General features: G+C 71.1%; 112 protein-coding genes, 1 pseudogene and 2 riboswitches (2 of these 115 only partly in view). Of the genes and pseudogenes, 67 read left to right on the forward strand and 46 right to left on the reverse strand.

Features of this window, described 5'->3' with window-relative positions; genetic code table 11:
* Window positions 1–68 carry the end of a hypothetical protein gene (locus FHR33_RS44495; RefSeq protein ID WP_183661354.1) on the forward strand. It extends 262 nt beyond the left edge of the window, so only the last 68 of its 330 coding nucleotides appear in the window; the start codon falls outside the window, past its left edge; its stop codon occupies window positions 66–68.
* A gap of 171 nt (window positions 69–239) precedes the next feature.
* A complete protein-coding gene (locus tag FHR33_RS51260) occupies window positions 240–1646 on the forward strand; it encodes an RNA polymerase sigma factor (protein WP_246453707.1) in 1407 nt (468 codons plus the stop codon).
* 1108 nt (window positions 1647–2754) lie between these two features.
* On the opposite strand, the gene FHR33_RS44505 is transcribed toward FHR33_RS51260, so the two are convergent.
* Window positions 2755–3669 carry an IS982 family transposase gene (locus FHR33_RS44505; protein WP_183643426.1) on the reverse strand — a complete coding sequence of 305 codons (915 nt, stop codon included), beginning with the start codon at window positions 3667–3669 and terminating at the stop codon, window positions 2755–2757.
* Between the two features lie 119 nt (window positions 3670–3788).
* Here FHR33_RS44505 and FHR33_RS44510 point away from each other — a divergent pair, with 119 nt between their 5' ends.
* Both FHR33_RS44510 and FHR33_RS44515 read left to right on the forward strand, forming a co-directional pair.
* Window positions 3789–4481, forward strand: coding sequence for a carbonic anhydrase (locus tag FHR33_RS44510; protein WP_183661356.1), 693 nt, complete (start codon window positions 3789–3791; stop codon window positions 4479–4481).
* A 1850-nt stretch (window positions 4482–6331) separates the two neighbouring features.
* Window positions 6332–6898: a DUF1062 domain-containing protein gene (locus FHR33_RS44515; RefSeq protein ID WP_312896059.1), complete on the forward strand. Its 567-nt coding sequence runs from the start codon at window positions 6332–6334 to the stop codon at window positions 6896–6898.
* A 551-nt stretch (window positions 6899–7449) separates the two neighbouring features.
* On the opposite strand, the gene FHR33_RS44520 is transcribed toward FHR33_RS44515, so the two are convergent.
* The gene (locus FHR33_RS44520) at window positions 7450–8247 is read right to left on the reverse strand and encodes a class I SAM-dependent methyltransferase (protein ID WP_183661360.1); all 798 of its coding nucleotides are present in this window, start codon (window positions 8245–8247) and stop codon (window positions 7450–7452) included.
* A 439-nt stretch (window positions 8248–8686) separates the two neighbouring features.
* Between FHR33_RS44520 and FHR33_RS44525 the strand changes: the two genes are divergently transcribed.
* Window positions 8687–9778, forward strand: a complete 1092-nt coding sequence (locus FHR33_RS44525) for a DmpA family aminopeptidase (protein ID WP_183661362.1) — start codon at window positions 8687–8689, stop codon at window positions 9776–9778.
* On the opposite strand, the gene FHR33_RS44530 is transcribed toward FHR33_RS44525, so the two are convergent.
* Window positions 9732–10130, reverse strand: a complete 399-nt coding sequence (locus tag FHR33_RS44530; RefSeq protein ID WP_183661364.1) for a hypothetical protein — start codon at window positions 10128–10130, stop codon at window positions 9732–9734. The genes FHR33_RS44525 and FHR33_RS44530 overlap by 47 nt on opposite strands.
* Before the next feature lie 148 nt (window positions 10131–10278).
* Between FHR33_RS44530 and FHR33_RS44535 the strand changes: the two genes are divergently transcribed.
* Window positions 10279–10848: a TetR/AcrR family transcriptional regulator C-terminal domain-containing protein gene (locus tag FHR33_RS44535; RefSeq protein WP_246453708.1), complete on the forward strand. Its 570-nt coding sequence runs from the start codon at window positions 10279–10281 to the stop codon at window positions 10846–10848.
* Window positions 10849–11088: 240 nt separating this feature from the next.
* Window positions 11089–11286: a DUF5999 family protein gene (locus FHR33_RS44540; protein WP_183661366.1), complete on the forward strand. Its 198-nt coding sequence runs from the start codon at window positions 11089–11091 to the stop codon at window positions 11284–11286.
* A gap of 4 nt (window positions 11287–11290) precedes the next feature.
* On the opposite strand, the gene FHR33_RS44545 is transcribed toward FHR33_RS44540, so the two are convergent.
* Window positions 11291–11881, reverse strand: a complete 591-nt coding sequence (locus FHR33_RS44545) for an alpha/beta hydrolase family protein (RefSeq protein ID WP_183661368.1) — start codon at window positions 11879–11881, stop codon at window positions 11291–11293.
* A gap of 174 nt (window positions 11882–12055) precedes the next feature.
* On the opposite strand from FHR33_RS44545, the gene FHR33_RS44550 reads away from it, so the two are divergent.
* Window positions 12056–12409 carry a hypothetical protein gene (locus FHR33_RS44550; protein ID WP_183661370.1) on the forward strand — a complete coding sequence of 118 codons (354 nt, stop codon included), beginning with the start codon at window positions 12056–12058 and terminating at the stop codon, window positions 12407–12409.
* Here FHR33_RS44550 and FHR33_RS44555 read toward each other — a convergent pair.
* The 8 genes from FHR33_RS44555 to clsA form a co-directional block, all read right to left on the reverse strand.
* Complete coding sequence (locus FHR33_RS44555; RefSeq protein WP_183661372.1) at window positions 12393–13223, reverse strand: hypothetical protein; 831 nt, start codon at window positions 13221–13223, stop codon at window positions 12393–12395. The genes FHR33_RS44550 and FHR33_RS44555 overlap by 17 nt on opposite strands.
* A gap of 158 nt (window positions 13224–13381) precedes the next feature.
* Window positions 13382–16222: an aminomethyl-transferring glycine dehydrogenase gene (gene gcvP / locus FHR33_RS44560; RefSeq protein ID WP_183661374.1), complete on the reverse strand. Its 2841-nt coding sequence runs from the start codon at window positions 16220–16222 to the stop codon at window positions 13382–13384.
* 145 nt (window positions 16223–16367) lie between these two features.
* Window positions 16368–16460, reverse strand: a riboswitch (glycine riboswitch).
* Window positions 16461–16491: 31 nt separating this feature from the next.
* Complete coding sequence (locus tag FHR33_RS44565) at window positions 16492–17112, reverse strand: MerR family transcriptional regulator (RefSeq protein ID WP_183661376.1); 621 nt, start codon at window positions 17110–17112, stop codon at window positions 16492–16494.
* Between the two features lie 193 nt (window positions 17113–17305).
* Window positions 17306–17776: a bifunctional nuclease family protein gene (locus FHR33_RS44570; RefSeq protein ID WP_183661379.1), complete on the reverse strand. Its 471-nt coding sequence runs from the start codon at window positions 17774–17776 to the stop codon at window positions 17306–17308.
* Between the two features lie 272 nt (window positions 17777–18048).
* A complete protein-coding gene (gene ftsR / locus FHR33_RS44575) occupies window positions 18049–18675 on the reverse strand; it encodes a transcriptional regulator FtsR (RefSeq protein ID WP_246453709.1) in 627 nt (208 codons plus the stop codon).
* Window positions 18676–18698: 23 nt separating this feature from the next.
* Complete coding sequence (locus FHR33_RS44580; RefSeq protein ID WP_183661383.1) at window positions 18699–19202, reverse strand: double zinc ribbon and FHA domain-containing protein; 504 nt, start codon at window positions 19200–19202, stop codon at window positions 18699–18701.
* A 206-nt stretch (window positions 19203–19408) separates the two neighbouring features.
* Window positions 19409–21904, reverse strand: coding sequence for a mannose-1-phosphate guanyltransferase (locus FHR33_RS44585; RefSeq protein ID WP_183661385.1), 2496 nt, complete (start codon window positions 21902–21904; stop codon window positions 19409–19411).
* A 4-nt stretch (window positions 21905–21908) separates the two neighbouring features.
* Entirely contained in the window at window positions 21909–22493 is a 585-nt protein-coding gene (gene clsA / locus FHR33_RS44590; RefSeq protein WP_183661387.1) for a cardiolipin synthase ClsA, read from the reverse strand.
* 126 nt (window positions 22494–22619) lie between these two features.
* A riboswitch (TPP riboswitch) is annotated at window positions 22620–22733 on the forward strand.
* Here clsA and thiC point away from each other — a divergent pair.
* Window positions 22726–24444 (forward strand): phosphomethylpyrimidine synthase ThiC, encoded by a 1719-nt coding sequence (gene thiC / locus FHR33_RS44595; protein WP_281388553.1) that lies wholly within the window; start codon window positions 22726–22728, stop codon window positions 24442–24444. It overlaps the preceding riboswitch by 8 nt.
* Here thiC and FHR33_RS44600 read toward each other — a convergent pair.
* The 4 genes from FHR33_RS44600 to FHR33_RS44615 form a co-directional block, all read right to left on the reverse strand.
* Window positions 24441–25028: a phosphoribosylanthranilate isomerase gene (locus FHR33_RS44600; RefSeq protein ID WP_183661391.1), complete on the reverse strand. Its 588-nt coding sequence runs from the start codon at window positions 25026–25028 to the stop codon at window positions 24441–24443. The genes thiC and FHR33_RS44600 overlap by 4 nt on opposite strands.
* Window positions 25029–25038: 10 nt before the next feature.
* On the reverse strand, window positions 25039–25470 hold the full coding sequence (locus FHR33_RS44605) for a hypothetical protein (RefSeq protein WP_183661393.1): 432 nt from the start codon (window positions 25468–25470) through the stop codon (window positions 25039–25041).
* A gap of 85 nt (window positions 25471–25555) precedes the next feature.
* The gene (locus FHR33_RS44610; protein ID WP_183661395.1) at window positions 25556–26230 is read right to left on the reverse strand and encodes a response regulator; all 675 of its coding nucleotides are present in this window, start codon (window positions 26228–26230) and stop codon (window positions 25556–25558) included.
* Window positions 26227–27822 carry a sensor histidine kinase gene (locus tag FHR33_RS44615; RefSeq protein WP_246453710.1) on the reverse strand — a complete coding sequence of 532 codons (1596 nt, stop codon included), beginning with the start codon at window positions 27820–27822 and terminating at the stop codon, window positions 26227–26229. Before FHR33_RS44615 ends, FHR33_RS44610 begins: the two co-directional genes overlap by 4 nt.
* Before the next feature lie 130 nt (window positions 27823–27952).
* On the opposite strand from FHR33_RS44615, the gene FHR33_RS44620 reads away from it, so the two are divergent.
* Together FHR33_RS44620 and FHR33_RS44625 are read left to right on the forward strand one after the other, a co-directional pair.
* Entirely contained in the window at window positions 27953–28540 is a 588-nt protein-coding gene (locus tag FHR33_RS44620; protein WP_183661397.1) for a class I SAM-dependent methyltransferase, read from the forward strand.
* 55 nt (window positions 28541–28595) lie between these two features.
* The gene (locus tag FHR33_RS44625; protein ID WP_312896060.1) at window positions 28596–29786 is read left to right on the forward strand and encodes an acyl-CoA dehydrogenase family protein; all 1191 of its coding nucleotides are present in this window, start codon (window positions 28596–28598) and stop codon (window positions 29784–29786) included.
* On the opposite strand, the gene FHR33_RS44630 is transcribed toward FHR33_RS44625, so the two are convergent.
* Genes FHR33_RS44630 through FHR33_RS44640 form a run of 3 tightly spaced genes read right to left on the reverse strand, consistent with a single transcriptional unit; the run spans window position 29783 to window position 32201 of the window.
* Entirely contained in the window at window positions 29783–30559 is a 777-nt protein-coding gene (locus FHR33_RS44630) for an enoyl-CoA hydratase/isomerase family protein (RefSeq protein ID WP_183661399.1), read from the reverse strand. The genes FHR33_RS44625 and FHR33_RS44630 overlap by 4 nt on opposite strands.
* Window positions 30556–31476 carry an alpha/beta hydrolase gene (locus FHR33_RS44635; protein ID WP_183661400.1) on the reverse strand — a complete coding sequence of 307 codons (921 nt, stop codon included), beginning with the start codon at window positions 31474–31476 and terminating at the stop codon, window positions 30556–30558. The genes FHR33_RS44630 and FHR33_RS44635 overlap by 4 nt, the downstream gene beginning before the upstream one ends.
* Window positions 31477–31511: 35 nt before the next feature.
* Window positions 31512–32201, reverse strand: coding sequence for a gamma-glutamyl-gamma-aminobutyrate hydrolase family protein (locus FHR33_RS44640; RefSeq protein WP_183661401.1), 690 nt, complete (start codon window positions 32199–32201; stop codon window positions 31512–31514).
* Window positions 32202–32673: 472 nt separating this feature from the next.
* Here FHR33_RS44640 and FHR33_RS44645 point away from each other — a divergent pair, with 472 nt between their 5' ends.
* On the forward strand, window positions 32674–33792 hold the full coding sequence (locus FHR33_RS44645) for a globin domain-containing protein (protein WP_183661402.1): 1119 nt from the start codon (window positions 32674–32676) through the stop codon (window positions 33790–33792).
* A gap of 51 nt (window positions 33793–33843) precedes the next feature.
* Here FHR33_RS44645 and FHR33_RS44650 read toward each other — a convergent pair whose 3' ends face one another.
* A complete protein-coding gene (locus tag FHR33_RS44650; RefSeq protein WP_246453711.1) occupies window positions 33844–34593 on the reverse strand; it encodes a helix-turn-helix domain-containing protein in 750 nt (249 codons plus the stop codon).
* A gap of 185 nt (window positions 34594–34778) precedes the next feature.
* On the opposite strand from FHR33_RS44650, the gene FHR33_RS44655 reads away from it, so the two are divergent.
* From FHR33_RS44655 to FHR33_RS44675, 5 genes are all read left to right on the forward strand, one after another.
* Window positions 34779–35858 carry a WD40/YVTN/BNR-like repeat-containing protein gene (locus tag FHR33_RS44655; RefSeq protein WP_183661404.1) on the forward strand — a complete coding sequence of 360 codons (1080 nt, stop codon included), beginning with the start codon at window positions 34779–34781 and terminating at the stop codon, window positions 35856–35858.
* Window positions 35859–35861: 3 nt separating this feature from the next.
* The gene (locus tag FHR33_RS44660; protein WP_183661405.1) at window positions 35862–36167 is read left to right on the forward strand and encodes a ubiquitin family protein; all 306 of its coding nucleotides are present in this window, start codon (window positions 35862–35864) and stop codon (window positions 36165–36167) included.
* A 1138-nt stretch (window positions 36168–37305) separates the two neighbouring features.
* Window positions 37306–37761 carry a hypothetical protein gene (locus FHR33_RS44665; protein ID WP_183661407.1) on the forward strand — a complete coding sequence of 152 codons (456 nt, stop codon included), beginning with the start codon at window positions 37306–37308 and terminating at the stop codon, window positions 37759–37761.
* 543 nt (window positions 37762–38304) lie between these two features.
* Complete coding sequence (locus tag FHR33_RS44670) at window positions 38305–38619, forward strand: hypothetical protein (protein WP_183661409.1); 315 nt, start codon at window positions 38305–38307, stop codon at window positions 38617–38619.
* A gap of 9 nt (window positions 38620–38628) precedes the next feature.
* On the forward strand, window positions 38629–39009 hold the full coding sequence (locus FHR33_RS44675; protein ID WP_183661411.1) for a hypothetical protein: 381 nt from the start codon (window positions 38629–38631) through the stop codon (window positions 39007–39009).
* 83 nt (window positions 39010–39092) lie between these two features.
* On the opposite strand, the gene FHR33_RS44680 is transcribed toward FHR33_RS44675, so the two are convergent.
* The 3 genes from FHR33_RS44680 to FHR33_RS49490 form a co-directional block, all read right to left on the reverse strand.
* Window positions 39093–39560 carry an RICIN domain-containing protein gene (locus tag FHR33_RS44680; RefSeq protein ID WP_183661413.1) on the reverse strand — a complete coding sequence of 156 codons (468 nt, stop codon included), beginning with the start codon at window positions 39558–39560 and terminating at the stop codon, window positions 39093–39095.
* A 242-nt stretch (window positions 39561–39802) separates the two neighbouring features.
* Window positions 39803–40072, reverse strand: coding sequence for a hypothetical protein (locus tag FHR33_RS44685; protein ID WP_183661414.1), 270 nt, complete (start codon window positions 40070–40072; stop codon window positions 39803–39805).
* A gap of 82 nt (window positions 40073–40154) precedes the next feature.
* Window positions 40155–40745 carry a transposase gene (locus FHR33_RS49490; RefSeq protein WP_221242553.1) on the reverse strand — a complete coding sequence of 197 codons (591 nt, stop codon included), beginning with the start codon at window positions 40743–40745 and terminating at the stop codon, window positions 40155–40157.
* 782 nt (window positions 40746–41527) lie between these two features.
* On the opposite strand from FHR33_RS49490, the gene FHR33_RS44695 reads away from it, so the two are divergent.
* A complete protein-coding gene (locus FHR33_RS44695; RefSeq protein ID WP_183661415.1) occupies window positions 41528–42769 on the forward strand; it encodes an IS256 family transposase in 1242 nt (413 codons plus the stop codon).
* A gap of 101 nt (window positions 42770–42870) precedes the next feature.
* On the opposite strand, the gene FHR33_RS44700 is transcribed toward FHR33_RS44695, so the two are convergent.
* Window positions 42871–43326 (reverse strand): hypothetical protein, encoded by a 456-nt coding sequence (locus FHR33_RS44700; protein ID WP_183661416.1) that lies wholly within the window; start codon window positions 43324–43326, stop codon window positions 42871–42873.
* Between the two features lie 143 nt (window positions 43327–43469).
* Window positions 43470–44672, reverse strand: coding sequence for a helix-turn-helix domain-containing protein (locus FHR33_RS44705; protein WP_183661417.1), 1203 nt, complete (start codon window positions 44670–44672; stop codon window positions 43470–43472).
* A gap of 263 nt (window positions 44673–44935) precedes the next feature.
* Between FHR33_RS44705 and FHR33_RS44710 the strand changes: the two genes are divergently transcribed.
* The gene (locus FHR33_RS44710; RefSeq protein ID WP_183661418.1) at window positions 44936–46432 is read left to right on the forward strand and encodes an alpha/beta hydrolase; all 1497 of its coding nucleotides are present in this window, start codon (window positions 44936–44938) and stop codon (window positions 46430–46432) included.
* A 6-nt stretch (window positions 46433–46438) separates the two neighbouring features.
* Here FHR33_RS44710 and FHR33_RS44715 read toward each other — a convergent pair whose 3' ends face one another.
* Window positions 46439–46999: a TetR family transcriptional regulator gene (locus FHR33_RS44715; protein ID WP_183661419.1), complete on the reverse strand. Its 561-nt coding sequence runs from the start codon at window positions 46997–46999 to the stop codon at window positions 46439–46441.
* Window positions 47000–47139: 140 nt separating this feature from the next.
* On the opposite strand from FHR33_RS44715, the gene FHR33_RS44720 reads away from it, so the two are divergent.
* From FHR33_RS44720 to FHR33_RS44740, 5 genes are all read left to right on the forward strand, one after another.
* On the forward strand, window positions 47140–47904 hold the full coding sequence (locus tag FHR33_RS44720; protein ID WP_183661421.1) for an SDR family NAD(P)-dependent oxidoreductase: 765 nt from the start codon (window positions 47140–47142) through the stop codon (window positions 47902–47904).
* A 41-nt stretch (window positions 47905–47945) separates the two neighbouring features.
* Window positions 47946–49154 carry a cytochrome P450 gene (locus FHR33_RS44725; RefSeq protein ID WP_183661423.1) on the forward strand — a complete coding sequence of 403 codons (1209 nt, stop codon included), beginning with the start codon at window positions 47946–47948 and terminating at the stop codon, window positions 49152–49154.
* A gap of 31 nt (window positions 49155–49185) precedes the next feature.
* Complete coding sequence (locus FHR33_RS44730; RefSeq protein ID WP_183661425.1) at window positions 49186–49386, forward strand: ferredoxin; 201 nt, start codon at window positions 49186–49188, stop codon at window positions 49384–49386.
* 2 nt (window positions 49387–49388) lie between these two features.
* On the forward strand, window positions 49389–50570 hold the full coding sequence (locus FHR33_RS44735) for an NAD(P)/FAD-dependent oxidoreductase (RefSeq protein WP_312896105.1): 1182 nt from the start codon (window positions 49389–49391) through the stop codon (window positions 50568–50570).
* Window positions 50571–50656: 86 nt separating this feature from the next.
* Complete coding sequence (locus FHR33_RS44740) at window positions 50657–52711, forward strand: sensor histidine kinase (RefSeq protein ID WP_183661427.1); 2055 nt, start codon at window positions 50657–50659, stop codon at window positions 52709–52711.
* Window positions 52712–52748: 37 nt separating this feature from the next.
* On the opposite strand, the gene FHR33_RS44745 is transcribed toward FHR33_RS44740, so the two are convergent.
* The 4 genes from FHR33_RS44745 to thyX all read right to left on the reverse strand — a co-directional run bounded on the left by FHR33_RS44745 (window position 52749) and on the right by thyX (window position 55655).
* A complete protein-coding gene (locus FHR33_RS44745) occupies window positions 52749–53243 on the reverse strand; it encodes a GNAT family N-acetyltransferase (RefSeq protein WP_183661429.1) in 495 nt (164 codons plus the stop codon).
* Between the two features lie 112 nt (window positions 53244–53355).
* Complete coding sequence (locus FHR33_RS44750; RefSeq protein ID WP_183661431.1) at window positions 53356–53790, reverse strand: DUF6196 family protein; 435 nt, start codon at window positions 53788–53790, stop codon at window positions 53356–53358.
* 168 nt (window positions 53791–53958) lie between these two features.
* Window positions 53959–54936, reverse strand: coding sequence for a UDP-glucose 4-epimerase GalE (gene galE, locus FHR33_RS44755; protein WP_183661432.1), 978 nt, complete (start codon window positions 54934–54936; stop codon window positions 53959–53961).
* Window positions 54933–55655 (reverse strand): FAD-dependent thymidylate synthase, encoded by a 723-nt coding sequence (gene thyX / locus FHR33_RS44760; RefSeq protein WP_183661433.1) that lies wholly within the window; start codon window positions 55653–55655, stop codon window positions 54933–54935. The genes galE and thyX overlap by 4 nt, the downstream gene beginning before the upstream one ends.
* Before the next feature lie 117 nt (window positions 55656–55772).
* Between thyX and FHR33_RS44765 the strand changes: the two genes are divergently transcribed.
* Complete coding sequence (locus tag FHR33_RS44765) at window positions 55773–56585, forward strand: AAA family ATPase (RefSeq protein ID WP_183661434.1); 813 nt, start codon at window positions 55773–55775, stop codon at window positions 56583–56585.
* Here FHR33_RS44765 and FHR33_RS44770 read toward each other — a convergent pair.
* The 3 genes from FHR33_RS44770 to FHR33_RS44780 all read right to left on the reverse strand — a co-directional run bounded on the left by FHR33_RS44770 (window position 56573) and on the right by FHR33_RS44780 (window position 60906).
* Complete coding sequence (locus FHR33_RS44770) at window positions 56573–57718, reverse strand: amidohydrolase family protein (RefSeq protein ID WP_183661435.1); 1146 nt, start codon at window positions 57716–57718, stop codon at window positions 56573–56575. The two genes, FHR33_RS44765 and FHR33_RS44770, sit on opposite strands and share 13 nt — an antisense overlap.
* Window positions 57719–57816: 98 nt before the next feature.
* On the reverse strand, window positions 57817–59946 hold the full coding sequence (locus FHR33_RS44775; RefSeq protein WP_183661436.1) for an anthranilate synthase component I: 2130 nt from the start codon (window positions 59944–59946) through the stop codon (window positions 57817–57819).
* 195 nt (window positions 59947–60141) lie between these two features.
* Entirely contained in the window at window positions 60142–60906 is a 765-nt protein-coding gene (locus FHR33_RS44780) for an SGNH/GDSL hydrolase family protein (RefSeq protein ID WP_183661437.1), read from the reverse strand.
* Between the two features lie 101 nt (window positions 60907–61007).
* Here FHR33_RS44780 and FHR33_RS44785 point away from each other — a divergent pair, with 101 nt between their 5' ends.
* The 3 genes from FHR33_RS44785 to FHR33_RS44795 all read left to right on the forward strand — a co-directional run bounded on the left by FHR33_RS44785 (window position 61008) and on the right by FHR33_RS44795 (window position 64433).
* The gene (locus FHR33_RS44785; RefSeq protein ID WP_183661438.1) at window positions 61008–62579 is read left to right on the forward strand and encodes a CocE/NonD family hydrolase; all 1572 of its coding nucleotides are present in this window, start codon (window positions 61008–61010) and stop codon (window positions 62577–62579) included.
* A 124-nt stretch (window positions 62580–62703) separates the two neighbouring features.
* Complete coding sequence (locus FHR33_RS44790) at window positions 62704–63426, forward strand: hypothetical protein (protein WP_183661439.1); 723 nt, start codon at window positions 62704–62706, stop codon at window positions 63424–63426.
* Window positions 63427–63461: 35 nt separating this feature from the next.
* Entirely contained in the window at window positions 63462–64433 is a 972-nt protein-coding gene (locus tag FHR33_RS44795; RefSeq protein ID WP_183661441.1) for a helix-turn-helix transcriptional regulator, read from the forward strand.
* On the opposite strand, the gene FHR33_RS44800 is transcribed toward FHR33_RS44795, so the two are convergent.
* Window positions 64430–65332, reverse strand: a complete 903-nt coding sequence (locus tag FHR33_RS44800) for an SDR family oxidoreductase (RefSeq protein ID WP_183661443.1) — start codon at window positions 65330–65332, stop codon at window positions 64430–64432. The two genes, FHR33_RS44795 and FHR33_RS44800, sit on opposite strands and share 4 nt — an antisense overlap.
* Before the next feature lie 77 nt (window positions 65333–65409).
* On the opposite strand from FHR33_RS44800, the gene FHR33_RS44805 reads away from it, so the two are divergent.
* The 8 genes from FHR33_RS44805 (at window position 65410) to FHR33_RS44840 (ending at window position 72192) form a co-directional block, all read left to right on the forward strand.
* The gene (locus FHR33_RS44805) at window positions 65410–65958 is read left to right on the forward strand and encodes a VOC family protein (RefSeq protein ID WP_183661446.1); all 549 of its coding nucleotides are present in this window, start codon (window positions 65410–65412) and stop codon (window positions 65956–65958) included.
* Window positions 65958–66608 (forward strand): carboxymuconolactone decarboxylase family protein, encoded by a 651-nt coding sequence (locus tag FHR33_RS44810; RefSeq protein WP_183661448.1) that lies wholly within the window; start codon window positions 65958–65960, stop codon window positions 66606–66608. Before FHR33_RS44805 ends, FHR33_RS44810 begins: the two co-directional genes overlap by 1 nt.
* Before the next feature lie 51 nt (window positions 66609–66659).
* Window positions 66660–66854, forward strand: a complete 195-nt coding sequence (locus FHR33_RS44815; protein ID WP_183661450.1) for a DUF3311 domain-containing protein — start codon at window positions 66660–66662, stop codon at window positions 66852–66854.
* Window positions 66851–68467: a monocarboxylate uptake permease MctP gene (gene mctP / locus FHR33_RS44820; protein ID WP_183661452.1), complete on the forward strand. Its 1617-nt coding sequence runs from the start codon at window positions 66851–66853 to the stop codon at window positions 68465–68467. The genes FHR33_RS44815 and mctP (FHR33_RS44820) overlap by 4 nt, the downstream gene beginning before the upstream one ends.
* A 97-nt stretch (window positions 68468–68564) precedes the next feature.
* Window positions 68565–68774: a DUF3311 domain-containing protein gene (locus FHR33_RS44825; protein ID WP_183661454.1), complete on the forward strand. Its 210-nt coding sequence runs from the start codon at window positions 68565–68567 to the stop codon at window positions 68772–68774.
* Window positions 68771–70387, forward strand: coding sequence for a monocarboxylate uptake permease MctP (mctP, locus tag FHR33_RS44830; RefSeq protein WP_183661456.1), 1617 nt, complete (start codon window positions 68771–68773; stop codon window positions 70385–70387). The genes FHR33_RS44825 and mctP (FHR33_RS44830) overlap by 4 nt, the downstream gene beginning before the upstream one ends.
* Before the next feature lie 76 nt (window positions 70388–70463).
* Entirely contained in the window at window positions 70464–70754 is a 291-nt protein-coding gene (locus FHR33_RS44835) for a CATRA system-associated protein (RefSeq protein WP_183661458.1), read from the forward strand.
* The gene (locus FHR33_RS44840; RefSeq protein WP_183661460.1) at window positions 70747–72192 is read left to right on the forward strand and encodes a CATRA conflict system CASPASE/TPR repeat-associated protein; all 1446 of its coding nucleotides are present in this window, start codon (window positions 70747–70749) and stop codon (window positions 72190–72192) included. The genes FHR33_RS44835 and FHR33_RS44840 overlap by 8 nt, the downstream gene beginning before the upstream one ends.
* Window positions 72193–72216: 24 nt before the next feature.
* Here the strand turns inward: FHR33_RS44840 and FHR33_RS44845 are convergent, their stop codons facing one another.
* Together FHR33_RS44845 and FHR33_RS44850 are read right to left on the reverse strand one after the other, a co-directional pair.
* Complete coding sequence (locus FHR33_RS44845; RefSeq protein ID WP_183661462.1) at window positions 72217–75966, reverse strand: CHAT domain-containing protein; 3750 nt, start codon at window positions 75964–75966, stop codon at window positions 72217–72219.
* 49 nt (window positions 75967–76015) lie between these two features.
* On the reverse strand, window positions 76016–76351 hold the full coding sequence (locus FHR33_RS44850; RefSeq protein ID WP_183661464.1) for a DUF6285 domain-containing protein: 336 nt from the start codon (window positions 76349–76351) through the stop codon (window positions 76016–76018).
* Between the two features lie 49 nt (window positions 76352–76400).
* Here FHR33_RS44850 and FHR33_RS44855 point away from each other — a divergent pair, with 49 nt between their 5' ends.
* Together FHR33_RS44855 and FHR33_RS44860 are read left to right on the forward strand one after the other, a co-directional pair.
* The gene (locus FHR33_RS44855) at window positions 76401–77585 is read left to right on the forward strand and encodes an acyl-CoA dehydrogenase family protein (RefSeq protein WP_183661466.1); all 1185 of its coding nucleotides are present in this window, start codon (window positions 76401–76403) and stop codon (window positions 77583–77585) included.
* A complete protein-coding gene (locus tag FHR33_RS44860) occupies window positions 77582–78535 on the forward strand; it encodes a phosphotransferase family protein (protein ID WP_183661468.1) in 954 nt (317 codons plus the stop codon). The genes FHR33_RS44855 and FHR33_RS44860 overlap by 4 nt, the downstream gene beginning before the upstream one ends.
* On the opposite strand, the gene FHR33_RS44865 is transcribed toward FHR33_RS44860, so the two are convergent.
* A complete protein-coding gene (locus tag FHR33_RS44865) occupies window positions 78518–79102 on the reverse strand; it encodes a TetR/AcrR family transcriptional regulator (protein ID WP_183661470.1) in 585 nt (194 codons plus the stop codon). The genes FHR33_RS44860 and FHR33_RS44865 overlap by 18 nt on opposite strands.
* Before the next feature lie 27 nt (window positions 79103–79129).
* Complete coding sequence (locus FHR33_RS44870) at window positions 79130–79597, reverse strand: hypothetical protein (RefSeq protein WP_183661472.1); 468 nt, start codon at window positions 79595–79597, stop codon at window positions 79130–79132.
* 22 nt (window positions 79598–79619) lie between these two features.
* Between FHR33_RS44870 and FHR33_RS44875 the strand changes: the two genes are divergently transcribed.
* From FHR33_RS44875 to FHR33_RS44905, 7 genes are all read left to right on the forward strand, one after another.
* Window positions 79620–80291 (forward strand): class I SAM-dependent methyltransferase, encoded by a 672-nt coding sequence (locus tag FHR33_RS44875; protein WP_183661474.1) that lies wholly within the window; start codon window positions 79620–79622, stop codon window positions 80289–80291.
* The gene (locus FHR33_RS44880) at window positions 80267–80719 is read left to right on the forward strand and encodes a PaaI family thioesterase (RefSeq protein WP_312896061.1); all 453 of its coding nucleotides are present in this window, start codon (window positions 80267–80269) and stop codon (window positions 80717–80719) included. Before FHR33_RS44875 ends, FHR33_RS44880 begins: the two co-directional genes overlap by 25 nt.
* Before the next feature lie 118 nt (window positions 80720–80837).
* Window positions 80838–82127, forward strand: a complete 1290-nt coding sequence (locus tag FHR33_RS52290) for a serine/threonine-protein kinase (protein ID WP_183661476.1) — start codon at window positions 80838–80840, stop codon at window positions 82125–82127.
* Window positions 82128–82134: 7 nt separating this feature from the next.
* A complete protein-coding gene (locus FHR33_RS44890) occupies window positions 82135–82929 on the forward strand; it encodes a hypothetical protein (RefSeq protein ID WP_183661478.1) in 795 nt (264 codons plus the stop codon).
* 33 nt (window positions 82930–82962) lie between these two features.
* Window positions 82963–84078, forward strand: a complete 1116-nt coding sequence (locus tag FHR33_RS44895; protein WP_183661479.1) for a hypothetical protein — start codon at window positions 82963–82965, stop codon at window positions 84076–84078.
* A complete protein-coding gene (locus FHR33_RS44900; RefSeq protein WP_183661481.1) occupies window positions 84075–85523 on the forward strand; it encodes a hypothetical protein in 1449 nt (482 codons plus the stop codon). The genes FHR33_RS44895 and FHR33_RS44900 overlap by 4 nt, the downstream gene beginning before the upstream one ends.
* Window positions 85520–86815: an AAA family ATPase gene (locus tag FHR33_RS44905; RefSeq protein ID WP_183661483.1), complete on the forward strand. Its 1296-nt coding sequence runs from the start codon at window positions 85520–85522 to the stop codon at window positions 86813–86815. Before FHR33_RS44900 ends, FHR33_RS44905 begins: the two co-directional genes overlap by 4 nt.
* Window positions 86816–86839: 24 nt before the next feature.
* On the opposite strand, the gene FHR33_RS44910 is transcribed toward FHR33_RS44905, so the two are convergent.
* Complete coding sequence (locus FHR33_RS44910) at window positions 86840–87772, reverse strand: GNAT family N-acetyltransferase (protein WP_183661484.1); 933 nt, start codon at window positions 87770–87772, stop codon at window positions 86840–86842.
* Between the two features lie 204 nt (window positions 87773–87976).
* On the opposite strand from FHR33_RS44910, the gene FHR33_RS44915 reads away from it, so the two are divergent.
* The 16 genes from FHR33_RS44915 (at window position 87977) to FHR33_RS44985 (ending at window position 99647) form a co-directional block, all read left to right on the forward strand.
* Window positions 87977–88591 carry a D-sedoheptulose-7-phosphate isomerase gene (locus tag FHR33_RS44915; RefSeq protein ID WP_183661486.1) on the forward strand — a complete coding sequence of 205 codons (615 nt, stop codon included), beginning with the start codon at window positions 87977–87979 and terminating at the stop codon, window positions 88589–88591.
* The gene (locus tag FHR33_RS44920; protein ID WP_183661488.1) at window positions 88588–88872 is read left to right on the forward strand and encodes a HypC/HybG/HupF family hydrogenase formation chaperone; all 285 of its coding nucleotides are present in this window, start codon (window positions 88588–88590) and stop codon (window positions 88870–88872) included. Before FHR33_RS44915 ends, FHR33_RS44920 begins: the two co-directional genes overlap by 4 nt.
* Entirely contained in the window at window positions 88869–89555 is a 687-nt protein-coding gene (locus FHR33_RS44925; RefSeq protein ID WP_221242557.1) for a D-sedoheptulose-7-phosphate isomerase, read from the forward strand. Before FHR33_RS44920 ends, FHR33_RS44925 begins: the two co-directional genes overlap by 4 nt.
* 31 nt (window positions 89556–89586) lie before the next feature.
* Complete coding sequence (locus FHR33_RS44930; protein WP_183661490.1) at window positions 89587–90660, forward strand: NADH-quinone oxidoreductase subunit B family protein; 1074 nt, start codon at window positions 89587–89589, stop codon at window positions 90658–90660.
* A gap of 14 nt (window positions 90661–90674) precedes the next feature.
* Window positions 90675–92462: a nickel-dependent hydrogenase large subunit gene (locus tag FHR33_RS44935; RefSeq protein WP_183661492.1), complete on the forward strand. Its 1788-nt coding sequence runs from the start codon at window positions 90675–90677 to the stop codon at window positions 92460–92462.
* Window positions 92463–92475: 13 nt separating this feature from the next.
* Window positions 92476–93039, forward strand: a complete 564-nt coding sequence (locus FHR33_RS44940; protein ID WP_183661494.1) for a NifU family protein — start codon at window positions 92476–92478, stop codon at window positions 93037–93039.
* A complete protein-coding gene (locus FHR33_RS44945; RefSeq protein ID WP_183661496.1) occupies window positions 93036–93665 on the forward strand; it encodes a DUF5947 family protein in 630 nt (209 codons plus the stop codon). Before FHR33_RS44940 ends, FHR33_RS44945 begins: the two co-directional genes overlap by 4 nt.
* Window positions 93658–94305 (forward strand): DUF6084 family protein, encoded by a 648-nt coding sequence (locus tag FHR33_RS44950; protein WP_183661498.1) that lies wholly within the window; start codon window positions 93658–93660, stop codon window positions 94303–94305. Before FHR33_RS44945 ends, FHR33_RS44950 begins: the two co-directional genes overlap by 8 nt.
* Window positions 94302–95660 carry a hypothetical protein gene (locus tag FHR33_RS44955; RefSeq protein ID WP_183661499.1) on the forward strand — a complete coding sequence of 453 codons (1359 nt, stop codon included), beginning with the start codon at window positions 94302–94304 and terminating at the stop codon, window positions 95658–95660. The genes FHR33_RS44950 and FHR33_RS44955 overlap by 4 nt, the downstream gene beginning before the upstream one ends.
* Window positions 95657–95977 carry a hydrogenase maturation protease gene (locus FHR33_RS49495; protein ID WP_221242558.1) on the forward strand — a complete coding sequence of 107 codons (321 nt, stop codon included), beginning with the start codon at window positions 95657–95659 and terminating at the stop codon, window positions 95975–95977. The genes FHR33_RS44955 and FHR33_RS49495 overlap by 4 nt, the downstream gene beginning before the upstream one ends.
* Window positions 95978–96171: 194 nt before the next feature.
* The gene (locus tag FHR33_RS53540; RefSeq protein ID WP_376773314.1) at window positions 96172–96264 is read left to right on the forward strand and encodes a DUF6893 family small protein; all 93 of its coding nucleotides are present in this window, start codon (window positions 96172–96174) and stop codon (window positions 96262–96264) included.
* 3 nt (window positions 96265–96267) lie between these two features.
* On the forward strand, window positions 96268–96660 hold the full coding sequence (locus FHR33_RS44965) for a hydrogenase maturation nickel metallochaperone HypA/HybF (RefSeq protein ID WP_183661501.1): 393 nt from the start codon (window positions 96268–96270) through the stop codon (window positions 96658–96660).
* Entirely contained in the window at window positions 96635–96886 is a 252-nt protein-coding gene (locus FHR33_RS44970; RefSeq protein ID WP_312896062.1) for a HypC/HybG/HupF family hydrogenase formation chaperone, read from the forward strand. The genes FHR33_RS44965 and FHR33_RS44970 overlap by 26 nt, the downstream gene beginning before the upstream one ends.
* A gap of 6 nt (window positions 96887–96892) precedes the next feature.
* Window positions 96893–98017 carry a hydrogenase formation protein HypD gene (gene hypD, locus FHR33_RS44975; RefSeq protein WP_183661505.1) on the forward strand — a complete coding sequence of 375 codons (1125 nt, stop codon included), beginning with the start codon at window positions 96893–96895 and terminating at the stop codon, window positions 98015–98017.
* A complete protein-coding gene (gene hypE / locus FHR33_RS44980) occupies window positions 98014–99228 on the forward strand; it encodes a hydrogenase expression/formation protein HypE (RefSeq protein ID WP_312896063.1) in 1215 nt (404 codons plus the stop codon). Before hypD ends, hypE begins: the two co-directional genes overlap by 4 nt.
* Before the next feature lie 23 nt (window positions 99229–99251).
* Window positions 99252–99647 (forward strand): hypothetical protein, encoded by a 396-nt coding sequence (locus tag FHR33_RS44985; RefSeq protein ID WP_183661507.1) that lies wholly within the window; start codon window positions 99252–99254, stop codon window positions 99645–99647.
* Between the two features lie 109 nt (window positions 99648–99756).
* Here the strand turns inward: FHR33_RS44985 and hypF are convergent, their stop codons facing one another.
* The gene (gene hypF / locus FHR33_RS44990; protein WP_183661510.1) at window positions 99757–102030 is read right to left on the reverse strand and encodes a carbamoyltransferase HypF; all 2274 of its coding nucleotides are present in this window, start codon (window positions 102028–102030) and stop codon (window positions 99757–99759) included.
* A 114-nt stretch (window positions 102031–102144) separates the two neighbouring features.
* Between hypF and FHR33_RS44995 the strand changes: the two genes are divergently transcribed.
* On the forward strand, window positions 102145–102642 hold the full coding sequence (locus tag FHR33_RS44995; protein WP_183661512.1) for a GNAT family N-acetyltransferase: 498 nt from the start codon (window positions 102145–102147) through the stop codon (window positions 102640–102642).
* 9 nt (window positions 102643–102651) lie between these two features.
* Here FHR33_RS44995 and FHR33_RS53545 read toward each other — a convergent pair.
* Window positions 102652–103967 (reverse strand): annotated as a pseudogene (locus tag FHR33_RS53545) (MDR family MFS transporter).
* A 120-nt stretch (window positions 103968–104087) separates the two neighbouring features.
* Here FHR33_RS53545 and FHR33_RS52295 point away from each other — a divergent pair.
* The 4 genes from FHR33_RS52295 to FHR33_RS45020 are packed head-to-tail and all read left to right on the forward strand — an operon-like array spanning window position 104088 to window position 105552.
* The gene (locus FHR33_RS52295) at window positions 104088–104645 is read left to right on the forward strand and encodes a TetR family transcriptional regulator (protein ID WP_183661513.1); all 558 of its coding nucleotides are present in this window, start codon (window positions 104088–104090) and stop codon (window positions 104643–104645) included.
* Between the two features lie 28 nt (window positions 104646–104673).
* On the forward strand, window positions 104674–104922 hold the full coding sequence (locus tag FHR33_RS45010) for a hypothetical protein (protein WP_183661514.1): 249 nt from the start codon (window positions 104674–104676) through the stop codon (window positions 104920–104922).
* A 16-nt stretch (window positions 104923–104938) separates the two neighbouring features.
* Window positions 104939–105364 (forward strand): ATP-binding protein, encoded by a 426-nt coding sequence (locus FHR33_RS45015; protein WP_183661515.1) that lies wholly within the window; start codon window positions 104939–104941, stop codon window positions 105362–105364.
* Complete coding sequence (locus tag FHR33_RS45020) at window positions 105361–105552, forward strand: hypothetical protein (RefSeq protein WP_183661516.1); 192 nt, start codon at window positions 105361–105363, stop codon at window positions 105550–105552. The genes FHR33_RS45015 and FHR33_RS45020 overlap by 4 nt, the downstream gene beginning before the upstream one ends.
* Here FHR33_RS45020 and FHR33_RS45025 read toward each other — a convergent pair.
* Both FHR33_RS45025 and FHR33_RS45030 read right to left on the reverse strand, forming a co-directional pair.
* Window positions 105543–106481: a Ppx/GppA family phosphatase gene (locus tag FHR33_RS45025; RefSeq protein ID WP_183661517.1), complete on the reverse strand. Its 939-nt coding sequence runs from the start codon at window positions 106479–106481 to the stop codon at window positions 105543–105545. The genes FHR33_RS45020 and FHR33_RS45025 overlap by 10 nt on opposite strands.
* Before the next feature lie 9 nt (window positions 106482–106490).
* Window positions 106491–108023 carry a cytochrome P450 family protein gene (locus tag FHR33_RS45030; protein WP_183661518.1) on the reverse strand — a complete coding sequence of 511 codons (1533 nt, stop codon included), beginning with the start codon at window positions 108021–108023 and terminating at the stop codon, window positions 106491–106493.
* Between the two features lie 133 nt (window positions 108024–108156).
* Between FHR33_RS45030 and murG the strand changes: the two genes are divergently transcribed.
* Window positions 108157–109290, forward strand: a complete 1134-nt coding sequence (gene murG, locus FHR33_RS45035; RefSeq protein WP_312896066.1) for an undecaprenyldiphospho-muramoylpentapeptide beta-N-acetylglucosaminyltransferase — start codon at window positions 108157–108159, stop codon at window positions 109288–109290.
* A 10-nt stretch (window positions 109291–109300) separates the two neighbouring features.
* Here the strand turns inward: murG and FHR33_RS45040 are convergent, their stop codons facing one another.
* The 3 genes in view from FHR33_RS45040 to FHR33_RS45050 are tightly spaced (at most 8 nt apart) and all read right to left on the reverse strand, a layout consistent with a single transcriptional unit that may run on beyond the window.
* A complete protein-coding gene (locus tag FHR33_RS45040) occupies window positions 109301–110188 on the reverse strand; it encodes a hypothetical protein (RefSeq protein WP_183661520.1) in 888 nt (295 codons plus the stop codon).
* Between the two features lie 8 nt (window positions 110189–110196).
* Window positions 110197–110853 carry a response regulator gene (locus tag FHR33_RS45045; RefSeq protein WP_183661521.1) on the reverse strand — a complete coding sequence of 219 codons (657 nt, stop codon included), beginning with the start codon at window positions 110851–110853 and terminating at the stop codon, window positions 110197–110199.
* A protein-coding gene (locus tag FHR33_RS45050; protein ID WP_183661523.1) for a sensor histidine kinase crosses the window boundary here: on the reverse strand, window positions 110850–111121 show its 3' end. Its footprint extends 820 nt past the window's final position; the window shows 272 of its 1092 coding nt (coding positions 821–1092); its start codon lies off the right edge, out of view — the gene reads right to left on this strand; it ends in the stop codon at window positions 110850–110852. Before FHR33_RS45050 ends, FHR33_RS45045 begins: the two co-directional genes overlap by 4 nt.

Below are 111121 nucleotides of genomic sequence, written 5' to 3' on the forward strand. Positions count from 1 at the left end.
GCATGGAGGAGGCCGAACCGATGCCCATGCCGGAGGTGAACGGCCAGCTCAACGACGTGGACAACTAGGGCGTCCACTCCCAGGGGGCGGCCGCCGGGTCCGGCGGACCGCCCCTTTTTCATCCGGCGCGGGAACAAAATGCGGCAGATGACGTTATTGATACTGGTGCGCCGAGCGGCCGGATCCGCCCCACCACAAACTTTTGACTGACTGCGACTCCGTTTGGAGGAGGTGTCCTCATGCCCCGAACCGCCGTGGCGACCTCGCCTGCCACCCTCGACCAGCTCCTTGACCGAGGACGAGCTCAGGGTCACCTTTCCCTCGCGGAGCTCCGGGAGGCTTTCGCCCTAGCGGGGATCAGCCCCACCGAGGGACGTTCGATACTGCGCGAGCTCACCGAGGCCGGGGTGAGCCTGGCCGCCGAGAACGAGCCCTCGCTCGGCAAGAAGGTTCCCGCACCGAAGAAGGCGACCACCACGCGCAAGAAGACCGCCACCACCAAGAGCGCCACGGACAAGACCGGCGCCACCAAGACCGCCACCGCCAAGACGGGTGCCACCAAGAGCGCCGCCAAGGCGACGGCCGAGTCTTCCGTCAAGCAGGCCGAGCTCGTGGAGCAGGCCGCCGACCCGCTGGCCGTCGACGAGGTCGAGGCCCCCGACGATCTCCAGCTGAGCGCCGAGGACGTCGAGCTCGAGCCCGAGCAGGAGCAGCTCGACCTCGACGACAACCAGTCGGTCATGGGCGACTCCGTCCACACCTACCTGAAGTCGATCGGCCGCCGCACGCTGCTGACGGCCGCTCAGGAGGTCGACCTGGCCAGGCGGATCGAGGCCGGCCTGTACGCGGAGTACAAGCTCGACAGCGAGCAGGATCTCACCCCCGCCAGGCGCGCCGACCTGGAGATGGTGGTCGAGGACGGCAGGCGGGCCAAGGACCACATGCTCGAGGCCAACCTGCGCCTGGTCGTCTCGGTGGCCAAGAAGTACACCGACCGCGGCATGGCCCTGCTCGACGTCGTGCAGGAGGGCAACCTCGGTCTCATCCGCGCGGTGGAGAAGTTCGACTACACCAAGGGCTTCAAGTTCTCGACGTACGCCATGTGGTGGATCAGGCAGGCCATCCAGCGCGGCTTCGCCGACTCCGCCCGCACGATCAGGCTGCCCGTCCACGTGCTGGAGATGCTGTCGAAGCTGTCGCGCATCGAGCGTGACATGCACCAGCGCCTCGGCCGTGAGCCCACGCCCGAGGAGCTGGCCGTCGAGCTCGACAAGACGCCCGACCAGATCGAGGAGCTGCTGCGCACCAGCAGGCAGCCCATCTCGCTCAACGCCACCATCGGCGAGGACGGCGAGACCACGATCGGCGACCTGATCGAGGATGTCGACTCCCCGGAGGCGTCGGAGATCGTCGACAGGCAACTGCTGGGCGACCAGCTGCGAGGCGTGCTCGACAACCTGTCGCCGCGCGAGGCGCGGATCATGGCGCTGCGCTTCGGCCTGGTAGATGGCAAGCCGCACACCCTCGACGAGATCGGCAAGCACCTCGGTCTCACCCGCGAGCGGATCCGCCAGTTGGAGAAGGAGTCACTCTCCAAGCTCCGCCACCCGAGCAACACCCGCCCGCTGCTCGACTGGGCGAGCTGAGAAGAGCCCTGGCCACCGGCCGGGGCTCTTCGCATTCCGCTCCCACCCCCGAAGCCGGCCGGACCCCCACGGTCGCACCCCACGGTCCCCGCCGTTCGCACCCCACGGTGGCACCCCGCGCCCGCATCCTGACGCCCCGACCCAGCGCCCCCACTCCAGGACGCCCGGGCCCCATCAGTCGCAAGCCACGCCCAGACACCGACGCTCGCGTCCAACGGCGGCACCTTGACGTCGGCCACCCGGACGCCAGCCGTCACACCCACAGACACCGCCGCTCACACCACCGACGGCACCCGAGCGGCCACAGCCTCAACCCCAACGCCAGCGGCCCCACCCTGACAAGTCGTGGGGAGGCCCGAACCCCACCGGCCGCAAACCCACACCCAGACACCAACGCCTGCATCCAGCAGCTACACCTTGACGTCGGCACCCGCACGTCAGCGTCACAGCAATAGACACCGCCACTCATGCCCTGCCGATGGCACCCCAGCGGCCGCACCCTGAAACCCCGACGCCAGCGGCCCGACCCCGACAGGTCGCGAGACGCCCGGATGCCCACCGGCCGCAACCCACGCCCAGACACCAACGCAACATCCAGCGGCTACACCTTGACGTCGGCCACCCGGACGCCAGCAGTCACACCCCACAGACATCGCCGCGCACCCCACCGACGGCACCCCCAGCGGCCCCACCCTGACACCCCGACGCCAGCGGCCCCACCCTGACAGGCCCAGGACGCCCGGACCCTACCGGCCGCAAACCCACGCCCAGACACCGGCGTCCGCATCCAACGGCTGCACCTTGACGTCGGCCACTCGCGCGCCGGCGGTCACGGCCAGCGCTCCATCCCGACAGTCAGACCTCAGCGGTCGGACTCCGGCGATCGGCACAGCAGGTGAGTGTCTGCCCTTCGATGACCTTGTTGTTGTGCCGGGCAGACGGCGTCCAAGGCCTCGCGGCCGACCGGCCGGAGGCCGGGCGGTGGGAGACCCACAGCTACCACCGCGCCCTCGCGTAGGACGTCATTCTGATGCTGACGGGCACCAGGTACCCCCCGGGGGGGCGCCATGGCGGTCTAGATGAATGAGTCCAAGGCGTATGGTCACGTTCAGTGGTCGTAGGCGATCAGGGATCGTTTGATCGGCTGGCTGGTCTTGTCGTTGTGCCAGATCACGGTGGTCAGCGCGAGGATCCTGGACAGCACGCGGATGAGGACTCCGGCTGGGGTCCGGCCCCCGTGGCGTTCCAGGTCGAGCTGGCCCTTGAAGGTTTGGTTGATCGATTCGATGGTCTGGCGTAGCGGTTTGAACAGCCGCGCTCCGGCCCGCTCGCTTTCGCCCTGGCGGGCCGGTCGCAGCAGGCGCAGATCACGCTCGGTCAGCGCGTGCTCGAAGTCCCGCCCGTAGTACTGCCGGTCGGCGATGATCGACTGGCCCGGATGGCCGGCCACCACCTCGGGAGCGGCATCGAGCATCCCGAGCAGGGTGTGGCGCTCATCGGCCTTGGCGCCGGTGAGGGCGAACATCACCGGCAGCCCGCCCAGGGTGCACAGCAGATGTAACCGCAGCCCCCAGAAATAGCGGGAGTGACTGGCGCAGTAGCCGTACTCGGCCCACCCGGCCAGGTCACTGCGCCGAGCGGTATCGCGGGAGCGGCCGCACTCCACCGGGGTGGAGTCGACGACCCACACATCGTCGCTCCACAGCGTGGTGTCGGCGGCCAACATCCTGATGATGTGCAGGACCAGCCCCGATGCCTTCCGTAGCCGTTTGCCGTACCCCGACTGTCCGGGCAGGTAAGGGAACATCCCGCCCAGTTCGGCGTGGGCATAGCGCAGCCAGCGTCGTTCGGAGACGAAGCCCAGCAACGCTGACATGACCGCCAAGGTCACCAGTTCGGCGTCGCTGAGCGTGGGCCCGATACCTGTCTTCGGCCGCCACGGGGCCAGGCCTGGTGAGGCCTTCAGTAGATCATCGACCTTCACATACAGTGCGGTTGCGAGGGTGTCCAACTTGGTCGTCACAAACTGAGGGTGGGCGCCCTCGCCCTATCTCCGCAGCTACGCCTTGGACTCATTCATCTAGGCCGGGCCCATCCGCACCGGAAAGCCACTTCGGGATACTGCATACTGGATACATGACCATGGATACCGTAGACCGCCGTACTCTTCTCTGCGCAACCGGTCTGGTGGCCGGCGGCCTGCTGTTAGACGCGGGCGTGGCCCATGGGCTGACCCCTTCCACCGCACCCGCCTCGAGCCCGCCCACCCCGAGTGAGGCCTGGGCGAAGCTCAGGGAGGGCAACCGGCGCTGGGCGTCCGGCACCTCGATCCGCCCGCACCAGGATCTCGCCAGGCGCGCCGGGACCGCCCAGAAACAGGAGCCCTATGGGGTCGTCGTGTCGTGCATCGACTCCCGGGTCCCTCCAGAGATCGTCTTCGACACGGGAATCGGTGATCTGCTCAGCGTGCGCAGCGCCGCCCAGACGATAGACCCGCTCGTGTCCGGGGCGATCGAGTACGGCCCTGCCGAACTCGACACCCCCTTGATCGTGGTGCTCGGTCACCAGCGCTGCGGGGCGGTGGCGGCCGCCGCACACGCGTTACATGAGGGCACGAGGCTTCCCGGCGACCTCCATCACATCGTCGAGGCGCTCCGTCCCGCGTACCGGCGCGCCTCAGGAAACGTGGACAAGATGATCAGAATCAACACCGCCGACGTCGTGGCCAAACTGAAGGCCGACAAGCTGTTCGTCCCGCGCATCGCCCGTAAGCAGCTCAAGATCGTGGGCGGCTACTACTCTCTCGACACCGGCGAGGTCACCCGCGTCGTTTAGGTCCGCGTCCATCGGACGAGACAGCACGCTGTTGCGCGGGTGAAGGGCAGGACAAGCCTCATCGCCGCCCTCACCGTTCCTGAACGAATCGACGAACCGTCCCTCCATTCACAAGCGGACCGGCAGACGTCCCCGTTCATGGCCGACCATCGGACCGCTACCCAGATCGTGGACGAACCGGGCGGACCTTCGCCCAGCTCGCGCGACCGCCTCCGAACGGCCGTTCCGCGGGCCGTCTCCCTTTGTGGAAGGGCCGGGCGGACCTTCGCCCAGCTCGCGCGACCGCCTCCGGACGGCCGTTCCTTGGGCCGTCCCTTTTCGTGGACGGCCGGGCGGACCTTCGCCCGGTTCGCGACGACGGACCAGCGGGCTGTCCACCTTCGTGAACGGACCAGCGAACCACTCTCCCGCCCGTGCGCAGACCGGGCGACCCCTCCCCCAGCCCACCACTGAACTCACCGGCCAGCCCACTTCGCGAACAGACCAGCGAACCACTCCCCCACCCGTGCACAAACCCAGCGACCCCTCCCCCAGCCCACCACCGAACCCACCGGCCAGCCCACTTCGCGGACAGACCAGCGAACCACTCCCCCACCCGTGCACAAACCCAGCGACCCCTCCCCCAGTCCACGACCGAACCCACCAACCGTCCCACTTCGTTGGCGCGCGAGCCATCGGATCTCGGACCTGGGTCGTCTCCCCGGTTCGTGGGCGGATCGACCGACCGCTCCGGTGATGGCCGGACCAGCGAGCCGTCCCATTGCAAGCACACCGATCATCCCGTTCAGGCCGGATCAGCAAGCCGTCCGGTTCGCGGGCGGACCCCCAGCCGTCCTTTCCCTCGACCGGTGGGCGGACCGACGGCCGTCCCCGTTCGTGGGCAGGCCGGCGCGGTCTCTTCCGCCCATGGCAGGTCGTCCTCGCCTGCCGCAGGCGTCGGCGCGTCCAGGCGAGGCATGGCTCGGCTGGCTGAACGCGGTGGCCGCAGGACAGCTTTCGATTGAGAGCACCCCGGCGCTCCCTGTCTGGCCGCTCCCCGCGAATCCCTCCGCCCCGGCCGTGCCACCACCTGACCGTTCCACCACCCGACCGCTCTGCACCCCGGCCGCTCCCCGACCGTTCCACCATCCAGGCGCTCTACCCCCCCTGCCGCCACCGGCCCTTCCACCACCCCGGACGCTCCCCGCCCGCGCCACCACCCGGCCCCCCTCGGCCGTTCCACCACCCGGGCAGCATCCCCCGCCGTTCCACCATCCAGGCGCCCTACCCCACGACCGCCACCGGCCCTTCCACCACCCCGGACGCTCCCCGCCCGCGCCACCACCCGGCCCCCCTCGGCCGTTCCACCACCCGGGCAGCATCCCCCCCGCGGTTCCACCACCCTGACCGCTCCCCCGCCGTTCCCCCCGCCTGGCCGCTCCGCCCCTGCTGCCCTGCTGCCCTGCTGCCCTGCTGCCCTGCTGCCCTGCTGCCCTGCTGCCCTGCTGCCCTGCTGCCCTGCTGCCCTGCTGCCCTGCTGCCCTGCTGCCCTGCTGCCGAGGATCGTGGGCCTGCCTTCGGGTGGGATAAATCGATTGCGGGCTCGGCAAGTGATCCCATAACTTGCCGTCGGCATTGTCGAATCCGTCGTGAGGACACCGCGTGACCCCGCCCGCTCTCTCCGCCTGACACCTTTCCCCAGCGCTTCGTCGCCGACCCCGTCGGCACTACCGGGCTGTCCTGTTCCCATGTGCCGCAGCTGTCGGCTCCGCCGGGACGGTCCGGCTCTTCAGCGTTTTCAGGCCGTGTGACGACGGCCTTTGTCAGGCCCGAGAGAGAGCATGTCTTCACAACCCCATAGAGATCATTCCGTGCTGTCCTGGACCGTACGGCGGACCCGCCTGCCCCTGCTGCGCTTCCACTGCCTGGAATGCCGGTCAGCGGTGGCCACCGCCGCGGAGGGCAAGTTCCGGGTGAACGCCAACGGCAAGCTGCTCGACGTGTGGCTGCTCGTCCACTGCGTCTCCTGCGACCAGACCTCGAAGATCACCGTACGTGAGCGAGTCCCGGTTCGCTCCATGGATCCCGTCCAGCTTCACGCGTTCGAGACCAACGACCCTGCGCTGGTCATCCAGACGCTCCTGGACCCGTTGATCGCCCGGCGCAACCGGTTCAGCCTCGACTGGACGGACGCATGGCGCCTGGACACGCCGCCACCGCATCAGCCGGCCGACCCGAGCTGGCCGATCCGGGTGGAGGTCGAGTTCCTCGACCCCGTGCCCATCCGCCCTGAGCGGCTGATCGCCCACGGCCTCGGCATCAGCCGGAGCGAGATCGAACGCCGGATCAAGTCCGAGGTCCGCCTCAACCGCACCACGACCACGAACTTCACCTTCGTCGTCCTTCCCGTCGTCCAGGGCGGGAGCGGGACGGTGTAGCCGCCCGGATCTCGCCCTGCATCCCTTACCGGCCGGTCCGTCACCGCCCGCGATCTGCTCCCCGCACGTCGGCGGAGCAGATCGCGGGCGGCCCACGCGCGTCGAAGCCGGCACCGGAGACGGCGAAGAGACGAGCAGGTCACCGGGGCCCGGACGATCGCGGCGACCATGCGGCTGCCGGCGATGTTGAGCGTCAGCGCGGTGCGGGCGTCCTCCAGCTGGCTACAAGCAGGTCACAGGCGCACGCCGATGCCCCGACGGGATGGCCCGGACGGGGAGGGGCCCCGCCACGACTCGCCGGGCGGGGTGAGTCCGAGGTGGTGAAGCACTCGTGCATCCCGATCAGGTCCAGGTCGCCGACGCCCACACCCGCGCGGGTGTAGACGTCGCCGGCCGCCTCGCGCACGGAGGCGAAGGCGGGGCCTGCTGCGCGCGCCGGGGCGAACAGGCCACGCCACGACGTCCGCCCGACGAGGCCGGCCGCTGAACCGGATCAACGGCTGAGCCTCTGTGTCACCGGGCGGTCCGGGCGGGGGCCCGTCCTACCCCCGTCAGCCGCGTCTGGTCCCGATGACGACGAGGAACGGCCGGGGCTGGCGGACGCCCTGCTCGTCCCTGTAGCCCTCGAAGAACTCGGCGAAAGCGCGGTGCAGTTCCTCGCGCCGGTCGGGCTCGAGCGACTCGGCGAGCGTCCTCGTCGGCCCGTACACCGTGGAGAAGAGCTCCCAGACATCCTCGCCCGACTCGCCGACTTGGGGCGCGTCACCCTCCTCGAACCGGAGCTCGAAGTCCTCGCCCAGGCGCTGCTCGACGTACTCGCGATTCCCCCACTGGAAGGGCGAGCCGGCCCCCTGCGGCGGTGGAGGCATGAAAGGCCTCATCACGTTGAACATGTCCACGACACCGCGCTCGTCGCTCCAGTGCCCCAGCGCCAGCCGGCCTCCTGGCCGGCAGACCCGCGCCAGCTCCCGGGCGACGGCCTCGTGGTCGGGCGCGAACATCGAACCGACAGTGGACCCGACGGCGTCGAAGCTCGCCTCCGGGTACGGCAGGCTCTCCGCGTCGCCGACCTCGTAGGCGATGTCGAGGCCGTCGTCGGCGGCCAGCCGCTTCGCGGTCGTGATCAGCGCGGGCGCGAGGTCGACCCCGGTGACCTGGCCACCGGCGCGCGCCAGCAACGTCGCCAGCGCCCCGGTCCCCGTCGCGACGTCGAGCACTCGCTCTCCGGGGCGAACGTCGAGCGCTCGCGCCACGTGGTCGAGCAGCGGCTGGTAGTGCTCCGGCAGTCGTTCGTAAGGGCCGGTGCCCCAGATGACGCTCTGCCGCTTCTTGAGCTCTTCGAACCCCATGCTCGCTCCTCCCGGCGCGCCTGTGACGGCGCGGTGCCGCACGCCCCAACCCCCGAAGGCCGTACGCAGGCACCTCCCCATCGCGCGCCACCTGAAAACCCGCTCCAGCCAGGCCGGCTGACGATCAGCCGGGCCCGCCGCGCCGCTCGCACGTGCCGGCCCGCGGAGGCCGACCCCGCTGACGTCCACCAGGCCTGGGCAGCTCAGCGGCCAGAGCCACAGGAGGCGAGCGAGGCGGTGCGGGTGACGCACGCCGGGCACCTTGCCGTCGCCGGCCTGAGTACCGAACAATGAGGTGGTCCTGCCGAGACACCGGACGGCGCGACACGCGCGGCGTCCAGCGGCAGGCGGGCGAACCCTTCGTCGGCCGCACCACCTCGGTTGCGGCAGCGCCCTCGAGCCGCCTCGCCACCCGGTGCGACGACCTGAGGAGATCAGCATGAGAGCCCGCGACCTGCCGCTCACCCTTGATGGTCGCCACGGCCGCCACAACGCCATCACCGACGTGCCCGGCGTCGAGGTCGGCTACGTGACGCTGACCGAAGCGGACGCGCGCACCGGCGTGACCGCGATCCTGCCGAGGGGAAGGCAGAAGGTCGGACTGCCGTGCGCCGCGGGCACCCACTCGCTGAACGGCAACGGCGAGATGACCGGCGTCACCTGGATCGAGGAGAGCGGCGCGCTGAGCCTGCCTGTCATGATCACCAACACGCACGCCGTCGGCACCGTCCACCGGGGCGTCATCGACTGGGTGGCCGCCCGCCACCCGGGGCTGGCCGCGCAGTGGCTGCTGCCCGTGGTGGCCGAGACCTGGGACGGCTACCTCAACGACATCAACGGCCCCCACGTACGGCCCGAGCACGCCGCCCAGGCCATCGAGGCGGCGGCGACGGGTCCCGTCGCCGAGGGCAACGTCGGCGGCGGCACCGGCATGAACTGCTACTCCTACAAGGGCGGCTCGGGCACGGCCTCACGGCTGGTCGGCCACGGCCCCGACACCTACACCGTGGGAGTGTTCGCGCAGGCCAACTTCGGCAGCCGCCACGAGCTGACCGTCGCCGGGCACAGGGTCGGGCCCTCGCTGCTCGACGACGACCCGATGTCCACCACCGACTGGTTCGCCCCCTCGGGCGCGGGCTCGGTGATCGTGGTCGTGGCCACGGACGCGCCGCTGCTGCCTGGCCAGTGCAAGGCGCTGGCGCGCAGGGTGCCGATGGGCCTGGCCAGGACGGGCACCACGGGCAGCCACTTCTCGGGTGACATCTTCCTGGCCTTCTCCACGGCCAACGAGGGCGCCCTGACCAGCGGGTTCACCGTCGACGACGACTACCAGAGCCTGCGTTTCGTGCCGTGGGGCCGGATGGACCCCTTCTACACCGCCGTGGTGCAGGCGGTGGAGGAGGCCGTGCTCAACGCCCTCACGGGCGCGGAGGAGATGATCGGCAGGAACGGGCACCGCTCGCCCGCCCTGCCGATCGGCAGGCTCATCGAGCTGCTGGCACAGGACGGGGCAGGCGCGGGATCCCGGTGAGGCGGTTGGCCTCGCGCAGCGTGCGCAGCCTGTCGACCTCGGCGGTCCACATGGCGCCCTTGGGCGTGGCCTTGGCCTTGCGGCGGGCGAGCCTGTCGTCGTAGGACTTCACGCCGAACGTCGCCCGCTGCCCCGCCTCGGCGGCGCGCAGCGCGTCGGTGAGCGCCTTGTCGAAGTGGAGGCCGGCGGCGCGCAGCTCCAGCTCGGGAGCGCCGGCGGCGCGCAGCTCGCGCAGCACCGCCTCGGCCTGCCTGGCCTTGGCGAGCAGCTCGGGGAAGCTCTTGGAGATCTCCTGGTCTGCGTGGAAGCGCACCTCGGCCTCACGGCTCACACGCGGACGGAAAAACGCCATCGGACAGCTCCCTTTCACTCGTTGCCAGCGGTAGCGTACGCCGTCCCCGGCCCGAACACCCACTCGGGGCCCGCTCCCCCGCGCGCCAGGAGGCCGGCCGCGTACACGGCGAGCGAAACGAGTGACCGCCTTTACAAAGTATGGCAGGATGATCTCCATGCCCGCCAAGCGACCACCCGTCCCGCTGTCTCGTGAGCGCATCATCGACGCCGCACTCCACATCGCCGACGGTCAGGGCCTGCGCAGGCTCACCATGCGCAGGCTCGGTGACGCGCTGCAGGTGGAGGCCATGGCGATCTACCACCACCTGCCGAGGGGCAAGGAGGCGCTCATGGACGCCCTGGCCGAGCACGTCACCGCGATCCAGGTCAACCCTGCCCCCACCTGGCAGGAGACCGCCAGGCAGTGGTGCAGGGCGCAGCGCGAGGCGCTCAGGGAGCATCCCGGGGTGCTCGCGCTCGCGCTGACCAAACCCCCGAAGGGCGCCACGGCCATCGCCATCATGGAGCAGACCGAGCAACTGACCGACGCCGGGCTCAGCGACGCCGCCGAGGCGGTGCGCACGCTGAGGGCCTTCGTCTTCGGCAGTGTCGCGGTGGAGGTGCAGCAGTCGGGATGGGCCGATCCCGAGCGCGACACCTGGACGCGTCGCGACGCCAGGGCCGACGCCGACTTCGAGCGCGGCATGGACGCGATGCTGCGCGGGCTGGGCGGGTAGTCGAGGGTTTACCACAACGTCAGCGTGTCGACGTTGGACCGTTATCCTGCGTAAGGCACCCTGTGTCGTGGGTCACACGATCTGGACCACCCGGGGATCCTCCTTGAATCGTCCGAACGGGCTATGTCGGAAACTGTGACGCACGCCGCACACTTGGCGCAGAATACGAAACAGCCCGAGCCGCTCCCCCGCCGCTTGCCCAGTGCGGGGAGCCACCCAAGAGATATCGGAGGCACGCCGATGTGCCCGCACGACCCGGCCTGTCCGGCTGCTGAGGCTCCCGACCGCGAGGCGGCACGTACCCTCGCCTCCCACCCCGAGCAGGGGTGGAGCCTTCTGTGCAACGGTGTGGTCCTGTTCGAGGACACCGGGGAGCTGCTGCCCAGCGGTGACGCGATCGCCCCCCACCGGCCCCACCCGCTGGTCGGCGCAGCCTGAGCCCTCAGTAACGCCCCGCGAGCCAGTCGGCGACCACCTCGCCGACCTTCGCGGGGTCCTTCTTGAGATCGTGTCCCTCGCCCCGCAGCACAACCAGGCGTGCGGCGTCAGCGGCGTCGGGCACGCCGAAGGGATCCCTGTCCCCGTTCACCACCAGCACGTCCACCCCCGCCGCCCGCAGCTCGTCGGCCCGTGACTTGTCGGGCCTGCCCGGCGGATGCAGCGGGAAGGCCAGCGCCACCACCGCGTCGGCGCCCACCGCCCCAGCGGTACGGCAGGCCACCCTGGCCCCGTTGCTCCGCCCTCCCTGGACGATCGGGAGCCCCGGATGGCGCGCGACCAGCTCCCGCAGCACCGCGATCCACGCCTCGTCCTGCCGCGCCGGCGAGCCTGGAGCCCTGGCCCCCGCCCTCCTGAACGGCTGCGTCACCCTGGCCACCGTGGCGCCCATCGCGAGCGCCGCCTCGCGCACGGCCAGCAGATCGGGCGCGTCCACCCCGCCGGCCGAGCCATGGGTGAGCACCAGCAGCAGCCTCGGCCGCTCGGCCTCGTCGACCTCGGCCAGCGCCGCCCCCCGCGGCGTCATGATCTCCATCCGTCCACGGTAGCGGGGTCGCTACCCGCCGCATCCGCCGCCTCGCGGCCGACGCCTCGGGAGCGACCCTCGGATCTCCCTTCCCCTACCCCGGGAAAACCCCGATACGGGGAAAGGCCGGTCTCGTCCCGAGGAAGGATGGCGGCAGGCCCCAGCGCGTGGGACATTGGCGGCATGTCTGACATCCACGACGATCTGCAGGCGACCCTCGAGACCCGCAAACACCTGGGACCCGACTATGAGGCCGCGCTCGTCGAGTCGTTCGTGGCCAGGCTGGACGCCACCATCGCCGAACGCGTCAAAGCGGAGGTGGATGCCCAGCGGCCGGCCAAGGCCAAGAAGAAGGGCAAGAGCGACGACATCGGCAGCGGGGCGATGGTGCCGATCACCGTCGGCTCACTGGTCCTGGCGATCCCCCTGTCGGCTATCGCAGGAAGCCAGGCGGGCCTCATCGGCCTGGCCATGGTGTGGGTCAGCATCGTCATCATCAACATCGCCGCGGCCGGCGCGGTCATGCGCCGGAGCTGAGCTCGTCCCTGTCGAGGCGCAGCCTGACCTGCTCGGCCAGCTCCTGGTCGGCGTGCGAGAGGCCGTAGGCCCAGACCCGCTCGGCGTCGTCGGCCCTGCCCCTCAGCGGCAGCGTACGGGCCAGCAGCTCGATGGCAAGCGAGGTGGACTCGGCCTCGGCGCGCTCGCCCCTGGCGGCGTCCTCGACCACCCCCGCGAACTCCGCGCACGCCAGCTCCAGATGCGCGATGCCCAGCAGCACCCGCAGCCGCCCCGCATGGGCGCCCTGGGCCAGCGGCAGCGTCTCGACGAGCACCGCGGCCGCCTCCCCCGGCTCGCCGCGATCCAGCAGCAGCTCGGCCAGCTCCTGCGCCGCCGTGCAGCTCAGCTCCGGGTCGCCGACCGAGATCGCCGCCCGCAGCTCCCGCTCGGCCTCCTCCTCGCCGTCGGCGAGGCGGGCCAGCGCCAGGTGCGCCAGCGGCAGGTAGGCGGCCGTGCCCACGCCCAGGACGGCCTGCCAGGCTCCTCGGGCCTGCTCGTCCTGGCCGTCGCGCTCGAAGCCTCTGGCCAGGTGGCAGGCGGCCTGCGCGGCGTACTCGGGATGGCCGGTGGCCAGGGCCGTACGCGCCGCCGACCTGGCGCCCTCGAGATCGCCTCGCTCCTCCAGGACCACGGCCAGACCCACGGCCGCCTGCGCCCTGTCGTGCCTGTCGGGGTCGGCGGCCAGTTGGGCGAAGATCTCGGCGGCGGCCTCGAGATCGCCGCTCTCGGCGAGACGACGGGCCTGTTCGAGCGGGCCGGTGTGCAGCTCGGTGTCGAGTTCGGGGGACGTCAAGAAGGCTCCTTCGACGGCGATCAACGCCGAGCCTAACGATTTCGCGCCGCCGCGTCGCCTGACATGACCATCCTGAGTGCGGCTGTTGGCCACTGCCCGACCCTGCGAAGCAGGACGTGCGGCCTCCCGTAGGGGAAACCGCACGTCCGAAGGGGTGGTCAGTCCTCGTAGGCCGACAGGGGCGGGCAGGAGCACACGAGGTTGCGGTCCCCGTAGGCCTGGTCGATCCGCCGCACCGGCGAGAAGTACTTGCCATCCCTCAGGTCCTGGACGGGGTAGGCCGCCTCGGTCCTGGTGTAGGGGTGCGCCCACTCGTCGGCCACCAGCGACTCCGCGGTGTGCGGGGCGTTGCGCAGCGGGTTGTCGCTCTTGTCGTACGAGCCGTCGGCCACCTTGGCGATCTCGCCGCGGATGGCGACCATCGCCTCGACGAACCGGTCGAGCTCGGCCAGGTCCTCGCTCTCGGTCGGTTCGATCATGAGCGTCCCCGCCACGGGGAAGGACATGGTCGGCGCGTGGAAGCCGTAGTCGATGAGCCGCTTGGCGACGTCGTCGACGCTGACCCCCGTCTCCTTGGTGATCTGGCGCAGGTCGATGATGCACTCGTGGGCGACCAGGCCGCCGCGGCCGGTGTAGAGGACCGGGTAGTGCGGGGCCAGGCGGCGCGCGAGGTAGTTGGCCGACAGGATGGCCTGCTCGGTGGCGGCCTTGAGGCCCTCGCCCCCCATCATCCTGACGTAGGCCCAGGAGATCGGCAGGATGCCCGCCGAGCCGTACGGCGCCGCCGAGACGGGGCCCACGGGCGAGCCCTGCGCCAGCGGGTGACCGGGCAGGAAGGCGGCCAGGTGGCCGCGGACCGCCACGGGGCCCACGCCGGGGCCGCCGCCGCCGTGCGGGATGCAGAAGGTCTTGTGCAGGTTGAGGTGCGAGACGTCGGCGCCGAACTCGCCCGGCTTGGCGAGGCCGACCAGCGCGTTGAGGTTGGCGCCGTCGACGTAGACCTGGCCGCCCGCCGCGTGGACCTTGGCGCAGACCTCGGTGATCGTCTCCTCGTACACGCCGTGCGTGGACGGGTAGGTCACCATGATCGCGGCGAGCTGCTCGGCGTGCTTGGCGATCTTGGCGTCGAGGTCGTCCATGTCGACGTTGCCGTTGTCGTCACAGGCCACGACCACGACCCGCATGCCCGCCATGACGGCGCTGGCGGCGTTGGTGCCGTGCGCGGAGGAGGGGATGAGGCAGACGTCGCGGTGGGTGTCGCCGTTGGCCCTGTGGTAGGCGCGGATGGCCAGCAGCCCGGCGAACTCGCCCTGCGAGCCCGCGTTGGGCTGGATGGAGACGGCGTCGTAACCGGTCACCTCGGCCAGCCAGCCCTCGAGGGTCTCGACCAGCTCGACGTAGCCGCCCGCCTGCTCGAGCGGGGCGTAGGGGTGGATGCCCGCGAACTCGGGCCAGGTGATGGGCTCCATCTCGGTGGTGGCGTTGAGCTTCATCGTGCAGGAGCCGAGCGGGATCATCGACCTGTCGAGCGCGATGTCCTTGTCCTGGAGCCTGCGCAGGTAGCGCAGCATCGAGGTCTCGGAGTGGTGGGTGTGGAAGACCGGGTGGGTGAGGTAGTCGCTCTCGCGCGTCAGCGCCTCGGGCAGGCCGTCCTCGGCGGCCAGGTCGGTCAGCGACACGCTCACGCCGAAGGCGGCGGCGACCTGCTCCAGGTGGGCCAGCGTGGTCTTCTCGTCGCAGGCGATCGAGACGTGGTCGGCGTCGGCCTGCCAGAGGTTGACGCCGCGCTCGGCGGCGGCGGCCACGACCTGGGCGGCCCTGCCGGGCACGCGGGCGAGCACGGTGTCGAAGAAGTCGTCGTGGACGACCTCGACCCGGCCGGCGCGCAGCGTCTGCGCGAGCGTGACGGCCATGCGGTGGGTGCGCCTGGCGATGCGGCGCAGCCCCTCGGGGCCGTGGTAGACGGCGTACATGCCCGCGATGACGGCGAGCAGCACCTGGGCGGTGCAGATGTTGCTGGTGGCCTTCTCGCGGCGGATGTGCTGCTCGCGGGTCTGCAGGGCCAGCCGGTAGGCGGGGTCGCCGTCGGCGTCGACAGAGACGCCCACCAGGCGGCCGGGCATCTGCCGCTGCAGGCCCTCGCGGACCGACATGTAGGCGGCGTGCGGCCCGCCGAAGCCGAACGGCACGCCGAAGCGCTGCGAGGAGCCGATCGCGATGTCGGCGCCCAGCTCTCCAGGGGCGGTGACGAGGGTCAGCGACAGCAGGTCGGCGGCGGCGACCACCAGGGCTCCACCGGCGTGTGCCCGCTCGGCCACGGCGCGGAAGTCGCGCAGGCGGCCAGACGCGCCGGGGTACTGCACCAGCACGCCGAAGCACTCGGGCAACTCGCCCTCCAGGTCGCTCTCGACGAGCGAGATGCCCAGTGGCTCGGCGCGGGTGGCCAGCACCGCCTTGGTCTGCGGCAGCGCGTCGGCGTCGACGACGAAGACGTCGCTCTTGGACCTGCCGGCCCTGCGCGCCAGCGTCATCGCCTCGGCGGCGGCGGTGGCCTCGTCCAGCAGGGAGGCGCCGGCCACGTCGAGGCCCGTCAGGTCGGAGACGACGGTCTGGAAGTTGAGCAGCGCCTCGAGGCGGCCCTGCGAGATCTCGGGCTGGTAGGGCGTGTAGGCGGTGTACCAGCCCGGGTTCTCCAGCAGGTTGCGGCGGATCACGGCGGGCGTGATCGTGTCGTAGTAGCCAAGGCCGATCATCGAGGTCAGCACCCGGTTGCGGTCGGCGAGCGCGCGCAGCTCGGTGATCACCTCGGTCTCGCTCGCCGCGGCGGGCAACCTGAGCTGGTCCTTGGCCCTGATGGCCTCGGGCACCGCCACCGCCACCAGGTCGGCGACCGATTCGAAGCCGACCGCCTCCAGCATCCTGGCCTGCTCGGCGTCGGAGGGCCCGATGTGACGGGTCGCGAAAGGCGGCGCAGCGAGGTCGCTGAGGGGCTCGGTCATGGAACTGCCTCCCAAGGCTGGTGGAGAGCACGGGCGTATGCCGGATCTCCCCCTCTGTCATCAACCTGAGAGGTTCGCCCGCGCGGACGCGGGTTTGCACCGTCGGTGAGACACGCCTGGCTGGCGCGCTGCTTTCCAGAGTTGCCTCACCCGAGCGGTACAGGGTGCCTGAGAGATTCCGGGGAGGTTTGCTCCTTCGGCGCCCCGGCTCTCCCGGGGACTCTCCCGCACGGGGTCGTCAGCATCTCCAGGCTACCAGCGATGGCGCATCAGCCCAGTCTCCGGGCCCTCCTGCGCTGGGCCAGCTCGTCAGCGGGGTGGTCGGCCGGGACGTTGTCCTCGACCGCCGCCCGTTCCCCCGGCAGCTCCGCGAGCGATCCCTCGACCTCGCGCCAGACCCTGCCGAGCGCGATCCCGAACACTCCCTGACCGCCCTGCAGCAGGTCGATGACCTCGTCGGGCGACGTGCACTCGTAGACGCTCACTCCATCGCTCATCAGCGTGATCCTGCTCAGGTCGCCGACGCCCCTGTCGCGCAGGTGCTGGACGGCGGTGCGGATCTGCTGCAGCGACACACCGGTGTCGAGGAGGCGTTTGACCACCTTGAGCACCAGGATGTCGCGGAAACTGTAGAGGCGTTGGGAGCCCGAGCCCTGCGCGGCTCTTATCGTGGGCTCCACCAGTCCAGTGCGGGCCCAATAGTCCAACTGCCTGTAGGTGATGCCGGCCGCCGCGCAGGCCGTGGGGCCGCGATAGCCGATGTCGCCAGGCAGAGTCGCGGGCTGCTCGTCGAAGAGCAGTCCCTGCTCCCCGGCACGCTGGCGCGCACTCTCGCGCCGCACCGGGTCTTCCTGGCCGGCCGTCTTTCCCTCGCCGCTGCTGACCGCCACGCGGACCTCCGGCTTTCTCTCATCCCGTGGTCTGATCTGGGGGTTCGTCAATAACAACCACAGGTTTCACTTGCACCGTAGGACCGTGACCATCCGCAGTCAACGATCCGGCTCGGCGCGTCGTGAAGCGTAAATGCAGTGAAATGCCGACCCCAGGTGTTGGCCAAGGGTTCGGGCGCTCACAAAGGGAGTCCTACCCAGCCCGCCCGAAGTCCTCGGGCGTGATGGTGTCAAGGAACTCCCTGAACTTCTCCACCTCATCCTCCTGGTCATCAGGGATGATCACCCCGGCCTCCTGGACGACCTCCTCGCTGGCGAAGATCCGCGCACCCGTGCGCAGCGCCAGGGCGATGGAGTCGGAAGGACGCGCCGAGACCTCCACACCGTTGGAGAAGACCAGGTCGGCGAAGAAGATGCCGTCACGCAGAGCGACGATGTTGACCGCGCGCAGGCCGACCCCGAGCGCGCTCAGCACGTCGCGGAACAGGTCGTGCGTCAACGGCCTCGGCGGCGGCTCCTCCGCCTGCGCGAGCGCGATGGCCGTGGCTTCGGTCATACCAATCCAGATCGGGAGAAACCTCTCCCCTTGCGCCTCCTTGAGCAGAACGATCGGCTGATTTGTGGGCATTTCTACACGAACGCCCACTACCTCCATCTGCAACACGGGCTGCTCCGAATTCACTGACCGGTGACCCCAGGGGGCTCCGCAATAGTTTGGCCGCTCTTCCGCAATTCAACGTAACACCCGGAGGGCGTGGAATGTCCCCTGCCCCATGGCGTCGCCGACAACCTACCTCGCCTTCCTCGCCAGGTCAGCCCGCTCCACGGGATCGGGGGCTCCGTCCGGCACCCGGCCGGGAGGGGGCGAGGGCGAGCGGGCGAGCGCCGAGGTCCGGCCCCAGGCGCCGCCCAGGCCGACCGGGGGAAGCGCGGAGGTCAGCCGCCCAGGACGGAGCGGACCGAGCCGCGCAGCAGGGCCGCGTGCAGCTCGAGCAGCCGGCCGGAGAGCTCGCGCGCCACCTCGTCGGCCTCGCCGATGGCTCCGGGGGCGCGGCGCTTGAGAATGGGGGCCACGCTCTGCTCGACCAGGCCGGCCTCGCGCTCGGCCGCGGCCTTGACCGCGCGCAGGTGCCTGGCGTGCAGGCCGTACTTGGCCAGGGCGCCGACGCTGCGCGCGATCTTCAGCGCGTCCTCGTCGTAGCGGCGCGCGACGGGCGCGAGCAGGCCGTAGTCCTCGAGCTCGGTGAGCGCCTCCTCGTCGAGGCCGCTGGCCTCGAGCAGCTCGGCGCGGCTGAGCCGCACCTCCTTGACCTCCGGCACCGCGCGCGGACGGCCGAGCTCCTCGGCCATCTTGTCCTTGATGACGCGCAGCGGCAGGTAGTGGTCGCGCTGCTCGGTGAGGATGAAGCGCAGCTGCTCGACGTGCATGTAGGTGAACTTGCGAAACCCCGAGGGGCTGCGTTCGGGCTCGATCAGCCCCTCGCTCTCCAAGAAGCGGATCTTGGAGACGGTGACGTCGGGGAACTCGCCCTGCAGCAGGGCGAGCACCTCCCCGATGCTCATGTGCGAGCGCGCCGCCTGGGGACTCATGCGCCCCGCGTGAGGAAGACGAGGCGGAACTTGCCGATCTGCACCTCGTCGCCGCTGTGGAGGGGGACCTCCTCGATGCGCTCCCTGTTGACGTAGGTGCCGTTGAGGCTGCCGACGTCGCGGACGGTGAAGGCGCCGCCGGGATGGCGGTAGAACTCCACGTGCCGCCTGGAGACGGTGATGTCGTCGAGGAAGATGTCGCTCTCGGGGTGGCGGCCCGTGGTGGTCAGGTCACGGTCGAGGCGGAAGCGGCTGCCCGCGTTGGGCCCCCTCGTGACGACGAGCAGCGCCGCGCCAGGGGGCAACTGCTCGACCGCGGCCCGCTCGGCGAGGAGAGCGTCCGCCGTCTCCGCCTCATACGCCTCGATTCCCGCGACGGAGATCGTCGAGGTGGTGTCTCCGGCGACCTCATGTCTGGTCAGCGGCGACCCACACCGGGAGCAGAAACGGGCATCCTCGGGGTTGGCATGACCGCACTGCGTACAGTAGACGCTCGGCATCGATCGGCTCGGCCTCCTACCGCGAAGACGCGGCGACGGTTGATCAGGGCGCCCCTCGCCTCTTCGCTCGTTCACGTTTGCGAATGCCGCAACTTACGCTGATCAGTGGCAAAGGTCAAGGCGAGAGGCTGCACGACAGGTTCGGACGGTGACAAAGTTACCGCCGAGCCGCCCTCAAGGTCCATGCCGCCGCGCCATCTGAGTTGTCACGTTCCCGCCGCCCTCTCCACGATCCGCGCCCACCTGTCCAAAAAGGCCTGCGCGGTGTCGAAGTCGTGGGCCTCGGCCCACAGGTCGGTGGCGGGCTCGGAGGCAGCCGGCAGGATCAGCGCCCAGCGCCCGTCCTCGCCGACCACGCGCACGCCGTCGGTGGTGTCGAGGCGGAAGCCCTCCGCGGCCTCGATCACCGAGCGCATCACCGCCCCCTTGGTCGCCCACGGCGTCGGGACGGTCCGCTTGAGCAGCTTGGCCTCGGGGATCCTCGCGTCGATCTGGCTGAGCGTCAGCCGCGTGCGGGCCACGAGGCCGAGCAGGCGCAGGAAGACGGCCAGGCCGTCGACCGTGGGCCCGAACTCCGGCACGATGAAGCCGCCCCTGCCGTCACCGGCGAAGATCATGTACGGCCTGGCGGCGGCGGTGGTGAGCGCGTCGAGGGAGGTGGAGGTCCACTCCACCTGGACCCCGTGGAAGCGGCAGACCTGTTCGGCCACCCTGGTGGTCGTGACGGGCAGCGCCACCCTGCCCCTGCGTCGCTCGGCGGCGACCAGGTCGAGCACCACCAGCAGCGCCCGCTCCTCGCTGATGAGCTGGCCCATCTCGTCGACCAGGGCGATGCGCTCGCCCACCGGGTCGAAGCGTACGCCGAAGGAGGCGCGCGAGGAGCCGACGAGCTCGGACAGGCGCTGCAGGTCGCGGCGGCGCTCGGCCAGCGTCTCGGTGGGCGAGGCGGAGTCGAGGCGGGCGTTGACGGTCAGCACCTCCACGCCGAGGCGGCCCAGCAGGGTGGGCAGGACCAGCGAGGAGGTGCCGCCCGCGCAGTCGACGACCACCTTCATGTCGTTGACGCCGGTCATGTCCACGTATCGCAGGAGTTCCTGGGCGTAGTCCTCGACCGCCCTCGCGGGGAAGCTCAGCTCACCGATCTCGCCGGGGAAGGCCCTGCGGAACTCCTGACGGGAGAAGACGCGCTCCAGCTTGCGCTGGCTGGCCGGGGACAGGTCGGCGCCTCTGGAGTCCATGAAGACGATGTCGACGCTCTGCGGGTCCCCCGAGGTGGTGCGCAGGGCGATGCCGCCGCTGGCGGGCCTTCGGGAGGTGTGGAAGCGGGCCACGGGCAGCGGCATGGCCTCCAGGTCGAGCACGTCGATGGCGCCCGCCGTCAGCGCGCTGATGACGGCGCGCTTGAGCGCTCTGGCCGCGCGGGAGGAGTCGCGCGAGGTGATGACCGTGTCGCCCTTCTTCAGGGTGGTGGCGTAGGCGCTGGCCAGCCGTACGCACAGCTCCGGGGTGATCTCGACGTTGACCAGGCCGCTGACGCCGCGCGGGCCGAACAGGCTGCGCTGGCCGCGCGACTCCCAGATGACGCTGGTGTTGACGACCGCGCCCGCCTCGACGGTCTTGAAGGGATAGACCTTGACGCCGCTGGAGACGTAGGCCTCGGCCTCGATGACGCACTCGTCGCCGACGACGGCGTTCTCCTCGATCCTGGCGCCGGTCATCAGGTCGGTGTTCTTACCGATGACGCAGCCGCGCAGGTTCACCCCCGGGCCGATGTAGACGTTGTCGTGGACGACGGCGCGGTGCAGGAAGGCGCCCTCACGCACCACGGCGTTGCTGCCGAGCACGGTGTACTCACGAAGCTCGGCGCCCGCCTCGATCTTGACGTAGTCGCCGATCAGCAGGGGGCCCTTGAGCACGGCGTCGGGGTCGACCGCCGCGCCCTCGCCGACCCAGATGCCCGGTGACATCTCGAAGCCGCCGATGTCGAGGTCGACGCGTCCGGACAGCGCGTCGGCCTGGGCCTTCATGTAGCTCTCGTGGGTGCCGACGTCCTCCCAGTAGCAGTCGGAGACGTAGCCGTAGATGGGCGCGCCGCGCTTGAGCAGGCGGGGGAAGATGTCGGAGGACCAGTCGACGGCCTCGCCGGCGGCGACCTCGTCGAGGACCTCGGGCTCCATCACGTAGATGCCGGTGTTGACGGTGTCGGAGAAGACCTGGCCCCAGGTGGGCTTCTCCAGGAAGCGCTGCACCCTGCCCTGGTCGTCCACGATGATGATGCCGAACTCGAGGGGGTTGGGGACGCGGGTCAGCCCGATCGTGACGAGGGCGGAATTCTCGCGGTGAAACCTGATCATGTCCGATAAGTCGATATCGGTCAGAGCGTCACCGGAAATAACGAGAAAACGATCATCGCGGAGTTTGTCGGCCGCGTTCTTGACGCTGCCCGCCGTGCCGAGGGGAAGGTCTTCGGTGGCGTAGTGCAGGCGCATGCCCAGTTCGTCGCCGTCGCCGAAGTAGCTGCGCACCAGCGCCGCAAGGAACTGGACGGTGACGACGGTCTCGGTCAACCCGTGGCGTTTCAGCAGGCGGAGGACGTGTTCCATGATCGGGCGGTTGACCACGGGGAGCAGGGGTTTGGGCTGGTTCGCGGTCATCGGCCGCAGCCGAGTCCCCTCCCCGCCTGCCATGACGACCGCCTTCACTCGATCACTCCTTCTTCGCAGCGGTTACGAGTTGGCGCACCTGTACCACATACAGCAGTCCTGCCCACCAGTACAGGCCCGTTCCCCAGATGGCGAACGCCCATCCGATAATCCTTGCAATATCGGCATACCAGGCTCCGGTGTGCGAGGCCAGGAAGAGGAGGGGGAAGGCGTACATCAGATTGGCCATGGCGGCCTTGCCGAGGAAATGCACGGGCAGTGCCTTGTAGCCGTACTTGCGGAGCACGGGGAAGAAACATCCGACGAAGATCTCGCGACCCAGGATGATCGCGACCAGCCACCACGGGATGACCTCGCGCAGCAGCAGGCCGAGCAGGGTGGCGAAGACGTAGAGCTTGTCGGCGGCGGGGTCGATGAGACGGCCGAGCCTGCTGGTCTGGTTCCACGCGCGGGCGATCTTGCCGTCGAGCCAGTCGGTGAACCCCGCGACCATGAGCAGCGCGATCGCCCAGCCGTCCGCCTTGGGCCCGAGAACCAGCCAGAGGAACACGGGGACGCCGAGCAGACGCAGGAAGCTCAGCAGGTTCGGAACCGTCCAGATTCGGTCCTCGGCGGAAGTTTCACTCACGCTGCCGACCCTACTGCGTCGCCCACCTGCGCACGCTGGGCCGCCCGCCCGCTGTTTCCGCGCGGGTTCGGCCGGCCGCGGGCGGCAGGGGGTTGCGCGACACCCGGGTGATCGGGTTACGGTGGCGCCGACCAACGCGGGAGCCCGGTGCGGACCGGGCTGAGAGGACGGCTGACCAGCCGCCGACCGCCAGAACCTGCTCCGGGTAATGCCGGCGAAGGGAGTTTGCGCGATGAGTGGCGCGCGCTTTTCCAAGACCTACCAGGGTGAGCTCAGGGTCCCCATGCGGGAGATCGGACTGAGCGACGGCACCGTGTTCACCGTCTACGACACCTCGGGCCCCTACACCGACCCTGCCGTCGAGACCGACGTCACGCGCGGCCTGAGCCCCCTGCGCGAGCAGTGGATCCTCGATCGCGCCGACGTCGTCGGGTACGGCGGCCGCCAGGTCAAGCCGCTCGACGACGGCTACCGCGACCAGGCCTCGTGGAAGCGCGCCCACGCCGTGCCCCGCCTGGGCGCGCGGCGCCAGCCGCTCAGGGCGGCGGGCGGGCCCGTCACCCAGCTCGCCTACGCCCGCAGGGGCGTCGTGACGAAGGAGATGGAGTTCGTCGCCGTGAGGGAGGGCGTCGAGGCCGAGTTCGTCCGCGCCGAGGTGGCCGCGGGCAGGGCGATCATCCCGGCCAACGTCAACCATCCCGAGAGCGAGCCGATGATCATCGGCCGCAACTTCCTCGTCAAGATCAACGCCAATATCGGCAACTCCGCCGTCACCTCCTCCATCGAGGAGGAGGTGGAGAAGATGACCTGGGCCATCCGCTGGGGCGCCGACACCGTCATGGACCTCTCGACGGGTCGTGACATCCACACCACCCGCGAGTGGATCATCCGCAACTCCCCCGTGCCCATCGGCACCGTGCCGCTCTACCAGGCGCTGGAGAAGGTCGGCGGGGTCGCGCCCGACCTGTCGTGGGAGGTCTACCGCGACACCCTGATCGAGCAGTGCGAGCAGGGCGTCGACTACGTGACCGTCCACGCGGGCGTACGTCTGTCCTATGTCCCCCTCACCGTCGGCCGCAAGACCGGCATCGTCTCGCGCGGCGGCTCGATCATGGCGGCGTGGTGCCTGGCCCACCACCGCGAGAACTTCCTGTACGAGAACTTCGAGGAGATGTGCGAGATCCTCGCCTCCTACGACGTCGCCTTCTCCCTCGGCGACGGCCTGCGCCCCGGCTCGATCGCCGACGCCAACGACGAGGCCCAGTTCGCCGAGCTGCGCACGCTGGGCGAGCTCACCGGGATCGCACGCTCCCGCGACGTCCAGGTCATGGTCGAGGGCCCTGGCCACGTGCCCATGAACAAGATCAAGGAGAACGTCGACCTGCAGCGCGAGCTCTGCGACGACGCCCCCTTCTACACCCTCGGCCCCCTCGTCACCGACATCGCGCCGGGCTACGACCACATCACCTCGGGGATCGGCGCGGCCATGATCGGCTGGTACGGCACCGCCATGCTCTGCTACGTCACGCCGAAGGAGCACCTGGGGCTGCCCGACAGGGAGGACGTCAAGACCGGCGTCATCACCTACAAGATCGCCGCGCACGCCGCCGACCTCGCCAAGGGGCACCCGAAGGCCCAGGAGTGGGACGACGCGCTGTCGGAGGCGCGCTTCGAGTTCAGGTGGGAGGACCAGTTCGAGCTGTCCCTCGACCCCGGCACCGCCCGCTCCTTCCACGACGAGACGCTGCCCGCCGCGCCCGCGAAGACGGCGCACTTCTGCAGCATGTGCGGGCCGAAGTTCTGCTCGATGCGCATCTCGCACGACCTGAGGGCGGCGGAGGGCATGCGCGCCAAGTCGGAGGAGTTCGTGGCCGGGGGCGGCGAGGTCTACGTTCAGCTGACCGACAGACCGCTCCTTCCGAGAGAGGAGCGGGGACAGAGCGAAGTCTAGGAGCGGGCCGCCCTGAGGAAGGAGCGGATGAGGGCGGAGTCCTTCACGCCCCTGGCCACCTCGACGCCGCTCGAGACGTCCACGCCCCATGGCCGCGCGGCCTCGATCGCCTGCCGTACGTTGCCGGGGTCGAGGCCGCCCGCCAGCAGCCAGTTCCCCGACGGCCTGCCCCGCACGGCCGTCCAGTCCCACGGCTCGCCCGCGCCCGCCCTGGGCGCGTCGACGATCAGCAGGTCCTCGTCGAAGGCTCCGGTGCGCAGGTCGGCGTCGGCCGCCACGGCGCGCACGAGGGTGAGGCCGAGATCCTTCAGCGCGGTGAAGTCGGCGTGCGGGTGCCTGCCGTGCAGCTGGACGGCTCCGACCCCGGCGGCCTGGGCCGCCTGCCGTACCTCTTCCACCGGCTCGCCCATGAAGACGCCCACGGTCAGCACGTGAGAGGGTGCCAGCGCGGCCAGCTCCGCGGCCCGCGACGGGGTGACCCTGCGCGGGCTGGCGGTCATGACGAGCCCGATCGCGTCGGCGCCGGCCTCGACGGCCGCCTCGACGTGCTCGGGCTCGCTCAGCCCGCAGATCTTCACGAACATAGCCGAAAGCCTAGCGCCGGCGTGAGGCCGCGGGCGACCAGGCCCAGACGGTGGTCAGCGCCAGCAGGCCGAACATGAGCACGCCGTTGGGCACGTGCGCGCCCAGGCCGATGGCCAGCAGGAAGTGCTGGGCGATGCCGAGCACGAACAGCGCGAGGCTGGCGAGCGCGGGCCAGCCCGCGCCCCTGCCCGGACGCCAGTACAGGACGGCGGCGACGATCTGGAGCAGGCCGATCAGGTGGGAGACCATGCCGATCATGACGTGGGTCTCGGCGACCCCGAGATCGGCGGCGATGCCGGTGTCGGTGAAGACCAGCGCCTGGCCCGCGAACATGGCCGCGACGAGCAGCGAGACCGCGTGGGCGAGCACGAGGACGCGCAGGGTGTAGAGCAGCCCTGAGGAGACAGGGGAGACAGACGTGGCTGAGGTCACGTCGTGCATGAGGTGGTCCTTCCTGGAGAGGTGAGGACCACATCGTGACGGCGCGGGCACCCGGCGGTCGTCAGCCTGCCGGGTGATGCCCCGGTCAGCCCCGCGGCGGATGCCGCACGGGGCGGAAGGCGGCGTCGACCAGGCCGATGCGGTGCGCGACGACGGCGGCCTGGATGCGGTTGCGCAGGCCGAGCTTGTCCATCGCCGAGCCGACGTGGGTCTTTACCGTGGTGACGCCGACGTGCAGCCTGTCGGCGATCTCGGCGTTGGACAGGCCGGTGCCGACCAGGGCGAGCACCTCGAGCTCCCGCTCGGTGAGCCCGACGGGCGCGGGTGTGGCCTGCTGCTCGGCGGCCAGCGCCCGCTCGACCACCCTGCGCAGCACCGAGGGGGCCAGCAGCTGCTCGCCCGAGGCCGCCCTTCGCACGGCGTCGACCATGCGCTCCGGCTCGTCGTCCTTGACCAGGAAGCCCAGCGCTCCGACGCGCAGGGCCGCGTAGACGTTGGCGTCGTCGGCGAAGGTGGTGAGGACCACGATCTTGGCGCCCGGCTGCGAGCCCAGGATGCGCTTGATCGCCTCGAGGCCGTCGACCCTGGGCATGCGCAGGTCCATGAGCACCACGTCCGGCCTGTGGTGTTGGGCCAGGCGCACCGCCTCCGCGCCGTCCTCGGCCTCCCCGACGACCTCCATGTCGCCCGCCGCCTGCAGCAACATGCGCACGCCGGCTCTGACCAGCGCCTGGTCGTCGGCCACCACCACTCGGATCACGTCGTCACCTTGGTCTTCGGATAGGGAAGGGTCACCGACAGCCGCCAGCCGCCGCCGTCGGGTCCTGCGCTCAGCGTGCCGCCCAGCGCCTTGGCGCGCTCGCGCATGCCCGCCAGCCCCTGCCCCGAGGACGGCAGCGGCTCGCGCACCGTGGGCGGGCGGCCGTTGGACACCTCGACGAGGAGCTCCCCGTCACCCGCGGCCAGCCCCACCCGTACGGCGGTGCCCGGCCCCGCGTGCTTGAGCACGTTGGTCAGTCCCTCCTGCACGATGCGGGCGGCCGAGGCCCTGGCCACCAGCGGCGCCTCGCCGAGCGCGGGGTCGACGTCGAGGTCGACCAGCAGCCCCGCGGCGATCATCCGCTCGGCGGACTCGGTGACCACGTCGGCGGGGTCGGCCAGCAGCGCGGCGTCGCCGCCGGGGTCGCGCAGCACGTCGAGCAGGCCGCGCAGGTCCTCGAGCACCTGGTGGCCCGTCTCCTTGATGTCGGCCAGCGCGTCGGCGACGGGACCGTCGGGGGCGGCGTAGCGGGCGGCGCCGGCCCGCAGCACCATCGCCCCGACGTGGTGGGCGACGATGTCGTGGACCTCGCGGGCGATGCGCTCGCGCTCGGCCAGCTGGTCGGCGCGCAACTGGGCGATGGCCAGCCGCTCGGACTCGCGCACCCGCAGCCGCTCGGCCTCCGCGGCCGACTGCCTGGCGCCCGCGTACCTGCCGATCGCGATCGGGGTGGCCACCACCACGAGCATCAGCCCCACCTTGAGCCCGGTGACGGTGCCCTCGGAGCCGACCACCACGAGCGAGGCCAGGAAGCTGGCCGCCACGTAGACGACCAGGTTCCAGAACCAGGAGGCCACCCGCATCGCGAACACGCCGACCGAGATCAGCAGCAGGACGTGGACGGTGCTGGTCGCCGCCGAGAAGGCCTGGTTGGACAGGAGCAGCATCGCCCCCTCGACCAGGAACACCACCGCGGGCAGCCGCCTGGCCACGCCCAGGGCCAGCCCCGCGACCACCACGAACGAGACGATCACCCAGGCGGGCTGCTCGCTGGTGTGCCACATGGGCCAGGTGCCGAGCACCGCGACGGCCACGCCCGCCCCCGCCAGCAGCACGTCGGGGGTGACCTCGGGCTCCTTCAGCCGCCCCGCGGGACCGCGCAGATAGCGGCCGACCAGGGCGGGCAGCAGCGGGATGCCGACGGAGTAGACCCAGGCCGCGCCGGTGAAGCCGGTGCCGGGGTCGGCGATGTTGAGGCCGGTGGCCAGCGCGCCCGGCACGACGGCGACGAGGGTGGCGAGCCAGCCTCGCAGGTAGCCGGTGGCGCCGATCGCGACGCAGAGCAGGATCTGCGCGGTGTTGGAGGTGAAGGCCTCGATCTGGTCGGTGAACAACAGGAACGCGGCCAGGTAGAGGCTGACGTGGACGGGACGGCGCCGCACGAACCCCATCGGCGCGCCGACCAGGACGGCGAAGACGGGGACCAGCCAGTCGGGCGCCGCCCCTGCCCCCGCCTTGCCCGACATCAGCAGGTCGAGGGCCACTCCTGAGGCGGCAAGCAGCACGTCGGGTGCCACACCACGCCATCGCATGGGGACAACCGTATCGAGGACCGCCGCCTGCTCCGTCCTCCCGATGGAGGAGTTCGCATCCTCCAAGTGGCCGGTTTTCTGGCCGCAAGTCGGATGAGCGGGCTTGCGCGGGGGTCGTAACGTTGGTCCCATGCCCAACGACACCACGTTGTTCCTCGGCCAGTTCATGCGCTCCCCCGCGACCATCGGAGCCCTGGCGCCCAGCTCACGGCGGCTGGCGGAGACGGTGTGCACCCCCGTGCCCGAGCGCGGCGAGCCGACCGTGGTCGAGTTGGGCCCCGGCACCGGGCCGTTCACCGCCGAGATCCAGCGCAGGCTGGACGGGCGTGGCCATCACCTGGCGATCGAGTTGAACCCCACGCTGGCCTCCCTGCTCGCCGATCGCTTTCCCCGGGTGGACGTGGCGCAGGACGACGCGGCCCGCCTGCCCGACCTGCTCCGCGATCGCGGCCTGACCAGGGCGGACGTGGTGGTCAGTGGGCTGCCGTGGGCGGCATTCCCCGAGACGCTGCAGGAGCGGCTGCTCGGCGCGGTCACCTCCACCCTGTGCCCGTCGGGGGCGTTCACGACCTTCTCCTACATCCACGCGATGCCGCTGGGCTCGGCTCGCCGCTTCCGCGCGCTGCTGGCCGACCGCTTCGAGGAGGTCGTGCTGGGCCGTACCGTGTGGCGCAACACCCCGCCCGCCTACGTGCTGCACGCCCGCCGTCCGCGCTGACCCCTGTCGGCTGGACAGAACTTCGTTCTACGATTGCGCACGCAACGAGAATGGGGTGATCGAGGTGGACTTCACGCTCCCCGAGAGCGCGCTGACCGTCCAGCAGGGCGTCGGTGACATCTGCTCGCGCTACGACATGGACTACTGGCAGCGCTGCGAGGCCGACAAGCGCTGGCCGGAAGAGGTGTGGGCGGAGCTGGCCAAGGGCGGATGGCTGGGCCTGGCCGTACCCGAGGAGTACGGCGGCGGCGGGCAGGGCCTGCTGGAGCTGGCGGTGGCGACCGAGACCCTGGCCGCCTCAGGGGCGGCGGGCGGTTCGGCGTTCACCTACGTGCTCACCCCGGGCTTCGGCGCGCTGACCCTGGCCAGGCACGGCAGCGCCGAGCAGCGGGCCGCGTTGCTGCCAGGGCTGGCCACCGGCGAGATCGAGACGTGCTTCGCGCTGACCGAGCCGGACGCGGGCTCCAACTCGCTGGCGATCACCACCTCTGCGCGCCGCGACGGCGACGACTACGTGATCAACGGGCAGAAGATCTGGATCACGGGGGTGCAGCGGGCCACCTGGATGATGCTCGTCACCAGGACGATCCCGGCGGCCGAGGCGAAGCCGCGCACGAACGGGATGACCGTCTTCCTGGTCAACGTGCCCGAGGCGGTGGCGGCGGGCCGGCTGTCCTTCCGGCCGATCCCCAAGATGGGCGCCAACACCACGCCCTCGAACATGGTCTTCCTCGACGACCTGCGCGTGCCCGCCTCCAGCGTGGTCGGCCAGATCGACCAGGGCGCCCTCGTCCTGTGGGACATCCTCAACCCCGAGCGGATCCTGCTGGCCGCCTCGGCGCTGGGCGGGGCCGAGGTGGCGCTGCGGGTGGGGGTGAGCTACGCCAAGGAGCGCGAGGTGTTCGGGCGGCCGATCGGCGCCAACCAGGCCATCGCCTTCCCTCTCGCCCAGGTCAAGGCGAAGATCGAACTGGCCAGGCTCATGCTGTACAAGGCCGCGTGGTCCTTCGACCGGCAGCTGCCGTGCGGCACCGAGGCCAACATCGCCAAGCTGACCGCCTCGCAGGCGGCGTGGGAGGCGGCGGACGCGGCCTTCCAGACGCACGGCGGGATGGCCTACTCGCTGGAGTACCCGGTGGCGCGGCTGCTCACCGACGCGCGGATCGGCAAGATCGCGCCGGTGACGGAGGAACTGCTGCTGAACCACCTGGCCACCCAGGTGCTCGGGCTGCCGCGCAGCTTCTAGAAGGACGGCGGGCGCTTGTCTCGCAGCGCCCGCACCCCCTCCTGGACGTCGGGGCCGGAGAAACCGAGGAACTCCATGGCCAGGGAGGCGTCGAAGGTCGGGCCCGCCATCCTGAGCCAGTTGTTGAGTGAGTACTTGGTCAGCCTGATCGCCTCCTGGGAGCCCGCCGCGAGCCTCACCGCGATGTCGAGCGCCCTGTCGTGCACCTCGGAGTCGTCGACGCAGAGGCTGACCAGGCCCATCCGCTCGGCCTGCTCGCCGGTGACCGGCTCGCACAGCAGCAGGTGGTACTTGGCCTTGGCCATGCCGCACAGCAGCGGCCAGATGATCGCCGCGTGGTCGCCCGCAGCCACGCCCAGGCGGGTGTGGCCGTCGATGATGCGGGCGGTGCGCCCAGCCACGGAGATGTCGGCCAGCAGCGCCACCGCCAGGCCGGCGCCGACGGCGGGGCCCTGGATGGCGCTCACCACCGGCTTGGAGCAGTTGAGCACGTTGTAGACGATGTCGCGGGCCTCGGTGAACACCCGCAGCCTGGTGGCGTGGTCGCGGGTCATCTCCTCGATCATGGACAGGTCGCCGCCCGCGGAGAAGGCCTCGCCCTCTCCCCTGACCAGGATGACGCGCACGTCGTCGTCGCGGTCGAGGTCGCGCCAGATCTCGGCGAGCTCGCGATGGCCCGCCATGTCGACGGCGTTGAGCCTGCGCGGCTCGCTGATCGTCACCCGCCGCACGCCCTCGGCGGCCCAGTCGAGCCTCAGCTTGTCGTAGGTCACGGCTCCAGCGCCCTCCTGAGCCTGTCGGCCACGTAGGCGCGGACCTCGTCGGCCTGGTCGAAGAAGCCGGGCAGGCCGAAGAAGCCGTGGACCATGCCGGGCCAGCGGCGCACCTCGACGGCCACGCCCTCGCCCGCCATGCGCGCGGCGTAGGCCTCGGCCTCGTCGCGCAGCACGTCGTACTCGGCGCTCACCACCGTCGCGGGCGGCAGGCCCGCGCACGAGCCCAGGCGTAGCGGTGACAGGCGTGGGTCGAGCGGATCGGCGCCGGCGGCGTACTGCTGGACGAACCAGGCCATCTCCTCCGCGTCGAGGCCGAAGCCCTTGGCGTGCTCGCGGTAGCTGGGGGTGTCCATGGCCACGTCGACGATCGGGTAGAGCAGCGCCTGGTGGGCGAGGGTGAGCCCGGCGTCGCGGGCCTGCCAGGCGGCCACCGCGGCGAGGTTGCCTCCCGCGCTGTCGCCGATCACCGCCACGTGGCCGTTGCTCTGGTAGAAGGCCGGACGGGCGAAGATGTCGCGCACCACGGTCCAGGCGTCGTCGGCGGCCGCGGGGAAGGCGTGCTCGGGGGCCAGCCGGTAGTCGACGGAGACCACCACCGCCCCCGTCCTGATCGCCAGGTCCCTGCCGACGGCGTCGTTGCGTCTGACGCTGCCGAACACCCAGCCGCCGCCGTGGAAGTAGACGATCACCGGCAGGGTGTGGTCGCCGGGGTCGGCCCGGTAGATCCTGATCGGCACCTCGTCGGCCAGCGCGTCGCGGACGAACGGCAGCCGCGTCAGCGGGCCGCGCCGCTCCGCCAAGCCGTCGATGGCGCGCATCCGCTCTATCTCCGCAGGCCCCAGGCTCGCCAGGTCGGCGCCGAGGTCGGAGGGGTAGAGCTCCAGGTAGGCCCTGGCCTGGGGGTGCAAGCTCATGATCCGAGCTTACTCATGAGCCACACCATTTCTCATCAGTATCGGGCGGCCTCGACGAGTGCCTCGAACAACCGCATATCATCGCCGCGCTCGGGATGCCACTGGACGCCCACGCCGAACCTGTGGCCCTGCAACTCGACGCCCTCCACGATCTGGTCGTCGGCCCATGCCACGGCCAGCAGCCCGGTGCCGAGGCGCTTGACCGACTGGTGGTGCGGGGCGTTGACCTCGATCGTGTCACCGATGGCCTTGCCGAGCTTGCTGGAGACGCTCACCTGGATGACGTGCGGCTGCCCCTGAGCGCCGTGCCGCTCGTGGTCGAGCACGTCGGGCAGCCAGGGGATGAGCGTGCCGCCCTGGGCGACGTTCAGGACGTGCATGCCGCGCGCCACCGCGAGGATCGGCACGTCGGCCTGGACGGCCGCGCGGGCCAGCGAGAGCTCGAACCTGTCGCGGTGCGGCTGGGGCTCGGCGACCCTGTCGTCCTGGTCGGCCCCGTAGAGCGTGGCCCCGACCTCCACGCCGCCCGCCAGGACGATGCCCTTGAGGCCGCGGACGTAGTCGTCGACGGCGTGCAGGTTGAGCGGCGGGAGCAGGACGGGGGCGCCGCCCGCCCGTTCGACCGCCTTGGCGTAGGAGGGCGGCCCGATGACCGCCTCTCTCACCCAGTCACCCCATCGGGCGGCCTCGAAGTAGGCGGTGATACCGATCAACGGACGAGACATGCGCGCTCCAGGAGGCATGCAGGAGGTCGGGCAACCCGCGTCAGAGGTGGTGACCAGGTTCCCGCTCCATCATGGCCTACCGGATTTCGGTTATGTCACCTTCCCGGGTATCAGTGCTGTCACTTCCTCCTCAGAGATCATGCCGCCACCCTCACGTCGCAGGGCGCCGGGAAGCTTCCACGGCGAGCGTGACGGATGGCGGCGCCCCGGCGAATACGAATGCGATACGTATTCACTTTCGCTGTCCTTAACTCTTGAATTTCGATTGCGGAAAATAACGTTCCCATTACGGATAGTTCTGGTTAGCACCGTATTGAGGTGAAACGGTTGTGGCCCCAGGGAGCCGGTGTAACACTCCAGATGAGTGCGCGGACGTGCCGGGGCGCGCCGTACGCTCACAACCCGGAGCCGTCAGGGAGGTGGAACGACACGACCGGAATCGCATTCCGGTCAAAGGGTGGGGTCAAAAGGCATGTCGTTGAATCCGCGCCTCGTCAAAGAGAGTTTCTCCGTCATCGAACCCGTCGCCGACAGGGCGGCGGCCTATTTCTACGGCCGGCTGTTCGCCGAGAACCCGCACCTGCGGGGGATGTTCCCTCCTGCCATGGACGTGCAGCGCGACCGGCTGTTCAGCGCGCTGACCAGGGTGGTGTGGAGCCTGGACAGTCCCGACAGCCTCGCCTCCTATCTCGGCCAGCTCGGCCGCGACCACCGCAAGTACGGTGTGATCGCCGAGCACTACACCGCTGTCGGCAACGCCCTGCTGGCCACCATCAAGCGCTTCGCCGCCGACATCTGGAACACCGAGATCGAGGCGGCATGGGTGGCGGCCTACACCGCCGCCGCCAACCTCATGATCGACTCGGCCGAGAGCGACGCGGGGGTCTCACCCGCGTGGTGGCTGGCCGAGGTCGTCGACCACGAGCGGCGCACCGCCGACATCGCGGTGCTCACGCTCAGGCCGACCCAGCGCCTGCCGTACACCGCGGGCCAGTACGTCAGCGTGCAGACCGCGCGCTGGCCGAGGGTGTGGAGGACCTTCTCCATCGCCAACGCGCCGCGCGAGGACAACACGATCAGGCTGCACGTGCGAGGCGTGCCAGGCGGCTGGGTCTCGACCGCCCTGGTGCGGCACACGCGCATCGGCGACACGCTCATGCTCGGCCCGCCCATCGGGACGATGATCCCCCACGAGTCCGGCGGCAGGGACATCCTGTGCGTGGCGGGCGGCACGGGCCTCGCGCCGATCAAGGCCATCATCGACCACGTCATCACCTCGGGACGGCGGCCGAACATCCACCTGCTGTACGGCGCGCGCACCGCCGAGGAGCTCTACGACCTGCCCGACCTGATCCGCATGGAGTCGCGCTTCCCCTGGCTGCGGGTCCTGCCCGTGGTCTCGCACCAGCCCTCCTACGACGGCATGCGTGGCCACCTGCCCGAGGTGATGCAGCGCTTCCACTCCTGGGCCGAGCACGAGGTGTACGTGTGCGGGCCGCCCGCCATGGTGCACGAGACGGTCGGACGGCTGCAGGCGAGCGGGGTGCCGCTCGCCCGCATCCACCGCGACGTCGTCCAGGGCGAACGCTGACCCCTTCCTCCTCCCCTGGCCTCCTCCCCTGCGCGGCCGCGGGAGGAGGGTTCAGTGGAAGGCGGCGGCGGTCTCCTCGTCGTTCGGCCAGAAGGTCTCGATCGCCAGCTCCGACACCGTCACGTCCACCGGGGTGCCGAACGTCGCGATCGTGGTGAACATCGACAGCACCCTGTCCCCGTGCCTGATCCGCAGCGGCAGCAGGATGTCGGCGGGCCCGGGGACGTGCGCCACGTTCAGGTCCACCCCCTCGTAGGTGTAACCGGCCAGCTCGTCGTGCAGCTCGGCCAGGCGCCCGCTGCCCGAGGCCTCCGCCTGCCTGCGCAGACGGTGCAGCAGGTGCGCCCGCACCTCCGGCAGGTTGACCAACCGCCCGCCCATCGCCTCGGGGTGCAGCGAGAGCCGCATCACGTTGACGGGCTCCTTCAGCAGCTCGGCGGGCGCGCCCTCCATGAACATCGCGGCGGCGCCGTTCGCGGCCACCAGATCCCACGCGGCGTCCACCACCAGCGCGGGGTACGGCTCGTGCCCGGCGAGGATCTTGTCCAGCGCCTGCCGTACCACCTCCATCTCCGGCGCGCGCACCTCGCGCTCGGGAAAGACCGGGGCGTAGCCCGCGGCCACGAGCAGGCGGTTGCGGTGCCGCAGCGGTATCTCCAGCTCCTCGGACAACCTCATCACCATGTCCCTGCTGGGCCTGGCCCGGCCCGTCTCGAGAAAGCTGATGTGCCGGGCCGACACCTCCGCCTCGATTCCCAGATCGAGTTGGCTGACGCGGCGCCGCTGGCGCCACGAGCGCAACAGATCACCAAATGACTCAGTTTGTACGGCAAGCGCTCCCATGACCCGAACGGTAGCGGGAAAAGGGAATCATCACGATTACCTGGGACGTAAGCGGACAGCGCACGCCCGCAAATCCCGCACTCCCCAGAAGTTGTCGGTAGCGCGTGACACGATGGCCAGCAAGCCAAGACAGGGAGACCAACATGAGCGACGCCCTACTCGCCGTCGGCACCCGCAAGGGGCTCTTCCTCGCCCGCTCCACCGGCGGCGGCCCGTTCGAGGTCGAGCCGATCCAGTTCTCCACCGTCGGGGTGCACGCCGTCGCGATCGACACCAGGGGCGACAGGCCCAGGCTGCTCGCGGGCATCGAGTACGGCCACTTCGGCCCCTCGGTGATGTACTCCGACGACCTCGGCAAGAGCTGGCAGGAAGCGCAGAAACCACCCATCGCCTTCCCCGAGAAGACCGGAGCCACCCTCGAGAAGGTCTGGCAGCTCCTGCCCTCGCCGTCCGAGCCAGACGTCGTCTGGGCCGGCACCGAGCCGGGCGCGCTGTTCCGCTCCGACGACGGCGGCATCACCTACACCCTCGTCGAGGGGCTGTGGGAGCATCCGCACCGGCCGCAGTGGCAGCCGGGCGGCGGCGGCCTGTGCCTGCACACGATCCTGAACCACCCGACCGACCCCAAGATCATGGGGGTGGCCATCTCCACGGGCGGCTTCTACCGCACCACCGACGGCGGCCTCTCCTGGGAGGCGGCCAACCAGGGCATCCGCGCCCCGTTCCTGCCCGAGGGCCAGCAGTACCCCGAGTTCGGGCAGTGCGTGCACAAGGTCAGCCTGCACCCGGCCAGGCCCGAGCGGCTGTTCCTGCAGCACCACTTCGGCGTCTACCGCAGCGACGACTTCGGCGGATCGTGGACCGACATCGGTTCCTCCCTGCCGTCCGACTTCGGCTTCCCCGTCGTGGTCCACCCCGACAGGCCCGACACCCTCTACGTCCTGCCGCTGCACGCCGACATGGACCGCACCCCCGTCGGCCACCGCTACCAGGTCTTCCGCAGCGACGACGCGGGCGAGAGCTGGCAGGCGCACGGTGAGGGCCTGCCCGAGGGGCCGGTCTACGCCTCCGTGCTGCGCGACGCGATGACCGCCTCGCACGCGGGCATCTTCTTCGGCACCCGCGACGGCTCGGTCTACGGCTCGCGCGACGGCGGCGACACCTGGAGCGAGGTGGCCTCCCACCTGCCCGACGTCCTGACCGTCAGGGCGGCGGTGCTCTAGCCCATGGCCAAGCCCGCCATGATGGTCGTCTTCGTGCTTCCGAGCGCGCTGCGGCACTGGGTGAGCGGTGAGAGCGAGGTCAAGGTCTTCGCCGTGGGGGCCGACCGCGACACACCGCCCACCCTGGGCTCCGCCCTCGACACGCTGCGGCGGACTCATCCATCGCTGGAGGGGCGGTTACGGGACGACTACGGGCAGATCAAGAGCCACATCAACATGTTCGTGTGCGGGGAGAACGCCCAGGGGCTGGGCGGCCTCGACTGCGCGATCCCACCGGGAGCCGAGGTGTACGTCCTACCTGCCCTTTGACCGCAGGGGGTTTCGCCTGCGGGGCGGCCGACTGCACGGGCCTTCGCCTTTGGGGCGGCCGACTGCATGGGCCTTCGCCTTTGGGCGCTTCGCGCGATGGCGGCTTCGGGCTGGTCTTCCGGGGGGGTCCAGCTCCCCGCGCCCCCTCGGCAAGGGGCCTCTCCGGCCCCGGCGTTGTGGTGGCGGGGTTGGGTCAAGGCTCGAGGATCCTTTCGAGGATCGCCAGCCCCCTCGCCAGGACATGAGGGACCGAGGTTGTTACCCCGGTGATCAGGATTCGCCGTTCAACTCGGTCACTCCTGTGGCGACCATCATGCGCTGGATTCCGGTGGACAGGTTCCCTCGTAGATCCGGGTGTTCTCCGATGCGTGATCCGGCTACCCGCGAAATTGGCTCGATCATGGGGATGAGCAGCGGTTACGCTTGCGGACGTCGCGCGCAACGTCTCGCTGCTTTCGGTACTCCCACGGAACAGCGGCGGAACAGAGCAGGAGCTTGGAGGCGCCCATGGCGATGCCCACGAAGGGCTCACGGCTCATCAGCGTCGACGGCACCGCCTTCCGCTGGCGGATCCGGCACAAGCCCACCTACGGCGAGGGCAACGGCTGGAGTCCCCTCACCATCACCATCGAGCGGACCGAGGAGCCGGGGCGTGTCCTCGTGGTGTCGCTCCCTTGCGCTCGGCCGGACAACTGGCACGGAGAACGGACGATCGCGGTCCGCCCCGCCCTCGTGCCGGATGCGTCCGGCGAGCCATCGAACAGGGATGGAACCCCGGGCAACCGGGCTCGGCATTCACCCTCACCGTCACCGAGGACGAACTGGCCGCGCTCCTGGGCGAACCGCCTCAGTACCTGATCCCCTTCCTCTGGGGCATGCTCCCTGAAGGCGGCAGCTCGAGGACCTCCCTCGATGCACCGAGATCTGGAGCCGGGACAACCGGAACACCAGCCAGGCACCTTCTGATCCGTGGCAAGTTCAGAGACGACCACCACCGTCCACCACCGACAGAAACGCATGTCATCAGGGACGTTTGGCCTCGGAGTCTCCAGAGCCGTCCAGACGTGGTTAGCGCCGACGCTAGCAAGGTCGTGACAGTCTCGAATTGTTGTCGGACCCGATGGCTACTCTCCAGCGCATGTCAGTCCCCGAGATCATCCCCATCGTCTACGAACCCGACTACCACACCGGCACGATCGGCCGCTGGGAAGGCGGCCAGTTCTTCGGCTCCGTCACCGCCGCCTTCCGCGAGGGCTACACCCGCACCGACGACTGGCCGGTACACAAACGCTGGTACGCCGTCCTGCACACCTTCGACGCCGCCGGCCACCACCTCGACTCCCGCGTCGAGCACACCGGCGCCGAAGACGACCATCGGGGGGCCGTCGACCTCGCCCACGGGCGACTGACGCACTGGCTTGACGCGCTTCCGGGCCTTCGCTTCGACGACATCGCCATCCGGCCCTTCCAGCACACGTTCGACGGAGTGCTGTTCGGCCTCGTCATCGAGACCTTCGAAGGCGTAGAACACGCCGAGTTCTACCCGAACAACATCGGCTTCTACGAACCATGGGACGGCCTGTACGACACCTGACCCGCCGGCCATGTCGGCCAGGCGCTGGTCGTGGCGCAGCACGGCGAGCACGATGAGAGCGATCCTGCCAGGCGGCAGGTTCCGCCACCGTGAGCCGATCGTCTTGAGGTGGCCGCGGAGCAGGTCTGCGACCAGGGTGAGGGTCTTGGTGGACAGTGGCAGACGGCACTGGTAGACAGCAGACGGCGGGTCTTCGGCGGGTGTTTTGGTTGTTCTCACACACTGCCAAGCCCCTGCCGGGGGCGCGCCACGTCGCCGCCGTATCGGCGTCCGCAGGCGTCGCCCTCTGATCAGGGGCGCCAGATCTCCACCTCGGGGTGCCGGACAGGTCGGCGGGGCGAACGCTCCGGCCGGAGTCTTGCGCAGCCAGCCCCGCTCGACCAGCCGATTCAGCTTGGCCCGGGTTCCTACGACCTGGCCCGGTTCGGTGGACAGTCCCAGCTGCCCGCAGATCGTCTTGGCCGGCAGCGGAGCCTGGCCGGAGCACACCGCGGACAGCAGCGCCTGGTAGTCGGCGGGCAGCACGTGGGCCACGGCGGCCTCATGCCGGAAGCAGATCAACCGGCCGCCGGTCAGCAGTTGCGCGGCGCGGTCGGTGGCGCGGTCGGCGGGCAGCGCCACCTGATACACCGGCGCCGGCTCATCGGCCGGCTCTTCGGCGAGGATTTCCTTGACCACCTGCTCGGCCACCCGCAGCCGGTCCAGGTCGTCTTCGGCCTCGGCCAGCTAGGTGCGCAGGCGTTCGGCGCGTTCGGTGGCTGCCACGAGGCGTGTGGTGATCTGGGCCAGCAGCGACATGGCATCCCTCGACAGACCCACGACGGTTACCTGGTGAAAGCATCTAGACACGGACGATAACGAGCCCGGATGGGGCGGCGCAGTCTGCGGTGGCGGCGGCAAGGACACCACTCCTCCGCCGCCCAAGGATCCATCCTGTACACCCCTGAGAAGGTCTGCGGGGCCGGCTTCGGTCGCGTCGACTCGGCCTCGCTCGGCACGGCCGGCACCGTCTACCTGCTCTACAGGTGTGCCACCGGCGAGAACAGCGTCGCCACGATGCGCAACGGCGCCAGCGGGAAGGTCGCTATGACGGCCTACCTTGAGGTGAAGGGCAAGCGGTCCGCCGACAGCGGCAGCTTCCAGTACTACGCGGGCCCCGTGCGCGCCAAGACCAAGGCGTCTGCGTCAAGTGGGGCGGCGCCGTCGGCTCAGCGAAGACGACAGCCCCTCGAACACCGCGGCACCTGATAGCGAGCCCGCCCGGTCAACCGGGCGGGCTCGTTCCTTCTACCCGGCCAGCGGGTCACGGCAGGCCGCGCCGTGCGGAAGGCTCAGGACCACTGCTGGTGGGTGCCTCCGTGGCATTTATTGAGGCGTACACCCAACTTGGTGCTCCCGTCGAGGCAGAGACCGCTCTGCAGATTCGGAATACTGCCCGAGTCGTAGGTGTACCAGCCCTGGTGGACGCCGCCGTGGCATTTGAGGAGGCGTACGCCCTTGGTGGTGCTCCCGTCGAGGCACAGACGGCTCTGCAGATGAACGATCATCACCCCATTGCGCCTCGACTCCTTGTACCACCGCTGGTGGTCGCCCCCGTGGCATTTATTGAGGCGTACACCCAACTTGGTGCTCCCGTCGAGGCACAGACCGCTCTGCACGTGCTTCATTTCCGGGAAATCGACCTTAGCGGCCAGCTGCGACGATCGTGATTGCTGTTCGGCGGCTGCCGGCGTGGCGACAGCCATGGCGATCATGGTTGCTGCCACAGCTGCGGTTCGGATAATGGCCCGGGAACCCATGATTCTCCTTGGGGTATAGCGGCAAGGAACGTCTGCCGCATGCCACTGATGAGGGGATGACCTGGGTGAAGCGCCTGACCATGCGCCCCGAGGCATACGGGCTGTTGACCCGGAGAACGCTATCTAGGGGCGGTATATCGCTGGTATAGCACTGATTCGCGCGATCCAACCCTGAAACCTCCTGTCACCCGCTTCGCGGATGCAGGCGGGCTCGGTCCTTCCACTCGACCAGCGGGTCGCTCTTACCCGATCAGTGGAGTGGTGACGTCATGGGCCGAGATCCAGGCATCCCGGTCCTCCGACGGCAGCGTCGACCGCTCAAGCTCCTGCTCACCCTTCGCCCGCGCCGCGGCCCATCGGCATGGGAGGTGGTCCTGCTGGACGGGACCTTGATCCCCACCCGCCGCCGTACCGGTGCCGACAACCGCAAGAAATTCTCCGGCAAGCACAAACGCCACGGCCTGCGCTTTCTCGCGCTCACCGACACCCGCGGCCGACTGGGTTGCGTCCACGGACGTGGTGTACGAGTTTTCGCTGGGGACAGGCGTGGCGTCGTGAAATGAAGACGGCCATCGCGTGACGCTTCTATGTTTGTCAAGCAGCCTCCGTGACGGCGCTTGGCCCGTTTTCGAGCGCCCGATAAATCTTGCGGGCGAGATAGCGCTTGAGGCAGCGGGTCGCTTCGCGGCGCGTCTTGCCGTCACTGATGCGCTTGGCCACGTACTGGCGGGTTTCGGGGTCCCACCGCTGCAGGGTGAGGGCGATGTGGTGCAGGGCGCGGTTGAGCGCGCGATCTCCGTGGGGGTTGAGGCGGTGGCGGGTGTTCTTGCCGCTGCTGGCCTCGATGGGGGCGACGCCGGCCAGGGCGGCGAAGGCGGCCTCGTTGCGAAAGCGGCCAGGACCGGACCATGACACCCAGCATTGGGCGGCGGTGATGACGCCGACTCCGCGCATCTGGAGTAAGTGGCCCATATGCTGGTGGACCAGTGCGGCGAGCTCGTCATCGGCGGCGTGGATCTCGCCGGTCAGGTCGCGGATGCGGCGGGCCAGGCGCTGCATGACCAGGCGACGTGTTCGCTCTTCAGGATCGGTGGTGGCCGAGGGTCGCAGGGCCAGGCAGGCATCGATCAAGGCGGTTCTGGTCAGGCCGCGCAGTCGCTGACGCTGCTGTTCGGGCGCGGTCAACACGAGTGCCTTGAGCTGGTTGACCGCGCCGGTGCGTGCGTGGATCGGCTTTCTCGGGTGACCAACAGCATGCGGACCGCTTCACGGGGACCATCGGTGCGCGGCACGGCCGAATGCTCGCGGCCCAGCGCCTCGCGGGCGGCGCGACGGGCATCTATCGCATCGCTCTTGCCGCCGACCCGGCGAGTGATGCGCTTGGGGCGGTCGGACTCGATGACGTGCTGACCGGCCTGCCGCAACGCGCGGACCAGTCCGGCGCCGTGGCTGCGTGTGCCTTCGATCGCCCACACGATCCGCGGGCTGGAGCCTGATCGCCTGCCCATTGCGCCAGCTGGCGGTAGCCGTCGGCATCGGCCGTGATCGTGATGGCCGACAGCTCGCCACCGACCGGGTTGACCAGGCAGGCGCTGTGCGTGTCGCGGTGGGTATCGACTCCGATCACGGCGTCGACGGTCTGGGACAGCATCGTCATGGCGGCTCCCGTTGTGATGGCGATCTGCCGGAATACGGCGCCGACCTGGTTGGAGACACCACGCGGACATATCTGTGATGAGTCACGCCGCAACGGCGGACAGGCTTCTGATCAAGTCAGCGTGGTGGGCCAGACCGGTGGTGGCGGTCCCGGGGACAGGTCACGCGCAGGGCACACCATGGTGGCCAGATCCTTCGAGAGTCACCCGAGATCGCCAGCACCGAGCCTGGCAGCGCTCCACCTTTCAGCGCCACTGCCAGACTCACAGATCCTTCGTGATTGCGAGTCAAGATCGAAGGAGAAGATAGCGATGGCCGTGAACAACAGTGTGGACCCTGCCGCCTGGCTGGCTCAGCAGATCGAGCGCGGGGATCCGGATCTGTTGCGATCCATGGTGAAGACCATGGCCGAGACGTTGATGTCGGCCGAGGCTGACGGCCTGTGCGGCGCCGGATACGGCCAGCGCAGCGAGGAGCGCACCAACCGGCGCAACGGCTACCGCTCCCGCGAGTGGGACACCCGGGCCGGCACCGTCGAGCTCGCCATTCCGAAACTACGCTCGGGCTCCTTCTTCCCGGACTGGCTGCTGGAACGGCGTCGCCGGGCCGAACAAGCGCTGATCAGCGTGGTGGCCACCAGCTACCTGCTGGGAGTGTCGACGCGGCGGGTGGACAAGCTGGTCGAGCAGCTCGGCATCAAGCACATCTCCAAAAGCCAGGTCAGCGAGATGGCCAAGGTGCTCGACGCCCAGGTGGAGGCCTTCCGCACCCGAGCCTTGGACGCGGGGCCGTATGCCTTCGTCTGGCTGGACGCGCTCACGCAGAAGGTGCGGGAGGGCGGACGGATCATCAACGTGCATGTCCTGGTGGCCACCGCGGTCAACGCCAACGGCCAGCGGGAGATCTTGGGCCTGGAGGTCACCTCGGCCGAGGACGGCGCCGGCTGGCTGGCCTTCCTACGCGGTCTGGTGGCGCGAGGGCTGGGCGGGGTGCAACTGGTCATCTCCGACGCCCACGCCGGGCTGGTCGAGGCGATCGGGGCGAGCCTGCCGGGCGCGTCCTGGCAGCGTTGCCGCACCCACTACCTGCGCAACCTGCTCACCACGGTCCCGAAGTCGGCGCAGCCGTGGGTGGCCACGCTGGTGCGCACGATCTTCGATCAACCCGCCAGTGAGGCGGTGCGGGCCCAGCACGCCTGGGTCATCGACGCTTTGGAGGCGAAGTATCCGGCCGCCTGCGAGCACCTGGACGCGGCCCGGGAGGAGTTGCTTGCCTTTGCCGCCTTCCCGCGCGAGATCTGGAAGCGGATCTGGTCCAACAACCCGCAGGAACGGTTGAACAAGGAGATCCGCCGCCGCACTGACGTGGTCGGGATCTTCCCCGACCGCGGCTCGATCGCCCGGCTCGTCGGCGCGGTGCTGGCCGAACAGACCGATGAGTGGAGCGAGGCCCGCCGTTACATGGGTCTGGACGTTCTGGCCAAGGCCCGCATGCGGGTGATCCCAGGCGACACACCGGCACAGAACCCGCTGCCGCAGACACTTACCGCTTAACCTGCAGAAACAGGATCACGCGAAGGTCAACTCATACACCACTTCGCCGGACGTGACCGAACTCCGCAGCTTTCCTGAACTCACTGCTCACACCGTTCCCTTTAGAAGAATGTCTTGTCCCACTCTCCGGTCACCAACGCCAGCATCGACTCCGGGAATCCTCGGGTTACTCGCTGCATCCCCGCGTCGCCAAACAGATAGACGACCCCGTCCTCGCCGAGCAGGACGGCCTCAGCCGTATCAAACGCCTCACCGATGGGCCAGAGCCCGACATCAACCCTCCGCTCCGCCTCCACCACCCACGCCCGGTAGAAGTGCAGAGCCGCGGTCACATCCGTAGTCACCTCAACCTCCATCCGGACATATCCCCCCGGATAGATGAACCGCATGTTCGCGTACCGAAACACGAACTCCCGTAGCACCGGACCGTCCGTCCCACCCTTCTCCACATGCGCGGTGACGACCTCCTCCACGTCCGCCTCGTACTGCCGCACCCAGAGACAACGAGAAATGACCTCCTGCATGACGGCCGAATGATGGCTTAGATCTACCAGCACAATTGCTTCCTTATCCGATGTGAACACGCCCGACCACATCACCGAACCAGGTACTGCAGTCCGGGGGGCATGAAAAGTCGGCTCCGGGCCCGCCTCCATCACCAGCCCAGCAGCGTCACTGTGGCAGGTCAGGTGACGGGTGGCTACGGGTGGATGCGGGTGTGTCTGGCCTCCTGGGGTGGGATGTGGACCTTGGCCAGTTCTCGCAGGGCTCGTAGGGCGCCGGTCTGCCTCGCCAGGGCGAGAGCCTGTCTGGCTGTTTCGACCGAGCGCTCGCACTCGTGAACGTCGGCGTACGCGTGGGCCATGCGCGCCAAGGCGTAGGCGGTGGCATAGGTCGGCGGCGCCTTCGGTGGCTGCTGTTCCAGGATCTCGATCGCGTCCCTGGCATGGCCGAGATCGACGAGACACCCGGCGCACAGGGTGTCGTGGGCCTGGGTGGAGCAGTCGAATCGGTAGGGCGTCTCGTCCCCCGGTTCCGCGAGTGACTGAGCGGACTCTTCCAGGCGGCGCCGGCACATGTCCAGGTTGCCGGCGAGGGCGTGACCCTGCGCCTCATGATGCCGGGACAGGGCATCCACCCGCGCGGGGAGGTGGGCGCGTTCACGGGCGGCGACGGCGAGGTCGACGAGCCCGCCGGGATCACCGGCGGTGTCGGAGAGGCCCCCCCTCTGGGCAAGGGTGTAGGCCTCGAGCAGCGCGTCGGCCGCCTCACGAGCATCGCGTACGGCCTCATCCGACCAGGCCAGCGCCCTGCTAGGGTTTCCTGCCTCGTGGTGCAGGCGGCTGATCAGCTCCGCGTTCTCGGTGGCGAGCAGCAGGAACGCGCGTCTGACGGGCGAACTGGCATCGCGACGGAACTCCTCGATGCCCGCGAAGACAGGCCGCAGGACGCTGATCGCGTCGGCGGGGCGGAGGTCGGTCCGGGTGTAGGCGTCCAGGATCGCCCTGAAGTAGCCGACCGTCCGGTCATCGGCCCGCTGAGGCGCCTCGATCGCCCGGCCGGTGGATTCCTCCTCCTCGGCGGTGAACATCCCCGACACCAGCGGGATGCCGGTCAGGTAGTGCCACAGAGTGGTGCCGGCCGCGTCGCCGACGAACAGCTCGGCCTCGTCCACGCCGAACGCCCGGCAGAGCAGCTCCGCGTACCACTCGTCGGGCCGCCGCTCCCCCGCCTCCCAGAGCCGGATCATCGAGGTGAGCGTCTCCGGCGCGGGCAACCGGTCCCGCGTGCTCTCGTCCGCCGCGGCTGACAGCCGTTCCGCGAGCTCTCTCTGACTCCACAGGCGCCCGCGGCGCAGGACTCCCAGACGGGCGGCCCAGATCGGAACATCGATGTCGACCATTGGCGTGTCCCCCGATCATCCATGTGGTCACGTAAGTCCCTTATGGGCGATTGTTCCCATTGTCTGTTCTTTGGTGTGTCCCGTCAGCCCCCAGCTGTGAGATGCCCGGTGGTCGTCGACGGGCTTGGCCATGCCGTGGGTGCTCCATCGCCGCGGCGGGATCGGAGGTGGTGACGGGGGCGTTATGTCCGGTCTCTCATGATCGTGACGGGCTCCGCGCACCGCCGGAGTTCCTCCATCCGTCCCTCGACGATTGAAGTCACATGCGAAGATCCGTCCTGCTCGCGATCGCGCCGGCCGTCATCGCGGCCCTGCTCCCGCTCAGCGCCTCAGGAGCTGTCACGCCCCCCGCGCCGCCCATCATCTGGACGCCGTGCGCCCAGGACGCCGGCGCCGAGTGCGGCACGCTGAAAGTGCCCATCGACTGGGACGATCCCGGCGAAGGCTCCATCGACCTGGCTCTGGCCAGGCGCAAGGCCACCGGCCGTACGACCAGGATCGGCTCGCTGGTGATCAACCCCGGCGGGCCTGGCATCTCGGGCGTCGACTTCATACTCTCGGCCGGCGGCTATTTCAGCGGGGAGCTCACCAGCAGATTCGACATCGTGGGATTCGACCCGCGCGGCGTGGGCCGCAGCAACCCGGTCGTCTGCTCCTCCGCGCTGCTGGCCGAGGGTCCGCACCCGCTCATCAGGAGTCAGGCCGAACTGGAAGCCCGGCTTGCCTACAACCGGCGGCTCCGCGAGGACTGCAGGGCCCGCACCGGGCCGCTGTTCGACCACGTCAGTTCACTCAGTGTGGCCCGTGACCTGGACGCTCTGCGCGCCGCGTTGGGCGAGGAGAAGCTGACCTACTACGGCGGCTCGTACGGCACGCTGATCGGCCAGCTCTACGCCGAACGCTTCCCTCATCGGGTCAGGGCGCTGGCCCTGGACGGCAACTTCGACCACAGCCTCGGCACCGCCGCCTACCTCGACACCGCGGCCCTCCACGCGGAGGGATCCTTCGACGAGTTCGCCGCCTGGTGCACGAGGACCGCCACGTGCGCACTGCACGGCAAGGACGTGCGCGCGTTCTGGGCGGACCTTCGCGCCAGGGCCGACCGCGGCGAACTGCACCGGCCCGGCCAGCCGGCTGAGCCCATGACCAGCTGGGACCTGACCGACATGGCCTTCGCCGCGTTCTACGGACCCAACTGGGCCGAGCTGGCCGAGCTGCTGCTCGCCGTCGACACCGGCGAACAGCCGCCTTCCTCCTTCACCGGGCCGCAGCCGGACGGGGCGGTGTCCCCCTTCCCTCGGGCGGTCTACTGCCAGGACTTCCACCTGCCCGTCCGTGACTACCGCGAGTACGCCGCGCACCTGGGCCGCCAGTCCGCCCTCGCCAGAGACATGCGATTCAGCCCGGCGGCGCTGGGGGCGCTCGCCTCCTGCCTCGGCCAGCCCACGCCCCTCCCCAACCCGCAGCACAGGCTGCGCGTGGAAGGCTCCCCACCGATCCTGCTGGCCAACTCGCTCCACGACCCGGCCTCGGGCTACCTGTGGGCGGTCAGCACGGCTCAGCAGATCGGCCACGAGGCCAGACTCCTCACCTACGAGGGCGCGGGCCACGGCGTCTACGGCCGCAGCGACTGCACCACCGAGACGATCGACCGCTACCTGACATCCCTGGTCGTCCCGGCCCCTGGCGCCCGCTGCCCGGCCGTCTCCCCGCCGGATGGCCGGGCGCGGCTCGGCGTGCGCCACCCCTCGCTCCGCTGACCACGGTCATGGCTCCAGTCCCCTGCGGAGCAGCGTCCACACCCGTTCGGCGGTCTCACGCCGGTCGGGCGCGGGGGTCTTGGCGAGCACGCCGGCGAGCATGCCCACGGCCAGGACCAGGTCGTCGGGGCCGAGGTCCTCGCGGACGCGACCCGCGCGCCGGGCCTCGGGCAGCGCGCCGGCCAAGAGCTTCGCCACCCTGTCGCGCACCTGGATGAGGCGAGGATCGGGGTCCATCGGGGGCACGCTGACCATGTCGATGAACGCGGTCGAGGCGATGGTCTGCTCGGTGATCAGATCGAGAACGTCGGCCAGGGTGGAGCCGGGCTCGTCGGCCAGGGCCTCGAGGTCGGCCACGGCGTCCTCGAACACCGCGAGGGCGAGGCTGACGCGATCGGGGAAGTGCCGGTAGAGGCTTCCCTGCCCGACCCCTGCCGCACGGGCGACCATGCTGAGCGGCGCGTTGTACCCGGCGCCGGCGAAGACCTCGCGGGCCGCGGCTATCAGCGCGGCCCGGTTCTCCGCCGCGGCGCTTGGTCCTCTGTTCGGTCGACGCGCAGGGTGCACATCGCCTACAGTAGCAACCGGACAAGGTTGTCCGGTTGCTGACGTCGCCCCGGGCCGCGGCCGAGCCGCGGCGCACCTCGCGGGCGGGGGCGTCGCCCGCGGCCAGGCCGCCTTCGCGCCGCGACCGAAAGGACGAACACGTGACGACCTTCGCCTTCGACGACCGCGTCAGCCTGGTCACGGGCGCGGGCTCCGGAATCGGCAGGGCGATGGCCTTCGCCTTCGCCAAGGCCGGGACTCGCGTCGTGGTCTGCGACATCGACCGCGAACGCGCGGAGCGGACCGCCTCCGAGATCGGGGACGCGGCCATCGTGGCCGCCGCCGAAATCTCCGACGAGGCGTCGGTGGGCGCGCTGGTCGAGAGTGCGATCAGCGCGTACGGCCGGATCGACGTGCTGTGCAACAACGCCGGGATCATGGACACCATGGCCCTGCCCGCCGACATCCCGGTGGCGCTCTGGGAGCGGGTGCTCCGGGTCAACCTGACCGGCACGTTCCTGGTCACCCACGCGGTGCTGCCGCACATGCTGCGCGAGGGAAGGGGCGCGATCGTCAACACCGCCTCCGAGGCCGGCATCAGGGGCGGGACGGCCGGGGCCGCCTACACCGCCTCCAAGCACGGCGTCGTCGGCCTGACGCGCAGCGTGGCGTGGGCGTACGCCAAGGACGGCATCCGCTGCAACGCCATCCTGCCCGGCCCCACCCTGACCGACATCGCCTCAGCGGAGAGCGTCGGGAGCTTCGACCTGGCGGGCGCCGCCCGCCTCGCGCCGGTGCTCGCACTCGGCGAGCGGATGGCGCAGCCGGAGCAGATGGCCGACGCCGCCCTCTTCCTGGCCTCGGACGCCGCCTCGTTCGTCAACGGAGCGATCGTGCCGGTGGACGGCGGCTGGTCAGCGGCCTGATGAGACGACGAGTCCTTCCGATCCCGATCTCAGGAGACACGATGAGCGACACCAGCGGGCAGACCCCGCACTACCCCTTCTCCCCGCCCGGCGCCTTGGAGCCCCCTCAGGAGTGGGCCCCGCTGCGCGAGGGCTGTCCCGTGGCGTCGATCCGGCTGGCCAGCGGCGACGAGAGCGTGCTGCTGACCCGCTACGCCGACGTCAGGCAGCTGCTGTCGGACCCTCGTTTCACCCACCACCTCGACAGCGCCGACGCCGCCAACATCACCGCGAACGAATCCGGCGGCGTGTTCGGCTCCGGCGGCACGAACATGGGGGCCGACACCCACCGGCAGTGGCGCCAGCTGATCGGCAAGGCGTTCACCGCCAAGCGCGTCTCCGCCATGCAGCCCGGGATCGAGGCCATGGCCGAGCACCTGGTCGATGAGATGATCAAGCAGGGCTCTCCCGCCGACCTGGCCGGCGCCCTCGGCTTCCCGCTGCCGGTGTGGGTGATCTGCGACCTGCTCGGCGTGCCGGACTCCGACAGGGACAGGTTCTCCTACTGGTCCGACACCATGCTCAGCCTCACCAGGTTCACCCAGGTGGAGATCGACGCGGCCCAGGCCGAGTTCGACGACTACCTGCGCGCCCATGTCGCGGCCAAGCGGGCCACGCCGGGCGACGACCTGATCAGCGAGCTCATCTCACTCGTCGGCGCGCTCGACGGGCGGATGACCGAAGAGATCATGATGCTCACGGCCAAGGGGCTGCTGGTCGCCGGTCACGAGACGACCTCCAACATGATCGGCAAGATGGTAGCGATGCTGCTGGCCGACCGCGGTCGCTGGGAACAACTGCTCGCCGACCGCTCACTGATCCGCCTCGCGGTGGAGGAGAGCCTGCGCTACGACGCCAACCCCGGCTTCGGGATCCCCCGCTACATCAGCGAGGAGATCCAGGTCGACGACATCACGGTCCCCGCGGGGACCACCGTGGTGTGCAACCTGGCCGCGGCCAACCGCGACGAGCGCCAGTTCGACCACGCCGCCGACATGGACCTGACCCGCTCTCCCAACCCGCATCTGGCCTTCGGCGCGGGGCCGTACGCCTGCCTCGGGCAGGCGCTGGCCCGCACCGAGCTGCAGACCGTGCTGAAGGTGCTGCTCGACCGGCTGCCCACGCTGGAACTCGCCGTGCCCGTCGCCGACCTGGCCCGCCGCGAAGGGCTCATCGTCGGCGGCCTGCGGCAGGTCCCCGTGCGCTGGTGACGCGGCTGTCGGTGAGAGAGAGGAATCGACGATGAACATCGCTGTTGACCAGGACAAGTGCTGCGGCGCCGGCCAGTGTGCGCTGCTCGCGCCCGAGGTGTTCGACCAGGGCGAGGACGACGGCATCGTGATCCTGCTGAACCCCTCGCCCGCCGAGCGGTTCCGCGCCGCCGTCAGGGAGGCCGCCGACGTGTGCCCGGCCTCCGCGATCACCGTGGACCTCCGGCCTTGACGGTGCCCGACGACGTGGTGCCCGACGACGTGGTGATCGTGGGCGCCTCCGCCGGTGGCCTGGCAGTGGCGGAGGCGCTTCGCCGCAAGGGCTACCAGGGCGGCCTGACGCTGCTGGGCGCCGAGTCGCATCCGCCCTACGACCGGCCGCCGCTGTCCAAGCAGGTGCTGTCAGGGGTGTGGGCGCGCGAGAGGGCGTACCTGCGGCAGGCGGACGAGCTGTCCGCGCTCGAGGCCGACTTCCTTCTGGGCGATCCCGCCGTCCGGCTGGACGTCGCGGCGCGCGAGGTGCTGACCGCGTCGGGACGCCTCCTGCGAGCGCGGGCCGTCGTCCTGGCCACCGGCCTGACTCCGGTCAGGTTCCAAGGCCAGGACGGACTGGCAGGCGTGCACACACTGCGGACCATGGATGACGCGCTCGGGCTTCGCGAGGACCTCCTGGACGGCGGACGGCTGGTCGTCGTGGGCGAGGGCGTGCTGGGTGCGGAGGTGGCCGCGACCGCGCGCGGCATGGGGGTCGACGTCACCCTCGTCGGCCTCGGTGACGCGGTCCTGGCCGACCAGCTCGGCGACCTGGTCGGCGGGATGCTCACCCGGCTGCACGCCGAGCGCGGCGTCCGGCTGCGGCTCGGCGTCGCGGTCGAGGGCCTGTCGGGTTCCGGCGGCAGGGTCTCGGGGGTACGGCTGGCCTCGGGCGAACTCCTGCCCGCCGAGACGGTCGTGGTGGCGATCGGCTCGCGCCCGGCGACCGGCTGGCTCCACGGCAGCGGGCTGTCCGTGCGTGACGGCGTGCGGTGCGACTCGCGCTGCCGCGCCGCCCCCGGCGTCTACGCCGTCGGCGACCTGGCCTCCTGGCACCACGAGAAACTGGATCGCAGGCTGCGGCTGGAGAACAGGACCAACGCCGTCGAACAGGCCCGGATCGTGGCGGCCAACCTCCTCGGCGAGGACCGGCCCTACCTTCCCCTGCCCTATTTCTGGACCGACCAGTACGACGCCAAGATCCAGGCTCACGGCTTCTTCCCTTCAGGCGCCAGGGTGGACGTGGTGGAGGGCGATCTCGAGCAGAACCGCTTCGTCGCGCTCTATCACCGGGACGGGAAGGTCACCGGGGTACTCGGCTGGAACATGGCCAAGGCCGCCCGCCTGCACCGCGGCCGGGTGGCCGACGCCATCGGCGACTGAACGCCGAGCGGCTCCCCCGTGATCGGCAGCGCCCCGCCCCGCGTCCCGGCTGGCGGGCGCTGCCTCATTGCGGACATAATCCCCGGATGGACGGTCGGGGAGCTGCGTTGGCGCGCGTCATGGCGTGGGGTGTCGCGGTCGTGTCCCTGGTCGCGGTCGTGGTGGCGTTACTGATCCAGGCGCGGCTGCCCGAGGCGTGGCGGCCGTCCATCCCCGCCACGCCCGACCACGCGGCCGGGCTCGCCTTCCCGCTCGTCGGCGCCTTCGTCGTGGCGCGGCGTCCCAGGCTCGTCGTGGGCTGGCTGATGTGCGCGGGCGGGCTGTTCGCGGGGCTCAGCGTGCTCGTCGGGATGTTGATGTTCCAGGCGGCGGGCGCGGGGTCGATGGAGACGGCGGGCGTGCTCCGCATCGCGTCTGGAATTACGTGGGCGTTCGGCGGCGGCATCCTCGCGGTCCTCGTGCCGTTGTTCGCGCCGGACGGCAGGCTGCCCTCGCCCGGGTGGCGGGTACATGTGGCGGTGAGCATGACGGTGTTCGCCACGCTCGCCTTCCTGCTCGCCGTCCGCCCGAAGCCCGCGCCCGGCGCGCTGCGCCGCCCCGCGGTCATCCCGAACCCGCTGAAGATCGAGGCGCTCGCGCCTGTCCACCTCCAGCTCTACGAGGCGGCCTACCTGGCCATGGAGGTGTGCGTCGTCGTGGCGCTGCTCGCGCTCGCCATGCGCTTTCGCAGGGCCGACTCCGCGATGCGCCGCCAGATCGCCTGGCCGCTCGTCACGTTCGCCGTCTACATCGTCTTCCTGCTGCTCGGCGACGACTACTGGGCGCCCGCCGTCTTCTGGACCACCCTGATCCCCGTCGCGCTCATGGTGTCGATACTGCGCTACCGGCTGTTCGGCATCGACACGGTCGTCAGCCGCGCCTTCGTGGCCACCGGCCTGATCGCGGCGGTCAGCGGCGTCTACTTCGGCGTGGGCGCCGTGTCGAGCCTGCTGGTCGCCGGATACCACCAGGTGGCGGGGCTGGCCGCGGCGCTGTTCGCCGGCGCGTTCTTCCAGCCGATGCGCCGCCTCCTGCAGCGGGCGGTGGACAGGCTGATGTACGGCCCCGTCGGCGATCCGCGCCTGCTGGCCGAGCGGCTCACGCAGGAGGTCAGGCGCGCGGACCCGGCCGAGGCCCTGAGCGTGGTCGTCGAGGTCGTGCGGGACGGCCTCGCGGTGGACGGCGCGGCCGTACGGGTGAGCGGGGGCCTGTCCGTCGAGAGCGGCGACGTCGGCGCCTCGCCCCGCGAGATCGCCCTGGTCTGGCACGGTGAGCCCGTAGGACGCCTGCTGATCGGCCGCCCGGGGGCGCGCAGGTTCGCCGCGGCGCACGACGAGCGGGTCATCGCGACGCTGCTGCCGTATGTCGCCGACGTGGCGCACGCCGCACGCATGGCGGCCGACCTGCAACGTTCACGTGAACGCATCCTGGCGGCCCGCGAGGAGGAACGCCGCAGGCTCCGCCGTGACCTGCACGACGGCCTCGGGCAGACGCTCGGCGCGATGGCCATGACGATCAACATCGCCCGCATCAGCATCAAGCGCGCTCCCGGCACCGCGGACGACCTGCTCAAGGACCTCCACAGCGGCATGGAGGCGGTCACGGGCGACATCCGGGAGCTGGTGTACGGCCTGCGCCCTCCCGCGCTCGACGACCTCGGCCTGGCGCAGGCCGTACGGCAGCTCGCCGAGGCGACGCTGACCAGGGCCGACGAGGAGGGCACCGCCGTCGAGGTGGTGGTGGACGGCGAGCTGGGCGACCTGCCCGCGGCCGTCGAGGTGGCCGCCTACCGCATCGCGCAGGAGGCGGTGACGAACGTGCGGCGGCACGCGCGGGCGTCGTCGGTCAGGATCGCCCTGGTCCGCGAGGCCGGCCAGTTCGTGGTCAGCGTCGAGGACGACGGCGTGGGCCTGCGTCAGGACTGCAGGGCGGGCGTCGGCACCTCGTCGATGCGCGAACGCGCGGCCGAGCTCGGCGGCTCCTGCTTCGTCACCTCCCGCCCGGGTGGCGGCACCCTGGTGGAGGCCAGGTTGCCGGCCGCCGCCCCGCTCGCCGAGGCGGGGCGGGCCGTCCGAGGAGCCGCGGGGTCGGCCCGCGAGTGACGGGACGACCGCGGGGTGAGGCGGACGGCGAGCGCGATCAGCCGCCGAACCGGCTCAGCTCGAGGGTGTACTCGAGCGCGGGGCGGCCGTCCAGCACGGTCTCGCAGGTGGGAACGAAGCCGGTGCGGGCCAGCACGGCCTGCGAGGCGAGGTTGTCCAGCGTCGTCGCCGCTCGCAGCGTCGTCAGGGCGTACTCGGTGGCGGCCAGGGCGCACACCTGGCGGACGGCGGCGGTGGCCAGGCCCTGGCCCGAGGCGCTCTTGGCGATCCTGTAGCCGAGCTCGGCCGAGCCGTCCGCCACGTCGACCAGGTTGACGCGGCCCAGGACCACGCCGTCGCCGTCCACGAGCACGTGGAAGTGGATCACCCCTGCGGCCTGCTCGGCCAGCAGGGCGGCGTGGCGTGCGTCGAACTCGGCGAAGTAGGCGTCACCGCGGTCGGGGATCGAGGCGGCGAAATAGGCCCTGTTCTCCCGTTCGAACGCGAGCAGGGCGGAAGCGTGGTCGGAGCGGAGGCGCTGCAGCTCGGGCATGGGACGCACGCTACCTGGACCGCCCGGCATGCGGCTTTCACGGTCATCGCTTTTCACGGTCATCGCTCGAAGCCGCCGGGCGACGCCATCCCGGCCATCCCCCAGCAGGCCGTCAGCCGGCGCGCAGCGCCTCGACGACCGCGACGGCCTCCTGCAGCAGCTCGACGGGGCAGCCCCAGTAGTCGTAGATGCCGCCGCGCGCACGGTTGCTGCCGCAGATGACGAAGACGCCGGTACCCAGCTCGGCCTTGAGGTGGCTGGCCAGCCAGCCGACGAAGCCGCTGTTGTCGAGGTCGGCGGGGAAGTGGAAGGAGAAGACGCCGAAGCGTTCGGACTCTCCGCCGTCCCGCGGCAGGGGGACCAGCCTGCTCCAGCTCTCGCTGTCGCGGACCACCGCCAGGGTATCATCGGTGAGCGCCGGCGGGCGATCGGCGGGGAACTCCTCGAAGTGCCACACGCCGTCGTGCACGGTGAGGTCGGCCATGGAGATCACCTGGCGCAGGCGCTCCTCGGTCTGTTGCCGGGTCTCCACACTGACGCTGACCATGGCAGGGCCCCCGATCCTCTAGACCGTGATCCGCTCGGGATCACCGGACGGCCGCCATCCTCGCACACCGCGCCCTGCCGCCTGCCGCCGAGGCGCTCGCAGCGGGCCACCGGCTCGTTCCCGCGGGCGAGGACGCCGCCTCGGCGCGGGAACGAGCCCGAACTCTCGTCAGCCCAGGATCTCCGGGCGGATCCTGGCCCATTCCAGCGAGTGCCTGATGCCCTCGGCCACCGTGTGGCGAGGCTCCCACTCCAGCAGGCGCCTGGCCAGCTCCGTGCGGGTGTAGGCGCCCGCCACGTCACCAGGCCTCGGCCCCGTCTCCACGACCTCGATGGGCCGCTCGACCACCTCGTTGAAGGCGGCCACCAGCTCCCGCACCGTCGTTCCCCTGCCGGTGCCGAGGTTGATGACGTCCTCGGTGAAGGAGCCGAACCGCTCGAGAGCGGCCACGTGCGCCGTGGCGAGGTCCCACACGTGGATGTAGTCGCGGATGCCCGAGCCGTCGCGGGTCGGCCACGACGTGCCGGTGACCTGGAACGGCGTGCCCTCCTCCCACGCCTCGATCATCTTGCCGAGCGCGTGGCTGGGCCTGCGCAGCTGCAGTCCCGTGCGCATCTTGGGGTCGGCGCCGATCGGGTTGAAGTAGCGCAGCGACAGGATCCTGATCGGCTGCGTGGCGCTGATGTCGGCGAACATCCCCTCACACACGGCCTTGGTCCGCGCGTACGGGCTCTGCGGCGCGAGCCCCGAGCTCTCGTCGACGGTGAAGTCGTCGCCCGCCTCGTAGATCGAGGCCGACGAGCTGAAGATCATTTTATCGCAGCCGTTGCGCAGCAGGTGCTCGACGAAGTCGAGGCTCTTGGCCACGTTGGCGCGGTAGTAGCCGACGGGGTCGGCCACCGAGTCGGGCACCACGATGAGCGCCGCGCAGTGGACGACGGCCTCGATGTCGGGATGCTCGGCGAAGATCGTGTCGATCAGGCCGCCGTCGGCGATGTCACCCTCGTAGAAGGCGCGCCCCCGCGCGAACTCCCTGCGCCCGGTGACCAGGCTGTCGAGGACGACCGGCGTGATGCCGGCGTCGAGGCAGGCCGAGGCGACGGTGCTGCCGATGTATCCGGCCCCGCCGGAGATGAGGACCTTCACGGGGCGACCCGCCCGTTGGCGACGAAGGCGGCGTGCGTGAGGGGCATGAGCTCGGCCCAGGCGGCCTCCATCTTCTCCGCCACCATCTCGATCTCACGCTGCGGGAAGGAGGGCACCTTGGCCTGCTCGTTCTTGGTGCGCAACGACAGGAAGTGCATGAGGGAGCGGGCGTTGCAGGTGGCGTACATCGTGGAGAACAGACCCACGGGCAGGACGGCGCGGGCCACCTCACGGGCCACGCCCGCCTCCAGCATCTCCTGGTAGGCGGCGTACGCCTGCCGGTAGGCGCCCTCCATCGCCTCGGTGACGAGCTTGTGCTGCTCGGGCGAGCCGTCGACGAAGACGTAGCGGCCCGGCTTGCCCTCCTGGACGAGCTTGCGCTCATGGCCCGGCACGTAGAAGACGGGCTGGAGCTCCCTGTAACGGCCACTCTCCTCGTTGTAGGACCAGCCGACTCGGTGCCTCATGAACTCGCGGAACACCAGGATCGGGGCGCTGACGAAGAACGTCATGGAGTTGTGCTCGAACGGGCTGCCGTGTCTGTCGCGCATCAGATAGTTGATCAGCCCCTTGGACCGCTCGGGATCCTTGCCGACCTCCTCGAGTGACTGCTCCCCCGCGGTCGACACCCTGGCGGCCCAGAGCACATCCGTGTCGGACGCGCTGTGCTTGACGAGTTCGACCGTGACGTCGTTCAGGAAACGCGGCTCGTCGCTCACTTAGTGGATCCCCCTTGTGCTCGGCGTTCTGGCCGCCCGCCATCGTACGCCCGTCGTCACAGAGAACGGGCCCTCGCACCGCGCCTTGACTGCGGCTCCCGGCTAGTCTCTCCTGACGTGAACGTGCTGTGGATCGGGGGGCCGCCGGGATCGGGGAAGACGACCGTGGCCAGGAGGCTGGCGCGCCTTCACGGTCTGCGGCGCTACGACTCCGACGCCCGCACCTGGGCGCATCGCGACCTGGCCGTCAAGGCGGGTCATCCGGCCGCGCTGCGGTTCGAGGAGTTGACGCCCGCGCAGCGCGCCGCCGCTCCGATGGAGGAGCGCCTGGCCATGTGGCTGCAGGCCGAGCGCGGCCCCATGACCGTCGCCGACCTGCGCGCGCTGCCGTCCTCGCCGCTGACCGTGGCCGAGGGCACGCAGGTGCTGCCGGGGATGCTGCCTCCCGGAAGCAGGGCGGTGTGGCTGGTGCCGCCCGCCGAGGTACGGCTGGCCAGGCTGAGGGCGCGGCACGGGCCCGGCTGGGCGGCCGAGCTCTACCTTCGCCTCGGCGAGCTGATCGAGGCGGAGGTGGAGCGGGCCGGTGTCGCGGTCATCACGCGGGAGGACGCGCTGCCCGAGGTCGAGCGCTTCTTCGCCGCGGAGCTGGCGGCGGGTCCGCTGGCGCGGGGGCCCGAGGAGCGAGCGCGGTTGCTGCGTGAGGCCAACGAGGCGGTGGTCGAGCAGTACCGGGCCTTCTTCGCCCGGCCGTGGAGCCCCGACGCCTCCGAGACGACCGCCCGGCCGTTCGTGTGCGAGTGCGCCGATCCGCGCTGCGACGTCCAGGTGTCTCTGGTGATCGAGCGGCTGCCCCCGGAGCCCGTGCTGGCGCCGGGGCATCGCCCCTGGAACCGGCCGGAACGGGCCGGCGTGAGCGGTCAGAGCCGGTAGACGCGGCGGGCGTTGCCCGAGCCCGCCATGTGGGCGACGCGGGCGGCGTCGGCCGCGCTCCACTCCCCCGACTCCACGCGCCTGCCCAGCGCGCCGGCCATGCCGAGCCTGAAGTAGACGGCCCCGAGGTGGCAGCCCTCGGCCAGGCCGTAGCAGTCGGAGCTGAACAGCTGCTTGTGGAAGGGCACCAGTTCGAGCAGCTCGTCGAGGATCCTGGCCGACCCCGCGGCGGTGTGGGTGAGCGTGAGGCCGACGTCGACGTAGACGTGCGGGAAGACCGAGGCGAGGTAGGCGGCCTGGCGGTGGAAGGGGTAGCAGTGCAGCAGCACGACGGGGATGCCGAGCGGCTGCAGGGCACGGATGAAGCCGGTCATCTGGGCGGGGTCGGCGCGCGACATGTCGAGGTCGGCGTCGCCGTAGCCGGTGTGGAACTGGATCGGCAGGGCGCGGTCGCGGGCCACGTCGACGGCGGTCCAGAGCAGGTGGCGCAGCAGGATCGGATCGACCAGGCGCTCTCGCGGGTCGGACAGGCGGCGGTTGGCGGCGGCGATGACCGAGCCCCTGCTGGGTCTGGAGGGGTCGAAGTCGAGGCCGCAGCGGTAGGCGATGATCGACTTGAGGCCGACGGCGCGGGCCGCCCTGGCGACGAGCTCCTCGCCGAGGCTGTCCATGTAGTCGACGGCGACCGCCGCGCTGTCGGCGATGTCCTGCTCGACCTGCTCGAGCCTGACGATCTCGTCGGCCGCGGCGCCGCCGTGGCGGCCCATCTCGGCGGCCGAGAGCAGGTCGGGGGCCTCCAGTCCGGTGTCGACGAGGAAGGCGACCACCCCTGAGGCCTGCAGCAGCCTCCTGTTGACCTCTCCCGCGCCGAGCTCCTGGCGCCTGCCCAGGTAGACGGCGGGGGCGACGTGCGGTTCGAGGCCGAGCACGGGGGCGCACCAGCGGCGGATGGCCGCGCCGAGCGGGGTGTCGAAGTGTGTGGTTCCCGGCGGGGCGGGTGTGCGCGACTCGCCGATCAGCAGCTCGAACTGGGCCCTGCTGAGGTCGTCGCGGCGCACCCCGTGGCAGTGGTGGTCGACGAGCGGGGCGAGCAGGGCGTCGCGCACCGCATCCGGCAGGTCTACGGGGAGCATGCGCCTGACTCTAGAGCGTGATCGCCGGCGAGATCCGGGCTTTTGCCCACTGCGTACGTTGGGGCGACCCCGGCCGCGCGGCCGGGGTCGCGTGTCCTTCAGGCCCTGCGTGACAGCCGCAGGACGTTGGCGATGACCTTCGCGCCCGCGCCGCCCTCCGCGGTCAGGATCGACTCGGGGTGGAACTGTACGGCGAAGCGCCTGTTGGCCACGTCCTCGATCGCCATCACGTTGCCGTCGGGGGTCAGCGCCGTGGCCTCGAAGCCGACGACGCCGGGCCGCTTGGCGTGCAGCGAGTGGTAGCGGGCGGCGACGAACTCGGCGGGCAGGCCCTCCAGCAGGGCGCTGTCGCCGAGGCGGGAGACGTGGCCGCGCTTGCCGTGCTCGGGGTAGTCGAGCAGTTCGAGGGCGCCGCCCGCGTGCTCGACCATGGCCTGCAGGCCGAGGCAGACGCCGAAGACCGGCAGGCCCCTGGCGTAGACCTGGTCGATGAGGGCGGACATGCCGAAGTCGGAGGGCCAGCCGGGGCCGGGCGACAGGACGACCAGGTCGGGGGCGATCTGGTCGATCATCTCCGCGGGGAAGCCGTGGCGCAGGGTGACGACGTCGGCTCCCTCCTGGCGGAAGTAGTCGGCCAGGGTGTTGACGAAGGAGTCCTCGTGGTCGACGAGCAGGACCTTCATGCCCAGGCCCGGCTGGTCGCGCACGGGGCGTTCCCGGACGGCGGAGGGCTGGTTGACCGCGGCCAGCGCGCCGAGCAGGGCGCTGGCCTTGAGCTCGGTCTCGCGCTCCTCGGCCTCGGGGTCGGAGTCGAACAGCAGGGTGGCGCCCGCCCTGACGGTGGCCACGCCGTTCTTGATCTGGGCGGTTCGCAGGGTCAGGCCGGTGTTCATGGAACCGTCGAAGCCGATGAAGCCGATGGCTCCGCCGTACCACCTGCGGGTGGTGGCCTCGTGGTCCTCGATGAACTGCATCGCCCAGGTCTTGGGCGCGCCGGTCACGGTGACGGCCCACATGTGGGTGAGGAAGGCGTCGAGGGCGTCGAACTCGGGGCGCAGCCGGCCTTCGATGTGGTCGACGGTGTGGATCAGGCGGGAGTAGAGCTCGATCTGGCGGCGGCCGATGACCTGGACGGTGCCGGGGACGCAGATGCGCGACTTGTCGTTGCGGTCGACGTCGGTGCACATCGTGAGCTCGGACTCCTCCTTCACGCTGGACAGGAGGGTGCGGATGGCCTCGGCGTCCTCGACGGGGTTGGAGCCGCGGGCGATGGTGCCGGAGATGGGGCAGGTCTCGACCCTGTCGCCGGTGACGCGGACGTACATCTCGGGCGAGGCGCCGACCAGGTGCTCGCCGTCGCCGAGGTTGATGATGAACTCGTAGGGCGCCGGGTTGGTCAGGCGCAGGCTGCGGTAGAAGGCCGAGGGGTCGGTGCAGGTGGCGTGGAAGACCTGGCCAGGCACGACCTCGAACAGGTCGCCGCGCTTGAACTTCTCCTTGGCCGCCGCGACGACGGTGGCGTAGGCGCCCTTCTCCGGGTCCTTCGGGACCTCGGTGGGGGCGACCTGCGGGAAGGTGTCGCCGGTGCGCTCGAGCCCTCTGGTGGAGACGCCGTCGACGACGAACTCGTAGCGGTACTCCACGCTGGTCTCGCGCTGGCGGTCGATGACGACGAGCCTGTCGGGCAGGTGCAGTACCAGGTCGCGCTGGTCGGCGGGCCTTTCGAGCTCGTGGCGGATGGGCTCGAACTGGAAGGCCAGGTCGTAGCCGAAGGCGCCGTAGAGGCCGAGGTGCTGGTCCTCGCCCTTGAAGGCGGCGATGACCTCGCGGATGGCGGTGAAGACGGTGGGACGGCGGCTGCGCATCTCCTCGGGGAGCAGGTCCTCCGACTCGGGGATGTGCACCTCGACGTGGGCGCCGGTCGGCTCGGAGACCGGCTTGCCCGCGGCCAGCAGGCAGGAGGCGATGGCGGGCAGGACCACCTTGCCGCGCTCGTTCAGCGCCCTCGCGGCGATGGTGCGGCCTCGGGCGACGAGCTCGACGCAGGGGTCGACGTAGCCGAACGCCCATCGGCTGTAGCGGCCGGGGTAGTCCATGCCCGACGAGAACGCGCCGCCGCGTCGCTCGCCGAGCTCGGTCACGATCTGCTCGAGGGCCTCCTCGGGCACCTCACGGACCTCGCGCTCGACGCTGACGCCCCCGGCGGTGGTATATCCGCTCGTCTCCACTCAAAGCCCCTTGCTAGCTCATGAGCCCCGGGGCGGAGACAGGAAAGGCCGCCTTCCGGGGCGGCCGTCCGTTGAGGAATGCGAATCTGGCGCCGCCTAGGAGCGGCGCCACCACTGAAGCTGCAAGCCGATTCGCATAGCCCAAGGGTAGCCGCCCGATCGGAGATCACGCAACGCGGACACACCGCGCCGTTTTCAGCGGTTGACCAGGGGTGCCAGCTCGGGTCGCTTGGGGCGGACACCGTCGCCGGAGGAGCGTCCCTGGATGCGCCTGTTGATCCACGGCCCGAGGAACTGCCGCGCCCATCGCAGGTCCTCGCGGCGGGCGTCGGCCCACTGGGCGGGCAGCAGCGGCGGATACGGCTCGCGCCAGTCCTCCTGCACCGCCACCCCGAGCACCTCGGCCGCGTGCAGGGCCACCCTGCGGTGCCCGTCGGGCGACAGGTGGAGCCTGTCCATGTTCCACGCCCGCCTGTCGCGCAGCACCGCCATGGGCCACATGTCCACCAGGAAGGCGTCGTAGCGGCGCGCGATGTCGTGGATGTGCAGGTTGAAGATCTCGATCTTGCTGTGCGCCAGTCGCATCACCGGGACGTCGCGCAGGTCGAACCCGGTGAACAGCATCACCCTCGAGCCTGCCTGCGTGAGCGCCGCCACGCCCTGCTCCAGCCTTGCCGCCACCACGTCGGGGCCGCTGCTCGGCCGCAGGATGTCGTTTCCTCCCGCGCACAGGGACACCAGGTCGGGCCCGAGCTCGACGGCCATCGGCACCTGCTCTCCGACGACCTCGTCGATCAGCCTGCCGCGCACGGCCAGGTTCGCGTAGGCGAGCCCCGGCTGCTCGGCCTCGATGTGCTCGGCCAGCCGGTCGGCCCATCCGCGGTAGCCCTCGTCGGCGGGGTCCTCGAGACCCTCGGTGAAGCTGTCCCCCAGAGCGACAAACGACGTAATTCGTCCCATGACCGGATAGTTTGCCAACAGGTGATCTCCCTACGCGACCGTAGCCTGGGGTGACGGAACTCACCTTGTCGAGGCCGCCGCCCGTCTGTTACTGGTTAGTAATGCGGGTTCGAGTCGAGAGGGACCTTCCCGTCCCGATGCGGGACGGCGTGACGTTGCTCGCCGACCGTTACGCGCCGGTCGGGGCCGAGCGCGCGCCGGTGGTCCTGATCCGCTCGCCGTACGGCAGGCGCGGCCTGTTCGGCTACGCCTACGGGCGGGGGTTCGCCCGCCACGGTCTGCAGGTGGTGATCCAGAGCTGCAGGGGCGGTTTCGGCTCGGGCGGGATGCTCGACCCGCTCGGCGACGAGCACGACGACGGCATGGCCACGGTCGAGTGGCTGCGCGGCCGGCCGTGGTATCCGGGCGCGTTCGCGATGCACGGCCCCTCCTACCTCGGCTACACCCAGTGGGCGATCGCCCCCTACGTGGGAGGCGAGCTCAAGGCGATGGCCACGCAGATCACCGCCTCCCAGTTCAGGGACGCCGCCTACGTGGGAGGGGCGTTCGCGCTGGAGTCAGCGCTGAGCTGGACCACGCTGACCAACGGGATCTCGCGCAGGTTCGGCGGCGCGTCGGTGCTGACCGCGCCCAGGCTGACCAGGAGGGCGGTGCTGTCGGGGCGGCCCGTCGCCGAGCTGGACCTGGTGTCGGCGGGCCAGGCGCTGCCCTTCTACAGGGACCTGCTCGCCCACCACGCCGACCCTGCGGTGCCGTACTGGCACAGGCGGGACTTCTCGGCCGAGGTCGGGAGGGTGGAGGCGGCCGTCACCATGCTGGGCGGCTGGTACGACGTGTTCCTGCCGTGGCAGCTGCGCGACTACGTGGCGATGCGGGCGGCGGGGCGGCAGCCGTACCTGACGATCGGGCCCTGGTGGCACATCGACGTCAGGCACGGCCCCGTGACCAGGGCCGAGTCGCTGGCCTGGTTCCGCGCGCACCTGCTCGGCGACCGGTCGGGGCTGCGGGACTCCCCCGTGCGGCTGTACGTGACGGGCGCGAGGCAGTGGCGCGACTATCCCGACTGGCCGGTGCCCGGCATGCGGCCCGTGCGCTGGCACCTGCAGCGCGCCTTCGGCCTCGGTCCCGACGGGCCGCTGGAGGCCGAGCCCGACCGGTACAGGTACCACCCCGCCCATCCGACGCCGGTGATCGGCGGTCCCGTGCTGCTGGCCGACTCCAGGCCGCGCGACCAGCGCCGCCTGGAGGCGCGCAGGGACGTGCTCGTCTACACCTCCCCCGTGCTGCGCGAGGACGCCGAGGCGATCGGCCCGGTCTCGGCCGAGCTGTTCGTCAGGTCGAGCACGCCGCACGTGGACGTGGTCGTGCGGGTGTGCGACGTGCATCCCGACGGGCGCTCCATGAACGTCTGCGAGGGGGTGCGGCGGCTGTCGGCGGCCGACGGGGGTGACGCCGACGGCGTGCGCAGGGCCTCGGTGGACCTGTGGCCGATCGCGCACAGGTTCGCCAAGGGGCACAGGATCAGGGTGCACGTGGCGAGCGGCGCCTACCCGACGATCGCCCGCAACCCCGGCGCCCCCGGGTGGGACGCCCCCGGGGTGCCCGCCGACGTCGAGGTCTTCCACGACCCCTCGCGCCCTTCCTCGCTCGTCCTGCCCTTGACGGCGGCTTGAGTCACTTGCGGGTCACTTTCCGTGATCGACGGCAAGAAGGTTGCAGGCAGAGCGGTGCATAACTGAGTCGCGAGCCCCAGGGCGCAACCGCCGGACCGGGGCCCCGAGACCTCAGGAGAGCACCATGAAGCGCACCTCGCTCGGTCTGGCCGTCCTCGCGATCGCCGGCCTGACCGTCACCGCCCCCGCCGCGGCCTCCGCCGCCGTCTCCGGCTCGGCCGACCCCGGCCCCGAGACCTGCCGCCAGGGATACGTGTGGCGGGTCGCCAAGCCGTCCGACCTGGTCTGCGTCACCCCCGCGACCCGTACCCAGGTGGCCGCCGACAACGCCGCCAAGCACGGCCGCTGGACCACCGGCGCGTACGGCCCGCACACCTGCGTCGTCCCCTACGTCTGGCGCAACGCCTACGACGGCGACGACGTCTGCGTCACCACCAGGCAGCGGGACCTGGCCGCGGCCGACAACGGCCAGAGCTCGGCGCGCAAGGTGCTGGCCAAGCTGTGGATCACCAAGTACACGATCGGGCCGAAGGACAACGGGGACGGCACCGCGACCACCACCTCGACCGACAGCATCGCCAGGCTGAAGCTGAACGGCAGCCACTACAACTTCGGCACGGTCAAGCTGGCGATCAGGTGGAGCCACAACGACGCCCTCTACTGGCACGCCGGCGTGACCGCCAAGCAGGCCTCGGGCTACCCGGGCGGGGCGTTCGGCTACCTGACCGGCAAGTTCGACTGCTCGGCCAAGGGCAAGCCGGCCAACGCCTACGCCTACGCGTACGACACGATGTCGGGCCGCTTCTCGGCCAGGGTCCCCGTCAGGATCGGCTGCGCCGTCCTCTGACGGCCGGGATCACCCGAGATGGGTAGCATCGGATGGTGCGCGCCGCCCGCCTCATGTCGCTCGTCCTCCTCCTGCAGGGGCGTGGCGGGATGACGGCGGGCGAGCTGGCCCAGGAACTCGAGGTCTCCGAGCGCACCATCCACCGCGACGTGCTGGCGCTGTCGGAGGCGGGCATCCCCGTCTACGCCGACAGGGGCAGAACGGGCGGATACCGCCTGGTCGACGGCTACCGCACCAGGCTCACCGGGCTCGACAGGGCCGAGGCGGAGGCGCTGTTCCTGTCGGGGGTACCCGACGCCCTGCGCGACATGGGCCTGCGCGAGATCGCCGAGGCCGCCAGGCTCAAGGCGGCCGCCGCGCTGGCGCCAGGACTGCGCGACGCGCCCGCCACCGCCGCCCAGCGCTTCCACCTCGACGCGCCCGGCTGGTTCGCCAGCGACACCCCGCCGCCCGAGTCGCTCGCGCCGCTGGCCAGGGCGGTGTGGGGGAACCATCCCGTGAGCGGGAGGTACAGAGAGGCGCCGCGCGCCGTCGAGCCGTACGGGCTGGTGCTGAAGGCGGGCGTCTGGTACCTGGCGGGCCGCGCGAAGGAGCGCCTGCTGGTCTACAGGGTCGACAGATTCACCGAGGTGAGCGTCGACACCGCCAGGCGCTTCGACCGCGACCCCGCCTTCGACCTGGCGGCCTTCTGGGCCGAACGGTCGGAGCAGTTCACCCGCTCCCTGCTCAGGACGCAGGTCACGCTGCGGCTCAGCCCCGCGGGGCTGCGGATGCTGCGGCACGTGGCCGACCCCGCCGCGCTGCCGGAGGCGCTGGCCTCCGCCCGCGACGACGGCACGGTGGTGCTGGCGGTCGAGTCGCCGGCGGTCGCCTACACCCAGGTGCTGGCCTTCGGCCCCGAGGCGGAGGTGCTGGACCCGCCCGAGCTGCGCGCCCTGGTGGCCGAGGCGGCCGCCCGGATGTCCGGCCTGTACGCCGAGGACGCCCGGGGCGGCGGCCCCCGCTAGCGGTAGTCGGCGGGGTCGGCGTCCTTGCCGCCCTCCTCGACCTCCTCGATCCAGCGCCACACGTCGGGCCTGGAGCCGTCCACGTCGGTGAACCCGTACTCCTTGGCCAGTTCGCCGCTGGAGAGCGACGAGCCCGACCAGCGCATCCTGTCGGGGTCGGCGGCCAGCGCGGCCACCGCCCTGCCGACGTAGGCGGGCGTCTCCGAGATGGCGAAGGCGGGGCTGTGCGCGATGGCGTCGCGCCAGTTCTCCTCGGTGACGCCGAAGTTGTCCAGCATCATCTCCGAGCGCAGGAAGCCGGGCGTGATCGACACCGCCGCCGCGCCGTGCGGGCGCAGTTCGTGCGACTGGGCGAAGGCCAGCCTGCTCACGGCGGTCTTGGCCAGGTCGTAGAAGATCGAGTTGCGGTAGCGGGTGGCGTTGAAGCCCGCCGTGCCGTCGGTGACCTCCACGACCAGCCCTCCCGGCCTGCGGATGAGCAGCGGCAGCGCGTGGTGGCTGGTGATCAGATGGGTGTCGAGCGCCAGCCTGAGCAGGCGCAGCCCCTTGTCAAGGTCGTGCTCCCACACGGGGGTGTCCCACGACCACAGGTGATCGGCGCCCCAGATGTCGTTGACGAGGACGTCCAGCCTGCCCTGCTCGCTGTCGATCCGCTCCACCAGCGCCTTGACCTGCTCGGGCACCAGGTGGTCGGTCCTGACGGCGATGCCCTTGCCGCCCGCCGCGGTGACCAGTTCGGCGCTCTCCTCGATCGTCTCGGCCCTGTCCATCTCCGAGCGTCCCTGCCTGGTGGTGCGTCCCGTGCAGTAGACCGTGGCCCCCGCCGCTCCGAGCTGGACGGCGATGCCTCTTCCCGTGCCCCTTGTGGCGCCTGTGACCAGCGCGACTGTTTCCGTCATGCCGTGATCCTCCCGCCGAAGCCCGACATCCTCTGTCATGTTTTAGCGACCCGCGCTGTGATAAGCAGTTGGTTACTATGAACACCGAATTCGAGCTTCGCGGCGTCAACCACATCGCGCTGGTCTGCTCGGACATGAAGCAGACCGTCGACTTCTACTCCGGCGTCCTCGGCATGCCGCTGATCAAGACGATCGAGCTGCCCATGGGCTGGGGCCAGCACTTCTTCTTCGACTGCGGCGGCGGCAACGCCCTCGCCTTCTTCTGGTTCCCCGACGCGCCGGACGGCGTGCCCGGCGTCTCCGCGCCCAAGAACCTGCCCGACAGGGGCGAGCTGCTCTCGGCGGTGGGCTCGATGAACCACCTGGCCTTCGACGTGCCGCCGGAGAAGATCGAGGAGTACAGGGAGCGGCTGGTCGCCAAGGGCATCGACGTCGGGGTGCTGCTCAACCACGACGACAGCGAGTTCGGCGTCGCCCCCTCCCTGCACGACGGCGTGTTCGTGCGCTCCATCTACTTCAAGGACCCCGACGGCGTCCTGATCGAGTTCGCCTGCTGGCTGCGCGAGCTCGACCGCCCCGAGGACGTCCGGCACGAGCCGAAGACCGCCGCCGACAGGACCCTCTGATGCCGCGCCTGCGCCAGGTGCCCCGTGAGGAGGTCAGCGACCCCGTGGTCGCGTTCTTCTACGACCGGCTGCTGACGCCCGAGGGCACCTCGACCGGCTCGCCCGGCGACTGGTGGACGGTCTTCGCCCAGGACCCGGCGATCTTCAGGCACTGCGTGAAGGGCTTCCAGCTCTACCGTGAGTCCGCGCTCGACCCGGTGCTGCGCGAGCTGGGCCAGACCCGCGCAGGGTGGGCCAGGCAGTCGCAGTTCGTCTACTCCCAGCACTGCAAGCAGCTGAGGGCGCTCGGCGTGCCGGAGGAGAAGGTGCGCGCGGTCGCGCACTGGCAGGTCAGCGAGGAGTTCGGCGAGCTGGAGCGGGCGGTGCTCGCCTACACCGACGGCCTGGTCCTCGACGGCGGCAGGGTGCACGACGAGGTCTTCGCCGTGCTGAAGCGGCACCTGCCCGACGAGCAGATCCTCGAGCTGACCTACGTCACGTGCCTGTACGAGATGCACGCGACGATGGCGCGGGCGCTGCGCCTGGAGTTCGACGACAGGCCCGACCCGATCACCGAGGTGCCCGCCCCCGAGGGGTACGGCACGCGCGACATCGCCGACGAGCTGACCGTTCGGCGCGAGGACCCTACCGTTCAGCGATCTACGAGCTGACGGGCACAGCCAGAAAACTAATGTGCCGGGCAACGGAAAAGGGAGGACGCCTTGCCCGGTAACGATCGCGACCGCAGTCCCTGGTACTGGCTGCTGCTGGTGCCCATCGCCGTCCCGTTGATGACGTTCCTGTTCAACGCCGCCGAACCCACGCTGTTAGGCTTCCCACTCTTCTACTGGCTCCAGCTCGCCTTCATCATCCTCGGCGTCGCCACGACGACCCTCGTCTACAGGATGACGCGATGAACCCGGGCGAGCACGTCACCGAGATCGTCATCTTCACCGTTCTGTTCCTGGTGGTCAGCGGCATGGGGTTCGTGGCCGCCCGCTGGCGCAGGCCCCAGGATCTGGCGTCGCTGAACGAGTGGGGTCTCGGCGGGCGCAACTTCGGCTCGTGGATCACCTGGTTCCTGGTGGGCGGCGACCTCTACACCGCCTACACCTTCGTGGCGGTCCCCGCGCTGCTGTTCGGCGCGGGCGCGATGGGGTTCTTCGCCGTGCCGTACACGGTGATCGTCTACCCGCTGGTCTTCCTGGTCCTGATCAGGCTCTGGTCGGTCTCGCACGTGCACAGCCTGGTCACGCCCGCCGACTTCGTACGGGTGCGGTTCGGCTCGCCGACGCTGGCGCTGCTGGTCGCGATCACCGGCATCGTGGCGACGATGCCCTACATCGCGTTGCAGCTGATCGGCATCGAGGCGGTGCTGAAGACGATGGGCATCGGCGGCAGCGGGCTGCTGTCGGACCTGCCGCTGATCATCGCGTTCGTCATCCTGGCCGCCTACACCTACCAGTCGGGGCTGCGGGCGCCGGCGCTGATCGCCTTCGTCAAGGACATCCTGATCTACCTGGTCATCCTCGTCGCGGTCATCTACATCCCCGCCAGGCTGGGCGGCTGGGAGGTGATCTTCGGCAGGGCCCAGGAGAAGTTCGCCGCCACGCCCGCGCAGGGCGACGGCATCCTGCTCAACGCCAACAACCAGCTGCAGTACTTCACGCTGGCACTGGGCTCGGCGCTGGCGCTGTTCCTCTACCCGCACAGCATCACCGGCGTGCTGGCCTCCAAGAACCGCAACGTCATCAAGCGCAACATGTCCGCGCTTCCCGCCTACAGCCTGCTGCTCGGCCTGATCGCGCTGCTCGGCTACATGGCCATCGCGGCGGGCGTGAAGCCGATCGGCACCGACAACAACACGGTCGTGCCCGTGCTGTTCGACCAGATGTTCCCGGACTGGTTCGCCGGGATCGCGTTCGCGGCGGTCGGCATCGGGGCGCTCGTCCCCGCGGCCATCATGTCGATCGCCGCGGCCAACCTGTTCACCCGCAACATCTACCGCGAGTACATCAACCCGCAGGCCACCGACGCCCAGGAGGCGGGCGTCAGCAAGCTCACCTCGCTGGTGGTGAAGGTGGGCGCGGTGCTGTTCATCCTGCTCATCGACCCGCAGTTCTCCATCGACCTGCAGCTCATCGGCGGCGTGATCATCCTGCAGACGCTGCCGTCGGTGGCCATCGGGCTGTTCACGCGGTGGTTCCACAAGGTGGGGCTGATCGCGGGCTGGGTCGCGGGCATGGGCGGCGGGCTCGTCCTGCTCTACAACATCTCCAACCCGGCGATCAAGCACGCGCACTTCGGCGGCTCGGCGTTCCCGCTGGAGAAGCTCGGCTTCGACACCAAGATGACGATCTACGCGGGCTTCCTCGCGCTGCTGCTCAACCTGATCGTGGCCGTCGCGGCGACGCTCATCGCGAGGGCGGCCAAGGTGCCCGACGGCCCCGACGGCACCAGCCCCGACCACTTCACCGCCGACGAGGGCGATCCGCGAGTCAAGGATCTGGAACTCGAGTCATCCACGTAACGAATTTAGGCCAAACCGTAACAAGGTTATGTGCTGTGGTTAAAACCTCCGGAACGTTAGTGTGCGTGCAACTTCTTTCGTTCCGGAGGGTGATCACTTGTCCAGCCCCGAAACCGGGCAGGAGCGCGGCGACCGCAGTCCGTGGAACTGGCTGCTGTTCGTGCCGATCGTGCTGCCGCTGCTGACGTTCCTGTTCAACTCCGACGAGCCCAGGGTGGCGGGCTTCCCGCTGTTCTACTGGCTCCAGCTGGCCTTCATCGTCGTCGGCGTCGTCTGCACGACGATCGTCTACAGGATGACCAAGTGAGCGGCCAGCACACGACCGAGCTGGTCGTCTTCGTCGCCCTCTTCCTGGTGGTCAGCGGCATGGGCTTCGTGGCCGCCAAGTGGCGCAGGCCCAAGGACATCGAGAGCCTGCACGAGTGGGGTCTGGGTGGCCGCAACTTCGGCACCTGGATCACCTGGTTCCTGGTGGGCGGCGACCTCTACACCGCCTACACCTTCGTGGCCGTCCCCGCCCTGGTCTTCGGCGCCGGCGCGCTCGGCTTCTACGCGCTGCCGTACACGGTGGTGGTCTACCCGCTGGTCTTCCTCGTGCTGGCGCGCATGTGGTCGGTCTCGCACGTGCACGGGTTCGTCACGCCCGCCGACTTCGTCAGGGCCAGGTTCGGCTCGCCGACGCTGGCGCTGGTGATCGCGATCACCGGCATCGTGGCGACGATGCCTTACATCGCGCTGCAGCTGGTCGGCATCGAGGCGGTGCTGAAGGCGATGGGCATCACCGGGCACCTGCCGATCATCATCGCGTTCGCCATCCTGGCGGCCTACACCTACCAGTCGGGCCTGCGCGCGCCCGCGCTGATCGCCTTCGTCAAGGACACGCTGATCTACATCGTGATCCTGGCCGCTGTCATCTACATCCCGGCCAAGCTGGGCGGGTGGGGCAGCATCTTCGACGCGGCGGCGGAAAAGTTCGCCAAGACCCCCGCGCCGGGCGACGGCATCCTGCTCAACGCCAACAACCAGCTGCAGTACATCACGCTGGCCTTCGGCTCGGCGCTGGCGCTGTTCCTGTACCCGCACAGCCTCACCGGCGTGCTGGCCTCCAAGAACCGCAACGTCATCAAGCGCAACATGTCCGCGCTTCCCGCCTACAGCTTCCTGCTCGGCCTGATCGCGCTGCTGGGCTTCATGGCGATCGCGGCGGGCGTCAAGCCCATCGTCAACCCCGAGACCGGCAAGGGCGACAACAACACAGTCGTGCCGGTGCTGTTCGACCAGATGTTCCCCGACTGGTTCACCGGCGTCGCCTACGCGGCCATCGGCATCGGCGCCCTGGTGCCCGCGGCCATCATGTCCATCGCGGCCGCCAACCTGTTCACCCGCAACATCTACCGCGAGTACCTCAACAAGCAGGCCACCGACGCCCAGGAGGCCAAGGTCTCCAAGCTGGTCTCGCTCGTGGTCAAGGTCGGCGCGGTGCTGTGCATCCTGCTGCTCGACCCGCAGTTCTCCATCGACCTGCAGCTCATCGGCGGCGTGGTCATCCTGCAGACCCTTCCGTCGGTCGCGCTGGGCCTCTACACCCGCTGGTTCCACAAGGGCGGCCTCATCGCGGGCTGGGCGACCGGCCTGGCTGCGGGCATGTGGATGCTCTACCTGATCCCGAACCCGGCCAACGGCAAGCTGCACTTCGGGGGCTCGGCCTTCCCGCTGGCCAACTTCGGCTTCGACACCAAGGCCACGCTGTACGCGGGCGTCATCGCGCTGACGGTCAACCTGGTGGTCGCCGCCCTGGCCACCCTGATCTTCCGCGCCGCCAAGGTCGCCGACGGCGAGGACGCCACCTCCCGCGGCGACTACTTCGCCGACGAGGGCGACCCCAAGGTCAAGGACCTCGACCTGTCGGGGGCGCACTGACCTTGCCGGTGTCCTGAAAGGGGATGAGTATCCCGGTACTCATCCCCTTTCGTCGTCTCGCTCCTACGATGGCGCCATGGATCGGGCGAGAGCGGTCACCATCCTGCGGGCGATCTCCGGCTACCAGTTGTCCGAGGGCCGTTGGGCGCGCGTCGACCGGGCGCTGCGCGCGCTGGAGGAGGCGGCGCGCTCGGGCGACCAGCGGGCCGCGGCGCTGGCCGTCAGGGACCTGGATCTGGTCGGCCCCGTGCGGCTGAGGAACAGGCACGGCGACCCGCCGAGGAGGCCGATCCCCGAGGAGACCAGGGAGCGGCTGAACCGGCTCGTCGTCGAGTTCGAGGAGCGGGAGCCCGCCGAGGATGGATGAGCGGGCGCTGGTCGTCCACGTCTTCGCGCCCGTCTCCGGCTGCGGCGAGCAGCTGACCGCGCTGTGGGAGCGACTGGGCGAGGGCCTGGGCATGACGTGGTCCATCCCGGAGCTCGGCCCCTACCGGCTGGACCTGGACGAGCCGCCGCGCGGGCCCGTGCTGGCCGCGCGCCGGTCTCGCTCCCGGGAGGAGATCGTCGAGGCCGTCGTACGGCGCAGGCACGACGCGCTGGCGCTGACGGTCGGCATGTCTCCGCCGGCACGGGACGGGGTGGACTGGCGCGAGCTGGAGGAGCGCTGGACCCGGACGGCCGATGACCTGCCGGCGTGGGCACTGGGCGAGGCGCGCCTGTTCACCGGTGTCGCCCCCGACCTCACGGCCCCTCCCTCCGAGGCTCCTCACGGCTTTCCTCTGTCGCAGCTGGAGGGCACGGCGCTGCTGGTCGACGGGCACACGGCCGTGTGGGAGCAGCAGGGAGCCGACGACCGCCTCACGCGCAGGCTGCTGGTGATCAGCGCGGTGCGCCGGCAGGACGACTCGGAGGCGTGGATGTGGACGCCGGGAGGCGCCTCCGTCCCGCCTCTCACCCTCCACCTGCTGCACGCCGCGAAGGTCAGGCACCAGCTGCGGCAGCGCGACCGCTTCGACGCCGACGAGGTGCTGCGGCGCGCCGACGAGACGCTGCGCGAGCGGCACAGGGCCTCCTCCGACGACCCCGCCGAGCGGCTGCTGGAGGTCAGGCGGCGGCTGTCGGGCCTGCTGTCCGGCCCTGACGGGCTGACCTGGGCGACGACGCTGCTGCGGGAGATGGAGCGCACCGTGCGCATCGCCGAGGCCAACCTGCGCCCCTCGACGAGGCTGGCGGCCACGCCTGGCCCCTTCCGCGACGACCTGGAGCTGGCCGCCTGGCTGGGCCAGCGGCTCGATGACGACCTGCTCTACCTCGAAGCGGCCAGGGAGCGGGTGCGCGATGGGCTCACCGAGGCGGTCCAGGCGGCCGAGGAGGCGGTGCAGGACCGGCGCGAACGGCTGCAGCGCCGCCAGGAGGAGCTCCAGCGCCACCGCGAGCGGCTCAACCTGTTGCAGGCAGCCGTGGTGGGCGCGGCGCTCATGGTGCTGGCCGCGATCCAGGCCTTCGGCTACCGGGTGCCGCTGCCGGGCTCCGTCACACCGGCGGTGATCGCCACACTGGGCTCGCTCGCGCTGCTGCTGGCCACGGTCACACTCTGGACGGCGGGCGAACCCGGCGCCCCCGCACAGCGCTGGACGCGCCTGGCCATCAGGGGATCGGCCGGGATGGCGTGCGCGGCCCTGGCCTGGGTGGGCTGCGCGCTCGCCTTCCATCTCGCCACGGGCACGGCCGCCCCGCCCGTCTGGACGGCGGGGCTGGCCGCGCCCGCGTTCGTCCTCGGGGCGTGGGCGGTCAGGCTCCGCTGAGCCGGCCGCCGCGGGTGGTCAGCGTCAGGGCCCGATGTGGGTGAAGGGCGCCCACAGGATCGGCAGGCCGGGGTGCTCCTCCCGCAGGGCGCGCACGGCCACGTGGAGGCCGAGGGCGGCGGCTCGCGGGTCGGGAGGCCTGGTCCCGCCGCCGGTCATCATCGCGTAGACCGCCTCGGCCACCACGGGCGCGTGGCGGTCGGCGATCGGCCACAGCGAGCCGATCACGCTGGGATAGCCGGCCAGCTGGACCGTGGCGGCCAGGCTGACGCACTCGTCGGCCAGCACGTCGCCGCCGCGGGAGGTCTCGCATCCGCTGAGGAAGGCGAACTCGGCCCGCTCCAGCCGGGCCGTGGCCAGCTCCCTGACCGTGAGCGGCCCGTCGTGCAGCAGCAGCCGTCCCTGCGACGGGTCGCCGGGATCCTGTTCGGCGTGGCAGGCGAAGTGCGCCCACGGGCTGGCGGCCAGGGCGTCGAGGACGGCCTGCCGTACCGCCGAGGGTCCTTCCAGGCAGATCGCGCCGGGCAGCAGCCGCCTGACGACCTCGCTCTCACGGGCGACGCCAGGCAGGTCGTCGGCGCCCGGCGTGCTGGGCAGGGCGACCAGCAGCGGGCGGCCCTGCGCGGTCGGCGCCGCCTGCTCACGGGCGTGGATGAGCGCGCGCAGGGTCGGGGTGACCGAGGAGGCGGCGACGTCGACGGTGATCGCGGGCAGAGGCAGCAGCGACAGCGCGCCCGTGGGGCACCACCACAGGCGCGGCCACGTCGCGCCTGGCAGGGGCGGCGCGCCGAGTAAGGCGAGCACCGGGCGGCCGATCACCTCGGTGAGCCAGTCCAGGGCCGCGGGTACCCGCTCCAGCAGCTCGGGGTCGGGGTCGTCGTCGTGGGCGTAGGCCCCGACCGCCTCGACGAAGCCTGCCGCCCGCTCGGCGACCTCCTGCGCGCCCAGCCCGGGCAGCGGAACCAGCGTGACGCCTTCGGCGGTGACGACGAGCGCGTCGCAGCGGTACCTGCTGACGTTGACCACCACCACCGGCCCCTCGGCCGCGGCGGCGCGCAGGTCGGCGAACGGCGGCGGCCGCAGGAAGTCCGCCAGCCCCGGTAGCGCGCGGATCGCGGCCAGCGTCTCCTCCCTCTCGCGGGCCAGCACGTGCCGCCTGTCGAGATCTTCGACGGTGTCGAGTCCGTCCTGGATCTCCGCCAGGCGGTCGGCGAGGGCGGGAGCGGCCACGCGCAGAGCGTCGTGTCGCGGGCGCGCGTCGATGATCTGGGCGAGCAGGACGCCCCTGCCCTGCTCCAGCAGCTCGATCGCCAGTTCCGGACGGCCGGCGGCGATCGCGCAGGCGGCCGCGTCGCTGGCCAGCCCCTGGAACCCCGACAGGGCCCGCTCCTGTTCCTGGCGGCGCATGCCGCGCCAGGCGGCGGCGTCGAGCAGGCCCACCGCGGTCGCGAAGGCCAGGACGGCGGCGGCGGGTCCCTCGTGCTCGGCGACGAACTCGCCCCAGTGCTTGGCCACCCCCGCCCGCCAGGCGGGGGCGGCGGTCTCGACGGAGGCGGCCGCGGCGAACTCCCGCGCCGCCTGTTCACGGTCGCGCTCGTCGCCCGAGCGCCGCCACCGGTCGGCCAGCGCCTGCGCCAGGTGGTAGCGCGTGATCGACAGCACCGGCTCGTCCTCCGCCGCGCCCGCGGCGGCGCCACGCAGCGTGCGGATCGCGCCGTCGAGGTGCCGTCCCCTGCCGGTCATGGCGGCGCGCACGTGCAGCGCGGTGCCCAGCTGACCCGCCGCGCGGGCTCTGTCGAACTCGCCTCGGGGGCTCCTGTCCAGGACCTCCCGCAGGATGGCGATCGCCTCGTCCAGCAGTTCGCCCTGCCTGAGCCTGCGCCGCTCGGCCAGCTCGGCGGCCGGCGGCTCCTCACCCCTCAGCAGCGACAGCGCCAGCGCGGCGTACTCCTCCCCCGTGAGGTCTCCGTCCTGGGCCTGGAAGAAGCGCAGCACCAGCGCGGTTGCCAGGCCCGTGGGCGCCTGGGTGTTGGTGGGCGGCGCCGCGGCGACGGCCTCGCGCATGACCGCGACCGCCTCCTCGGGCAGCTCCTGCCGCAGCAGCGCCCTGCCGAGGTTGGTCAGGATCATGTGGCGTTGCAGATGCTCCTTGGGAGCCTCGTCGAGCGCCTGCCGGTAGAGGGACACCGCCTTCGTCAGGGCGTCCCGCTCGCCGACCCTGTCGAACCGCATGACCAGCACGGTCGCCAGCGACGCGATCCAACCACCCCTGTGCGGGTGCAGCGGCGGGGTGGTCGAGACGCACTCGCGCAGCGCGGCGACCGCCGCGTCCAGGTCGGCGGTCGAGCCGGTCACCTCGTGCCTGCGGCCGAGCGCGCTACCGAGGTTGGCCAGGTACAGCGGCCGGTAGTGATGGCCGGCGGGGGTGGCCTCGACGGCGGCCCTGTGCGAGGCGATCGAGTCGTCCAGGTCGGCGCGGCCTCCCCAGCGCTCGAAGCGGCCGAACAGCGCCGTGCCAAGACCGGTCAGCGCGATGCCGCGCTCGGCGTGGTCGGGCGCCGTCTCCCGCACCGCCTGCCGGTAGCAGCCGATCAGCTCGCGCTGGAGGGCGTCGCCGCCCTCGACGCCGTGCTTGAGCGCCAGAGCGTTGGCGAGGTTGACCAGATAGAGGCCGTGGTCGGGATGGCCGGCAGGCAACGTCTCCACGGCCTGCCTGAGCACGTCGATCATCTCGTCCACGCCGCTCAGGTCGCTCATCCACTCCATTTTGTGGCCCAGCATCCTGCCGAGATTGGTCAGCACGGCCGCCCGCTCCTTTCCGCTGGGCGGGGCCTCCCTCAGCGCGTCGCGCAGCATCGATATCGCGCCGTCGATCTCCTCGATCCGGCCCGAGCGCATGGCCTGCTCGACGACGGCTCCTCCCAGGTCGCTCAGGACGGCGGCGCGCAGGTCCGTCCCGATCGTGCCCCTCTCCCGCAGGTTCCTGGAGATCTCGCGCAGCTGGTCCAGCTGCTCGTGGTCCAGCGGAGGCAGCTCGCCGTACAGCAGGGCCCCCGCGATGAGGTGGATCTCCCTGCGCATCGGCTCGGGCACGCCCGGCAGCCCCGCGCGGACGACGTCGAGCGCCCTCCTGAGCTCGTCCTCGGCGCCAGGTTCGTCGCGCACCAGCACCAGCGCGGCGGCCAGCTTGGCGGATCTGAAGATCAGGGCGGGGTCGCCCTGCGGCGTGGCCGCCACCGCGGCGCGCAGCTTGGCGGCGTACTCCCGCGCGTCGGCACGCCTGCCGTCGCGCTCGTAACGGCGGTGGTAGGCCTCGGCGTGGTTGCTGAGGGCCAGCGCCGCCTCCACACTCCTCGGTGGCAGCAGCGAATCCGCCTCGGCGAACACCTCGATCGCCTGGTCGAGATGGCCAGGCGGGCCGCCCGAGCGGTAGTCGTTGATCAGCGCGATCCCTCTGCTGACGCGCACCATGCCCGCGGCCGGATGTCCGGGGGGCGCGGCCCGCACCGCCCGCTCCTGCAGGGACAGCGCCTCGCGCAGCAGCGCCTTGTCCTCGCCGTGGTCGAAGGCCATCGAGAGCGCGTCACCGAGCCCCGACAGGCGTTCGGGGTAGAGGGGGTCGTCCTCGGAGGTGAGCGCGAGCGCCCTGCGGCAGGCCGCGATGGCCCGATGCAGCTCCTGCGGCTCACCTTTCTGGGCGTACCTGACCAGGTGGCCCATGGCCAGCGCCGCCGCCATCCGCGCCCGCATCGCTCTGAACCCGCCCGCGTTCATGGCTCCAGAGTGCCGTCGAGAGGCCCGACGCGCCTGAGTATCCGGCTACTCAGTCGAGATGGCGCGGGTTGGCGACGAGCAGTTTGTCGCGTACGGCTGCCGCCAGCGGACCGAGCAGCTCGTCCTCGGCCAGGCCGCCCTCCCTGATCGCGGCGGCCAGCTCGGCGTCGTCGGCCACGCCGAGCCGGTCGAGCCGTTCGGCGTGCGCGAGGGCCTGGGATGGTCCGAGTTCGAGCTCGCGCTCGACCATGCCGAGCACGTTGACCGCCACCCTGGTGTGGAAGCGCACGCGCCCCTCCACCTCGGGCAGCACGTCCCGCTCCAGGAACTCGCGCACGGCCGCGACCAGCTCCGCCGCCGTGGGCACGTCGTGTGGCGCCGCCATAAGGAACCCCTTATTGACTATGCAACGGGTTTCGGGTTGTGATCCTTTCATGACCTTCGCCGTCCCCGACAGTGTCAGGCCGGTGCGCGACGCCGTCCACGCGTTCATGACCGAGCGGGTCGAGCCCGCCGAGCCCGCCCTGCTGGAGGACGACGGCTCGCTGCTGCGCGAGCTGCAGCTGGAGGCGAAGAAGGAGGGCCTGTGGGCGCTCGGGCACCCACGCGAGCTCGGCGGCGGCGGGCTGCCCTTCCTCGACTACGCCTACGTCAACGAGGTGCAGGGCCGCAGTGAGTTCGGGCAGCTGGTGCTGGGCACCTTCACCCTGCAGGACTCGCTGATGCTGCACGAGCACGCCTCGCCCGCCCAGCGTGAGCGCTATCTGAAGCCGCTGGTCGGCGGCGACATCTGGCCCAGTTTCGCGATGACGGAGCCGCTGGTCTCCAGCAGCGACCCGACCCAGCTGAGGACCGCCGCCGTGCTGGACGGCGACGAGTGGGTGATCAACGGGCACAAGTGGTTCACCACGGGCGCGTCGAGGGCGGCGTACACGACCGTCATGTGCAGGACCGAGCCGCAGGAGGCGCCCCCGCACCTGGCGTTCTCGATGATCCTGGTGCCGACGGACACGCCCGGCTACACCATCGTGCGGGAGACCCCCGTGCTCGGGCTGTCGGGGGCGCACTGCGAGGTGCGCTACGACGACGTGCGGGTGCCCTCGGCCAACCTGCTCGGCCCGAGGGGGCAGGGGTTCGTGATCGCCCAGAGGCGGCTGGGCCCCGGCCGCATCTTCCACTGCATGCGCTGGCTCGGCCAGGCGCAGCGCGCCTTCGACCTGATGTGCGGCAGGCTGCACGCCCGCTCGGCCTTCGGTGAGCCGCTGGCGCGCAAGCAGCTCATGCGCCAGCACGTGTTCGACTCCTACGCCGAGATCCAGTCGGCAAGGCTGCTGACCCTTCACGCGGCGCACGCCATGGACGCGGGCCAGGACGCCCGCGTCGAGATCGGCGCGATCAAGGTGGTGGGCGCGCGGATGCTGCACAACGTGATCGACCGCGCCATCCAGGTCTACGGCGCCGCAGGCCTGACCCCCGACACGCCCCTGGACCGGATGTACCGGCACGCGAGGGCGGGCCGCATCTACGACGGCCCCGACGAGGTCCACGTCGACTCGGTCGGGCGGCGCATCCTCGGCGCCTACGCGGCGGGCGGCAACTGGGAGTTCGGGCTGCGATGATCTCCGCCATCGTCGAGGAGGCGTTCGGAGGCGGGTGCGAGGTCGTCTCGAGGACCAGGCTGTCGGGCGGCGCGTCGAGGGAGACCTGGGCGGTGGACGTCGTCGACGGTGACGAGCGCCCGCACCGGCTCGTCGTCCGGCTGGCCGCCGCGCACGAGGACCAGGGGGCGGCGCCCGGTCTGGGCCGCGGGCTGCCGGAGGAGGCGCGGCTGCTCAGGGCGGCGGCCGCGGCGGGGGTGCCGGTTCCCCAGGTGGTGGCGGCGGCCGAGCCGTACCTGGTGATGAGCAGGGTGGAGGGCGAGACGATCCCGAGGAGGATCCTGCGCGACGAACGCTACGAACGCGCCAGGCCGCTGCTGGCGGCCCAGTGCGGGACGGCGCTGGCGGCGGTGCACAGGATGCCGCTCGACGCCGTCGAGCGGGCCGAGCCCGAGGATCCGCTCGCCAGGTGGCGGGAGGTGCTCGACCTGACGGGACAGCCGCACCCGGTGTTCGAGCTGGCCCTGCGCAGGCTGGAGCGGACCAGGCCGGACAGCGCCCGCACCACCGTCGTGCACGGCGACTTCCGCAACGGCAACCTGGTCGTCGGGCCTGAGGGGGTGCGCGCCGTCCTCGACTGGGAGCTGGCCCACGCGGGCGACCCGATCGAGGACCTCGGCTGGCTGTGCGTCAAGGCGTGGCGGTTCGGCGCGAAGGCTCCCGTCGGCGGGTTCGGCGAGTACGACGACCTGGTGGCGGCCTACGAGCGCGCCTCTGGCCACCGGGTGGACAGGATGGCGCTGCGCTGGTGGGAGACGTTCGGGGTGCTCAAGTGGGGTGTCATCTGCGTCACGCAGGCCCTGCGGCACCTGACGGGCGCGACGAGGTCGGTGGAGCTGGCCGCCATCGGCAGGCGCGTCTGCGAGACCGAGTGGGACCTGCTGGAGGCGCTGTCAGCCGACCGTGTTTGAGATGAAGGCGGCCACGATCACCTCGACCAGCCCCTCCACCACCTGCTCGCGCCCGACCTCGGGGTGTTCGAGCCACCAGTCGCCGGTCGTCTGCACCATGCCGACGAAGGCGTGGCCGAGGATCTGCGCCCGCACGGCGTCGGGCACCACCTGCTCGGCGGCCAGTACCGCGCCCAGTTCCTCGCCCAGCCCGCGCACCAGCGCCGTCATGTGGCTGCGCACGCCGGTGTCCTCGGCGCTGGCCCGGTGGAACAGGAACCTGTAGAGGTTCTGGTTGGCCGAGATGAGGTCGAGGTAGACCTCGACCGCCGCGCGGGCCCGCCCTCGGGGGTCGGTCCTGGTCCTGACGAACTCGGGGCGCAGCTGCGCGATGACCCTGCGCACGTGCCGGTCGGCCAGCGCCTGGTACAGGCCGCTCTTGTCGCCGAAGTGACGGTAGAGGATCGGCTTGGTGATCCCGGCCTCGGCGGCGATGGCCGCCATCGACACGTGGGGCCCTTCGCGCAGGATGGCCCGGTCGGCGGCGTCGAGCAGCGCCTTGCGCCGATCGGGGTCCCTACCGTTCACGGGGCCAGGATAGTCCCGCTTCGATCCTCACTCGCGAGGGGTCGTCACCTGCGCAGAAGCGGGCTTCGGAGGGCGCCATCGCGAAGGAGGGAGCGCCGAGAGCACCAGCAGGCCGCCAATCACCAGGTACAGCCCCGTCACGCCGGGCAACAGCCCTGGCGGCTCGGCGGTGCCGGACCCATGGGCCGCGCCCGCGAGGAGGTCCATCGGCGGCAGCGCGCCCACCGCCCGCGCGGCGCTCTCGGGGGCGGCGGCGAACAGCAGCCCGAGCAGGGTCAGCGGCAGCCCGCACACCAGCGCGGCCAGCGGTGACAGCCGGGGGGCGCAGGCCAGCGCGCCGCTCACCGCGACGGCCGCCCCCAGCCACGCGGGCCCGAGCGGATCGGGCTGCTGCAGCGCGTATCCCGAGCGCAGGCCCGCCGCGCCCGCCTCGGTGAGGTAGTAGACGACGGGCAGCGCGGCCAGCCCGATCACCGCTGCAGTCACATGGCGCACCCTCCGAGGTTAGGGTCGGATCATGAACAGCGGAACGGGTCCTGGAACCATCACCCCCGACGGATCGCCCGTCGAGTTCTACACGCTGCTGCCTCCCGGCGAGGAGGCGCGCGTCATCGCCGCCGCGACGCCCCCGAACGGCACCGTCCTGGAGCTCGGCTCCGGGGTGGGCAGAGTCACCCATCCCCTGCTCGAGGCGGGGCTGGAGGTGGTCGCCGTGGACGAGTCCGCCGAGATGCTCGCGCACGTGCGCGGCGCCCGCACCGTGTGCGCCAGAGCGCAGGAGCTCGACCTCGGCGAGCGCTTCGACTCGGTCGTCCTTGCCTCCTATCTGGTCAATCTGCCCGACGCCGAGCTGCGGCACGAGCTGCTGGCCTCCTGCGCGCGGCACGTGGCCGAGGGCGGCTCGGTGCTGGTCCAGTGGCAGCCGCCCGAGGCGCACGACCAGTGGGAGGCAGGCAGGGGCGGCGAGCGCGACGGCGTCGGCATCATGATGACGGAGCTGGAGGAGGTCTCTCCCGGCACGTTCGCGGCCACCATGCGCTACACGGCGGGCGAGCGGGTCTGGACGCAGTCCTTCCGGTCGCGCCGCCTCACCGTGGACGACCTGGCCGCCGACCTGGCGCGCGCGGGGCTCGCCCTCGACGGCTTTCTCACCGAGGACCGCACGTGGGCGCGGGCCGTACCGGCATGACGGGGGCCGACTTCCTGCGCGCCATCGCCGACGGCAGCGTGGAGTCCTCCCCCCATCTGACGCACCTGGGCCTGCGGCTGGTGCTGGTGGAGCCCGGCAGGGTCGAGCTGGTCTGGCGCCCAGGGCCCGAGCTCACCAACAGGTCGGGCGTGGTGCACGGCGGCTACATCGCCACGGCGCTCGACGACGCGTGCGGCATGGCGAGCGGGAGCGCGGCCGAGCGGCCCACGCTCCACCTCACGATGAACCTCAACGTCGACTACCTGCGCCCGGTGCGGGCCGGGGAGGTCTACACCGTGGCCGGCACGGTGACGCACAGGGGCAGGACGCGCATCCTGACGCTGGCCACCGTCACCGACGCCGACGGCCGCCTGTGCGCGCAGGCCACCTCCAGCCTCACGCCGAACCGGCTGACCACACCCGGCTGACCACACCCGGCTGACCACACCCCGCTGAGCCCGCTGACCTCGGCGGGCTCAGCGGGTGTCCGATCTGTCGGAGCCTGGCGATAGTCTGCCGCTCCATAACGGTGATCGGAGGTGGGCGGTGGCGCCCGAGGTGCCAGGCTACGAGGTGCTCGGGCTGCTGGGCCAGGGCGGCTTCGGCGTCGTCTACCAGGCGCGGCAGCTGGCTGTCGGCCGCGAGGTGGCGCTCAAGGTCGACAGCAGGGTGCTCGTCTCCGAGCGTGACCAGCGGCGCTTCGTGCGCGAGGTCACCTCGGCCGGGGCGCTGTCGGGCCATCCCCACGTCGCGCACGTCTACGACGCGGGGGTGCTGCGCGACGGCCGCCCGTACATGGTGCTGGAGCTGTGCCCCGGCGGCTCGCTGGCCGACCGCCTGCGCGCGGGCACGCTGACCGTCGCCGAGGTGCGCGACATCGGCGTCAGGATCGCCGACGCGCTGGCCGCCGCGCACGCGGCGGGGGTGCTGCACCGTGACGTCAAGCCCGCCAACATCCTGGTCAACCGCTACGGCAACGTGGTGCTGTCCGACTTCGGGCTGGCCACGATGCCGGAGCCCGGCGCGGAGATGTCGGTGACGCGCGAGTCGCTCACCCCCGCCTACGCCCCGCCCGAGGCGTTCGAGCTGACCGAGCCGACGGCGGCGGGCGACGTCTACTCACTGTCGGCCACCCTCTACGCGCTGCTGTCGGGGCGGCCTCCGCGCTTTCCCGAGAGCGGCGTGGCCAACCTGGCCGTGATCATGGCGCTGCACCGCAGGCCCGTGCCCGAGATCCCCGGCGTGCCCGCCGCCTTCACGGAGGTGCTGCGGCGCGCGCTGGCCACCGATCCCGGCCTGCGGACCCCGACGGCCGCCGCGTTCCGCGACGCCCTGGCCGCCACCGACCTGTCCGGTGCGGCGGGCCCTCCCGCCCCTCCCGGCGACGCGGGATGGCAGGGCCCGCCTCCCGCGCCCATGGCCGCGCACTCGGGCGGCTGGAGCGCGATGCCCACGGGGCAGGCGGCTGCCCAGGGGGCGGGCTGGAGCGCCGCGCCCACGGGCCCGGGGGCGGCTCACGCGGGCGGATGGGCCGCCGCGCCGACAGGGCCCCGGCCGGAGCAGAGACCGGGACACGGGCCTGGACACGGGCCTGGCCCCGCGCCGGGACGCGCGCCGGGACACGGTCCAGGGCACGGTCCAGGGCACGGTCCAGGGCACGGGCCGGCGAGGGGACACGCCGCCGGATGGCCCGCCGGTCACGACGGCGACCTGCGGGCGGCGCCCACCGCGATGTCGCGCCGCGCGAGGGGTGGCGGGGTCTACGCCGCCGTCTCCGCGCTGTTCGCCGTGATGATCGCGATCGGGGTCGTGCTGATGCTCATGGAGGGCAGGTGACCTCCTCTTGAGCGACGACCTCGACGCGCTCGAGCGACGCATCGACCTGCTGCGCGCCCAGGTCCGCACCGCCGCCAGGGCCAGGGAGGCCGCCCTGGCGCGCGAGCTGCGCGGGCAGCTGCGCAAGGCCGAGCGGGCATGGGACACCCTGGTCAGCGCCCCTCCCCAGGTCGCCGCTCGTCCCGGCGAGCAGGAGGGGCGGGTCGCGGTGCCGGTGCGCGAGCGCGTCCACAGGGCGCTGACGCTGCTCGGCGTGCCCGCGGCCGGGCGGCTGGTGGTGAGCGTTCACGACGCGTTCTTCGCCGAACCGCTGCGCAGCTCGCAGCTCACCACGCTGAGGCGTGACGAGGAGCGCACGTTCAGGCGCTCGCCGTACGCCAGGCCCCACTACGTGTGCGCCGCGCTCACCGACAGGCTCACCCCTGCCAGGGGGCTGCTGGCCGTGAGCACCTGGCCGCAGGAGCGCAGGGTGGTGGGCCCGCTGAGCCCGCGCGTCGACTTCCTGGTGGCGACCGTCCAGGTGGCCGCGTGCGCGGGACGGCTCGACGACCCCTCCCCCGCGGCGAGACGGCTGCTCGCCAGGATGGCGCGCAACGTGCCCGACGCGGGGAGCGGTTTCGGCGAGCCCGACCCCGAGCGGGTGGCCGTCGCGGCCAGGGCCGAGCTGGCGGTCCACCTCGAGGCCGACACGCGGCAGCGCGCGGAGCTGGCACAACGCGCCGCCGCGCAGCTGGATGAGGTGGCGTGCCTGTTCGGCGCGGCTACGCTGAGCGATGTCGCGAGGAAGGGTGCGTGCGCGTGAGCCGGATATGTCAGGCGAGGAGAGCGGAGGCCGATGGCGACCGTCGGTGAGAGGGTGAGCGGGCTCGACTCGCTGCGGGGCACCACGCCCGCCAAGCCCCACGACGCCAGGGCCATCGCCGCCCTGGCGGCCAACCCGGGATGCGCGCGAAGGGCGCTGATGGACGGCGCGGGCGTCGACAAGGACGCCGCCGCCAGGCACCTGGGCTTCCCCGCCCCGTTCGGCCAGTCGCCGTTCGCGATCACCAGGGGCAACGCCTTCGAGGCGCTGGTCAAGGCCGACGGTTGCGCGGAGCTGCTGAGGCTGCTGCGCGACGTGCTGCGCCTGCCGATCGACGAGGTGGCCTACCAGGACGTGCAGAACGTCGGCGCCCACCTGCGGCACGCCCACACCCGCACCCTGTTCGACAGGGCGGCGAGGGGCGAGCAGGGCACGCTCTACGACCATCCGCTGCTCAGCCTGAAGATCGCCGGGCACACCGCCTTCCTCGAGCCCGACGTGGTGGCCTTCCAGCACGGCGGGCGCTTCCACATCGTGGAGATCAAGTCGTTCGCGGTGATCGACGGGCAGGCCGACCCCGCCAGCGTGTCGGCGGCCGCCAGGCAGGCGGCGGTGTACGTGCTGGCCCTGCGCACGCTCCTCGAGGAGCTCGGTCACGACCCGCTGCTGGTGGCGCACGACGTGGTGCTGGTCTGCCCGGAGAACTTCGCCAACCGCCCGATGGCCACCCTGGTCGACGTGCGCAGGCAGCTGGCCGTGCTGAAGCGGCAGCTGGCCAGGATGACCTCGATCGACAGGCTGCTGGCCGAGCTGCCCGAAGGGGTGAGCTTCGACCTGCTGCCCGGCGAGGACGGCGCGCCCACCAGGTCGGCCGAGGCCCTCGCCGAGGCGATCCAGCAGGTGAGCGCCCGCTACGCGCCCGACTGCCTGTCCACCTGTGACCTGTGCTTCTTCTGCCGCGACGAGGCCAGACGCGACGGGGCCTCCGACCAGCTCGGCAGGCAGGTGCGCGACGAGCTGGGCGGGGTGGCGACGGTGGAGGAGGCGCTGGCGCTGGCCGACGGGCTCAGGGAGCCCGCCCCCGGCCAGGAGGAGATCGCGCGCCTGTTGCGTGACGCCGAACGGCTGCGCAGGGAGTGCCTGGCGTGAGCATCCTGACCTCGCTGGCCAGGCTGAGGGCGATCAAGGAGGGTGTGGCGCAGCCCATCGCCACGGTCCGCCACTGCCATCTCGGCCGGCGCCCCATGGTCTTCGTCCCGCTCAGGCTCTCCGGCGAGGCCGCGGCGCCGCTGGCGGTCATGCTGGGCACCGATCGTGACGCGCCCGAGCTGCTCGTGGTGGCCCAGCCGCGCAACAGGGACTTGCGGTTCGCCTTCACGGCGGAGCTGGCGCGGGTGCTGCTGCCGTACGTGGAGAGCTTCCTCGGCCAGAGCGAGACGGTCGAGAAGAAGAACGCCGACCCCTACCAGCGGGCGCTGGACGCGCCGCAGCTGCTGCTGCCCAATCCCTCGGGCGTGGCCTTCACCAGGCTGCTCGGCAGGTCGACGAGGTTCCGCCGTCCCGACGGGCCCTATCCCGTGCCCGCCGAGGTGCCGCTGCTGGGCAGGTGGCTGACCTACTTCGCCGAGCGCGCCGCCCACCCCGGCTCGTCGCTGACGCTGGCGGCGACCGAGGAGCTCGGCCGCCACTGGGCCAGCGGGCAGAGCGGTCTGGAGGACGCCAACCTGGCCGCGCTGCTCGGCTGGATCTCCCCTCCCCCTGGGCGCACGGGGCCACAGGCCGCGCAGGAGGCCGAGGACCCGCTGATCTGGCCGCCCGCGGGCCCCGCCACCGACCCGGGGTTCGACGCCGAGGTGCTCGCGCCCGCGATCGAGAGCGGCACGGTCGAGCGCGTCACCGAGGCGCTGCGCACGCAGCTGGCGCCGACGTGGCGGCTGATGTGGCAGGCCGTCGACCTGCTGCGCGCCCTGCCCGAGGGGGCGAGCGTCGCCACGCGGTGGGAGAGCGACCGCGGCTCGTTCAGCATGATGGCCGAGCAGGTCGCCGAGGGCGCGCCGCCGCAGGCCCGCCGTGACGGCGCGGTCGCGGCCGCCTCCAGGCTGTCCAGGATGGAGCGCGCACAGGCGGCCTTCGAGGTGCAGCGCGCCTACGACGATCCGCTGGTCATGGCCGAGTACCGCCTGACGGGTGAGGCCTTCGCCGGCGAGGTCATCGAGACTGACCCCGAGCACACCGAGGGCGAGGGCCGCTCGCGCAAGCTGCGCCCTGTCGTCCTGGTCAAGACCGACGACCCCGTACGCCTGTCACCGGGCGCCACGCTCGGCACGCCCGACCGCCGCGGCCAGGCGGCGCAGCTGGTCGACGTGAGCGACGGCCTGGTCACCCTGAAGATCACCAAGGGCATGGGCAGGGGCAGGACACCCGCTCCCGGGTCGGTGCCCGAGCCGGGTGAGCGGGTCTGCTACACCTCACTGACCGACGACTTCCAGGGCTCCGCCGCCCTGCCCGACAGGGACGCCACGCCATGGACGCACGGCGGCCCGCCGCAGGAGTACGTCCCGAACGACGAGGACGCCCAGGAGGAATGGGCATGAGCAGCCCCGAAGAGGTCATCCAGGCCGTCCTCGCCGACCTGCCGAGGCACAGGGGCGTGGTCGTCGACTCGCCGCCTGGCGCGGGCAAGTCGACGCTGGTCGTGCGGGCCGCGGCGCACCTGGCGGCGACGGGCGAGCCGCTGATGATCGTGGCCCAGACCAACGAGCAGGTCGACGACCTCATCGAGCGCATCGCCGACAAGCATCCCGACCTGAGCGTGGGCCGCCTGTCGGCCTCGGGCTACGTGGCGCCGCTCAGGCTGCTCGAGCTGCCGAGCGTCACGATCGGCACCAGGGTGCAGGACCTCAACGATCCGGCCATCGTGATCGCCACCGCCGACAAGTGGGCCTGGATCAGCGGCCGCACCTGGCCGTGGGCGATCGTCGACGAGGCCTACCAGATGCGCTCGGACAAGCTGCTGCGCATCGCGGGGCTGTTCGTGCGGGCGCTGTTCGTGGGCGACCCAGGACAGCTCGACCCGTTCTCGATCGTGGAGGCCGACCGGTGGGCCGGGCTGTCGTGGGACCCGGTGCAGAGCGCGGTGTCGGTGCTGCTGCGCCACAACCCCGACCTGCCCGTCCACCGCCTTCCGGTGTCGTGGCGGCTGCCCGCCTCTGCGGCGCCCGTCGTGTCGCGGGCCTTCTACCCCTTCACCGGGTTCAGAGCGGGCACAGGGCCAGGCGAGCGCCGGATGGAGCTCACCACCGAGGGCATGGGCACCGTCTACGACCGCACCCTGGAGGAGGCCGCCCGCGCGGGGTGGGCGCTGCTGGAGCTGCCGGCCCGCCACACGGTCCGCACCGACGCCGAGGCCGTCCAGGCGGTGGCGCTGCTGGCCACCCGGCTGCTGCAGCGCGGGGGCGTCGCCTACTCCGAGCGGGGCGAGGCGCCCGTGACGGCCGACCGCATCGCGGTCGGCGCCGCCCATCGCGACCAGGTGGCGGCGATCAGGAACGCGGGCGTGCCGCCCGAGATCACCGTCGACACCGCCAACAGGCTCCAGGGACGCGAGTACGACGTGACCGTGGTGCTGCACCCGCTGTCGGGGCGCAGGGACGCCACCGCCTTCCACCTCGAGTCAGGACGGCTGTGCGTGCTGGCCTCACGCCACAGGCACGCCTGCGTGGTGGTGGCCAGAGCGGGCATCCCCGAGCTGCTCGACGCCCACCCCTCGGCCGAGACCGTGCAGCTGGGGGTGCCCGTGAAGTTCCCCGACGGCTGGGAGGCCAACCAGTCGGTGCTCGAGCATCTCGCCAGGCACCGGATCTCGGCCCGAGACGCGCGCGGGTAGTGAGGCCCGCCGTCCGGTGAGGGTCTAGACCCTCCTGCGCCAGACGTCGATCACCAGGACGGGGCGCATGCCCGCCGAGGTGTAGAGGCCGAGGGCGGGCGTGGTGTTGTTGGCGTCGACCTGCAGCAGGGTGCCGCGTCTGCCCCTGGCGGCGTCGGCGGCGAAGGCCGTGCGCAGCAGCAGGCGGCCGAGGCCGCGCCCTCGGTAGGCGGGCAGGGTGGCCAGGCTCAGCACGTAGCCGCGGTTCTCGTCGGAGACGAAGTGGTTGGTGCCCAGCAGCATCGCGGCGGGCTCGCCGTCGACCCTGGCGAGCGTGAGCTGCGACCAGTCGGTGGCCGCCGAGGCCTGCCTGCGGGCCAGCCACTCCTCGTACGGCAGCGGCACGAACCCGAAGTGGTCGGCGAACCCCTCCTGCTGGACGCGGTACGCCTCGCGCCTGACCTCGTCAGTGTCGGCGGTGTGCAGGGTGACGCCCTCGGGCGGCCGCGGCGCCTCGACGGGCCCTTCGAAGTCGATGCCGAGCCGGTGGAAGCTGGTGGCGGGCTCGAATCCGAGCGCCTTGACCACGGCCTGCCCGGCCTCGTCGGCGCGGTAGACGCCGATGTCGAGCGTGGCGCCGTCGTGGCCGCGCTCGGCGGCGAGCTCGCGTGAGCGTTCGAGCACCGCCGTCCAGAGCCACTGGCTGACGCCGTCGCCGACGCCGGGCCTGACGACCACCTCCACGTCGACGTGGTCGCTGTCGCCCTTGGCCATGGCGTACGCCCAGCCGTCGAGCCTTCCCTCGGCGTCCTCGACCAGCCAGGCGTCCTTGTCGGTGTCGAGCTCGGCGAGTTCGTCGGCGATGTCGGCGGGCGTCACGTCGGGCGCGCCGATGGCGAAGGTGTCGTAGGCGGCGACGAGGTCGTAGACGTGGGCGGCGTCCGCCTGGCCCGGACGGCGGACGGTGTGGCGATTCATGGGGACGATTGTGGCCATGGGCGCCCAGCCCGGACAACCGGATATTCGGGGCCCGCTCGCGGAGCCACAGCCTCCGGTCCTGTCTTTACGAAATTCCCAGCACCTGTTTTCTTTCGGGCGTCCCGTCCCGGCGTACCGTCGGTAAGCAGGGGACCTTTCAGCACGAGAACCACCAAGCGCTCAACGTGGGGGAAGTGGTCCGCTATGCACCAGACGGTCCAGGCCTCCGTTCCTGAGGTCTTCGCGCGCCGTGTGGAGCCCGCCCGAGGCCTCGCGGAGGAGGCGGAGACGGTGGCGCGCGCCTGTCACGCCATGGCCACGCGCTTCCACGGCGGCGGCAGGCTCATCGTCTTCGGCAACGGCGAGGCCGCCACGGACGCCCAGCACATCGCTGTCGAGTTCGTCCATCCGGTGATCGTGGGAAAACGGGCGCTCCCCTCGTTCTCGCTGACCGGTGACGTGGCCACGATCACCGGGATCGCCGCGACCTCGGGGTTCGACGGCGTCTTCGCCCACCAGCTGCGGCATCTGGCGGTCTCCGACGACATGGCGCTGGGCGTCTCGCCGTACGGGGAGTGCGTCAACGTGCTCAGGGCGCTGGAGACGGCGAAGCAGCTCGGCCTGCTGACGCTGGCGCTGGTCGGCGGCGACGGCGGACAGATCGCGCGCAGTCCCTCGGTCGACCACGTCATGATCGCCAGGTCGGCCGATCCCCGTGTCGTCAAGGAGGTGCACGTCACGACCTACCACATCCTGTGGGAGCTGGTGCACGTCTTCTTCGAGCAGCCGGGCGTGCTGGATCCCAGGGTGGTCGCATGAGCGCCCGAGAGCCGGCCTGCCACGAGGAGGTGTGCCTCACCTGCTCCGACGAGGCGGTGCCGGTGACGGTGCTGCGGCTGCTGGAGGACGGCATGGCCGAGGTGGACACCGGCCAGGGCCGCGAGGAGGTGAGCGTCGCCCTGGTGGAGGCCAGGGCCGGTGACACGGTGCTGGTCCACGCCAAGGAGGCCATCGCGGTGGTGGCCGACGTGGTCGCCGACGACGTGGCCGCCGACAGTACGGTCGCCGACCACACGGCCGCCGAGGAGGTGACGACATGAGCGCGCCCGAAGAGCCCATGGAGTCGCTGTATCCGTTCCTCTACTCCGGCGGCACCGACCTGGACGCCGTGCTGACCGCGGTGCGGCAGTCCACGGTCGACAAGGCCAACGAGATCGTCGCCCTGCGCCAGAGCGTGCTGGAACGGGACGGCGATCGGATGGCCGCGTGCGCGCAGGCCATGGCCGCCGCCTTCGACGGGGGCGCGCGGTTGTTCACCTTCGGCAACGGGGGCAGCTCCACCGACGCCCAGGACGTGGCCGCGCTGTTCCTGAACCCCGGCGGGGCCGCCAGGCCGCTGCCCGCCTTCGCCCTGACCGCGGACGTCGCGGTGGTGACGGCGCTCTCGAACGACATCGGGTTCGAGGTGGTGTTCTCCCGGCAGCTGGCCGCCTCGGGCCGCTCGGGGGACATCGCGTTCGGGCTGTCGACGAGCGGCAACTCCCGCAATCTCATCGCCGGCTTCCAGGAGGCCGACCGGCGCGGCATGATCACCGTCGGGCTGGCCGGCTACGACGGCGGCCAGATGGCCGAGCTGGGCACGATCGACCACCTGTTCGTGGTGCCGTCGTCCTCGGTGCACCGCATCCAGGAGGCCCAGACCACCGTTTACCACGCGCTCTGGGAGCTCGCCCAGGACGCGCTCAGGCGGCGGGGCGCCGTGCCTCCGCCGCGTTCCAGCTGAAGAGTCCAGACCCGCGAGGGTGGTGAGGCGCATGAGCGCGCCGACGGAGTCGCAACAGAGCACATCACAGACGCAGGACGAACCGGTTGTCCATATTCTGTGGATCAACGCGGGGCTGAGCTGCGACGGCGACTCCGTCGCGCTCACCGCCGCCACCCAGCCGAGCATCGAGGAGATCGTGCTGGGAGCGCTTCCCGGCCTGCCCAAGGTCGCCGTGCACTGGCCGCTGATCGACTTCGAGTGCGGTCCGATGCAGGGCGCCGACGTCTTCATCGAGTGGTTCTACAAGGCCGACCGCGGCGAGCTGGATCCGTTCGTGCTGGTGGTCGAGGGGTCGATTCCCAACGAGTCGATCAAGCAGGAGGGCTACTGGTGCGGGTTCGGCAACAACCCCGACACCGGGCAGCCCATGACCACCAGCGAGTGGCTCGACCGCCTCGCGCCCAAGGCGACGGCGATCCTGGCCGCGGGTACCTGCGCCACCTACGGCGGCATCCACGCGATGGCGGGCAACCCGACCGGCGCCATGGGCGTCGCCGACTACCTGGGCTGGGACTGGAAGTCGAAGGCGGGCCTGCCGATCGTCAACGTGCCGGGCTGCCCGATCCAGCCGGACAACCTGTCCGAGACCATCCTCTACCTGCTCTACCAGGTCGCAGGGCAGGCGCCGATGATCCCGCTGGACGAGGCGCTGCGCCCCACGTGGCTGTTCGGTCAGACCGTCCACGAGGGCTGCGACAGGGCCGGCTACTACGAGCAGGGCCAGTTCGCCACCGAGTACGGCTCGCCGAAGTGCCTGGTCAAGATCGGCTGCTGGGGACCGGTCGTGAAGTGCAACGTCCCCAAGCGGGGCTGGATCAACGGCGTCGGCGGCTGCCCCAACGTGGGCGGCATCTGCATCGCCTGCACGATGCCCGGCTTCCCCGACAAGTTCATGCCCTTCATGGACGAGCCACCGGGCGCCAGGATCTCCGCGACGGCCAGCGGCGCGTACGGCGTGCTGATCCGCTCGCTGCGCGAGTTCACCCTCCGGACGCTCGACAAGGAACCCAAGTGGCGCAAGAAGGGCCGCGAGCTGCTCACGGGCTACAAGGCCCCTTGGTAACCAGCGAGGCTGACATGACGACCACACCACAGCAGACCGGCGACGAACTCGTCGAGATGGCATGGGATCCGATCACCAGGATCGTCGGAAGCCTGGGCATCTACGCCAAGGTGGACTTCAAGAACAGGACGGTCGCCGAGTGCTACAGCACCTCGTCGATCTTCCGCGGCTACAGCATCTTCATGAAGGGCAAGGACCCCAGGGACGCGCACTTCATCACCAGCAGGATCTGCGGCATCTGCGGCGACAACCACGCGACGTGCTCGGTCTACAACCAGAACATGGCCTACGGCGTGCGGCCGCCGCACCTCGGTGAGTGGATCATCAACCTCGGCGAGTCGGCCGAGTACATGTTCGACCACAACATCTTCCAGGAGAACCTGGTCGGGGTGGACTACTGCGAGAAGATGGTCCGCGAGACCAACCCGGGGGTGCTCCAGCAGGCCGAGCGCACGGAGGCGCCGCACGCGGGAGAGCACGGCTACAGGACCATCGCCGACATCATGCGCTCGCTGAACCCGCTGGAGGGCGAGTTCTACCGCGAGGCGCTGCAGGTGAGCCGTACCACGCGGGAGATGTTCTGCCTGATGGAGGGCAGGCACGTGCACCCCTCCACGCTCTACCCCGGCGGGGTCGGCACCGTCGCCACCGTGCAGCTGTTCACCGACTACCTGACCAGGCTCATGCGCTACGTGGAGTTCCTGAAGCGCGTGGTGCCCATGCACGACGACCTCTTCGACTTCTTCTACGATGCCATCCCCGGCTACGAGCAGGTCGGCAGGCGGCGGGTGCTGCTCGCCTGCTGGGGCAGCCTCAACGACCCCGAGCACTGCGACTTCACCTACCGGAACATGAGCGACTGGGGCCGGCGGATGTACGTGACCCCCGGCGTGATCGTGGACGGGAAGGTGGTCACCAACGACCTGGTCGACATCAACCTCGGGATCAGGATCCTGCTGGGCAGCTCCTACTACGACGACTGGGAGGACCAGGAGCCGTTCGTCACACAGGACCCGCTCGGCAATCCGGTCGACATCCGCCACCCGTGGAACCAGCACACGATCCCGCACCCGCGCAAACGCGACTTCACCGACCAGTACAGCTGGGTCATGTCGCCCCGCTGGTTCGACGGCACGAACCATCTCGCGCTCGACACCGGCGGCGGGCCCATCGCCCGGCTGTGGTCGACCGCGCTGTCCGGCCTCGTCGACATCGGCTACGTCAAGGCCACGGGACACAGCGTGGTCATCAACCTGCCGCGCTCGGCCACCAGGCCGGAGCGGACGTTCGAGTGGAAGATCCCCGAACGTGGCGGCGAGCTGTACTCCAACACCCTCGAACGCAACAGGGCCAGGACCTACTTCCAGGCGTACGCCGCCGCCTGCGCGCTGTACTTCGTCGAGCAGGCGCTGGCCGAGGTGCGCGCGGGCCACACCCAGACGTGGTCGCCGTTCACGGTGCCCGAGGAGGCCATCAGCTGCGGCTTCACCGAGGCCGTGCGCGGGGTGCTGTCCCACCACATGGTGATCAGGAACGGGAAGATCGCCAACTACCACCCGTACCCGCCGACCCCGTGGAACGCCAGCGTCCGCGACTCGTACGGCACGCCAGGCCCCTACGAGGACGCCGTGCAGAACACGCCGATCTTCGAGGAGAACGCCAGGGAGGACTTCAAGGGCATCGACATCATGCGCACGGTCCGCAGCTTCGACCCGTGCCTGCCGTGCGGGGTCCACATGTACCTCGGCGGCGGCAGGCAGCTGCGCAAGCTGCACACCCCGCACGCCTTCGGCGGGTCCTGACGGGGAGGGGGCGATGCCTGAGACCCTCGGCGCCCGCACGGCCGGCGAGCGCGTGGAGAGCCTGCTCGCCGAGCTGACCGCGCTCAGCGACAAGGCCACGCGCGACAAGGCCGAGGAGCTCGTGCGCGTGCTGGTCGAGCTGTACGGCGCGGCGCTCGAGCGCATCATGGAGATCGTCACGGACGGCGAACAGGCCGAGACGCTCCGCAGGATCGCCGAGGACGAGCTCGTCGGCGGCCTGCTCGTGGTGCACGACCTGCACCCGCTGAGCACGGAGGAGCGCGTGCTCGCGGCGCTCGAGAGCGTCAGGCCCTATCTCGGCAGCCACGCGGGGGACGTGGAGCTGGTGGGCGTCGAGGAGACAGGCGTCGTACGGCTGCGCCTGGCCGGCACCTGCCACGGCTGCCCCTCCTCGCGGGTCACGGTGACGACGGCGATCGAGCAGGCGATCGCGCGGGCCGCGCCGGAGGTGGCAGGGGTCGAGGTGGACGGCGTGGCCGAACCGGACACGCAGCTGTACCAGATCGAGACACGCCGGCCGCCGGGCCCGTGTCCGGTGCCGGAGAGTGCGGCATGAGCACCGGACTGCGCCGTTTCCGCGAGCCCCGCCCCGCCGACGCCCCCGCAGCCGGCGAGTGCTGCGAGATGTGCGCCGAGCCGATCGAGGCCGGGCACGGGCACGTGGTGAACGTGGAGAGCCGCGCCCTGCTCTGCGCGTGCAAGAGCTGCTACCTGCTGTTCACCGTGCCGGGCGCTGCGCAGGGCAGGTACCTGGCGGTGCCCGATCGCTACCTGTACGCGCCGCGCTTCGCCCTGTCGTCCGCCGACTGGGACGAGCTGCAGATACCGGTGCGGATGGCGTTCTTCTTCCGCAACTCCGCCCTGGGCCGTACGGTCGCCTTCTACCCGAGCCCCGGCGGGGCCACCGAGTCGGAGCTGCCGCTGCCCACGTGGGAGAGGGTCATGGCGGCCAACCCCGGGCTCGCCGGCGTCGCCGCCGACGTCGAGGCGCTGCTCGTCGACCGGCGGGCGGACGGCTTCGTGTGCCATCTCGTGCCGATCGACGCCTGCTATGAGCTGGTCGGGCTGGTCAGGACCCGGTGGAAGGGCTTCGACGGCGGCCAGGAGGTCTGGCAGGCCATCGACGCCTTCTTCGAGAGGTTGCGGGCGCGCAGCGACGAGTTGCGAGCCGATCATGACTGACCTCGGCTTCTCCTGCCTCGACGCCCGCGCCGACCGGTTCGCGGCGGCGCCGACGCTGTGCTTCCCGCTGCGGATCACCGATGCGGGCGGAGGCGCCGTGCACGCTGTCGCGCTGCGCTGCCAGATCCGCATCGAGCCGCAGCGCCGCCGCTACTCCGGCGCGGAGTCCGAGCTGCTCGCCGACCTGTTCGGCGAGCCCTCCCGCTGGGGTGAGACGCTCAGGCCCCTGCAGTTCGCGCTCGTCTCCACCATGGTCCCGGGGTTCACCGGGGTGACGGAGATCGACCTGCCGGTGCCGGTCACCTACGACCTGGAAGTGGCGGCGGGCAAGTACTTCGCCGCCCTCGACGGGGGCGAGATCCCGCTCCTCCTGCTCTTCAGCGGCACGGTGTTCGTCAGGACGCCCACCGGCTTCTCCGTCGAGCAGGTGCCGTGGGACCGCGAGACCCGCCACCGGCTGCCCGTGCCGCTCTGGCGGGAGCTGATGGACCGCTACTTCCCTGGAGAGGGATGGCTGCGGCTGCGCACGGACACGCTGCGCGACCTGCACCGCTTCAAGTCCGCCCACGCGCTCGCCACGTGGGACGACACCATGGAGGCGCTCCTGGCCAGGGCCAGGGCGTCGGAGGCGGCGCCATGAGCGCGTCGATGGAGATCGCCCGCAGGGTCGCCGACGCGGTGCTCTACGAGGGCTACCTGCTCTATCCCTACCGGGCCTCGGCCACCAAGAACCAGGCGCGCTGGCAGTTCGGGGTCCTGGTGCCGCCCGCCTACACCGCGACGGCCGAGCATGCGGCCTGCAGGACCGAGTGCCTGCTCGAGGCCTCAGAGGACGCCGTCCTGCGGATCGGGCTGCGTTTCCTTCAGGTCCGCTCGAGGACCGTCGAACGCGCCGAGGGCGCGGGCCACCGTCCGGTCCCCGCGCTCGAGGTCGCCGGTGAGACGTACCTGACCTTCGACGAGAGCGTCGAGCGGGAGCACGACATGGTGGTGCCGCTGGCCGAGGTGCTCGCCTCGGAGCGGATCCACGAGGTGAGGCACGACGCGGCGCGCACGGTGGAGCGGCTGCCCGCCCCGCCCGGCGCTCCGGCAGGCCGGATCGTGCGCGAGGACCGGCGCATCGACGCGGTGCTGGCCGTGCGGGCCGAGCGGATCGACGGGCCGTACGGGCTGGTGAAGCTGCGCGTGCGGGTGGAGAACACCACGGCGTGGGCCGATCCCGACGCGCCGCGCGACGAGGCTCTGCGCTGCTCGCTGATCGCCGCGCACACGCTGCTCGCCGTCGAGGGGGGATCGTTCGTGTCCCTGCTCGACCCGCCCGCGTGGGCGGCGACGGCGGCGCGGTCGTGCGAGAACGTGCGCACCTGGCCGGTGCTCGCCGGCGAGGAGGGACGGCGGGACGTCATGCTGTCGGCGCCGATCATCCTGTACGACTACCCGTCCATCGCGCAGGAGAGCCCGGGCGAGCTGTTCGACTCGACCGAGATCGACGAGCTGCTCAGCCTGCGCACGCTCACCCTCACCGAGGAGGAGAAACGCGAGGCCAGAGCGACCGACCCGCGAGCCGCCGAGATCATCGACAGGGTCGGCGACCTGCCGCCCGAGGTGCTCGCACGCCTGCACGGCGGCGTCCACCACCTGCGCCCCTTCGAGCGGGAGAGCGTGCCCTGGTGGGATCCTGGCGCCGACACGGCGGTGTCCCCCGGGACCGACAGCGTGGTGGTCGACGGAGTAACCCTGTCCAGAGGCAGCGGAGTGCGCCTGCTGCCCGGGCGCGGCACCTCGCGCGCGCGGCGGGCCGACGCCCACGACATGTTCCTCGCAGGCCGCAGCGCGACGGTCGAGGCGGTCTTCCTCGACGTGGACGGCGTCCGCCACCTGGCAGTGACGCTGGACGACGATCCCGGGGCCGATCTGCAACGCGAGCAGGGCCGCTTCCTCTACTTCTCCCCCGACGAGGTCGAGCCCCTCGCGGGCGGGAAGGAGGACGGATGAGCCGCAAGGTCCTGGTGGCGGGGGTCGGCAACGTCTTCCTCGGCGACGACGGCTTCGGCGTCGAGGTCGCCGGGCGGCTGCTGTCGGAGGCCGGCCTGCCGGACGGCGTGGTCGTGGCCGACTTCGGGATCCGCGGCATCCACCTGGCCTACGAGCTGCTGGCCGGCTACGACGAGGTGATCCTGGTCGACGCGGTGCCCATGGACGAGCCGCCGGGAACGCTGGCGGTCCTCGAACCGTCGCTCGACGAAGCCGGCCCCCGTGGACGACGTGTTCGCGCGGGGGGCGCTCACCGACGCCCACGGCATGACACCTGACGCGATCTTCGGCCTGCTCCGCGCGTTCGGCGTCACGACCGGCCGGATCCTGCTCGTCGGCTGCCAGCCCGCCGACAACTCGCCGGGCATGGAGCTCAGCGAGGCGGTGGCGCGGGCCGTGCCCTACGCCGCCGGCCTCGTTCGCGACCTGCTCGCGCCGGACCAACAAGGAGGGGTCAACGATGCTCAAACGCGTGCTGATCGTAGTGGTGGTGGCCGGGATAGCCGTCCTGGTGTGGCAGTCCCTGCCCGACATCAAGCGCTACCTCAAGATCCGGGAGATGTGAGCGGTGCATGAGTTCGGCATCGCCACCTCGGTGCTCGACGCGGTCGAACGCCGCGCCGCGGGACGCCGGGTGGCCCACGTCAGGGTCCGTGCCGGGACGCTGCTCCGGATCACAGGGCCCGCCCTCGACCAGGCCTTCTCCCTGGTCGCGCAGGGAACGGTCGCCGACGGGGCCACGATCGACCTGGTCGTGGTGCCCGTCCAGCTCACCTGCAGGACCTGCGGCCGCGAGGAGGACACGGCCGACGCGCTGGCCGTGTGCGGCGCCTGCGGCGGCGCCGACGTCGACCTGCGGGGAGGCGACGAGCTGATCCTCGAATCCATCCAGATGGCGGAGGGACATCATGTGCCTGGGAATCCCCGGCGAGATCGTGGAGATCCTGCCAGACCACGCTGACCTGGCGAAGGTCGACGTCAGCGGGGTACGGCGGGCGATCAACATCGGCCTGCTGGAGAACGAACGGCTCCAGCCCGGCGACTGGATCCTCATCCACGTCGGCTTCGCGCTGTCGAAGATCGACGAGGAGGAGGCCAGGGCCGCGCTGGACTTCCTGGAGGGCATCGGCCAGGCCTACGACGACGAGCTGGCGGCGCTCCGCGAATCATCGATCGACCGGAGGTGAGGCGTGATGCGCTTCGTCGACGAGTACCGCGACGCCGAGAAGGCCCGTGCCCTCTCCGCGAAGATCGCGAGCCTGTGCGAGCCCGGCAGGTCGTACAAGTTCATGGAGGTGTGCGGCGGCCACACCCACACCATCTACAAGCACGGTCTCGAGGACTACCTGCCCGAGTCCATCACGCTGGTGCACGGCCCCGGCTGTCCGGTCTGCGTCATCCCGATGGGGCGCGTGGACGACGCCATCCACATCGCCGAGCAACCCGAGGTCGTCATGACCTCCTTCGGCGACATGATGCGGGTGCCCGGAGGGCGCGGCTCGTTCTTCGACTCCATGGCCCAGGGCGCCGCGATCCGCATGGTCTACTCCCCGCTGGACGCGCTCAAGGTGGCCAGGCAGAACCCGGACAAGCACGTGGTCTTCATGGCCATCGGCTTCGAGACCACGGCGCCCTCCACCGCGATGACCGTGCTGAGGGCGGCGGCCGAGGGCATCGGCAACTTCTCGGTCTTCTGCAACCACGTGACCGTCATCCCCGCCATCAAGGCGATCCTGGACTCCCCCGACCTGCGGCTGGACGGGTTCATCGGGCCCGGGCACGTGTCGACGATCATCGGCTGCCGGCCGTACGAGTTCATCGCCCGCGACTACGGCAAGCCGCTGGTCGTGGCGGGCTTCGAGCCGCTGGACATCCTCCAGTCGATCTACATGCTGCTGGTGCAGCTGGCCGAGGGGCGTTCGGAGGTGGAGAACCAGTACGCGCGCGTCGTGCCGTGGGCGGGCAACCTCAAGGCGCTCAGGGTCATCAGCGAGGTGATGGAGCTGCGGCCGTACTTCGAGTGGCGCGGCCTCGGCTTCATCTCGCACTCCGCGCTGAAGGTCAGGGAGAAGTACGCCGCCTTCGACGCCGAGCAGATCTTCGAGATCCCCGGCAGCCGGGTGGCCGACCCGAAGGCCTGCCAGTGCGGCGAGGTGCTCAAGGGCGTGCTGAAGCCGTGGGAGTGCAAGGTGTTCGGTACGGCCTGCACGCCGGAGACGCCGATCGGCACCTGCATGGTCTCCTCCGAGGGGGCCTGCGCCGCCTACTACAACTTCGGCCGCTTCTCCCGTGAGCGGGTGAGGGAGGCGACCAGGTGACCGGCATCGAGGGGACGGGCACCGACAGAACCGGCCTCGGAGGGACGGACCTCGGCGGAACCAGCATCGGGGGGACCGCCGACTGGGCCGAGGCGGCCGTGCGCGAGCACGCGGCCGAGGCCGAGGGGCCCAGTCGCGAGGAGCAGGTACTCGAACGGATCGACAGGGCGCGCCGCCGCAAGGCCAGGGTGAAGGAGGAGCACATCACCATGGCCCACGGCTCGGGAGGCAAGGCGACGCAGACCCTGGTGGAGGCCGTCTTCCTGGAGACGTTCCGCAACCCGCTGCTCGAACCGCTCGAGGACGGGGCGCTGCTGGAGGTCGGCGGCACCCGCCTCGCCTTCACCACGGACTCCTACGTGGTGTCCCCGCTGTTCTTCCCCGGGGGCGACATCGGCGACCTGGCCGTCAACGGCACCGTCAACGACCTGTCGGTCTGCGGGGCCCGCCCGCTGTACCTGTCGGCGGGCTTCGTGCTGGAGGAGGGCTTCCCCGTCGAGGGCCTCAGGCGCATCACCGCCTCCATGGCCTCGGCGGCGTCCGCGGCGGGCGTCCTGATCGTCACAGGCGACACCAAGGTCGTGCAGAAGGGCAAGGCGGACGGCTGCTACGTCAACACCGCGGGCGTCGGCCTGCTGGACCGGCCGATCAGGCTGGGGGTGGCGAGCGCGCGTCCCGGCGACGCGGTCCTGGTGTCGGGGCCGATCGGCGAGCACGGCGTCACCATCATGCTGGCCAGGGGCGAGCTGGACATCGAGGCCGACCTGACGTCCGACACCGCCGCGCTGAACGGCCTGGTCGCCGCGCTGCTCGACGCCTGCTCCTCGGGCGCCGACGGGGTGCGCTGCCTGCGGGACGCCACCAGGGGCGGCGTCGCGACGATCCTCAACGAGATCGCGCGCGCCTCCGGCGTGGCCGTGGTCGTCGACGAGGAGGCCATTCCGGTACGGCCCGGCGTGCGCGGCGCCTGCGAGCTGCTCGGCATCGACCCGCTCTACGTCGCCTGCGAGGGCCGGATGGTCGTCGTCGTGGACGGCGCGGCGGCCGGCACCGCCCTGGCAGCCCTGCGCGCGCACCCGCTGGGCGAGGGAGCCGCACTCATCGGCCACGTCAAGGACGACCCACCCGGGCTCGTGCTGCTGAAGACCGCCTTCGGCGGCACCCGCATCGTCGACCTGCTGGTCGGCGACCCACTCCCCCGCATCTGCTGAACCTTAAGACGGAGGTGCTGACCATGACCGAATCCCGCGAACCGGAGGACCAGCACGGCTACGCGCCCGACGTCGGGCATGGGAGCGAGGAGGCCGCCCAGGCCGGCGACCGCGCCTTCCAGCCCGAGGCGGCAGGCTCGCCCGGCCCAGGACGCGAGTCGTCCGAGGAGGAGCAGGCAGGCGTCTCCTCCACCGATACCGAGGCGCGCTCGCCGCAGGGCGTCGGTCAGAGCCCGAGCAGGCAGGGCGAGGAGATCGCCCAGGAGGAGCAGGAGGCCGGAAGGGAGACCGTCGGCGTCAAGGGCGAGTCGCAGCGCCCCTACGGCACGTCCACCCCCGAGGACGCCACGGGCGTCGGTGCGCAGGAACCGGAGGACGAGGAGAGCCCGACCCTGCCTCCTGGCGATCAGGGCGGCTGACCGGCCCGTCACGGCCCCACGGGCGTCCCGCCGTGGCCGCCCGGCTTCGGCGCGCCGCCGCGGGACGCCCGCTGGCGCCTGCACGTCTCCGGCACGATTCGGCGTCGCTTCAGCGGAGCCGGTCACGGGCGGCGGCGACGGCCGCCTGGCCGAGGCTGATCCCGCCGTCGTTCGGCGGCACCCTGTGGTGGGTCAGGACGCGGAACCCGCGCGCCTCCAGCAGGGCCGTGGCCCGGCCGAGCAGCAGGAGGTTCTGGAACACCCCGCCCGACAGCGCCACGGTGGCCGGCCCGCCGGCGTCCCTGAGGTGGGCGCACCCGTCGGCGACGACGTGCGCGATCGCGTTGTGGAAGCGGGCGGCGATCACCGCCGTGGCCGTGCCCGCCCTCAGGTCCTCGACGACCGCGCGAACCAGCTCGGCGCAGGGCACGACGAACGGCTCCCGTCCCACCAGGCGGCAGCCGTAGGCGCCGTCCTCCGTCTGGTCGGCCCACTGCTCCAGCTCGATGGCCGCCTGACCCTCGTAGGTGATCGCGTCGCGGCCTCCGACGATCGTCGCGACGGCGTCGAACAGCCTGCCCATGCTGGAGGTGAGGGGCGCGCTGACACCCCGGCGGGCGAGCGCGACGACGGCCTCCCACCGGTCGGCGTTGCGCCGTACGACAGCGAGGTCGGCGGGCACGTCGCCCTCGTAGGCGGCGTCGAGGTGGGCGGCGGCCATGCGCCAGGGCTGCCTGATCGCCGCCGCGCCGCCCGGCATCGGCACCGTCGCCAGCCGACCGGCCCTCGTGAAGCCGGCCACGTCCGCCACCAGGAACTCGCCGCCCCACAGCGTCGCGTCCTCGCCGTAGCCGAGACCGTCGAAGGCCACGCCGATCACCGGCCCCGCCACGCCGTTGTCGGCCAGGCACGAGGCGATGTGCGCGTGATGGTGCTGCACCCCGACGAGGTCGACCCCTTGCCTGGCGAGCGCGTACTTGGTGGACAGGTACTCCGGGTGCAGGTCGTGGGCGACCACCTCGGGAGCGAGGTCGAACACCCGCGCGAAGTGGTCGACCCCCTCGGTGAAGGAGCGCAGCGTCTCGTAGTTCTCCAGGTCGCCGATGTGGTGGGAGACGAAGGCGTGGCCGTCCCTCGCCAGGCAGAAGGTGTGCTTCAGCTCGGCGCCGCAGCCGAGGACGGTCCGGGGGACGGGCCGGGCCAGGGTGAGCGGGTGGGGGACGTACCCCCTGGAGCGCCGGATCGGCAGGTCCTCGCCGCGGAAGGCGCGGACCACGGAGTCGTCGGTGCGCATGTGGATGGGGCGGTCGTGGGTGAGGAAGGCGTCGGCGATGCCGCCGAGGCGGGGTACGGCGTCCTCGTCGAGGTACACGATCGGCTCGTCGGAGACGTTGCCGCTGGTCAGCACGATCGGCGTGCCGAGCCTGCCGAGCAGGAGGTGGTGCAGCGGGGTGTAGGGCAGCATCAGCCCGAGCCACCGGTTACCGGGCGCCACCAGCGGCGCCACCTCCGCGTCGGCGCGCCTGCGCAGCAGCACGATCGGGCGGGCCCGCGAGGTGAGCAGGGCCTCCTCGGCCGCGTCGACGTCGCACAGCCGGCGGGCCGCGTCCAGGTCGGGCACCATGACGGCGAACGGCTTGTCCTCCCTGTGCTTGCGTTCGCGCAGCGCCGTGACGGCGTCCGCGCGGGCGGCGAGCGCCGCCAGATGGTAGCCACCGAGCCCCTTGACGGCCAGGACGCCGCCACGGCCCAGCAGGCGCGCCGTTCCCTCCACGGGATCGCCCGCGATCTCCTCGCCGCCGCTGTCGAGCAGGCGCAGCCGGGGCCCGCAGGCGGGGCAGCACACCGGCTGGGCGTGGAAGCGCCGGTCGGCCGGATCGTGGTACTCCCGCGCGCAGTCAGCGCACATCGCGAAGGCGGCCATCGTGGTGTTCGGCCTGTCGTACGGCACGCCGTGCACGATCGTGAAGCGGGGACCGCAGTTGGTGCAGTTGGTGAAGGCGTAGCCGTACCTGCGATCGGCCGGGTCGCCCATCTCACGCAGGCAGTCGGCGCAGGTGGCCACGTCAGGGGAGACGAGCGCGCGCCGCGGCCCGCCCGTGGCGCTGCCGGAGATGACGAACCCGGCCTCGCCCGTGGCGGGAACCAGCCCCGAGCTGATCCGCTCGACCAGCGCCAGCGGGGGCGGGCTCTTCCTGAGTGTCGTCAGGAACTCCTCGACGGTGGAGGGGGCGCCCTCGACCTCGATGAAGACGCCGCGCTCGTCGTTGCCCACCAGCCCGTCGAGGCCGAGCCCGGTGGCCAGGCCGTACACGAAGGGCCGGAATCCGACCCCCTGCACGACGCCTTCGACCAGGACCACGGCGCGGACACGCCTGCTCATCTCCTCATTGTCCGCCGGGAGCCGTGACGGAGAGAAGGGGGCCTGTCACGTCCCGGCAGGCTGAGCCCTGGTGACGGTTTCGGCGCCGCGCGCCCGTGGTTCTAGGCTGGGCGGATGACGATCCGTCCCGCCACCGCCGCGGACCTGGCCGAGGTCGCCGCCATCTACGCCCACTACGTCGCCACCAGCGTCATCACCTTCGACGAGGTCGCGCCGGAGGCGGCCTTCTGGGAGGAGCGCCTGAGGGAGCTGGACGGGCGCGGCCTGCCGTTCCTGGTGGCCGACGTCGAGGGCGAGGTGGCCGGCTACGCCTACGCGAGCCAGTGGCGGCCCAAGCCCGCCTACCGCCACTCGGTGGAGGACTCGATCTACCTGGCGCCCGGCCGTACGGGGAGGGGGCTTGGCAGGGCGCTGCTGGGCGAGCTGCTGCCGCGCTGCGCCAAGGCCGGGGTGCGCCAGGTGGTGGCGGTGATCGCCGACACGGGCGAGCAGGGCTCGGCCGCGCTGCACCGCTCGTTCGGATTCGAGCCCGCGGGCCGCCTGAAGGGGGTCGGCTTCAAGCTCGGCCGCTGGGTCGACACCGAGCTGATGCAGCTCGACCTCACCGGGTGACGGCTCGCCTCAGTCGGTGAGCGCGGCCTTCAGCTTCTCCTCCTCGCCGGGTCCGCCGCGCAGCGGGATCTCCTTGATGAAGGCGGCCAGCAGCGGCACCACGACCGCGAAGAGGATCGCCCACCAGAAGATGCCCGAGATCGCGTCGGCCAGCGCCGCCAGGAAGCCGGTGCGCACCTGCGGCGTCAGCTGGCCGAGCGAGGAGGCGTCCATCCTGCCGCCCGAGGCGACGACCTCGTCGGCCGTCCGCGCGCCGAACCTGTCGGTCAGGCCCGACAACAGCTGGTTGTTGAAGATCGCGCCGAACAGCGAGACGCCGAACGAGCCGCCGATGGAGCGGAAGAAGGTGGAGGCGCTGCTGGCGACGCCGAGGTCTTTCTGCTCGACGCTGTTCTGCGCGATCAGCATCGTGGTCTGCATCAGGAAGCCCATGCCGAGGCCCAGGACGGCGATGAAGACGCCGGTCTGCCACGAGGGGGTCTCCACGCCCATGAGCGACAGCAGGAACATCCCCACCGCCATGATCACGCCGCCGAGCACGGGATAGAGCTTGTACCTGCCGGTCTTGGTGATCGCCCTGCCGACGAACAGCGACACGACCATCGCCGCGGCCATCATCGGCAGCAGCAGCAGGCCCGAGTTGGTCGCCGTGGCGCCCTGCACGGTCTGCTGGTAGAGCGGCAGGAAGTTGATGGCGCCGAACATCGCGAAACCGAGCAGGAAGCCGACGGCCGAGATCAGCGTGAAGTTGCGGTTGCGGAACAGCTGCAGCGGCATGATCGGCTCGGCGGCGCGGCGTTCGACCGGGATGAAGACGGCGATGCTGACCACGGCCAGCGCGGCCAGGCCGAGGATCTGAAACCGCCGACCAGCGGCCCGGCGATCATCGCCAGGGACATGACGCCCGCCATCACGCCCTGGTACTGGCCGCGCTCGCGCGGCGGGACCAGGTCGCCGATGATGGCCATCGCGTTGACCATGAGACCGCCCGCGCCCAGGCCCTGCAGCGCGCGGAAGGCGATGAGCTGGGTCATGCCGTCCTCGGGGCCGCCCAGCATGGACGAGCCCGCCATGCCGCACAGCACCGAGCCGAGCATGAAGAGCACGATCGAGCCCATGAAGATGTTCTTGCGCCCGTACAGGTCACCGATCTTGCCCCAGATGGGGGTCGAGACCGTCGTCCCCAGGACGTATGCGGTGACGACCCAGGACAGATGGGTCAGGCCGCCCAGCTCCTCGACGATGCGCGGCATGGCGGTGCCCACGATCATGTTGTCGAGCATCGCCAGCACCATGGCGGCCATCAGGCCCGGCAGGACCGCCATGACCTCGCGCCGTCGCTCCACCGATTCACTCCCCGATCTCGCCACTCCCTTACTTGCCGACCGGCAAGCAACGGCTAAGCTAAGGTCTTACTTGCCGGCCGTCAAGCGATTAGGACCGTTATGCGCGACGACACCCGGGCGAAGATCCAGGAGATCGCGCTCAGGCTCTTCATCGAACAGGGCTACGAGGCCACGTCCCTGCGCGAGATCGCCGAGGAGCTCGGCGTCACGAAGGCGGCCCTCTACTACCACTTCAAGACCAAGGACGACATCGTCGCCAGCCTGGCCGAGATGAGGGTGGCCGAGACCGAGGAGCTCGTCAGGTGGGCGCGCTCGCAGCCCAGAAGCGCGGAGACCCGCAGAGAGCTCGTCGTCCGCTACGCCGCGCAGCTTTCGCAGTCGCGTCACCAGGAGATCACCCGTTTTCTCGAACGCAACCAGACCGCGCTGCGCGACCATCCGACCATTCACCGGATGCGCGAGCGGATGATCGAGCTCAGCTCCGAGCTCAGCTCGCCCGACGACCCCCTCCACGTGAGGCTGCGCGGCTCCATGGCGCTGTTCACCCTCCACGCTGCCATGTGGCTGACCCACCACTACGACGTCACCGACGACGAGCGTCGAGCGGCCGCCAAGAAGGTGGCGCTGGAGATCCTCGAAGGCCCCTGCGACGATTGAGGCGCTCTGTCTTGGGCACGGGCATGCCATGACCGAGAAGAAGGAGACAGAACACGTCAAGGAGCTCATCGACGCCCTCTACACGGGCCAGGAACGGCTGAGCCGCCTGGAGATCAACGAGCGCATGACGGCAGCGGAGCTGCCCGCCGACCTCATGGCGTACTTCGACCGTCTGCCGGACGGCGACTACGAACAGGAAGAGCTCGTCGAGACCCTGAACCAGATGATTCTGGACAGGGGCGAGGAGCGCGCGGTCGGACAGATCCCCGAGATCTAGGAGAGGGGTCCCCCCAGTGGAGGCGACCATCGCACTGCGGCTGCCCAGGGACGCGGCGAGCGTCCCGGTGATCAGGCAGACGCTCGACGGCACCCTGCGCTCGCTCGGCGTCATGCCGACGATCAGGGACGACATCGAGCTCATGCTCTCCGAGGCCTGCGCCAACGTGATCAAACACGCGACGCCGAGTGACGACTACACCGTGAGCGCCGGCGTCTACAACGACCGGTGCGTGATCAGGGTGATCGACACCGGCGCGGGGTTCGATCCACACCAGGTGCGCGAGCCCACGCCCGGCTCGGAGCACGGGCGTGGGCTGCAGATCATGCGGGCCCTGGCCGACGACATCCGTTTCACCCACCGCAGGGAGCGCGGCACGATCGTCAGCCTGGAGAAGAGGCTGCGCTTCGTCGAGGCTCCCTCGCCGACAGAGCGGCCATGACGGCCAGCGCCCCCAGGACGATCAGGGAGATGATGATCAGGGCGAGCGCGACGAGCCCGAAGACGATCGTCAGCGAGATGGCCAGGCTGAGCAGCGTCCAGATCATGGATCGTGCGCTGCCCGGTTCCTGGTACCTCATGCGCCTTTCAAGTGAGATGTCTCTTCCCAGCGAGCACTCTCAGCCCTGAAGGCCAGGCATCAGGTCGAGCCGGCGCAGGATGACCCCCTCCCGCAGCGCCCACGGGCACAGGTCGAGCTCGCGGATCTCGAACAGGTCCATGACCGCGTCGGCCACGATCGCGCCGGCGGCCAGCTGGGCCGCGCGCCCCTCGGACACGCCCGGCAGCGCGGCCCGCTCCTGGGCGGTCATCCTGGTCAGCTTGACGGCCCACTCGGCCATCGCGCCCCTGGTGAGCGAGCGCGAGACGTAGAGGCCCTCGTTGGAGGGCCTGGCCCCCGCGATCCTGGCCAGCTGCTTGAAGGTCTTGGAGGTGGCGACCGCGCAGTGCGGCTCGCCGTACCTGACCACGTCGCCGACCATGCGGCCGATCTCGGCGCGCACGTGTTTGCGCAGCTTGCGCACCTCGTCGGCGGTGGGCGGGTCGGCGGTCAGCCAGTCGCGGGTGAGCCTGCCCGCGCCCAGCGGGAGGGAGATGGCGACATCGGGCTCCTCGTCCATGCCCGCCGCGATCTCCAGCGAGCCGCCTCCTATGTCGAGGGTCAGCATCCGCCCCGACGACCAGCCGAACCAGCGGCGCGCGGCCAGGAAGGTCAGCCTGGCCTCGTCCCTGCCCGACAGCACCTGGATGTCCACCCCGCAGCGGGCGTTGATCTCGGCGAGCACCTGCACGCCGTTGGCCGCGTCGCGCACCGCGGAGGTGGCGAAGGCCATGAAGTCCTCCACGCCCTTGTCCTCGGCGATCTCCAGCGCCTCGGTGACGAACTCCCCCAGCCGTGCGATGCCCCTCGCCGACAGGCGGTTGTCGTCCTCCAGGTGCTCCGACAGGCGCAGCTCCTCCTTGTGGGAGGAGGCGGGGATCGGCCTGGCCCCTCTATGCGCGTCCACCACCAGGAGATGGACGGTATTGGACCCTATGTCCAGAACGCCTAGTCGCATGGGCGAACGCTATCGCTCGCGAGGCCGTACGGCGAAGCGGACCCCGAAGTGGTCGAGGGGCGAGCGCCGTGACAGCGCGACGACCTCCCTGTCGCGCAGGATCGCGGCGAGCATCTCCGTGGCCGTGAGCAGCGCCAGGTCCTCGCCGGGGCAGGCGGCGGGCCCGTCGCTGAAGGGCACCTCGTCGGTGAAGGAGGTGATGACCGCCGCGATGCTGCCCTCGGGCAGAGTGACACCACGCCAGCGGGTCGGCGCGGTGGTGTCGCGCAGGATGGCCGGCGTGGTGGGCCACCGGCGCAGCGCTTCGAGCACCGCGGCGCGCAGGTGCGCGGGATCGTGCGGGCCCGCGTGGACGGCCGGCAGCGTCAGCGCCCGCCAGGCCGTCATGCCCGCCGCGTCGTAGGCGAACAGCCAGTGCGGAACCTGCCCCTCGGGGTGCACCGCGGGGTCGGTGCGGGTCTGGGCCAGCACGCGTGCCAGGCTGCCCCGCTCGGCCCTGCGCAGGTGCCCCTCGATGCGCCGCTGGAAGGCCACCCGCACGTCGGTCTTGCGGGCGCGCAGGTAGAACCAGTTGGCGTCTGCGCGCAGCCGGTCGAGCAGCCGGGTGACCGCCTCGTCGTCACGGGCCGAGTCGCCCAGCACGATGCGGCGCGTCAGCCTCCGGTGCGCGGCGTGGAAGCGACTCCAGGTCAGCACGCCCTCGGTGGGGAGCGTCGCCATCTCCTGGGCGACCTTCCGCCTGATCTCCTGCGCGAGCGGCTCGGGGCGCAGCACCTCCTCGTTGAAGGTCCTGCGCCGGGCGCGCAGTTCGGGGTCTCTGGTGATGAGCACCGCGTCGGGCTGGAAGTGGCTGAGAGCGCCCCTCTTCTCCCTGTTGGCGGGGGTGAACTCGGCGCCGTGCAGCACCCGCCGCACGTCGGGGCCCTTCAGCGGGATCACCGCCCAGCCGCGCAGCGGGATCCTGATCAGCAGCGGCCCGCCGTCGTGCCTGTCGCGCAGCCGGGCCAGCAGCCGGTTGGCGCGGCTGTCGGCCCCCATGAGCGCGGCCAGCCGCACGCCCAGCCGCCGCCGCAAGATCACCCCCTGGAGCAGGATCGGCAGGGCGACCTCCGCGCCGAGCCGCAGCGTCTCCCACGGCGACACCATTCCCTGCACCCTGGCGCGCCGCCACCTCATCGGCCTGGTCGGGCGCAGCGCGGGATGGTGGTTGCCCGCGGGGTCGAAGGCCGGCATGCCCAGCGCGGGGTCGCGCAGGCGCAGCAGCGCGATCCTGCGCTCGCCCGCCTTGATCGCGAACACGCCCTCGGCCAGGCGGTGGGCGGTCAGCCGCACCTTCCCTTGGCGGTGCCGGTAGCCGCCCGGCAGCACCAGGTCGAGGTCGTGGCCGTCGCCCCCGTCGAGGATCCGCACCAGCGACCGCTCGCCCGCCAGCCGTACGACGGCTTCGCGCGGACCGCCGTCGAGGGCGGGCACGCCGAGCGGCGGGTGCTCCACGACCTCCAGCGTCGCGGTGTACAGCTCGCCCTGGGTGATTGTCGGCATGCAAGGGCGCTTACCCTTCCTGGTGGTCATGACACTCGGAGGGGCTCACGCGCGGCCGCGCCGCGCACCGCCGACACGCCCCGCCCCCCGACCGGCCACACCGGCCTCCGCCGGGCGGCAATACCCTGAGGCAGTGACACGAACTCTTCGTCTGCTGGTGACCGGTGGCGGCACCGGCGGCCATACCTATCCCGCCCTCACCACCCTCGCCGCGCTGCAGCGGCGTCGCATGCCCCACGACGTCCTGTGGGTCGGCACGGCCAGCGGCCTCGAGGCCAGGATCACCGCCGAGCACGGCATCCCGTTCGAGGCGATCACCACGGGCAAGCTGCGCCGCCGTCCCAACCTGCGTGAGCTCGGCACCAACCTGGCGGACCTGTTCCGCATCCCGCTCGGGGTGGCGCAGGCGATCGCGCACGCGGCCCGCTACAAGCCCGACGTGGTCCTGTCGACGGGCGGCTACGTGGCGGTGCCGATCGGCGTGGCGGCCAGGCTGCTGCGCCGTCCGCTGGTCATGCACGAGCAGACCACGGTCGTGGGCCTGGCCAACCGCATCCTGGCCAGGATGGCCACCCGCATCGCGCTCTCGCACGAGTCGTCGCTGGAGTACCTGCCGGCCTCGGTGCGCGACAGGGCGGTCGTGACGGGCAATCCGGTGCGGCCCGAACTGCTGCACGGCGACAGGGCCGCCGCCTACGACCAGTTCGGGCTGACCTTCGAGGTGCCGCTCATCTACGTGACAGGCGGCGCCCAGGGCAGCAAGCAGATCAACACCCTCATCACGGAGATCCTGCCGCGGCTGCTGCCGTACGCGCAGATCATCCACCAGTGCGGGCCCGCGTGGATCGACCAGATGCGCGCCATCGCGCTGCCGCCCCACCTGGCCGAGCGCTACCACCCTGTGCCCTACGTCGGTCCCGAACTGCCCGACCTGTTCGCCGCGGCCGACGTGGTCATCTCGCGCAGCGGCGCGGGCACCGTCTCGGAGCTCACCGCGATCGGCAAGCCCTCGGTGCTGATCCCGCTGATCCCGAGCGGCGGCGACGAGCAGCGCAAGAACGCCGGCTACCTGGCCTCGGCCGGCGCCGCCAGGGCGCTGCTGGAGCCGGGCCCCTCGGCCGAGCTGCTGCTGGCCGAGCTGATGCCGCTGCTGGCCGATCCCGCGCTGCGCGCGTCGATGGCCGAGGCCGCGCACAAGCTGGGCAGGGTGGACGCGGCCGAGATGCTGGCCGACGTGCTGCTGCAGTCGGCCAGGCCGCCGCAGTGACGCGGCGCTCTCAGCTGTCGAGGTAGCGGAAGGCCTCGTGGGCGGAGCTCACGCTCCGCCTCAGCGCCCTCTCCAGCCGGTCGGCGTCCTCCGACAGCCTGGAGATCTCCGGTACGGCGAAGCCGTCCGCTCCCGACTCGGCCACCAGCTCCTCGTAGCGCGGCAGCCTGGCGCGCAGCTCCTCGATCTGGCCGTGCGCGTGGTAGGCCCGCTCGGCCTCGGCCACGTGCCCCGCGTAGCGCTCCAGCGCCTCGACTCTGGCGGCCACGGCCGCCTCGCTGTTGAGCAGCGCCCGTTCGAGCGGCTGCACGGCCTTGGCCACCTCGGGGGCGACGCCGTCGGCGATGAGCTCGTTGTGCTCGGCGCGCAGGGCCGACAGCTTGGCCAGCAGGCGGGCGATCTCCCACTCCTGCTGGGGCAGCATGACGGAGTTGCGCACGTCGTCGAGGAGCCCCTCGGCGTTGACGTGCGAACCGAGGACGGAGTTGATCGCCCGCTGCGTGCGCGCCAGCAGCGGGAGCGCCTCGGCGTCGAAGTCGTCGCGCAGGTAGTAGCGCCCGTCGTACCAGCGGGCCTGCTGGATGAGGTCTCCCTCCGGCTCCTCGTCGCCGGGCTGGATGGCCGACAGGCCCCTGCTGAGCAGGAGCAGCAGGATCGCGCCCGTGGTGAGGATGACCAGGGGGGCCAGGCCGGCCAGGAAGAAGACGAGGTCGAGCAGCACCAGGCCGGCGACGCCCGCCGAGACCAGCCCCCGCGGCCGGGAGTCGTCGTCGAGTTCGCAATCGGGCGTGAGGCCTCGCCTGACCCTGGCCAGCAGCTGGGCGTTCGACCTCAGGCTCCAGGCCACCTCTTCGGGCACGCTCGGGTCGACGACGACTGCCACGTCCTGTCCAGACATTGCTTGGATCATACGCCGCCGCCGGGGCGCACCAGCCCGCTCTCGTAGGCCAGCACCACGAGCTGCGCCCTGTCGTGCAGCCCCAGCTTCGACATGATCCGGTTGACGTGCGTCTTCACCGTCGCGGGGCTCATGAACAGCGTCTCGGCGATCTGCCCGTTGCTCTGTCCCTGCGCGATCCTGCCCAGCACCTCCCGTTCGCGCGCCGTCAGCGCCGTCAGCCTGCTCTCGTCGCGGCGCGCCGCCGGCCTGGCCGCGAACTCCTCGATGAGCCTGCGCGTCACCCCAGGAGACAGCAGCGCGTCGCCCCTGGCCGCCACCCTGACGGCCCGCCGCAGCTCGGCCGGCTCGGCGTCCTTCACCAGGAAGCCGCTGGCCCCCGCTCGCAGCGCCTCGTAGACGTACTCGTCGAGGTCGAAGGTGGTCACCACGACAACGCGCGAGGTGCGGGCCGCGACGATCCTGCGGGTGGCCTCCAGGCCGTCCAGCTCGGGCATCCTGATGTCCATCAGCACCACGTCGGGCCTGAGCGCGGCGGCCTGCCGGACGGCCTCGCGCCCGTCGGAGGCCTCCCCCAGCACCGACAGGTCCCGCTCGGTGTCGAGCAGCGCGCGCAGGCCCGCCCTGACCATGGGCTGGTCGTCGGCGAGCAGGACGGTGATCATGCCGGCAGCCACGCGGCCACGCCGAAGCCGCCCTCCGGCCTGTCGCCGGTGCTGAGCGAGCCGCCGACGGCGGCCACCCGCTCGGCCATGCCCGCGAGGCCGTGTCCCGCGCCCCCGCCGCCGCGCACTCCCCTGCCGTCGTCGACGATCTCCACGACCAGCCCCCCGCTCTCGTAGCGCAGCGTCACCTGCGCCGCGGCTGCCCTGGCGTGCCGCACGGTGTTGGTCAGCGCCTCCTGCACGATCCGGTAGGCGGTCAGCTCGACCA

The organism is Nonomuraea dietziae (assembly GCF_014195505.1).
GTDB lineage: Bacteria > Actinomycetota > Actinomycetes > Streptosporangiales > Streptosporangiaceae > Nonomuraea > Nonomuraea roseola.

Bases quoted from the DNA above. Each gene is read 5' to 3' on its own strand.
- FHR33_RS51260 (WP_246453707.1), top strand. From the start codon at position 240: ATGCCCCGAACCGCCGTGGCGACCTCGCCTGCCACCCTCGACCAGCTC.
- FHR33_RS44510 (WP_183661356.1), top strand. From the start codon at position 3,789: ATGGATACCGTAGACCGCCGTACTCTTCTCTGCGCAACCGGTCTGGTG.
- FHR33_RS44520 (WP_183661360.1), bottom strand. From the start codon at position 8,247: ATGGGGTTCGAAGAGCTCAAGAAGCGGCAGAGCGTCATCTGGGGCACC.
- FHR33_RS44525 (WP_183661362.1), top strand. From the start codon at position 8,687: ATGAGAGCCCGCGACCTGCCGCTCACCCTTGATGGTCGCCACGGCCGC.
- FHR33_RS44530 (WP_183661364.1), bottom strand. From the start codon at position 10,130: ATGGCGTTTTTCCGTCCGCGTGTGAGCCGTGAGGCCGAGGTGCGCTTC.
- FHR33_RS44535 (WP_246453708.1), top strand. From the start codon at position 10,279: ATGATCTCCATGCCCGCCAAGCGACCACCCGTCCCGCTGTCTCGTGAG.
- FHR33_RS44540 (WP_183661366.1), top strand. From the start codon at position 11,089: ATGTGCCCGCACGACCCGGCCTGTCCGGCTGCTGAGGCTCCCGACCGC.
- FHR33_RS44545 (WP_183661368.1), bottom strand. From the start codon at position 11,881: ATGGAGATCATGACGCCGCGGGGGGCGGCGCTGGCCGAGGTCGACGAG.
- FHR33_RS44550 (WP_183661370.1), top strand. From the start codon at position 12,056: ATGTCTGACATCCACGACGATCTGCAGGCGACCCTCGAGACCCGCAAA.
- gcvP (WP_183661374.1), bottom strand. From the start codon at position 16,222: ATGACCGAGCCCCTCAGCGACCTCGCTGCGCCGCCTTTCGCGACCCGT.
- ftsR (WP_246453709.1), bottom strand. From the start codon at position 18,675: ATGAGCATCGGGGAGGTGCTCGCCCTGCTGCAGGGCGAGTTCCCCGAC.
- FHR33_RS44580 (WP_183661383.1), bottom strand. From the start codon at position 19,202: ATGCCGAGCGTCTACTGTACGCAGTGCGGTCATGCCAACCCCGAGGAT.
- thiC (WP_281388553.1), top strand. From the start codon at position 22,726: ATGAGTGGCGCGCGCTTTTCCAAGACCTACCAGGGTGAGCTCAGGGTC.
- FHR33_RS44600 (WP_183661391.1), bottom strand. From the start codon at position 25,028: ATGTTCGTGAAGATCTGCGGGCTGAGCGAGCCCGAGCACGTCGAGGCG.
- FHR33_RS44605 (WP_183661393.1), bottom strand. From the start codon at position 25,470: ATGCACGACGTGACCTCAGCCACGTCTGTCTCCCCTGTCTCCTCAGGG.
- FHR33_RS44615 (WP_246453710.1), bottom strand. From the start codon at position 27,822: ATGCGATGGCGTGGTGTGGCACCCGACGTGCTGCTTGCCGCCTCAGGA.
- FHR33_RS44620 (WP_183661397.1), top strand. From the start codon at position 27,953: ATGCCCAACGACACCACGTTGTTCCTCGGCCAGTTCATGCGCTCCCCC.
- FHR33_RS44635 (WP_183661400.1), bottom strand. From the start codon at position 31,476: ATGAGCTTGCACCCCCAGGCCAGGGCCTACCTGGAGCTCTACCCCTCC.
- FHR33_RS44640 (WP_183661401.1), bottom strand. From the start codon at position 32,201: ATGTCTCGTCCGTTGATCGGTATCACCGCCTACTTCGAGGCCGCCCGA.
- FHR33_RS44645 (WP_183661402.1), top strand. From the start codon at position 32,674: ATGTCGTTGAATCCGCGCCTCGTCAAAGAGAGTTTCTCCGTCATCGAA.
- FHR33_RS44655 (WP_183661404.1), top strand. From the start codon at position 34,779: ATGAGCGACGCCCTACTCGCCGTCGGCACCCGCAAGGGGCTCTTCCTC.
- FHR33_RS44660 (WP_183661405.1), top strand. From the start codon at position 35,862: ATGGCCAAGCCCGCCATGATGGTCGTCTTCGTGCTTCCGAGCGCGCTG.
- FHR33_RS44665 (WP_183661407.1), top strand. From the start codon at position 37,306: ATGTCAGTCCCCGAGATCATCCCCATCGTCTACGAACCCGACTACCAC.
- FHR33_RS44670 (WP_183661409.1), top strand. From the start codon at position 38,305: ATGCCGGAAGCAGATCAACCGGCCGCCGGTCAGCAGTTGCGCGGCGCG.
- FHR33_RS44675 (WP_183661411.1), top strand. From the start codon at position 38,629: ATGGGGCGGCGCAGTCTGCGGTGGCGGCGGCAAGGACACCACTCCTCC.
- FHR33_RS44680 (WP_183661413.1), bottom strand. From the start codon at position 39,560: ATGGGTTCCCGGGCCATTATCCGAACCGCAGCTGTGGCAGCAACCATG.
- FHR33_RS44695 (WP_183661415.1), top strand. From the start codon at position 41,528: ATGGCCGTGAACAACAGTGTGGACCCTGCCGCCTGGCTGGCTCAGCAG.
- FHR33_RS44705 (WP_183661417.1), bottom strand. From the start codon at position 44,672: ATGGTCGACATCGATGTTCCGATCTGGGCCGCCCGTCTGGGAGTCCTG.
- FHR33_RS44710 (WP_183661418.1), top strand. From the start codon at position 44,936: ATGCGAAGATCCGTCCTGCTCGCGATCGCGCCGGCCGTCATCGCGGCC.
- FHR33_RS44725 (WP_183661423.1), top strand. From the start codon at position 47,946: ATGAGCGACACCAGCGGGCAGACCCCGCACTACCCCTTCTCCCCGCCC.
- FHR33_RS44730 (WP_183661425.1), top strand. From the start codon at position 49,186: ATGAACATCGCTGTTGACCAGGACAAGTGCTGCGGCGCCGGCCAGTGT.
- FHR33_RS44740 (WP_183661427.1), top strand. From the start codon at position 50,657: ATGGACGGTCGGGGAGCTGCGTTGGCGCGCGTCATGGCGTGGGGTGTC.
- FHR33_RS44745 (WP_183661429.1), bottom strand. From the start codon at position 53,243: ATGCCCGAGCTGCAGCGCCTCCGCTCCGACCACGCTTCCGCCCTGCTC.
- FHR33_RS44750 (WP_183661431.1), bottom strand. From the start codon at position 53,790: ATGGTCAGCGTCAGTGTGGAGACCCGGCAACAGACCGAGGAGCGCCTG.
- FHR33_RS44770 (WP_183661435.1), bottom strand. From the start codon at position 57,718: ATGCTCCCCGTAGACCTGCCGGATGCGGTGCGCGACGCCCTGCTCGCC.
- FHR33_RS44780 (WP_183661437.1), bottom strand. From the start codon at position 60,906: ATGGGACGAATTACGTCGTTTGTCGCTCTGGGGGACAGCTTCACCGAG.
- FHR33_RS44785 (WP_183661438.1), top strand. From the start codon at position 61,008: ATGCGGGTTCGAGTCGAGAGGGACCTTCCCGTCCCGATGCGGGACGGC.
- FHR33_RS44790 (WP_183661439.1), top strand. From the start codon at position 62,704: ATGAAGCGCACCTCGCTCGGTCTGGCCGTCCTCGCGATCGCCGGCCTG.
- FHR33_RS44800 (WP_183661443.1), bottom strand. From the start codon at position 65,332: ATGACGGAAACAGTCGCGCTGGTCACAGGCGCCACAAGGGGCACGGGA.
- FHR33_RS44805 (WP_183661446.1), top strand. From the start codon at position 65,410: ATGAACACCGAATTCGAGCTTCGCGGCGTCAACCACATCGCGCTGGTC.
- FHR33_RS44810 (WP_183661448.1), top strand. From the start codon at position 65,958: ATGCCGCGCCTGCGCCAGGTGCCCCGTGAGGAGGTCAGCGACCCCGTG.
- mctP (WP_183661452.1), top strand. From the start codon at position 66,851: ATGAACCCGGGCGAGCACGTCACCGAGATCGTCATCTTCACCGTTCTG.
- FHR33_RS44835 (WP_183661458.1), top strand. From the start codon at position 70,464: ATGGATCGGGCGAGAGCGGTCACCATCCTGCGGGCGATCTCCGGCTAC.
- FHR33_RS44840 (WP_183661460.1), top strand. From the start codon at position 70,747: ATGGATGAGCGGGCGCTGGTCGTCCACGTCTTCGCGCCCGTCTCCGGC.
- FHR33_RS44845 (WP_183661462.1), bottom strand. From the start codon at position 75,966: ATGAACGCGGGCGGGTTCAGAGCGATGCGGGCGCGGATGGCGGCGGCG.
- FHR33_RS44850 (WP_183661464.1), bottom strand. From the start codon at position 76,351: ATGGCGGCGCCACACGACGTGCCCACGGCGGCGGAGCTGGTCGCGGCC.
- FHR33_RS44855 (WP_183661466.1), top strand. From the start codon at position 76,401: ATGACCTTCGCCGTCCCCGACAGTGTCAGGCCGGTGCGCGACGCCGTC.
- FHR33_RS44860 (WP_183661468.1), top strand. From the start codon at position 77,582: ATGATCTCCGCCATCGTCGAGGAGGCGTTCGGAGGCGGGTGCGAGGTC.
- FHR33_RS44875 (WP_183661474.1), top strand. From the start codon at position 79,620: ATGAACAGCGGAACGGGTCCTGGAACCATCACCCCCGACGGATCGCCC.
- FHR33_RS44895 (WP_183661479.1), top strand. From the start codon at position 82,963: ATGGCGACCGTCGGTGAGAGGGTGAGCGGGCTCGACTCGCTGCGGGGC.
- FHR33_RS44905 (WP_183661483.1), top strand. From the start codon at position 85,520: ATGAGCAGCCCCGAAGAGGTCATCCAGGCCGTCCTCGCCGACCTGCCG.
- FHR33_RS44910 (WP_183661484.1), bottom strand. From the start codon at position 87,772: ATGAATCGCCACACCGTCCGCCGTCCGGGCCAGGCGGACGCCGCCCAC.
- FHR33_RS44915 (WP_183661486.1), top strand. From the start codon at position 87,977: ATGCACCAGACGGTCCAGGCCTCCGTTCCTGAGGTCTTCGCGCGCCGT.
- FHR33_RS44920 (WP_183661488.1), top strand. From the start codon at position 88,588: ATGAGCGCCCGAGAGCCGGCCTGCCACGAGGAGGTGTGCCTCACCTGC.
- FHR33_RS44925 (WP_221242557.1), top strand. From the start codon at position 88,869: ATGAGCGCGCCCGAAGAGCCCATGGAGTCGCTGTATCCGTTCCTCTAC.
- FHR33_RS44930 (WP_183661490.1), top strand. From the start codon at position 89,587: ATGAGCGCGCCGACGGAGTCGCAACAGAGCACATCACAGACGCAGGAC.
- FHR33_RS44935 (WP_183661492.1), top strand. From the start codon at position 90,675: ATGACGACCACACCACAGCAGACCGGCGACGAACTCGTCGAGATGGCA.
- FHR33_RS44940 (WP_183661494.1), top strand. From the start codon at position 92,476: ATGCCTGAGACCCTCGGCGCCCGCACGGCCGGCGAGCGCGTGGAGAGC.
- FHR33_RS44945 (WP_183661496.1), top strand. From the start codon at position 93,036: ATGAGCACCGGACTGCGCCGTTTCCGCGAGCCCCGCCCCGCCGACGCC.
- FHR33_RS44950 (WP_183661498.1), top strand. From the start codon at position 93,658: ATGACTGACCTCGGCTTCTCCTGCCTCGACGCCCGCGCCGACCGGTTC.
- FHR33_RS44955 (WP_183661499.1), top strand. From the start codon at position 94,302: ATGAGCGCGTCGATGGAGATCGCCCGCAGGGTCGCCGACGCGGTGCTC.
- FHR33_RS49495 (WP_221242558.1), top strand. From the start codon at position 95,657: ATGAGCCGCAAGGTCCTGGTGGCGGGGGTCGGCAACGTCTTCCTCGGC.
- hypD (WP_183661505.1), top strand. From the start codon at position 96,893: ATGCGCTTCGTCGACGAGTACCGCGACGCCGAGAAGGCCCGTGCCCTC.
- FHR33_RS44985 (WP_183661507.1), top strand. From the start codon at position 99,252: ATGACCGAATCCCGCGAACCGGAGGACCAGCACGGCTACGCGCCCGAC.
- hypF (WP_183661510.1), bottom strand. From the start codon at position 102,030: ATGAGCAGGCGTGTCCGCGCCGTGGTCCTGGTCGAAGGCGTCGTGCAG.
- FHR33_RS44995 (WP_183661512.1), top strand. From the start codon at position 102,145: ATGACGATCCGTCCCGCCACCGCCGCGGACCTGGCCGAGGTCGCCGCC.
- FHR33_RS52295 (WP_183661513.1), top strand. From the start codon at position 104,088: ATGCGCGACGACACCCGGGCGAAGATCCAGGAGATCGCGCTCAGGCTC.
- FHR33_RS45010 (WP_183661514.1), top strand. From the start codon at position 104,674: ATGACCGAGAAGAAGGAGACAGAACACGTCAAGGAGCTCATCGACGCC.
- FHR33_RS45020 (WP_183661516.1), top strand. From the start codon at position 105,361: ATGACGGCCAGCGCCCCCAGGACGATCAGGGAGATGATGATCAGGGCG.
- FHR33_RS45025 (WP_183661517.1), bottom strand. From the start codon at position 106,481: ATGCGACTAGGCGTTCTGGACATAGGGTCCAATACCGTCCATCTCCTG.
- FHR33_RS45030 (WP_183661518.1), bottom strand. From the start codon at position 108,023: ATGCCGACAATCACCCAGGGCGAGCTGTACACCGCGACGCTGGAGGTC.
- FHR33_RS45040 (WP_183661520.1), bottom strand. From the start codon at position 110,188: ATGTCTGGACAGGACGTGGCAGTCGTCGTCGACCCGAGCGTGCCCGAA.
- FHR33_RS45045 (WP_183661521.1), bottom strand. From the start codon at position 110,853: ATGATCACCGTCCTGCTCGCCGACGACCAGCCCATGGTCAGGGCGGGC.